119 protein-coding genes (1 of these 119 cut by a window edge) are annotated in these 115,343 nt (G+C 44.4%); 109 read left to right on the top strand and 10 right to left on the bottom strand.

What is annotated here, in order from left to right:
* The 4 genes in view from NST94_RS18435 to NST94_RS18420 are tightly spaced (at most 34 nt apart) and all read left to right on the top strand, a layout consistent with a single transcriptional unit that may run on beyond the window.
* Nucleotides 1–389, top strand: partial view of a cell division protein FtsQ gene (locus NST94_RS18435; protein WP_076127114.1) — the final stretch only. 490 nt of this gene lie to the left of the window's left edge; 389 of the gene's 879 nt are visible here — the last part of the coding sequence; its start codon lies off the left edge, out of view; it ends in the stop codon at nucleotides 387–389.
* A 13-nt stretch (nucleotides 390–402) separates the two neighbouring features.
* Complete coding sequence (locus NST94_RS18430) at nucleotides 403–2,124, top strand: energy-coupling factor transporter ATPase (RefSeq protein WP_339281135.1); 1,722 nt, start codon at nucleotides 403–405, stop codon at nucleotides 2,122–2,124.
* Nucleotides 2,111–2,944: an energy-coupling factor transporter transmembrane component T gene (locus NST94_RS18425; RefSeq protein WP_076100351.1), complete on the top strand. Its 834-nt coding sequence runs from the start codon at nucleotides 2,111–2,113 to the stop codon at nucleotides 2,942–2,944. Before NST94_RS18430 ends, NST94_RS18425 begins: the two co-directional genes overlap by 14 nt.
* Nucleotides 2,945–2,978: 34 nt before the next feature.
* Nucleotides 2,979–3,776 carry a PHP domain-containing protein gene (locus tag NST94_RS18420; protein WP_305953529.1) on the top strand — a complete coding sequence of 266 codons (798 nt, stop codon included), beginning with the start codon at nucleotides 2,979–2,981 and terminating at the stop codon, nucleotides 3,774–3,776.
* Between the two features lie 308 nt (nucleotides 3,777–4,084).
* On the opposite strand, the gene NST94_RS18415 is transcribed toward NST94_RS18420, so the two are convergent.
* The gene (locus NST94_RS18415) at nucleotides 4,085–4,309 is read right to left on the bottom strand and encodes a hypothetical protein (RefSeq protein ID WP_076301636.1); all 225 of its coding nucleotides are present in this window, start codon (nucleotides 4,307–4,309) and stop codon (nucleotides 4,085–4,087) included.
* A gap of 170 nt (nucleotides 4,310–4,479) precedes the next feature.
* Between NST94_RS18415 and NST94_RS18410 the strand changes: the two genes are divergently transcribed.
* The 7 genes from NST94_RS18410 to NST94_RS18380 all read left to right on the top strand — a co-directional run bounded on the left by NST94_RS18410 (nucleotide 4,480) and on the right by NST94_RS18380 (nucleotide 10,740).
* Entirely contained in the window at nucleotides 4,480–5,319 is an 840-nt protein-coding gene (locus tag NST94_RS18410) for a DegV family protein (protein ID WP_036688632.1), read from the top strand.
* A 155-nt stretch (nucleotides 5,320–5,474) separates the two neighbouring features.
* The gene (locus NST94_RS18405) at nucleotides 5,475–6,182 is read left to right on the top strand and encodes a response regulator transcription factor (RefSeq protein WP_170914177.1); all 708 of its coding nucleotides are present in this window, start codon (nucleotides 5,475–5,477) and stop codon (nucleotides 6,180–6,182) included.
* Nucleotides 6,160–7,578, top strand: coding sequence for a HAMP domain-containing sensor histidine kinase (locus tag NST94_RS18400; protein WP_076301635.1), 1,419 nt, complete (start codon nucleotides 6,160–6,162; stop codon nucleotides 7,576–7,578). Before NST94_RS18405 ends, NST94_RS18400 begins: the two co-directional genes overlap by 23 nt.
* Before the next feature lie 41 nt (nucleotides 7,579–7,619).
* Nucleotides 7,620–8,726, top strand: a complete 1,107-nt coding sequence (locus NST94_RS18395; protein ID WP_036688627.1) for an AI-2E family transporter — start codon at nucleotides 7,620–7,622, stop codon at nucleotides 8,724–8,726.
* Nucleotides 8,727–8,754: 28 nt separating this feature from the next.
* Entirely contained in the window at nucleotides 8,755–9,105 is a 351-nt protein-coding gene (locus tag NST94_RS18390) for an Asp23/Gls24 family envelope stress response protein (RefSeq protein ID WP_076127105.1), read from the top strand.
* Between the two features lie 80 nt (nucleotides 9,106–9,185).
* Complete coding sequence (locus tag NST94_RS18385) at nucleotides 9,186–9,563, top strand: hypothetical protein (RefSeq protein ID WP_036688624.1); 378 nt, start codon at nucleotides 9,186–9,188, stop codon at nucleotides 9,561–9,563.
* A gap of 160 nt (nucleotides 9,564–9,723) precedes the next feature.
* Nucleotides 9,724–10,740, top strand: coding sequence for a S66 peptidase family protein (locus tag NST94_RS18380; protein WP_076301634.1), 1,017 nt, complete (start codon nucleotides 9,724–9,726; stop codon nucleotides 10,738–10,740).
* A gap of 48 nt (nucleotides 10,741–10,788) precedes the next feature.
* Here the strand turns inward: NST94_RS18380 and NST94_RS18375 are convergent, their stop codons facing one another.
* The 4 genes from NST94_RS18375 to NST94_RS18360 all read right to left on the bottom strand — a co-directional run bounded on the left by NST94_RS18375 (nucleotide 10,789) and on the right by NST94_RS18360 (nucleotide 12,604).
* Nucleotides 10,789–11,073, bottom strand: a complete 285-nt coding sequence (locus tag NST94_RS18375; protein ID WP_076301789.1) for a YxcD family protein — start codon at nucleotides 11,071–11,073, stop codon at nucleotides 10,789–10,791.
* Between the two features lie 8 nt (nucleotides 11,074–11,081).
* Nucleotides 11,082–11,522, bottom strand: a complete 441-nt coding sequence (locus NST94_RS18370) for a hypothetical protein (RefSeq protein ID WP_076127101.1) — start codon at nucleotides 11,520–11,522, stop codon at nucleotides 11,082–11,084.
* A gap of 165 nt (nucleotides 11,523–11,687) precedes the next feature.
* A complete protein-coding gene (locus NST94_RS18365; protein ID WP_036688619.1) occupies nucleotides 11,688–12,248 on the bottom strand; it encodes a carbonic anhydrase in 561 nt (186 codons plus the stop codon).
* Between the two features lie 14 nt (nucleotides 12,249–12,262).
* Nucleotides 12,263–12,604, bottom strand: a complete 342-nt coding sequence (locus tag NST94_RS18360) for an iron-sulfur cluster biosynthesis family protein (RefSeq protein ID WP_076127099.1) — start codon at nucleotides 12,602–12,604, stop codon at nucleotides 12,263–12,265.
* A 163-nt stretch (nucleotides 12,605–12,767) separates the two neighbouring features.
* Between NST94_RS18360 and NST94_RS18355 the strand changes: the two genes are divergently transcribed.
* The 8 genes from NST94_RS18355 to trmD all read left to right on the top strand — a co-directional run bounded on the left by NST94_RS18355 (nucleotide 12,768) and on the right by trmD (nucleotide 18,899).
* Nucleotides 12,768–14,285, top strand: coding sequence for a carboxypeptidase M32 (locus NST94_RS18355; protein ID WP_036688614.1), 1,518 nt, complete (start codon nucleotides 12,768–12,770; stop codon nucleotides 14,283–14,285).
* Nucleotides 14,286–14,341: 56 nt separating this feature from the next.
* Nucleotides 14,342–14,989: a hemolysin III family protein gene (locus NST94_RS18350; protein ID WP_076279607.1), complete on the top strand. Its 648-nt coding sequence runs from the start codon at nucleotides 14,342–14,344 to the stop codon at nucleotides 14,987–14,989.
* Nucleotides 14,990–15,138: 149 nt separating this feature from the next.
* On the top strand, nucleotides 15,139–15,495 hold the full coding sequence (ylxM, locus tag NST94_RS18345) for a YlxM family DNA-binding protein (protein WP_036688609.1): 357 nt from the start codon (nucleotides 15,139–15,141) through the stop codon (nucleotides 15,493–15,495).
* A gap of 21 nt (nucleotides 15,496–15,516) precedes the next feature.
* Nucleotides 15,517–16,905, top strand: a complete 1,389-nt coding sequence (gene ffh, locus NST94_RS18340; RefSeq protein WP_036688607.1) for a signal recognition particle protein — start codon at nucleotides 15,517–15,519, stop codon at nucleotides 16,903–16,905.
* A gap of 54 nt (nucleotides 16,906–16,959) precedes the next feature.
* Nucleotides 16,960–17,232 carry a 30S ribosomal protein S16 gene (gene rpsP / locus NST94_RS18335; RefSeq protein WP_036688604.1) on the top strand — a complete coding sequence of 91 codons (273 nt, stop codon included), beginning with the start codon at nucleotides 16,960–16,962 and terminating at the stop codon, nucleotides 17,230–17,232.
* A gap of 22 nt (nucleotides 17,233–17,254) precedes the next feature.
* On the top strand, nucleotides 17,255–17,485 hold the full coding sequence (locus NST94_RS18330; RefSeq protein WP_036688600.1) for a KH domain-containing protein: 231 nt from the start codon (nucleotides 17,255–17,257) through the stop codon (nucleotides 17,483–17,485).
* A gap of 89 nt (nucleotides 17,486–17,574) precedes the next feature.
* Entirely contained in the window at nucleotides 17,575–18,099 is a 525-nt protein-coding gene (gene rimM, locus NST94_RS18325; protein WP_036688599.1) for a ribosome maturation factor RimM, read from the top strand.
* Nucleotides 18,099–18,899: a tRNA (guanosine(37)-N1)-methyltransferase TrmD gene (gene trmD / locus NST94_RS18320; protein WP_076301788.1), complete on the top strand. Its 801-nt coding sequence runs from the start codon at nucleotides 18,099–18,101 to the stop codon at nucleotides 18,897–18,899. Before rimM ends, trmD begins: the two co-directional genes overlap by 1 nt.
* 593 nt (nucleotides 18,900–19,492) lie before the next feature.
* Here the strand turns inward: trmD and NST94_RS18315 are convergent.
* Nucleotides 19,493–19,669: a hypothetical protein gene (locus tag NST94_RS18315; protein ID WP_155288145.1), complete on the bottom strand. Its 177-nt coding sequence runs from the start codon at nucleotides 19,667–19,669 to the stop codon at nucleotides 19,493–19,495.
* A gap of 205 nt (nucleotides 19,670–19,874) precedes the next feature.
* Here NST94_RS18315 and NST94_RS18310 point away from each other — a divergent pair, with 205 nt between their 5' ends.
* Nucleotides 19,875–20,105: a hypothetical protein gene (locus tag NST94_RS18310; RefSeq protein ID WP_036688596.1), complete on the top strand. Its 231-nt coding sequence runs from the start codon at nucleotides 19,875–19,877 to the stop codon at nucleotides 20,103–20,105.
* A gap of 58 nt (nucleotides 20,106–20,163) precedes the next feature.
* Here NST94_RS18310 and NST94_RS18305 read toward each other — a convergent pair whose 3' ends face one another.
* Entirely contained in the window at nucleotides 20,164–21,114 is a 951-nt protein-coding gene (locus tag NST94_RS18305) for a hypothetical protein (protein WP_076301633.1), read from the bottom strand.
* Nucleotides 21,115–21,525: 411 nt separating this feature from the next.
* Here NST94_RS18305 and NST94_RS18300 point away from each other — a divergent pair, with 411 nt between their 5' ends.
* The 11 genes from NST94_RS18300 to NST94_RS18250 all read left to right on the top strand — a co-directional run bounded on the left by NST94_RS18300 (nucleotide 21,526) and on the right by NST94_RS18250 (nucleotide 31,038).
* On the top strand, nucleotides 21,526–21,816 hold the full coding sequence (locus NST94_RS18300; RefSeq protein ID WP_051491579.1) for a hypothetical protein: 291 nt from the start codon (nucleotides 21,526–21,528) through the stop codon (nucleotides 21,814–21,816).
* Between the two features lie 147 nt (nucleotides 21,817–21,963).
* Complete coding sequence (gene rplS / locus NST94_RS18295) at nucleotides 21,964–22,308, top strand: 50S ribosomal protein L19 (protein WP_036688590.1); 345 nt, start codon at nucleotides 21,964–21,966, stop codon at nucleotides 22,306–22,308.
* A 298-nt stretch (nucleotides 22,309–22,606) separates the two neighbouring features.
* Nucleotides 22,607–23,215 (top strand): signal peptidase I, encoded by a 609-nt coding sequence (lepB, locus tag NST94_RS18290; RefSeq protein ID WP_036688589.1) that lies wholly within the window; start codon nucleotides 22,607–22,609, stop codon nucleotides 23,213–23,215.
* 29 nt (nucleotides 23,216–23,244) lie between these two features.
* Nucleotides 23,245–24,105, top strand: a complete 861-nt coding sequence (ylqF, locus tag NST94_RS18285) for a ribosome biogenesis GTPase YlqF (RefSeq protein ID WP_036688587.1) — start codon at nucleotides 23,245–23,247, stop codon at nucleotides 24,103–24,105.
* Nucleotides 24,106–24,294: 189 nt separating this feature from the next.
* The gene (locus NST94_RS18280) at nucleotides 24,295–24,906 is read left to right on the top strand and encodes a ribonuclease HII (RefSeq protein WP_076100429.1); all 612 of its coding nucleotides are present in this window, start codon (nucleotides 24,295–24,297) and stop codon (nucleotides 24,904–24,906) included.
* A gap of 118 nt (nucleotides 24,907–25,024) precedes the next feature.
* Nucleotides 25,025–27,214, top strand: coding sequence for a hypothetical protein (locus tag NST94_RS18275; protein ID WP_076301631.1), 2,190 nt, complete (start codon nucleotides 25,025–25,027; stop codon nucleotides 27,212–27,214).
* Nucleotides 27,211–27,513, top strand: a complete 303-nt coding sequence (locus NST94_RS18270) for an EscU/YscU/HrcU family type III secretion system export apparatus switch protein (RefSeq protein WP_038571992.1) — start codon at nucleotides 27,211–27,213, stop codon at nucleotides 27,511–27,513. The genes NST94_RS18275 and NST94_RS18270 overlap by 4 nt, the downstream gene beginning before the upstream one ends.
* The gene (locus NST94_RS18265; protein WP_076127091.1) at nucleotides 27,510–27,896 is read left to right on the top strand and encodes a YraN family protein; all 387 of its coding nucleotides are present in this window, start codon (nucleotides 27,510–27,512) and stop codon (nucleotides 27,894–27,896) included. Before NST94_RS18270 ends, NST94_RS18265 begins: the two co-directional genes overlap by 4 nt.
* 154 nt (nucleotides 27,897–28,050) lie before the next feature.
* Entirely contained in the window at nucleotides 28,051–28,467 is a 417-nt protein-coding gene (locus NST94_RS18260; protein ID WP_081383206.1) for a hypothetical protein, read from the top strand.
* 174 nt (nucleotides 28,468–28,641) lie between these two features.
* Entirely contained in the window at nucleotides 28,642–29,151 is a 510-nt protein-coding gene (locus NST94_RS18255) for a metallophosphoesterase (RefSeq protein WP_036688580.1), read from the top strand.
* A 207-nt stretch (nucleotides 29,152–29,358) separates the two neighbouring features.
* Nucleotides 29,359–31,038 (top strand): YifB family Mg chelatase-like AAA ATPase, encoded by a 1,680-nt coding sequence (locus tag NST94_RS18250; protein ID WP_339281134.1) that lies wholly within the window; start codon nucleotides 29,359–29,361, stop codon nucleotides 31,036–31,038.
* Between the two features lie 369 nt (nucleotides 31,039–31,407).
* Here NST94_RS18250 and NST94_RS18245 read toward each other — a convergent pair whose 3' ends face one another.
* A complete protein-coding gene (locus NST94_RS18245) occupies nucleotides 31,408–31,836 on the bottom strand; it encodes an organic hydroperoxide resistance protein (RefSeq protein WP_036688575.1) in 429 nt (142 codons plus the stop codon).
* A 142-nt stretch (nucleotides 31,837–31,978) separates the two neighbouring features.
* Here NST94_RS18245 and NST94_RS18240 point away from each other — a divergent pair, with 142 nt between their 5' ends.
* The 69 genes from NST94_RS18240 (at nucleotide 31,979) to dut (ending at nucleotide 101,396) form a co-directional block, all read left to right on the top strand.
* Entirely contained in the window at nucleotides 31,979–32,467 is a 489-nt protein-coding gene (locus NST94_RS18240) for a MarR family transcriptional regulator (RefSeq protein WP_235219564.1), read from the top strand.
* 352 nt (nucleotides 32,468–32,819) lie between these two features.
* The gene (gene sucC, locus NST94_RS18235) at nucleotides 32,820–33,980 is read left to right on the top strand and encodes an ADP-forming succinate--CoA ligase subunit beta (protein WP_038571984.1); all 1,161 of its coding nucleotides are present in this window, start codon (nucleotides 32,820–32,822) and stop codon (nucleotides 33,978–33,980) included.
* 62 nt (nucleotides 33,981–34,042) lie between these two features.
* A complete protein-coding gene (gene sucD / locus NST94_RS18230; protein ID WP_036688571.1) occupies nucleotides 34,043–34,972 on the top strand; it encodes a succinate--CoA ligase subunit alpha in 930 nt (309 codons plus the stop codon).
* A 223-nt stretch (nucleotides 34,973–35,195) separates the two neighbouring features.
* On the top strand, nucleotides 35,196–36,314 hold the full coding sequence (dprA, locus tag NST94_RS18225) for a DNA-processing protein DprA (protein ID WP_076127799.1): 1,119 nt from the start codon (nucleotides 35,196–35,198) through the stop codon (nucleotides 36,312–36,314).
* A gap of 36 nt (nucleotides 36,315–36,350) precedes the next feature.
* The gene (gene topA / locus NST94_RS18220) at nucleotides 36,351–38,450 is read left to right on the top strand and encodes a type I DNA topoisomerase (RefSeq protein ID WP_076301628.1); all 2,100 of its coding nucleotides are present in this window, start codon (nucleotides 36,351–36,353) and stop codon (nucleotides 38,448–38,450) included.
* An 8-nt stretch (nucleotides 38,451–38,458) separates the two neighbouring features.
* Nucleotides 38,459–39,841: an FADH(2)-oxidizing methylenetetrahydrofolate--tRNA-(uracil(54)-C(5))-methyltransferase TrmFO gene (trmFO, locus tag NST94_RS18215; RefSeq protein ID WP_076100371.1), complete on the top strand. Its 1,383-nt coding sequence runs from the start codon at nucleotides 38,459–38,461 to the stop codon at nucleotides 39,839–39,841.
* A gap of 17 nt (nucleotides 39,842–39,858) precedes the next feature.
* Nucleotides 39,859–40,401 carry an ATP-dependent protease subunit HslV gene (gene hslV / locus NST94_RS18210; RefSeq protein ID WP_036688562.1) on the top strand — a complete coding sequence of 181 codons (543 nt, stop codon included), beginning with the start codon at nucleotides 39,859–39,861 and terminating at the stop codon, nucleotides 40,399–40,401.
* Nucleotides 40,402–40,434: 33 nt separating this feature from the next.
* A complete protein-coding gene (gene hslU, locus NST94_RS18205) occupies nucleotides 40,435–41,835 on the top strand; it encodes an ATP-dependent protease ATPase subunit HslU (RefSeq protein ID WP_036688559.1) in 1,401 nt (466 codons plus the stop codon).
* Between the two features lie 388 nt (nucleotides 41,836–42,223).
* Nucleotides 42,224–42,631, top strand: a complete 408-nt coding sequence (flgB, locus tag NST94_RS18200) for a flagellar basal body rod protein FlgB (protein ID WP_036688558.1) — start codon at nucleotides 42,224–42,226, stop codon at nucleotides 42,629–42,631.
* Between the two features lie 6 nt (nucleotides 42,632–42,637).
* Nucleotides 42,638–43,084 carry a flagellar basal body rod protein FlgC gene (flgC, locus tag NST94_RS18195; RefSeq protein WP_036688555.1) on the top strand — a complete coding sequence of 149 codons (447 nt, stop codon included), beginning with the start codon at nucleotides 42,638–42,640 and terminating at the stop codon, nucleotides 43,082–43,084.
* Nucleotides 43,085–43,117: 33 nt separating this feature from the next.
* Nucleotides 43,118–43,429 carry a flagellar hook-basal body complex protein FliE gene (gene fliE / locus NST94_RS18190; protein ID WP_036688553.1) on the top strand — a complete coding sequence of 104 codons (312 nt, stop codon included), beginning with the start codon at nucleotides 43,118–43,120 and terminating at the stop codon, nucleotides 43,427–43,429.
* A gap of 34 nt (nucleotides 43,430–43,463) precedes the next feature.
* Nucleotides 43,464–45,050, top strand: coding sequence for a flagellar basal-body MS-ring/collar protein FliF (fliF, locus tag NST94_RS18185; RefSeq protein WP_076127802.1), 1,587 nt, complete (start codon nucleotides 43,464–43,466; stop codon nucleotides 45,048–45,050).
* Nucleotides 45,051–45,054: 4 nt separating this feature from the next.
* The gene (fliG, locus tag NST94_RS18180) at nucleotides 45,055–46,071 is read left to right on the top strand and encodes a flagellar motor switch protein FliG (protein ID WP_036688550.1); all 1,017 of its coding nucleotides are present in this window, start codon (nucleotides 45,055–45,057) and stop codon (nucleotides 46,069–46,071) included.
* Nucleotides 46,064–46,912: a FliH/SctL family protein gene (locus NST94_RS18175; RefSeq protein WP_036688548.1), complete on the top strand. Its 849-nt coding sequence runs from the start codon at nucleotides 46,064–46,066 to the stop codon at nucleotides 46,910–46,912. Before fliG ends, NST94_RS18175 begins: the two co-directional genes overlap by 8 nt.
* The gene (gene fliI, locus NST94_RS18170; protein WP_036688546.1) at nucleotides 46,905–48,218 is read left to right on the top strand and encodes a flagellar protein export ATPase FliI; all 1,314 of its coding nucleotides are present in this window, start codon (nucleotides 46,905–46,907) and stop codon (nucleotides 48,216–48,218) included. The genes NST94_RS18175 and fliI overlap by 8 nt, the downstream gene beginning before the upstream one ends.
* 9 nt (nucleotides 48,219–48,227) lie before the next feature.
* A complete protein-coding gene (gene fliJ / locus NST94_RS18165; protein ID WP_036688544.1) occupies nucleotides 48,228–48,671 on the top strand; it encodes a flagellar export protein FliJ in 444 nt (147 codons plus the stop codon).
* A 39-nt stretch (nucleotides 48,672–48,710) separates the two neighbouring features.
* Nucleotides 48,711–49,628, top strand: a complete 918-nt coding sequence (locus NST94_RS18160) for a kinesin (RefSeq protein ID WP_076301786.1) — start codon at nucleotides 48,711–48,713, stop codon at nucleotides 49,626–49,628.
* A 24-nt stretch (nucleotides 49,629–49,652) separates the two neighbouring features.
* Nucleotides 49,653–51,134 (top strand): flagellar hook-length control protein FliK, encoded by a 1,482-nt coding sequence (locus tag NST94_RS18155; RefSeq protein ID WP_076301627.1) that lies wholly within the window; start codon nucleotides 49,653–49,655, stop codon nucleotides 51,132–51,134.
* A gap of 33 nt (nucleotides 51,135–51,167) precedes the next feature.
* Nucleotides 51,168–51,665, top strand: a complete 498-nt coding sequence (locus tag NST94_RS18150) for a flagellar hook capping FlgD N-terminal domain-containing protein (RefSeq protein ID WP_036688543.1) — start codon at nucleotides 51,168–51,170, stop codon at nucleotides 51,663–51,665.
* Complete coding sequence (locus tag NST94_RS18145; protein ID WP_036688541.1) at nucleotides 51,662–52,045, top strand: TIGR02530 family flagellar biosynthesis protein; 384 nt, start codon at nucleotides 51,662–51,664, stop codon at nucleotides 52,043–52,045. Before NST94_RS18150 ends, NST94_RS18145 begins: the two co-directional genes overlap by 4 nt.
* Nucleotides 52,046–52,149: 104 nt before the next feature.
* On the top strand, nucleotides 52,150–52,968 hold the full coding sequence (gene flgG / locus NST94_RS18140) for a flagellar basal body rod protein FlgG (RefSeq protein WP_076127808.1): 819 nt from the start codon (nucleotides 52,150–52,152) through the stop codon (nucleotides 52,966–52,968).
* A gap of 89 nt (nucleotides 52,969–53,057) precedes the next feature.
* A complete protein-coding gene (locus tag NST94_RS18135; RefSeq protein WP_036688535.1) occupies nucleotides 53,058–53,282 on the top strand; it encodes a flagellar FlbD family protein in 225 nt (74 codons plus the stop codon).
* Nucleotides 53,279–53,746, top strand: a complete 468-nt coding sequence (locus NST94_RS18130) for a flagellar basal body-associated FliL family protein (protein ID WP_076100380.1) — start codon at nucleotides 53,279–53,281, stop codon at nucleotides 53,744–53,746. The genes NST94_RS18135 and NST94_RS18130 overlap by 4 nt, the downstream gene beginning before the upstream one ends.
* Before the next feature lie 39 nt (nucleotides 53,747–53,785).
* The gene (gene fliM / locus NST94_RS18125; protein ID WP_036688529.1) at nucleotides 53,786–54,784 is read left to right on the top strand and encodes a flagellar motor switch protein FliM; all 999 of its coding nucleotides are present in this window, start codon (nucleotides 53,786–53,788) and stop codon (nucleotides 54,782–54,784) included.
* A complete protein-coding gene (fliY, locus tag NST94_RS18120; RefSeq protein WP_076182668.1) occupies nucleotides 54,774–56,078 on the top strand; it encodes a flagellar motor switch phosphatase FliY in 1,305 nt (434 codons plus the stop codon). The genes fliM and fliY overlap by 11 nt, the downstream gene beginning before the upstream one ends.
* Nucleotides 56,079–56,104: 26 nt before the next feature.
* Nucleotides 56,105–56,470, top strand: a complete 366-nt coding sequence (locus NST94_RS18115; protein WP_076127811.1) for a response regulator — start codon at nucleotides 56,105–56,107, stop codon at nucleotides 56,468–56,470.
* Between the two features lie 9 nt (nucleotides 56,471–56,479).
* Complete coding sequence (locus tag NST94_RS18110) at nucleotides 56,480–57,004, top strand: flagellar biosynthetic protein FliO (RefSeq protein WP_036688521.1); 525 nt, start codon at nucleotides 56,480–56,482, stop codon at nucleotides 57,002–57,004.
* Nucleotides 57,001–57,762, top strand: coding sequence for a flagellar type III secretion system pore protein FliP (gene fliP / locus NST94_RS18105; protein ID WP_076301626.1), 762 nt, complete (start codon nucleotides 57,001–57,003; stop codon nucleotides 57,760–57,762). Before NST94_RS18110 ends, fliP begins: the two co-directional genes overlap by 4 nt.
* A 21-nt stretch (nucleotides 57,763–57,783) precedes the next feature.
* Complete coding sequence (fliQ, locus tag NST94_RS18100; RefSeq protein ID WP_036688516.1) at nucleotides 57,784–58,053, top strand: flagellar biosynthesis protein FliQ; 270 nt, start codon at nucleotides 57,784–57,786, stop codon at nucleotides 58,051–58,053.
* A 9-nt stretch (nucleotides 58,054–58,062) separates the two neighbouring features.
* Nucleotides 58,063–58,848, top strand: a complete 786-nt coding sequence (gene fliR / locus NST94_RS18095; RefSeq protein ID WP_036688514.1) for a flagellar biosynthetic protein FliR — start codon at nucleotides 58,063–58,065, stop codon at nucleotides 58,846–58,848.
* 22 nt (nucleotides 58,849–58,870) lie between these two features.
* Nucleotides 58,871–59,965, top strand: coding sequence for a flagellar biosynthesis protein FlhB (flhB, locus tag NST94_RS18090; RefSeq protein ID WP_036688512.1), 1,095 nt, complete (start codon nucleotides 58,871–58,873; stop codon nucleotides 59,963–59,965).
* Between the two features lie 18 nt (nucleotides 59,966–59,983).
* Nucleotides 59,984–62,017: a flagellar biosynthesis protein FlhA gene (flhA, locus tag NST94_RS18085; RefSeq protein ID WP_036688509.1), complete on the top strand. Its 2,034-nt coding sequence runs from the start codon at nucleotides 59,984–59,986 to the stop codon at nucleotides 62,015–62,017.
* Complete coding sequence (flhF, locus tag NST94_RS18080; protein ID WP_076127816.1) at nucleotides 62,014–63,399, top strand: flagellar biosynthesis protein FlhF; 1,386 nt, start codon at nucleotides 62,014–62,016, stop codon at nucleotides 63,397–63,399. The genes flhA and flhF overlap by 4 nt, the downstream gene beginning before the upstream one ends.
* Complete coding sequence (locus NST94_RS18075; protein ID WP_339281133.1) at nucleotides 63,396–64,277, top strand: MinD/ParA family protein; 882 nt, start codon at nucleotides 63,396–63,398, stop codon at nucleotides 64,275–64,277. The genes flhF and NST94_RS18075 overlap by 4 nt, the downstream gene beginning before the upstream one ends.
* 33 nt (nucleotides 64,278–64,310) lie before the next feature.
* Nucleotides 64,311–65,642 (top strand): chemotaxis response regulator protein-glutamate methylesterase, encoded by a 1,332-nt coding sequence (locus NST94_RS18070; protein WP_076301625.1) that lies wholly within the window; start codon nucleotides 64,311–64,313, stop codon nucleotides 65,640–65,642.
* Between the two features lie 34 nt (nucleotides 65,643–65,676).
* Complete coding sequence (locus NST94_RS18065; RefSeq protein ID WP_076182652.1) at nucleotides 65,677–67,749, top strand: chemotaxis protein CheA; 2,073 nt, start codon at nucleotides 65,677–65,679, stop codon at nucleotides 67,747–67,749.
* A gap of 27 nt (nucleotides 67,750–67,776) precedes the next feature.
* A complete protein-coding gene (locus NST94_RS18060) occupies nucleotides 67,777–68,238 on the top strand; it encodes a chemotaxis protein CheW (protein WP_036688501.1) in 462 nt (153 codons plus the stop codon).
* 3 nt (nucleotides 68,239–68,241) lie between these two features.
* Nucleotides 68,242–68,868 (top strand): chemotaxis protein CheC, encoded by a 627-nt coding sequence (locus tag NST94_RS18055; RefSeq protein ID WP_076182646.1) that lies wholly within the window; start codon nucleotides 68,242–68,244, stop codon nucleotides 68,866–68,868.
* Nucleotides 68,861–69,358, top strand: a complete 498-nt coding sequence (locus tag NST94_RS18050; RefSeq protein ID WP_036688499.1) for a chemotaxis protein CheD — start codon at nucleotides 68,861–68,863, stop codon at nucleotides 69,356–69,358. The genes NST94_RS18055 and NST94_RS18050 overlap by 8 nt, the downstream gene beginning before the upstream one ends.
* Nucleotides 69,359–69,366: 8 nt before the next feature.
* Nucleotides 69,367–69,771: a hypothetical protein gene (locus NST94_RS18045; RefSeq protein ID WP_076127910.1), complete on the top strand. Its 405-nt coding sequence runs from the start codon at nucleotides 69,367–69,369 to the stop codon at nucleotides 69,769–69,771.
* A gap of 90 nt (nucleotides 69,772–69,861) precedes the next feature.
* Nucleotides 69,862–70,650, top strand: a complete 789-nt coding sequence (locus NST94_RS18040; protein WP_076127824.1) for a FliA/WhiG family RNA polymerase sigma factor — start codon at nucleotides 69,862–69,864, stop codon at nucleotides 70,648–70,650.
* A gap of 29 nt (nucleotides 70,651–70,679) precedes the next feature.
* Nucleotides 70,680–72,083, top strand: a complete 1,404-nt coding sequence (locus NST94_RS18035; RefSeq protein ID WP_036688497.1) for a FapA family protein — start codon at nucleotides 70,680–70,682, stop codon at nucleotides 72,081–72,083.
* A gap of 51 nt (nucleotides 72,084–72,134) precedes the next feature.
* Nucleotides 72,135–72,449 (top strand): hypothetical protein, encoded by a 315-nt coding sequence (locus tag NST94_RS18030; RefSeq protein ID WP_076127826.1) that lies wholly within the window; start codon nucleotides 72,135–72,137, stop codon nucleotides 72,447–72,449.
* Between the two features lie 49 nt (nucleotides 72,450–72,498).
* Entirely contained in the window at nucleotides 72,499–73,077 is a 579-nt protein-coding gene (locus NST94_RS18025; RefSeq protein ID WP_076279614.1) for a hypothetical protein, read from the top strand.
* Nucleotides 73,074–73,730, top strand: coding sequence for an endolytic transglycosylase MltG (locus tag NST94_RS18020; RefSeq protein ID WP_076182641.1), 657 nt, complete (start codon nucleotides 73,074–73,076; stop codon nucleotides 73,728–73,730). Before NST94_RS18025 ends, NST94_RS18020 begins: the two co-directional genes overlap by 4 nt.
* A gap of 161 nt (nucleotides 73,731–73,891) precedes the next feature.
* On the top strand, nucleotides 73,892–74,593 hold the full coding sequence (gene rpsB / locus NST94_RS18015; protein ID WP_036688493.1) for a 30S ribosomal protein S2: 702 nt from the start codon (nucleotides 73,892–73,894) through the stop codon (nucleotides 74,591–74,593).
* Between the two features lie 132 nt (nucleotides 74,594–74,725).
* A complete protein-coding gene (tsf, locus tag NST94_RS18010) occupies nucleotides 74,726–75,376 on the top strand; it encodes a translation elongation factor Ts (protein ID WP_036688492.1) in 651 nt (216 codons plus the stop codon).
* A gap of 102 nt (nucleotides 75,377–75,478) precedes the next feature.
* Nucleotides 75,479–76,207 (top strand): UMP kinase, encoded by a 729-nt coding sequence (gene pyrH, locus NST94_RS18005; protein WP_036688491.1) that lies wholly within the window; start codon nucleotides 75,479–75,481, stop codon nucleotides 76,205–76,207.
* Nucleotides 76,207–76,761, top strand: a complete 555-nt coding sequence (gene frr, locus NST94_RS18000; protein WP_076127832.1) for a ribosome recycling factor — start codon at nucleotides 76,207–76,209, stop codon at nucleotides 76,759–76,761. Before pyrH ends, frr begins: the two co-directional genes overlap by 1 nt.
* 78 nt (nucleotides 76,762–76,839) lie before the next feature.
* On the top strand, nucleotides 76,840–77,607 hold the full coding sequence (locus NST94_RS17995; protein ID WP_076127834.1) for an isoprenyl transferase: 768 nt from the start codon (nucleotides 76,840–76,842) through the stop codon (nucleotides 77,605–77,607).
* A gap of 20 nt (nucleotides 77,608–77,627) precedes the next feature.
* Nucleotides 77,628–78,431: a phosphatidate cytidylyltransferase gene (locus NST94_RS17990; protein WP_076182638.1), complete on the top strand. Its 804-nt coding sequence runs from the start codon at nucleotides 77,628–77,630 to the stop codon at nucleotides 78,429–78,431.
* Between the two features lie 23 nt (nucleotides 78,432–78,454).
* Complete coding sequence (locus tag NST94_RS17985) at nucleotides 78,455–79,594, top strand: 1-deoxy-D-xylulose-5-phosphate reductoisomerase (RefSeq protein WP_076301624.1); 1,140 nt, start codon at nucleotides 78,455–78,457, stop codon at nucleotides 79,592–79,594.
* Between the two features lie 248 nt (nucleotides 79,595–79,842).
* Nucleotides 79,843–81,117, top strand: coding sequence for an RIP metalloprotease RseP (gene rseP / locus NST94_RS17980; RefSeq protein WP_076127839.1), 1,275 nt, complete (start codon nucleotides 79,843–79,845; stop codon nucleotides 81,115–81,117).
* 25 nt (nucleotides 81,118–81,142) lie between these two features.
* On the top strand, nucleotides 81,143–82,591 hold the full coding sequence (gene proS / locus NST94_RS17975; RefSeq protein ID WP_076301623.1) for a proline--tRNA ligase: 1,449 nt from the start codon (nucleotides 81,143–81,145) through the stop codon (nucleotides 82,589–82,591).
* A 266-nt stretch (nucleotides 82,592–82,857) separates the two neighbouring features.
* Nucleotides 82,858–87,186, top strand: a complete 4,329-nt coding sequence (locus NST94_RS17970; RefSeq protein WP_076301622.1) for a PolC-type DNA polymerase III — start codon at nucleotides 82,858–82,860, stop codon at nucleotides 87,184–87,186.
* A 199-nt stretch (nucleotides 87,187–87,385) separates the two neighbouring features.
* Complete coding sequence (rimP, locus tag NST94_RS17965) at nucleotides 87,386–87,853, top strand: ribosome maturation factor RimP (RefSeq protein ID WP_076127842.1); 468 nt, start codon at nucleotides 87,386–87,388, stop codon at nucleotides 87,851–87,853.
* A gap of 26 nt (nucleotides 87,854–87,879) precedes the next feature.
* A complete protein-coding gene (gene nusA / locus NST94_RS17960; protein ID WP_036688470.1) occupies nucleotides 87,880–88,977 on the top strand; it encodes a transcription termination factor NusA in 1,098 nt (365 codons plus the stop codon).
* A gap of 28 nt (nucleotides 88,978–89,005) precedes the next feature.
* Nucleotides 89,006–89,314, top strand: a complete 309-nt coding sequence (locus NST94_RS17955) for a YlxR family protein (RefSeq protein ID WP_036688467.1) — start codon at nucleotides 89,006–89,008, stop codon at nucleotides 89,312–89,314.
* Nucleotides 89,307–89,630, top strand: a complete 324-nt coding sequence (locus NST94_RS17950) for a YlxQ family RNA-binding protein (RefSeq protein WP_036688466.1) — start codon at nucleotides 89,307–89,309, stop codon at nucleotides 89,628–89,630. The genes NST94_RS17955 and NST94_RS17950 overlap by 8 nt, the downstream gene beginning before the upstream one ends.
* Complete coding sequence (infB, locus tag NST94_RS17945) at nucleotides 89,623–92,283, top strand: translation initiation factor IF-2 (RefSeq protein WP_076301621.1); 2,661 nt, start codon at nucleotides 89,623–89,625, stop codon at nucleotides 92,281–92,283. The genes NST94_RS17950 and infB overlap by 8 nt, the downstream gene beginning before the upstream one ends.
* Before the next feature lie 18 nt (nucleotides 92,284–92,301).
* Complete coding sequence (gene rbfA / locus NST94_RS17940) at nucleotides 92,302–92,649, top strand: 30S ribosome-binding factor RbfA (protein WP_076127845.1); 348 nt, start codon at nucleotides 92,302–92,304, stop codon at nucleotides 92,647–92,649.
* Between the two features lie 72 nt (nucleotides 92,650–92,721).
* Nucleotides 92,722–93,699: a bifunctional oligoribonuclease/PAP phosphatase NrnA gene (locus NST94_RS17935; protein WP_076106341.1), complete on the top strand. Its 978-nt coding sequence runs from the start codon at nucleotides 92,722–92,724 to the stop codon at nucleotides 93,697–93,699.
* Nucleotides 93,696–94,610 (top strand): tRNA pseudouridine(55) synthase TruB, encoded by a 915-nt coding sequence (gene truB, locus NST94_RS17930; RefSeq protein ID WP_076127847.1) that lies wholly within the window; start codon nucleotides 93,696–93,698, stop codon nucleotides 94,608–94,610. The genes NST94_RS17935 and truB overlap by 4 nt, the downstream gene beginning before the upstream one ends.
* A 37-nt stretch (nucleotides 94,611–94,647) precedes the next feature.
* On the top strand, nucleotides 94,648–95,595 hold the full coding sequence (locus NST94_RS17925; RefSeq protein WP_076182610.1) for a bifunctional riboflavin kinase/FAD synthetase: 948 nt from the start codon (nucleotides 94,648–94,650) through the stop codon (nucleotides 95,593–95,595).
* A gap of 148 nt (nucleotides 95,596–95,743) precedes the next feature.
* Nucleotides 95,744–96,013: a 30S ribosomal protein S15 gene (rpsO, locus tag NST94_RS17920; RefSeq protein WP_036656390.1), complete on the top strand. Its 270-nt coding sequence runs from the start codon at nucleotides 95,744–95,746 to the stop codon at nucleotides 96,011–96,013.
* A 293-nt stretch (nucleotides 96,014–96,306) separates the two neighbouring features.
* Nucleotides 96,307–98,409: a polyribonucleotide nucleotidyltransferase gene (gene pnp / locus NST94_RS17915; protein WP_076127850.1), complete on the top strand. Its 2,103-nt coding sequence runs from the start codon at nucleotides 96,307–96,309 to the stop codon at nucleotides 98,407–98,409.
* 235 nt (nucleotides 98,410–98,644) lie between these two features.
* Nucleotides 98,645–99,628 (top strand): polysaccharide deacetylase family protein, encoded by a 984-nt coding sequence (locus NST94_RS17910; RefSeq protein ID WP_076182607.1) that lies wholly within the window; start codon nucleotides 98,645–98,647, stop codon nucleotides 99,626–99,628.
* Between the two features lie 78 nt (nucleotides 99,629–99,706).
* Nucleotides 99,707–100,975 (top strand): pitrilysin family protein, encoded by a 1,269-nt coding sequence (locus NST94_RS17905; RefSeq protein WP_036688449.1) that lies wholly within the window; start codon nucleotides 99,707–99,709, stop codon nucleotides 100,973–100,975.
* Nucleotides 100,950–101,396 carry a dUTP diphosphatase gene (gene dut, locus NST94_RS17900; RefSeq protein WP_172628834.1) on the top strand — a complete coding sequence of 149 codons (447 nt, stop codon included), beginning with the start codon at nucleotides 100,950–100,952 and terminating at the stop codon, nucleotides 101,394–101,396. Before NST94_RS17905 ends, dut begins: the two co-directional genes overlap by 26 nt.
* 394 nt (nucleotides 101,397–101,790) lie before the next feature.
* Here dut and NST94_RS17895 read toward each other — a convergent pair whose 3' ends face one another.
* A complete protein-coding gene (locus NST94_RS17895; RefSeq protein WP_339281132.1) occupies nucleotides 101,791–102,024 on the bottom strand; it encodes a hypothetical protein in 234 nt (77 codons plus the stop codon).
* Nucleotides 102,025–102,104: 80 nt separating this feature from the next.
* On the opposite strand from NST94_RS17895, the gene dpsA reads away from it, so the two are divergent.
* The 8 genes from dpsA to NST94_RS17855 all read left to right on the top strand — a co-directional run bounded on the left by dpsA (nucleotide 102,105) and on the right by NST94_RS17855 (nucleotide 112,084).
* A complete protein-coding gene (gene dpsA, locus NST94_RS17890; RefSeq protein WP_076127855.1) occupies nucleotides 102,105–103,001 on the top strand; it encodes a dipicolinate synthase subunit DpsA in 897 nt (298 codons plus the stop codon).
* Between the two features lies 1 nt (nucleotide 103,002).
* Nucleotides 103,003–103,599 (top strand): dipicolinate synthase subunit B, encoded by a 597-nt coding sequence (locus NST94_RS17885; RefSeq protein ID WP_036688443.1) that lies wholly within the window; start codon nucleotides 103,003–103,005, stop codon nucleotides 103,597–103,599.
* A 260-nt stretch (nucleotides 103,600–103,859) separates the two neighbouring features.
* Nucleotides 103,860–105,083: an aspartate kinase gene (dapG, locus tag NST94_RS17880; RefSeq protein ID WP_036688442.1), complete on the top strand. Its 1,224-nt coding sequence runs from the start codon at nucleotides 103,860–103,862 to the stop codon at nucleotides 105,081–105,083.
* Nucleotides 105,084–105,099: 16 nt separating this feature from the next.
* Complete coding sequence (gene dapA / locus NST94_RS17875; protein WP_280753078.1) at nucleotides 105,100–105,975, top strand: 4-hydroxy-tetrahydrodipicolinate synthase; 876 nt, start codon at nucleotides 105,100–105,102, stop codon at nucleotides 105,973–105,975.
* A gap of 510 nt (nucleotides 105,976–106,485) precedes the next feature.
* The gene (locus NST94_RS17870) at nucleotides 106,486–108,165 is read left to right on the top strand and encodes a ribonuclease J (protein WP_076127859.1); all 1,680 of its coding nucleotides are present in this window, start codon (nucleotides 106,486–106,488) and stop codon (nucleotides 108,163–108,165) included.
* Between the two features lie 203 nt (nucleotides 108,166–108,368).
* On the top strand, nucleotides 108,369–109,136 hold the full coding sequence (locus NST94_RS17865; RefSeq protein ID WP_076136428.1) for an ATP-dependent Clp protease proteolytic subunit: 768 nt from the start codon (nucleotides 108,369–108,371) through the stop codon (nucleotides 109,134–109,136).
* Nucleotides 109,133–109,345: a YlzJ-like family protein gene (locus tag NST94_RS17860; protein WP_076127863.1), complete on the top strand. Its 213-nt coding sequence runs from the start codon at nucleotides 109,133–109,135 to the stop codon at nucleotides 109,343–109,345. Before NST94_RS17865 ends, NST94_RS17860 begins: the two co-directional genes overlap by 4 nt.
* A 78-nt stretch (nucleotides 109,346–109,423) precedes the next feature.
* Entirely contained in the window at nucleotides 109,424–112,084 is a 2,661-nt protein-coding gene (locus tag NST94_RS17855; RefSeq protein ID WP_076301620.1) for a DNA translocase FtsK, read from the top strand.
* Between the two features lie 89 nt (nucleotides 112,085–112,173).
* On the opposite strand, the gene NST94_RS17850 is transcribed toward NST94_RS17855, so the two are convergent.
* Entirely contained in the window at nucleotides 112,174–114,138 is a 1,965-nt protein-coding gene (locus NST94_RS17850) for an AraC family transcriptional regulator (RefSeq protein ID WP_339281131.1), read from the bottom strand.
* A gap of 172 nt (nucleotides 114,139–114,310) precedes the next feature.
* Here NST94_RS17850 and sleB point away from each other — a divergent pair, with 172 nt between their 5' ends.
* Entirely contained in the window at nucleotides 114,311–115,177 is an 867-nt protein-coding gene (gene sleB / locus NST94_RS17845; protein ID WP_036688421.1) for a spore cortex-lytic enzyme, read from the top strand.
* The last annotated feature ends 166 nt before the right edge of the window (nucleotides 115,178–115,343 follow it).

The following is a 115,343-nucleotide window of genomic DNA, read 5'->3' as shown; positions in this document are numbered from 1 at the left end:
TAGGGTTCTTGAATGATGTCCTCTTCTCCGGTATTTTGTTCGCGCTAATTCCTACTATGTATCTGGTTCCGCGTTTATATGGAAAAATTGAACCATTGCTCGGCATGAAGCCACGTGAGCGGAATATGAAATATGCAACAGGAGCGTGGCTATCTCCTAAGCTGGTCATTGCCGGAACCTTTCTAGTGATGGTAGCAGTGGGTTCGGAATTGTTATCGGAATCGGGCTGGAACTTCGGTGATTTTGAGCTTGCAGGGGCGGAATCGAATGAAAAGACCTTGATTTGGCTCAGTATGTTGGTGGCGGCTGTAGTAGCGGCAACGGCGATTATTGCACTGCTTCGGCGTTCGGCACGAAAAAGACAGGAAGCGGGTCAAGCAGATGCGTAATACAATTCTTGAATTGAACAAAATTAACTTTACGTATCCGGGAGCCGAACAACCAGTATTGCAAGACGTAGACTTACGACTGGGAGAAGGAGATTTTATTGCGATCATCGGCAGTAATGGCTCCGGGAAATCTACTCTCTGCAAATGCTTTAACGGCTTAATTCCTCATTATTACACTGGTGATTTCAGTGGAGAGGTGACAGTTCGCGGCCAATCTGCGGATGGAAAAAGTGTAGCAGAGCTGTCCAAACGTATCGGTTATGTTTATCAGGATTTCGAGAATCAATTGGTACGACCGACAGTGCTTGATGATGTGTCTTTTACACCTCTAAATTATGGGTTTACGGATTACAAGGAACGGGGAGAGCGTGCGCTGGCGTTAACCGGACTTAGTGACTTGAGGCATGAATTTATTTGGCAGTTAAGTGGTGGGCAAAAACATCTGCTCGCTCTGGCTGGAGCCCTAGCTATGGATCCGGAAATTCTGGTGATCGACGAACCCGTAGCCCAGCTGGATCCGCAGCATGCCCGTCATATCTATGATATTTTGCAGCGTTTGAATGAGGAGCATGGAAAGACCATTGTAGTGATTGAGCATCATGCGGAATTTATTGCGGATTATTGCAAAAATGTTGTCCTGATGGATCAAGGTAAAATGCGCTGGCAGAAGCCTGTGCGTGAAGCTTTGTCATCTGTACAAGAATTGCTAGAGCTGGGCATATACCCACCGGATGTGACCCGGGCGGCTTGGCTGCTACAGCCTGATGATCAGAAGTCAAAGCTGCTTCCCTTAAATGCTGATGAAGGTAGTACCCGCATGACGCTTCGTCAGGATGCCAAGGAGACACTTCCAATCAGACGTATGCAAGAGCAGCTCCCCAAAGCTGCAAAAGAAAAAAAATCTATCGTTCAGCTGGAGAATGTTCACCTCTCTTACCGTACGATTCATAAGGTGCCACATCCTGTACTGAATGGAATTCAGCTAGAACTGGGGCAGGGAGAGTCCATTGCTCTTATTGGCAACAACGGAGCAGGTAAATCTTCATTAATGAAGCTGATTGCTGGTATTGTCAGACCTACAGATGGAACCGTAAAGGTTAAAGATATGACGGTGAACGGGCTGCCGCCTGAACGTCTCTCCGGTACGGTAGCTTACGTATTCCAGAATCCGGAGGAAATGTTTATCGAGGATTCTGTGCGTAAGGAAATTGCTTATTATCTGAAGGCGCGGAAACTACCAGATACGGATGGAAGAGTGGATGAGATGCTAAAGGCATTTCGCTTAAGCGAGCTGGCTGAACGGGATGCCCGACTGCTAAGTGGAGGGCAGCAGCGCCGGGTATCCTTGGCGATTGGTGCCGCGGTTAGGCCTGCTATCATGTTGCTTGATGAACCGACAGCTAATCTGGACATTTCGACCAAACAAGAAATGGTACATGTGCTGGAGACGCTTCGTAATCATGTGAAGACGGTCGTCATCGCAACTCATGATATGCAGCTTGTCTCTGAATGGGCCAGCAGAATAATTGTAATGCATCAAGGGCGGATAATTGCGGATGGGACGAAGGATGAAATTTTCGCTGACGGCCTTCTTTTACGGCGTGCGGGTCTGGCCCAGACTCAATTGATGGAGCTAAGTCGTATGCTCGGTCTCCCTAGAATTTGCAGTAGCTTAGAAGAGTTTGTGAGTTTAGTGGAAAAGAAGGAGGTAGCTGCAATCCATGGAAGCCGTTAAACGGGCACTTGACCGTATATCTGTAGAACAAATCAAATTGGAGTTACTCGGGACCGCATATAACAGCAGCAGCACTTTTCTGGGCAGGCTGGACCCGCGAACCCTGCTGCTCTGGTATCTCTTTTTTGCCATCGTGCCTTGGTTTGTACATAACCGGACAATCCTGTTAGGGATGTTCGTGCTTATGGTTTTAACAACCGTCCTCTCCCGGGTCAGCCCCTATATTATTTTTATATTATGTCTCGGCTTGATCAGCCAGATTGGCTGGATGTTTATATTGTCGCTCTTTTTCGGCGGGGGGATTGAATCCTTGCTGCCTATGCTGACACTGACGCTTAAGCTTTCGGTGATTTCGCTGGCGAGTATTACGGTTTTCTCTAGTCTTGATCCGGAACGACTTAGTGACGGCTTACTGTCCTTAGGAATCCCTGATACTTTTGCATTCAGCTTATCTTATGGTTATCGTATTTTGCCTACTTTACTAGAGGAATTCCATCAGATCCTACTTTCCTTTAGATTGAGAGGGCAACGACCGCTTCAACATGGAATTTTCTATTGGCGAACAATAACGTATTATTTGCGAATCGTCATTCTGGCATTTTACCCGCTCATGTTGAACACAGCTAAACGTTCTCGAACAACGATTGAAGCACTTGAGACTCGGGGATTTAGCTACGGCCTTAATAATAAGAAAGTGAAGAAGATCAAGTTATCTTATTTGAAAATGAAGCGGTCCGACTGGTACTTTTTATCCGGATCCACTGCTTATGTCATCTTGATATTCTGTATTGGTTATCTCTACCCTGAACTGGTGTATTAACATAACTTACAAGCTCAAAGGAGACGAATTAGACATGATGAATATTGATCTGCATACCCATGGTAAATTATCTAAAAAATCTACGTTTTCCCCCGAATATTTTGCGGAGATGATGTTCGAAGCCAAGGCAAATGGATTACAGGCTGTAGCATTGACCGAGCATTTTAATACTTCTAATTTCTTTGCGATGTATGATGCGCTGGATCAGACTTATCCCTATAACGGGCATTATTACGATGTGAACGGACTTAAACTGTTTCCAGGCATGGAAGTGGATATCGCGGAGACAGGTCATATCCTGTTGATCGGACTGAAGGAGAATGTTCTAGCTGTCCGCGCTTTACTAGATGAGCATACGCAGGAGGGGAATTTCATACCGTTTAAGCAGTTGCTTGATATGGCCGATGAACATAATCTTTGGAAAATCGGAGCCCACCCCTTCCGAACTTCTACGCCTTTACATCAACTGGATCCGGCATTGCTTCAGCGATTAGACGCTTTTGATTTCAACGCTAAGGATATTTACATGCAGGGGGTGGAAACTTATAAGAACCTGATCACGCCCTTTGCTGAGAAGTTGGGTGTGCCTGTGATTGCTGGCAGTGACAGTCATCAGTGTTTGCAGTATGGCAGTGTTGTGAATCGACTGCAAGACTCCTGCTCAACGGTGGAAGAATTGAAGGAAGCTATCAAACAAGGGAACTATGAAATAGAGGTTTCTCCGTGTCTTCATACCAAAGTAAAGGCTTCGGTAATGATGAAAAAACTATTGAAGCAGTTAATTGGCGAAGCTCCCTCCAGAGATGAAGCGGAGTTAGGATATATGGCGTAGAAAATAGAAGAGGGTTGTTCCATAAGCCATGAAATGATGAAATGGCTACTGGGACAACCCTTTTTGTTGTTCGCTGGATTTCATTACTTTTGCATGTACAAAGATAACTATCGGACACAGATGACCTTAAACGCAGTTTTACTCCACATTTGGGATGCTAACGGACCGCATAGCCACTAATGGCACTAAAAACACCATATATGAACCTCATTCTACGGAATAACGGCTCTGGAGTCCGAAACTCTGCTCAAAAGGCTGGAAATTTGCCAATAACGTCATCTGGGTCCTCAAATCTTAGAATGTATGAATTATCGTTTGTCTTTCGAATCTTTATTGATGACTCGGGTGGGTCTGGTCACCCAATTCGTGCGATTCATCGGTTTTACGGTATCAATTCTTGAATTGGAAGGTTCATTCGAAGGTTCTGTGGATTCAGTTTCAGTAGAAGCTGCACCCTCTTGATCTCCGGTTTTTTTCCTCGATAGTCCTGTACCATCATGTTTGCCTCTGTTCCATACTCTACCCTTACTCATACATACACTCCATTTCTATACGCTTATTCATAAACCATATCATATAAGGACAAGTTAAGGAAGAAAGACATAACACAGATCGAAGAATTTTTCAAGTTATAAAGGTTACTGGAGATTTCATTTTATGGTGGCTATAATAGTACTGATATTGAAAGGAGAGTACTTATATTATGGCAATCAAGATCATAACAGACAGCGGTTCAGACCTACCCCTTGACTACATGGAGAAGTATAATGTTTCCGTGATCCACCTACCGGTTCATTTTGGGCATGAGTTAATGCCGGCAGATACGGACACGAAAAGCTTTTATGCTCAAATGCGCGAATCCAAGGAGCTGCCTACCACAGCTAGTCCAAGTCCCAACGAATTCCTTGAGAAGTTCAAGCAAGTGGAGGAGGGAACTGACATTATGGTCATTTGTATGTCCTCTAATATTAGTAGCACTTATCAGACAGCTATGATTGCTATGGAAATGTATAAGGATGAAGGACATACCAATGCAATAGAGGTTATAGATTCCAAAAACTTCTCAGGCGGGCTGTCATTGATTGTCGGCCTGGCGGCGCAGTGGTCCTTAACTTGTTCAAGCTTGCAAGAGCTCAAGGAAAAGGTACTTCAGCAGATAGAGGAAGTTAACGCTTATTTTACGCTGGACACTCTGGAGAATGTAATGAAAGGCGGACGTCTAAGTCGGCTCTCGGGAGCCGTAGCGTCTGTACTCAATATAAAGTTGCTGCTCAAAATCAGCGAAGAAGGCACTGTCGAAGTAGTGGAGAAGACCCGGGGTCTTCCAAAAGCACTGAATCGTCTGCTAGCGCATTTGGATGAGAAGCAGCATGATTACGAGAAAGCGGTTATCGCTATTGTACACAGTAATTGTGAGAAGCTGGCACTCGAGATTAAAGAACGCATTTTACTAAAGCATCCCTTCAAAGAAGTCTTACTCTCAAGCATGGGGCCGGTGATGGGAACCTATGCTGGGGAAGGCGGAATTGGCGTAGCTTTTTAAAGTAGTGATCCTCACAATCCAGACAAATTACGATCGTACATGGGACGGTTTCCCGTGTGCGATTTTTATTTTATTACTATGTGATAATTTAGCTATTCTTTAGATTGTGTTTAGGCTCTGTTAATAATCACAGAATATAGTTAGATGGGGGGATTATCATGTATACAATATTGATCGCTGATGATGAAGCAGAAATTGTGGAATTGCTAAGATTATATTTAGAGAAAGAGTACAACATTTTGGAAGCAAACAGTGGTACTGAAGCCTTAACGCAGGTACAGAACCATAAAGTTGATTTGGCAATTCTGGATATTATGATGCCGGGTCTGGATGGACTGCAATTATTGAAAAAGATCCGCGAGGTGCATCATTTTCCAGTGTTATTTTTATCCGCCAAAAGCGAACATCATGACAAGATTCTGGGTCTTGAACTAGGAGCCGACGATTATATTTCCAAACCGTTTAATCCATTAGAGATAGTAGCCCGTGTTGGAGCACTGCTGCGGCGTGTACATCATTTCGATGCGCAAGTTGTTGAGGAAAAAGAAGCTGAACAGATTGTATTAGGTGAATTAATGCTGGATCAAAGCCAGTGTCTGCTTTATCGGTCAGGTGAACCTGTGGTGCTTACTTCTACCGAGTACAAAATTTTGGAACTAATGATGAAGCAGCCTGGACGAGTCTTTACACGCAAAAAAATATATGAGGCCGTGTGGGAAGATTTCTATGTGTACGAAGATAATAGTATCATGGTACATATCAGCAATATCCGGGAAAAAATTGAGGAAGATTCCAAAAAGCCAGTATATTTAAAGACTATTAGAGGGCTGGGATACAAAATTGAAGCGCCTATGGAGCAATAGAGATCAACGACCTTTACAATCATCGCTGACGCTGGATTTTTTGTTGTTTATCTGTATTTTGTTTTTTCTCGTGATTGTATATTATTTGTTTATTAATCTTGATGTGACCCATATTTTTGAAAAAAATAAAATCGCTGATCCTGATTTGAAGGTGGAGGCTAGTGCTTATCGAGATAATCTGGAGCATGGGATAGAAACCAAACGTCTTCTGCGGAGCGGGGGATGGATCGAGGTCTTGGATCAAGACATGAAGGTCACCAAGGTTGTTGGAGAAAAAAAAGACGGTGTAACCCAATATACCAGTAACCAGCTTTTAAAAAGTTTGGAAAATGGAGAAGATCAAGCTTACTTTTATTCGTTGACCACGCTAAATGCTCAGAGCGAATCGGAGTGGCTGCTCTTGAAGCTGCCGCGGGAAGCTATCACCATCACCATTAATAGTGATCCCTTCGTGGCCTACTTTAATCATTCGCTTTCATACTACGTCTTTTTGGGTGTGGGAATGATTCTTTTGCTAATTATCGTGTACAGCTATTGGGTAGCGCGGCGAATCAGGAAACCACTGCGTATCATCACGCTTGGATTGAAGCAGATGATTCAGGGGAATTATGATACTCGAATCGCTTTATATGCAGAGAAGGAATTTTCGCAAATTGGAGAGACTTTTAATTATATGGCAGACGTAATTGAAAAGACGACCAAAGAAAAACGCCAGGCAGAGGAAAGTAAGAAACGGATGATGGTTGATCTATCTCATGATCTGAAGACGCCGATAACGAGTATACAGGGCTTTGCCCAGGCGCTTGTAGAGGGTAGAGGCGAGGATGAAGAACGCCAAAAAAGATATTTAAGCTATATTTATAATAAATCCTCACAAGTTACTAAGCTGATTCAGAACATGCTGGAGCTGTTAAAAATAGATTCACCGGATTTCTTGCTACGAATGGAGCATCAAGAACTGGGCGAATTTATTCGTGAAATCATTGCAGATACGTACGGAGAGATTGAACAAAAGAACTTTGTTTTGCATCTAAATGTTCCCGAAGAGGATGTGTTCTTGAACTTTGATGCGGAGCTGCTCTCGAGTGTGGTTCATAATTTGATCTCCAATGCACTGATCTATAATCCTCCAGGTACACATTTGCGTGTGGAGGTGATCCCTTTGGAGAAAGAAGTCACGATTGAAATCGCTGATACTGGTGTGGGTATTCCAGAAGAGCTGTGGTCCACAATGTTTGATCCGTTTGTTCGGGGAGATAAAGCGCGGACAGCTTCGGGAGGAACAGGGCTAGGTCTCTCGATAGCTATGAAAAATACAGAGAAAATGGGGGGGGCGCTTCATCTCAGTCGCCGAAAGAAGGAACCTACGGTATTCACCATCCGGATTCCGAAATAACGAGCTGGAAGACATCCAAATCAGAAGACGGGAGAGAAACTATGGCTAAACTGAACAATTTCATCAGAGTTTGTCTAGCGATTCTTTTAGTGTTAGGCATTGTATTTTTAGGCTCACGCGTAGATTTTTTATTCACACCGATCCTGTCTTTGTTCAGTGTCATTATAGTGCCTTTAATGCTGGCGGGTTTCTTTTATTACCTGCTGCGGCCACTGATCGATACCTTGGAGAAATATAAGCTGAATCGTTCTTTGGCGATTATCATCGTATATGTAGTTATTTTAGTGCTTCTGTTTGCTTTTATTATCGGCGTTTGGCCTTCACTTCGCACACAATTAGTTAATTTCGTCGATAATATGCCGAATCTCATTGCCTCCTTGAATCAACAGCTATTGAAACTAGAAGATAATGAATTTCTGTCTGCGTTGATCCCTGCTGATGCGAATCCAGCCTCCACATTGACGGATTATTTGAATAAAGGGTTTACGCTATTAACGAATTACGTATCAGGATTGTTCTCTTTTGTTTCGAATTTCGCGATCATTTTATTCACCTTTCCGATTATGTTATTCTACATGCTTAAGGAAGGTGGGAAATTCGGACGTAAGATTGTAAGTTTCTTTCCAAAGAAGTATCGTGAAGAAGGAACTACAATGATGACTGAAATCGACAGTGCGCTTAGTGGCTTTATCGTGGGCCGGGTGCTTGTTAATTTAGCCTTAGGCGTTCTGATGTATATTGGTTTCCTTATTATCGGCCTGCAATATGCATTGCTGTTGACTGTAATCGCAGTTGTGATGAACTTCGTGCCTTTTATTGGTGCGATACTGTCTAGTATCCCTATTTTCATCATCGGATTCATTCAATCGCCGTCTATAGCCGTCTGGTCCATCATCATTGTTCTGGTAGCGCAGCAGATACAGGATAATTTAATCGCTCCCTACATCTTTGGGAAAAAGCTCGATATTCATCCGCTGACAACGATTATCCTGGTATTAGTTGGCGGTGATTTAGGCGGGATCATTGCGATATTGCTGATTATTCCGCTGTATATGATTGTTAAAATCGTCTTGACCAAGGCCTATTATTTGTTTGTCAAGCAACGCCGGGTAGAGATAGAGGTAGAGGAGAGTCCTGATATCTCTTAAGTTAATAAAACATTATGGAGGGATTTCTATGAATGAAGGAACGGAGCAAGGACTAATTCATATTTCAGATGATGTGGTGACTTCGATCGTCGGGCAAGTGGTTCTGGACACACCGGGTATTGCCGGCATGTCAGGAAGCAGTATCTCGGACAACTGGGCTAAACGTCTAAGCGGTAAAAATGTAAAAAAAGGAATGTCCGTTGAAGTAAAAGAAGTGGATGTTGCCATCGATCTTCAGGTCATAGTTAATTACGGATGTGTGATTCAAGAGGTCTGCTATATACTGCAGCAAAATGTAAGAAATGCTGTTGAGAATATGATGGGACTGTCTCTAGTTTCCGTAAATGTTAAGGTTGAAAAGGTCGCTCTGCCATTCTAAGAATAGCCCATTTAATAGGCACCGTAATCTAGGCTTCTGCATAGAATGGAGCAAATCCATTTACGGAGGTCAGAACATCCATGTCGACATTTAACACTGGGCAGCAACAGAATGTGATTTATCAGGCCGATCCTGCTGTGATCCGGCACCTGCACGGTGTCCGCGATTCCCTACATCAATCTTGCAAGCCATACCTTAACCATAAGGTGAACGTACAGACAATAGATGGCTTTGTACATGAAGGCGTTATAGCCGGAGTAGATAATAAACACTTGTATCTGAACGTTGCAGCTAATGGGCAAATGCCCCGCGGGTTTTACAACCCTCATCAGCCGTATCATCCTCATCCGGGCCCGGGACCTGGCCCATATCCAGGACCTTATCCAGGTCCCCCTTACAATAATAATGTGATTTTACCGCTTGTGTTGTTTGAACTGCTTGCTATCTCTTTAATCTAGTGTTTGGGTTTAATTGAAGAAGGACATGTGCAGGATTTGCGGTCATACGTTGACGCATCCAGCCAGGTCCTTTTTTTATATGAGCAAAGTATGTGTTAGAAGAAGGTGTTCTCATTATCACTTTAGGGATATAATGGGTACAAACTCTGGGAGGTGGCATATGATTAGATACCCTTTTTTGAAAAAGAATGCGACGATAGGCGTTACAGCACCTTCATCTGGAGTAGGCATTCAAAATGCAGAACTACTAACACTGGCTTCCAGCCGTTTGAAGTCGCAAGGATTTAATGTCATTATCGGCGAAACGGCATGGAAGCAAGATAAGGCTAAATCTGCACCAGCCAATGTTCGTGGTCATGAGTTTAATGAGATGATCAAAGATGATGGAATCGATGTCCTTATTCCGCCTTGGGGCGGGGAATTGTTAATTGAAGCTCTGGAATTTATTGATTTTGATGCTTTGCAGGACAAATGGATCGTGGGATATTCAGATATAAGCGTCTTGCTGCTTGCGGTCACGCTGACAACCGGGTTGGCTACTGCCCACGGAGCGAATCTCATTGATTTACGGGGAGAGTATTCGGATGATACTACAACCCTCTGGCAGGCGGTTCTAGAGACACCAGTGGGTGAGTCCATTGTGCAGCATTCATCTCTTAAATATCAGCGGGAATGGCAACATGATGTACCTTCGCCATGCGTTTTTCATTTGACAGAGGAGACTTATTGGAAGTCTCTAACTACAGATGCTGTAACTATGAAAGGACGTCTATTGGGTGGTTGTATAGATGTAATTAGGCATTTGATCGGCACACCTTATGGAAAGCTCCAGCATTTTCAGCAAGAAATGATTCATGACGAACCTATAGTATGGTATTTGGAAAATTGTGAATTGAACACAGCGGATTTACGCAGATCTTTAGTGCAGATGAAGCTGGCAGGGTGGTTTGAGAATTGTTCGGGGATTATGTTTGGCAGAAGTCCAGCTAATCGGCCTGTGGATAACTATACTGCCGAGGATATCTATGCTGAACTATTCGAAGAGCTTAAGGTACCGATCGTTTATGATATCGATTGTGGTCATGTCCCGCCGCAGGTTACTTTTATTAATGGAGCTTATGCAGAAATTGAAGTGGCAGACGGAGTAGGGACGGTAAAGCAATATTTCTATGAATAGCGTTATATCAAAAAAGGACAACCCCTCGGGTTGTCCCTTTTACTATCATTAGTTCCCTGTATTTACAATCGCTGTGATTTCCTCATCCAGGTCCAGTCTTACATCTTCACGATAGGCGCGAACACCATATTCGCAGAGCATGTAACGCAGGATCGCTTCAATCATATTGGACTCCACTAGAAATTGACTGCGGCCCTGTACCCAAACCTCTGCAGAGTAACCGGTATCTTCTTCCCAGCTCAGTTCCACCTGAACATCCTCTGGGCGAACAGCCTTTCGTTCCGCCATGTGCAGACAGAGGGCATTGATGATCTCATCCATGCTTAGAACAATTGTAGACATTAGTACCGACCATCCTGTTCTTCTAAGCGGCGACGTTCTTTTCTACGACGGAAGAAGGACATCACGAGCATAACCAATACATAGATAGCTAGCATATTAACGGCAAAGCCTAGGAAGTCACCAAAAGCTCCCATTCCACCAAACATTCCACCGAATAATAATCCGGCCAAACCACCGATCATCATGCCTTTCATTAAGCTGCCGCCGCTGAAGAAGCCACGTTTTGTATTTGCAGCAGATCCTGCTGTGGAACTTTTAGTGCTGTCACTTTTTTTGATGTTATTTGTTGTTGTTGATTTTTTTGGGGTTGTTGAATAGCTGCGAGTGCCGGATTTGAATCCGCCGCCACCTCGACGTGCATCGGCAAAGTCTGGAGCAACCACTGCAAAAAACAGAGTGAAGGCCATTAGAATCATCATTACGCGTTTCATTGGTTTCATTTAGTACGAAAACCCTCCTGTGAGCATGAATTTTTGTGTATGGTCGGTAATACGCAGACATGCCCCACAAGGTTTCAATTTTATTTATCATAATTTATACTTTTATACACAAAAAAAGCGTGGATCCAGGATCCACGCAAACAGCAGTTAGAGAGTCGTCATTCGTTACTTATACCCATCAGCGACAAGCTCAAGCGCTCCGGTTGCCGGATCGATGATCATGCCATGGATAGGTACATTAGGGGGAAGCAGTGGATGACGTTTAATCAGGTCCACAGTCTGAATTACCCCTTCTTCGACATTGTCAAACCCACGCAGCCATTTTGTAAGTTTGATTCCGGAATTCTCCAGTGTAGACAGCACTTCTTCAGATACTCCACGTTCTTTAATGGAATTGATCATATGGTCCGCATTGAGGGAGGCCATACCGCATTCATAGTGTCCAACCACGATTACTTCTTCAGCATCTAGTTCATATAGAGCTACCATTACACTACGCATAACACTACCAAAAGGCTGAGAAATAACCGCACCAGCATTTTTGATGATTTTGACATCACCATTTTTGAAATTCATGGCTTTCGGCAATAATTCAACGAGTCTAGTGTCCATACAGGTGATGATCAGCATTTTTTTGTCAGGATAACGACTGGTTAAATAAGCTTCATAGTCCTTATTCTCTACAAAACTTTTATTAAAGTTAATAATTTCTGATACGTGGCTCATATTAGCTTCCTCCCTTAAATTCCTTGAATTGTACTTACGTTGCGCATATCTCTTACCATGATATTGTTGCCATAAATCTGAGAATCACTGACCAGCTTATAGGAAGAGAAACGTTCCTCTGCATCGAGTCGCATCTTGTCTTCATAAAAGATTTCCTGTTGCCGGCTTACGATAAAGGGAAGAGAATTCGTCTCTATCCTAGAATCGCCTTGCTCCACTTCTGAAACAATCAGTAACACATTAATTCCGTCACACCCGCAGCCTACCGTATCATAAAAGAGCTTGAAAAATCCTGGCTGATCTCCAAGCCTTTCCTTCAACTTCCTTTCTGCGAGAGGTGTAACTTGAATCATCATAGCCCTGTTCACGCTCCTTGATTTTTGTTCGAAGCATGCTCTGCTTCTTATGTAACTCATTAAATATTTAAAATTAGAGATGTAATCTCTGAAGTTGATTATACTCATTCAAAAAAGTATCATCAAGAGGAGTCTGTAAAACAGAGAAAGCAGGTGGAGTAGAATGGAACAACAAGTAAAGGAACGATGGGAACAATTCAGCGAGTTATTAGCAAAAATTAGTGGATATTCAGAGGCCATAGAATTAATGCACTGGGATTTGCGCACAGGTGCACCACGTAAGGGAGTAGAAGTTCGTTCCGGTACGATTGGGATGCTGAGTGGAGAATTGTTCAGACTTGAGATTTCACAGGAGATGGGTGACTTTACAGCATTTTTCAGCCGTCCAGAAGTGTTGAGCCAGCTTACAGCTAATCAACAAAAGATCGTCAACGATTGCCGCAAAGAGTATGAGCGCAGTAAGAGTATTCCGTCCAAAAGATTTGAAGAGTACGCTGTCCTGTCTGCTCATTCCCAAACGATCTGGGAAGAAGCTAAGGAGAACAATGACTTTGCTACATTTGAACCTTATTTGAGTAAAATCGTAGCTCTGAAACAAGAGTTCATCGATTATTGGGGTGTTAATGGCACACGTTACGATACGCTACTAGATATGTATGAGCCTGATCTCACAGTAGAAAAGGTGGATGAAGTGTTCAGTCGCCTCCGCAGCCGCTTGGTTCCGTTAGTGGAAGCTATCGCTGCTTCACCTAATAAACCAGATACCAGCTTCTTGCAGCAGATTTTCCCTAAAGAGCAGCAACAAAAGTTTGGTAACTTTATTCTGAAGCAAATGGGCTATGACTTCGACGCAGGCCGCTTGGATGAGAGTGTGCATCCTTTTGCTACAGGGCTGAATCCAGGTGACGTTCGTATTACGACCGCTTATTTACTTGATAACGTGACTAGCGCCGTCTTCAGCTCACTGCATGAAGGTGGACATGCGCTTTACGAACAAAATATCAGCCAAGATTTAGTGGGAACACCGCTGGCTCAAGGCGCATCGATGGGGATTCATGAATCTCAGTCGAGACTATGGGAGAATATGATTGGCCGCAGCCGTGCGTTCTGGCAACGTTATTACGGTGATCTGCAGCAGCATTTCCCAGAGCAACTTGCTAATGTAGATGTAGAGGATTTCTACCGGGCTATTAACAGTGTGGAAAATTCATTCATCCGAATTGAAGCAGATGAGCTTACATACAATCTGCACATTATTGTGCGTTACGAGATCGAAAAGCTTATTTTTAATGAAGGACTGTCTGTCAAAGATCTGCCTCAGGTATGGAATGCTAAATATCAAGAATATTTAGGTATTACACCGCCTAATGATGCGCTTGGTGTATTGCAGGACGTGCACTGGTCCGGTGGAGACTTCGGATATTTTGCATCCTACTCTTTGGGAAATATGTATGCTGCCCAAATCTTGAATACACTCCGCAAGGAGCTGCCGAACTACGATGAATTGATTGCTGCGGGAAATCTTTTGCCGATTAAAGAATGGTTAACAGAAAAAATCTACCGTTTCGGAAAAAGTCTGACCCCTTCGCAAATTATCGAACAAGTAACAGGTGAGCCGCTCAGTCCAGATTATCTGGCTGATTATTTGGAGGAGAAATACACGGAGATTTACAAACTGTAATCCAGTGAGGTCCGCGTGGTATAATAGAAAGAAAGCTTAGACGGAAGGATATGGATATGGCAAATACTCACACCTACACCCGGAGAGAAGAAGTCGCGAATGCGATTACGCACGGGATCGGAGCTGTATTAAGCGTCGCTGCACTTGTCCTGCTTGTTGTTTTTGCAAGTCTGAAAGGAACGGCATGGCATGTAGTCAGCTTCTCCATTTATGGAACGACAATGCTGCTTCTGTATCTCAATTCAACACTTGTGCATAGTCTCAAAGAGGGTAAGGCAAAGGATTTGTTCGAATTTTTCGATCACTCCTCTATTTATCTGTTTATCGCAGGCACGTATACACCCTTTTTGCTAGTAGCTATTCGGGGAACACTTGGCTGGAGTTTATTTGGTGTTATATGGGGAATCGCAGTATTTGGCGTTTTCTTCAAAGCGTTTTTTGTTAAAAAGTTCTTGTTCATGTCTACGGTATTCTACATTGCTATGGGTTGGCTGATTGTTATCGCCTGGAATCCTCTTTCGGCAGTGGTAGCGGACGGTGGTATGATTCTGCTGATGGCTGGCGGAGTGCTTTATACTCTAGGTACAGTTTTTTATGTATGGAGAGGGTTTCCGTTCCATCACGCGATCTGGCATGTATTTGTTCTTGCAGGCAGTGTCACACATTTCTTCGCCATATTGGTTTATGTACTGCCAATCCAATAATTTCAAGCGGATTTATCGCGGAAAATATGGATTTTTAATAAAGAAAGAGATGACAAGCAAAAGTGCTTGACATCTCTCTTTCTTTTAGGTATCATAAGGGACGTTGTGAAGGTGTAAAGTGTTTTTCCTTGACGAAGGGGTTGTCCTTAATGAGTCAGGAGAATAGGCTCGAGAAAACGAATCGTATCAATTTGCTTTTTGCCTTCTATGAACGACTGCTTACAGATAAGCAGCAAACGTTTCTTAAATATTATTTTCACGATGATTTTTCCTTGGGAGAGATTGCCGCTGAATTTGAAATCAGCCGCCAAGCTGTTTATGAGCATATTAAGCGCGCTGAGCAAGTCCTTGAGAATTATGAAGAAAAACTTGGACTATTAGTAAAACATGAGAGTCGTACTAAATATTTAGAAGAGCTGCGCAGACTGCCGGAGAATGGGATGCTGCCTGAGCAATATAAACTTCGGTTCGCGGAGATCGTGGATCGCTTGCAGAGGTTAGAGTAGCATGAAGGGAGAAATCTGCATATGGCGTTTGAAGGTTTAACCGGAAGATTGCAGAATGTGTTCAGCAAGCTACGCGGTAAAGGTAAAGTATCCGAAGAAGACGTAAACGAAGCTATGCGTGAAGTGCGGTTAGCCCTTCTGGAAGCCGATGTTAACTTCAAGGTAGTTAAAGAATTCGTGGCTAAGGTGAAAGAAAAGTCCATCGGCAAGGAAGTCATGGACAGCTTTACGCCTGGCATGGTAATTATCGACATCGTCAACAAGGAACTAACCGAGCTGATGGGCGGAAGCCAAGCGAAGCTGGCCAAGTCGAACAAGCCACCGACCGTCATTATGATGGCGGGTCTACAAGGGGCTGGTAAGACAACCACTTCGGGTAAGCTAGCTAAGCTGTTACAGAAGGGCAATCATCGTCCGCTCCTGGTTGCGGGAGATATTTACCGGCCTGCTGCTATCAAGCAGCTGCAAGTGCTGGGAGAACAGATTAAGGTTCCTGTATTCTCGCTTGGTGATCAGACTAGTCCGGTAGAAATTGCCAGACAAGCTGTACAACATGCGAAGGATAACGGACTTGATTATGTTATTATCGATACTGCAGGCCGCCTGCATATTGATGAAGAACTAATGGAAGAACTCAAGCAGATTCACAATGTTGTAAATCCTGATGAAGTACTTCTTGTAGTAGATGCTATGACGGGTCAAGACGCCGTGAATGTAGCCGAGAGCTTTAATAAGCAGCTTGAGCTTACAGGGGTCGTATTGACGAAACTCGACGGCGACAGCCGTGGTGGTGCTGCACTGTCAGTAAAAGCTGTTACCGGTTGCCCGATCAAATTCGCCGCTTTAGGGGAGAAGATCGACGCGCTGGAGCCGTTCCATCCGGAACGTATGGCTTCGCGGATTCTGGGTATGGGCGACATGCTGTCGCTGATTGAGAAAGCCCAGGCGAACATTGATACTGACAAGGCTAAAGAAATGGAACGTAAGATGCGTAATGCAGAGTTTACGTTCGATGATTTCCTTGAGCAAATGGATCAGGTGAAGAAGCTAGGCCCTATCGATCAAATTCTTGATATGCTTCCGGGTATGAACAAAGCCAAGGGCATTAAAGATTTAAAGGTCGACGATAAGCAAATGGGACGCGTTGAAGCCATAGTTCATTCTATGACTAAGGCGGAGAAGCAACAGCCTGAGATCATTAACCATAACCGCCGCAAGCGTATTGCAACCGGCAGCGGAACCTCAGTCGCTGAGGTCAACCGCCTCATCAAACAATTTGATGAGATGCGTAAGATGATGAAGCAATTCTCCGGCATGATGGGCGGAGGCGGCAAAGCCTCCAAGAAAAATGCCATGAAGCAGCTTAAAGGTCTTGGTGGTGGAAAAGGGCTGAAATTCCCTTTTAAATGATCTTGAATGTCTGACCAACTAATGTTGGAAACTATTATAAGGAGGTGATTTTTCGTGGCAGTACGTATTCGTCTAAAAAGAATGGGAGCGCATAAAGCGCCTTTCTATCGTGTAGTGGTTTCCGATTCCCGGTCCCCTCGTGACGGTCGTTTTATCGAGGAAATCGGTTATTATAATCCGATTGAACAACCGGCAGTAGTTAAGATCGATGAGGAAAAAGCTCTTAAATGGCTTCAAACAGGTGCGCAAGCATCTGATACCGTCCGCAACTTGCTTTCCAAAGCAGGCGTGATGAAGAAGTTTCATGAGCTTAAGCAACAGAAATAATGACTGATTGCGAGGGTCCTCTATGGAAGAATTAGTTGGAGTAATTGCTAAGGCTTTAGTGGATCATCCAGAAGATGTGACGGTACGGGCTGTGGAGAAAGAGCATTTGATTGTCTATGAGCTGTCCGTACATCCAGATGATGTAGGAAAGGTCATCGGCAAGCAAGGCAGGATCGCCAAGGCGCTCCGTACAGTAGTCACATCTGCAGCAGTCAAGAGCGATAAACGCGTAACTGTAGATATTTTATCTTAAATAATGCGTACAATGAGGGGCTAGGGATAGTATATCCCGGCTCCTTTTTGTTCAAATATATAGATGAAGCTTGTAGAGGAGAGGGTTATATGACGGAAGAATTAACCGTAGGCCGGCTTGTGAATACACATGGAATTCGCGGGGAGATTAAAGTATTATCCCATACCGATTTTCCTGAGGTTCGTTTCGCTAAAGACAAGAAGCTGTTCGTCATTCCTGCGGATGGCAGTGCAAAATTCGAAGTGACTGTAGAATCCGCTCGAGAGCATAAGGGTATGTTTATCGTTAAGCTTAAGGGATATACCAATATTAACGAAGTGGAAAAGTATAAGGGAAGTTTGCTTAAGGTGCCAAGTAATGATCTGGTTGATCTGCCAGAGAACGAATATTACTTCCACCAAATCGTTGGCTGTGAAGTTTATACGGATGATGCTGGAAGTGAACCGCTTGGCACAATTACGGAAATTTTACAGCCAGGTGCAAATGACGTGTGGGTTGTTAAGCCTGCTAAAGGTCAAGACATCCTTATCCCTGTAATTAACGATGTAGTGCTGAACGTGGACATTGAGGCCAAACGAATTACGGTTCACTTAATGGAAGGACTATTGCCATGATCAGAATTGATGTGCTAACGCTCTTTCCGGAGATGTGCGAAGGCGTATTTAGCACAAGTATTCTTGGTAAGGCATGCGAAAAAGGGATTGTATCTTTGAATGCTGTGAACTTTCGTGATTTCTCAGGAAATAAGCACAACAGTGTGGATGATACACCGTATGGCGGGGGCGGGGGTATGGTACTAAAGCCTGACCCGATCTTTGCAGCGGTAGAACATGTATTGGGGATCGAGGCTAGTCCTTTGGAGAATGGTTCTGAATCTGCAGTCCCGTCGCCTTCCTCTGTGAAGCCGCGCATCATTCTTATGTGCCCACAAGGAAAGACCTATAATCAGAAGATTGCTGAGGAACTGGCACAAGAGCAGCATCTAATCTTTATATGTGGTCATTATGAGGGCTACGATGAGCGGATACGGGAGCATCTGGTTACAGATGAACTGTCGATTGGCGATTACGTGTTAACGGGTGGAGAACTACCAGCACTGACGGTTATTGATTCAGTAGTTCGGCTACAGCCAGGGGCGCTTGGAAATGAAACCTCTGCGATCACGGATTCGTTCAGTACAGGGCTGTTGGAATATCCTCACTACACTCGACCCGCTGAATTTCGCGGCTGGAAGGTACCAGATATGTTGCTGAGTGGCCATCACGCCAACATCGAAGTATGGCGGAGAGAGCAAGCGTTACAGCGTACACTTGAACGTAGACCTGATTTGCTCGAAAGTGCAGAACTAACATTGAAAGACAAGAAAACACTGGAACGTCTGAAAAATGAAAATCAAGCCGGAGTAAAATTTTAATAAAACAGGCATATTTTACGTCTTTTTAACGTATCTTACGTTAAGGAGGCGTTTTTGTTATGTTTACTTAAGTATAAGAAGGGCTATAATCTCGTATTTTTTTGCGCAATTTCCAAAACAAATGAGCATAGGTGCGTTGAACTCTTCTATTTGGGGTAATAGATAGAGGTGGCGTAATACTATATGCAGCTTACGATGCAGCAAGCTTAACTATTGAAAGGAATGAACTGAAGTGACTACGAAGACGCGTGAAGAATTCAAGCCTAGCGTGGACACGATCCACAAAGATGCGGAGCCGCTCCGCACCGTGAATGATATTATCGATTATTATACAAATCGCAAATCGTAATTCCCATTCGCCCTTTAAAGCTTGAACATATAAGATTAATAATTAAGTATGAATAAGCAAGTCCAATAAAACCATTAGAGTATAGCGAACGAAAGTTACTACATCTAATGGTTTTATTGTGCTCTACTAAGAGGTCAAACCCTGTGATTCTGATCAGAATGTAAACGCCCCCTCTTCAAGGAGAATTAAAAACTCTTTGGAAAGGGGGCGTTTGGTTAACTATAAAAATTCGTGGAGGCGCATTCTACTCTTTGCGAAAGAGGCGATATACTCCTGTAAGTAGAGCGTAAAGCGCAAAACATACGAGAACAGTAACTGCCCATGCATAGTTGCGAACGGTATAGGTAAGCGATGATAAAATAATAAAGATGGTAATACGCAGTACGCCTTCCTTAATAAACTGTTTACGTGCTACATTCATTCGATTGGCCTCCTTGAATGGATAGGATGGTACGGATAACAAGCCGAGAATATGTCTTTCCTTATATATAACCTTTGGGAATACAAAAAATGCAGAGAACGGAAAGTAAATATCGATCCAAACAAATGACCTATGTAACTTAGCCGTTACCGACCTGTACTCCTCACCATAGAGTATATCATTACGAATGAGGAGGAGTACACTAGTGGAGGCTTATTATAATTGCTTACGTTGTAAGAATAGAAGGGTACGTATCCTGACTACTGATGGCAGACAGCATGAAGGTGTGATTACAGATGTGGACAGATATAATGTTTACTTAAGAACAGGATCCAATGGACCTGTGCAGACTTCTGCATTTTTTGGTTACCCTTATGCTGCTGACAATATTTTAACTCTCAGCTTGTTCACACTGTTGGCTATTGCATTAATCTGATATGATGATGCAAAAACAGACCGTCCGCTAATCCGGACGGTCTGTTTTTAGTGGTTGGTTACTCTACTGTAATTGCACCTATATCAGAGCTTAAGGACAACAAAGGACCTCCTCCGTTAACATCACGTTTGCCACCCTCAACCCCGGTGATCTGGCCTAGATCACTTTTAGCCACCAAGCTACATTTCACGCCATCGGCTAGAACAGCATTGAGGCTACCTACATTTGTTGTCGCTTTAAGACGGCTATCACTCTTCATTCCGGCTATATCCATACGTATGCTTCCTGTATTAGACTCTAGAGTGGACTTACCGGTGATGTTAGCTCCTTCGATATCAATAGCTCCAACGTTGCTGACGATGCGGTAATTTCCGTCCAGATTGAGGAGACGAATTTGCCCGACATTATTGGTGATTTGATATTCATCCATACGGGTGGGGATCTCAATGGTATAGTTAATGCTAAAATCTGAATAACCGTATTTGTCTTGAGCCCAAGTCCATAAATCCTTCTTCGGATTTGATTTGGAATTTGTAGATACCTTCAGAGTATCGCCACTAACGTCTATTGAAATCTCAGCGTCATCCAAAATTTTCTGGCGGTCAGCTTTATGAGCGGAGCCGTTATGGGCTAAGATTGTCGCACTCACATTAATTTGATCACCCGTAGTTGATGTAACCTCTATTTCTCCCACTGCATTGTTCATGCTAAGCACTGAAGCAGAGCCGATCTCTTTAGATAAGGATAGTTCTTTGCTAATGCTGTTTGCTTTAACTTCGTCGACCACCTTGGTAGCTGTATCCTGAACGGCCTGCTCCACGCTTGCAGCGGCTTTACCCAGCTCTTGCTTCACAGCCTCACCAATATTTTGCTGCACATCTTCAGTAATATTCTTTCCTAATTCATTATTAGCGGATTGCCTACCCGGTAATTCTGTGCATCCTGCCAGAAGTACGATGGACAAGACGGCTACAGCTGCCATTACGCTAGTTGTATTACTCTTTTTCATTGAATAAAATCCTCCTTATTTTTGGGTATATGTGTTCTTCCCTAAGCGCTACGTTATGTACGTACTTCTGTAAGTATAGCCTATGGGGATTTATTGTAAAAACGGCTGTAGGCGGGTTAATATACTGGACCAAAGACTAGGTATTTAAAAAGTGTTCACTACACTTCAAATTTCAATTGTGCTAAAATGAAATATAGATCTTACGCTCACATTAAAATGGGTAAGGGTACATATAAAAAGAGCGAAGATGCTCTCATATATAATCTTCAGCAGCTACTGAAAAGCGCTTTTATAGTGAGATGTGCTAAGGCTAGTTTGCGAATACGATATAGACCGTTGCCTTACTTGCATCACAGGGCGGTCTTTTTATTTTCTTACCTCAAGTAAATCATGAAGAGCGGAGGGAGCCAGATGAAATATGTAGTTATTTTGCTTGTCTTGCTAGCGCTGGGTGTTGGGTATTATATCGTTCAGAAAAAGAAAACAAGCAGCTCAAGCGATCCTTTGCGCACGACTAGCAGTAATGTGATCTCAATGGATAGTCATCGCAAAGCCAAACAGAGTCCAGGGGAGCAACCTTGCTCTTCTTGCAAGAAGAAGAATGGGAAGTTGATCTTCTACGCTCAAGACAATGGAACCGTGGTCGGCTTGTGTAAAGACTGCCAGTCTAAGGCAAAAAAAAGAGATATGTTACCGTTATAAAATAGAAAAATAAGTTGTATTAGCCCGTCCTTTATGATATTATTAACTCTGTTGTGTGGAATACGGTGGTCCGCTGCGGATAATGAGGGAGAGCTCAGATCTCTCCGGAAGAGGCAAGAACACCTGTACGGAAGGAGGAAGTCCTTAATGAATATCCTACAAGCTATTACGCAAGAGCAACTTCGTAAAGATATCCCTAGTTTTCGTCCGGGTGACACTTTGAAGGTGCATGTAAAAGTTATCGAGGGAACTCGTGAGCGTATCCAGTTGTTCGAAGGCGTTGTAATCAAACGTCGTGGCGGTGGAATCAGTGAGACTTTTACGGTTCGTAAAATTTCTTACGGTGTTGGTGTGGAAAGAACATTCCCAATCAACTCGCCTAAACTCGAAAAAATTGAAGTGGCTCGTCGTGGTAAAGTGCGTCGTGCTAAGCTTTATTACCTTCGTGAACTACGTGGTAAAGCAGCGAGAATTAAAGAAATTCGTCGCTAGAATAGTGACAGAGGAGAGGGGCTTGAGTTCAAGCCCCTTTCGCTTTATTTTTTTTTGGAAATATAAGAAAAGCATAAGTTTTACGTTATACATTATTCTTATATTTCTCGCATAAACGCATACCGTCCTTAAAAGGACGCTGAGGGCGTTTTAGCTTGGTATACAATGCGTGTGACATATACGCTTGGGGATAAGCTTCTCCGAAAAGGCCTCCTGAAGGAGTATCTGTGGAGGGGTTTTTGGCAGGAGTTTTTTTGTGTTGTATAGTAAGAGTAGTATTAAGAGAGGACGGTGAACTATGCAGCAGGAACAAAGCGAAACTTTGGAATCAAGCGAGCAGAACCCACGTAAACAGAAAAATGAAGTGCTGGAATGGGTCAAGGCCATTGCGATTGCTTTAGTTCTGGTTATACTGATTCGCTGGCTTTTATTCAAGCCTTTTATTGTAGATGGACCTTCCATGCAGCCTAATTTCCATACGGGAGAACGTGTTATCGTTAATGAAATTTTATACGATATAAGATCTCCGCAGCGGGGTGAGGTTATTGTATTCCACGTGCCATCTGAAGGCAGAGATTTTATTAAACGTGTAATTGGTGTGGCTGGAGATACTGTGAAAGTAGAAGGAGATGTAGTTACAGTTAACGGTGAGGTTGTTAACGAGACTTACATCCAAGGCGCTATTGATGCTGCGCATAGTAACAACGCTCTGTATAATAATAAAGATTTCCCAAATGAAAAATTCACGGATGGTACTGTACCAGAAGGACATATTTTCGTTATGGGGGATAATCGCTCGGATAGTACAGACAGCCGGATGATTGGCTATGTGCCGCTGGGTGATATTGTGGGTCGTGCAGATTTAATCTTCTGGCCGATAAAAGATATTACACTGATTAACCATTAAGTTGACAGAAGTCAAAGGAGGTGACGGCAATGGCCATTCATTGGTTTCCTGGTCATATGACGAAGGCTAGGCGGCAAATCGAGGATAAGCTGAAGCTGATTGATGTTGTTATAGAGTTGCTCGATTCCCGTCTGCCGCTTTCCAGCCGCAATCCGATGATTGACGATATTTTGCGGGACAAGCCGAGATTAATTATTTTGAACAAAGCGGATCTGGCGGATCCGGAAATTACTCGGAAGTGGCTGGCGTACTTTAAGGAACAAGGGCATGTTGCCCATCCTGTGGACGCATCTACTGGAACAGGCGTTAAGGAGATTCCGGAGCAGGTCAAGCTGCTGTTGAAGGAAAAGATTGATCGGCAGATCGCAAGGGGAATGAACCCACGGGCTATGCGCGCATTGATCGTCGGTATTCCTAACGTCGGTAAATCAACGCTGATTAATCGAATGGCTGGTAAGAGTATCGCTGCTACGGGTGATCGCCCGGGGGTAACTAAGGGCCAGCAGTGGATTAAAACAGGGGGTAATCTGGAGCTTCTGGATACTCCTGGTATCTTATGGCCGAAGTTTGAGGATCAAGACGTGGGTTACCGCTTGGCAGTGACGGGTGCGATCAAAGAAGAAATCCTGAACATTGAGGACATTGCTTTTTATGCAGTGAAGTATTTGGTCAAGGATTATGGTTCCAGATTTCAAGAACGCTTTGGTATTGAGAAGCTTCCTGAGGATCTTGAGAACCCTGATGAGATCGTTGCAGTTATGGAAGCCGTGGGCCGCAAACGCGGTTGTCTGATTAGCGGTGGACGTGTTGATCTGGAAAAAGCTTCACGTGCTTTGCTGCATGAGCTGCGGGCAGGTAAGCTTGGTCGTTTTACGCTGGAAACACCTTAAAGGCGTTTAAATGAATGGGTATGGAAGAGCCATCCGGAAATTTTCGGGGGCTCTTTTTTTTTGCCGATTTGGATCAAATTGGAGTGGTTATTTGTACATGACCATGTGGGCTTTACTATGGTAAGCTGACTTATGTAGTTTATAGAATAATTTATAATTGGCGGTGACAGATTCGTGAGTACGATAGATATGTTGAGTTATGAAAAAGAGGGCTGGGAACAGTCTTATCGCCGTATAGCCGGCGTAGATGAAGTAGGCAGAGGTTGTTTGTTTGGGGATGTTGTTGCAGCAGCGGTGATTTTGCCGGAAGGGCTTATTATTGATGGCGTCAACGACTCTAAAAAGCTTACAGCGAAAAAAAGAGATGCCTTATTCGAGATTATTATGGAGCAGGCGATAGCTATTGGTGTAGGTTATGTGGATTCCCGCATGATTGATGAAATTAATATTAAACAGGCTTCTCGTCTGGCGATGAAAAAAGCGGTAGAAGGTCTTAGTCATACTCCGGACTATATGTTAATCGATGCTGAAAAAGTTGATCTTCCGTTGCCGCAGCAGGCGATCATAAAAGGGGATGCTAACAGCCAGTCTATTGCGGCAGCTTCGATTATAGCTAAAGTAACAAGAGATAGACTGTGTGAAGGGGTGTGGGAGGAATTATACCCTGATTATGGGATTGCGATACATAAAGGTTATGCGACCAAGCTTCACAGGGAACAAATTACGGCGTTAGGTCCGACACCTATGCATCGGCGCAGCTTTATTGGGAAGATTCTTGCTGAACAGCAAACCCTTTTTTAGAAATATCAGAATATAAAAGACGCCAAAGGCGTTTAAGCTTGGATAAATTCACCGCTCAAAAAAGTCGGATTAATACCGATATAGTAAGAAGAGAGAAAATGGAGGGAGGAGAAACGGTATGAATATCGGAACATTGATCCGTGGATTGCTCGGGGATAATAAACCGGGAGCAGCCAAGTCTTTGGAATTGAAGGAAGGGCAGGTTGTACGTGGTGTTGTATTGTCTGTATCGGATTCGGGAAAAGAAGCCGTTGTGCAGATTCAAGGCACACCTGTTCGTGCGGAGTTGGAAACACCACTACTGCCAGGAGAGACCCTGAACTTACAGGTTGGAGCACCCGGAGAAGGCGGATTGCCCGTATTGAAGCCGGTCTCCCTCGGCGAAACGGTGTTAGCCACCCCGCAAAACATGGGCGAGGCATTGGAATCGCTTGGGCTTACTGACTCCAAAGCGGGTCGGGAAATTGTGTTGGCGATGCAGTCGGGTGGTATTCCGCTTACCAAAGAGACAGCGGCGATTCTGGATGCTGTAATGAGTGCGAAACCTGCGGGCGTGCCGACCTCAGAATGGCTTGATGCAGCTGTCATTTCTGTAAAGCGGGGCTTGCCGGTTACCCCTGAAAGTGTGAAAGGATTGCAGCAGGCGGTTTTTGGTCCGCAGCTTCATCAGCTTTTGTCAGCGCTCGAAGAACAGATTACGATTTGGGCAGGTCAAGTCGCCGGTGAAGAAACAACAACAGCCGAAGCTAAACCTGGAATGGGTACCCCGACAGGAAAGCTGAATGCTCCTGTAACGACAGGTACGGGCGCTGTGATTAACGGGGAAGTGGTATCAGCAGGTGATGCTGATGCGGAAATGGACCAGGTGGCGGTTAAAGGAACTGGACAACCTGTAAGTAAACCTGCTGAAGGTAGTGGTGGTGTTACTACTACAATCGGAAGTGCTGCTGCAACAGGAGGGGCAACGGGAGCCGGAGTTATTTCTGATGAACCAATAATTCCTTTGAATTCAGTGAAATCAGAAATATCAGGAAGTGCAGCTGCAAGTACAGCTGAAACTCCTGAGAATGAAACCGGTATTGTAACTGCCAAGCCAGTGGTCCCCGAAGAGGCTGGTGAGGTAGTTCAGCTCTCGAAGAGTGGAAATACTGGTGAACCTTTGACTGGGAAAATAACTTCTACGCTTGCTTCAGGAACTCAGAGTAGTGCTGCTAACACGCAAGGGGACGGAATTGTAAGCAATCAAAATAGTTCTAATCAGAGCGAAACTCATGGCAATGAAATGAGTCTAAATAAAGATAGAGCGCAGGGTAGTATCAGTGGCGCGAATACAAGCGCCACTGGATCAGCTGGTGCAGATAGCCAAGCTGCTGCGGGAAGCCAAGCTGGTGCAGCAAGCCAAGCTGCTGCGCCTAGCGGGGCTGCCCTGCTCGCGAAGCTGCAGGGCGTGCTCACCGAGCTGCGCGGCAGCATGCCGCAGCTCGCGAACGTCCCGCCCGCTGACGCGGCGGGACAAGATCCTGCCCCCGCGCCGGCAGCGCCGCGCGGGGAGACCACGGCTGCTGCGGCTTCGCCGGTGCAGCCAGACACCGCCCCACCCGCGGATGCGGAGTCGTGGGTGGGGCGGGTGTTGAAGCTGCTCGGTGCGGAGCACGAGCAGCAGGCCGTGCGCGGCGGCGCTTTGCCGTCCGCGGAGACGGCGCGAGCGGCAGCGGGGACAGCTGCAGCCGCGCTAGGCAGTGTCGGCGGGGAGCAAGCTGCGGACACGTTGAAGGGCGTGCTGCTGCAGCTTATGAGCAGCAGCGAGGTGCCGCCCGCGGTAAAAGATGCCGCGAGCGGGCTAGTGCAGCAGCTGACAGGCCAACAGCTGCTGCTGAATACAGATCGGACTGCTCCCTTCGCGCAGGTTACATTGTTCTTGCCGCTGCAAGGTCCAGATGGGCAGGAAACTGCATCGGTTCATATCCAGTCCAGGCGGGGCCGCAAAGGGGAGTTGGATGCAGCTAACTGTCGATTGTGGTTCGATTTGGACATGAAGCAGCTAGGGCAGACATTGGTAGATGTGCAGGTTGTAGATCGAATCGTTAGTCTTAAGCTTCATAATGATCATCCGTGGGTGCTTGAGCTGCTGGAGACGCGGCGTGAAGATATAAAAACTGCGGTAGAATCCATCGGTTATCAATTATCAGGTTTAAGAACCGAACCCTTGCCAGAATTGAATTTGCCTAAAGAGCTTGCTGGCTCCAATACTAATAAGTTTGTTGATTATGTTCCTGAGGCTTACAAAGGAGTGGATTACCGTATATGAATGAGCCTGTACAGCCAATTTCACAAGGGCTCAAAAAAGCGGTCGCTCTCAAATATAGTCCCGGACAAAACGAGGCTCCTGTCGTAGTAGCCAAGGGACAAGGCGCGATAGCAGACCTTATTCTGCAAAAGGCTAAGGAGAGCGGGGTTGCTGTTCAGGAAGATGCAGCCCTCGTGGAGGTTCTTTCAAAGCTTGATCTGGACCAACAGATTCCGTCTGAGCTCTATCAGCTGGTGGCGGAAATCCTCAGCTTTGTGTATCAGAGCGATCGTTCCGCTGGTGAACGGGGACAAGAATGAAAGAGCCCTATGTAAGAAAGCACTATAACCGCAAAGAGAAAGGAACTGCTGCAGAGAACGGAGCTGTGCAGTACCTATCTTCTAGCGGGTATATGATATTGGAACGGAATTGGCGTTGTCGTACTGGAGAGCTTGATATCATTGCGGAGCGTGAAGACTGTATTGTTGTTGTCGAAGTTCGTAGCCGCAGTGGAGAGCTGCTTCAGGGAACTCCAGAAGAATCGGTGAATGCTCGCAAAATAAACCAGGTTCGGAGTACAACACAGGTTTATTTGCATATGAAGGGTTATGAGGAACGGCGGGTTTCTTTTGATGTAATTAGCGTCTTGTTAAATGACGATCTTAGCCTAGCTTCACTTAGTCATATTCGCGAGGCGTTTTAAGAGTAACTCTATTTTCTCATGCGATTCTTTATGAATTTGCTGCTGTTCTGATAAAAAAGTCTTTACATACCTTCCGCACTGTGGGTCATTTCTCAAAAGAAATGGGTAAACATTAGGAGTAACTTTTTAATGTCATCATGAGGAGGGCTGTCTAGTGAAGAATAAACCTTCTGAAATGCAGGTTAGTTTTACATGCCAATATTGCCAGCAGAAGATTGAAGTGGAATTTAAAGCAGAGCCAATATCTGTCGTCTGTTGCGATAATTGCAATAAGACCTTCACGGTAATGCGGCCCACTATAGCGGAGGAAATATTAATAGATTGGGAAAATGAAGCGTTATTTCAAAAAATCCGGGCTGAAAAGTCGCAAAACAGCAATAGCAGTCTCTTAGCGCTTGTAATTAGAGTTATTGAACTGCTTACATGGCGTGACAAAGGCAATGGACAGGTGGAAGCGATCAAGGAGATGCGTGGCTGGCTCATTGACAATGAGGAGGCGCCTCCTTTAGCTGAACTGATTCAGAGTGATGTTAATAAACGTTCGAGTAAGCGGCGCGACTGGGAAAAGTAACATTAACAATAAAGAGGTATTCCGTCATCGCCTCATGACATAGAATGATACGTATAATTTCGTGAGAAATTAGGCGGAAAAGTCCTCGGGGCTCCGAATTTCCTAGGGTTTATGGGTAGTCGGAGCTTTTTTCATACATACTGTCATTAGAATAGGAACAAAAGGAGGGTGCACATGGCTAAGGTTTTTTTCACATCAGATCATCATTTTGGGCATAAGTTGATCATTGATTTTGAATCCAGACCCTTCAACGATGTAGAGCAAATGAATGAAGTTATGATTGAAAGTTGGAATTCGGTAGTGAATCCGGACGACAAAGTATTTCATTTGGGAGACTTTTCTTTTCTGAATAAGGAGGCAACTCGTGCGATTGTGGCCAGACTGCATGGATACAAAATCCTGATCCTTGGCAATCATGATCGCGGCCGCAGCCGAAGTTGGTGGCTTGAGGCAGGTTTTGATGAGGTTAGTGAATATCCTTTGATTTATAAGGATTTCTTTTTCCTCTCACATGAGCCTATGTACATGAATAAACATATGCCTTACGTAAATGTGCACGGCCATATTCATGGGCAAAAATATGAGGGAAACAATCATTTTAACATTTGTGTAGAGCATTGGAACTATAAACCGTTGACTTTTGAGCAGATTAGGGACTCGGTCGTTGTTAAAGAAGGAGATTGATGTAGGTCTTTAGAGATGTGCTTTCGCTTTTATGTAAAACTTGAATTTCTTATTCTAAAGATAAATTGCTCACAGATTGCGTTAGGACACAACTTCTATAATGTACTTAACAGCTAATATATATTTGGAAAATAAGGAAGCACCTTTTTTCTTGAAGCTATGACACCCCAAATTAGGGTGTAATTCAGGAGATGAGGTGTTTTTATTATGTATGGGAAAATGTTTAGCGCGTGTCTGTATGGGATTGAAGGGGTAATGATCGGTGTGGAAATCGATCTTGCAAATGGACTGCCGCAGACGAATATCATTGGCTTACCAGATTCAGCGATTCGCGAGGCTGTTGAACGAGTTAGGGCTGCCGTTAAAAATTGCGGTTACCGCTATCCACAGCAGCGTATTACGATCAATCTTGCTCCAGCTGACCTGCGTAAAGAAGGTTCCGCTTTTGATCTAGCGATTGCTTTGGGGATACTGATAACTAGTGGCCAGTTGATTATGCCTTCAGCTCAAGAGATGCTTTTGATTGGAGAGCTTGCGCTCGACGGCAGTCTGCGTCCGGTTTCGGGTGTGCTGCCGATGGTTGAAGCAGCGCGTAAAAGCGGGTTTAAAGCCGTTCTGCTCCCGCAAGGCAATGCGGCAGAAGCTGCTTTAATCAGTGGCATGAATGTTTATACCATCGACCATTTGCAAGCGTTAGCGAATGCTGCTGAATCTGTGGCTAGCTTTGGTCCGATTATAGATAAGCTAGTTCCTCTAGAAGAATCTGAAGGATCACCACTTCCTTTTCCTGTATCCGTGAGTATGGGGACGGGGGCAAAAGAACAACCTCCGGTGCTTGTTCTTTCTGTAGAGCATCTCAAATATAACCCTAAATATTCTGATTCTGAGGCTGCTTCTTCCGAAGCGAATGAAATAATGGATGATTACAGTGATGTGCTTGGACAGCAACATGTGAAAAGAGCACTAACTATCGCGGCTGCAGGGATGCATAATATTATGCTCATCGGCCCACCTGGCACAGGCAAAACGATGCTGATCAAACGCCTTCCCAGTATCCTTCCGCAATTGTCGGACAGTGAGGCACTTGAGGTAACCAAAATTTTTAGTGCGGCTGGAAATTTGAAGGATGCACACAACGGTTTGCTGCGAAGTCGTCCATTTCGTTCTCCACACCACACGATATCTTCTGCCGGATTAATTGGAGGGGGCGGTATTCCCAAGCCAGGTGAGGTAAGTCTTGCGCATCGAGGTATTCTGTTTCTGGATGAATTGCCTGAATTCTCCCGGAATGTGCTTGAAGTGCTGCGACAGCCCCTCGAAGATGGGGTGGTTACTATAAGTCGTGCCCGGGCTTCCTTTACTTTTCCTGCCAAATTCATGCTCGCTGCATCGATGAATCCGTGCAGCTGCGGCTTTTTTGGAAGCGGTATCTCCCAGCGAAATTGTACCTGTAGTCCATCAAGGATTGCCCAATATCGAGCCAAAATATCCGGTCCATTATTGGGTCGGATCGACTTACAGGTTGATGTTCCCCGCCCGAAGGAATGGAATCGGCAGGGGTATGTTTTATCGTCAGCACAGATGCGTGCGGAGGTGTTGGCTGCTCAGGCCATCCAAGCTAAACGTTACAAACGACTGGCGATTTCATGGAACAGCGAACTTTCCGGTGCTTCCCTTCGGAAATATGCAAGCCTAAACCGTGAGAGTGCTCAAATACTGTATGACATATTGGAGAATTTAGGTCTAAGCATGCGAGCGCATGATCGGATTATTAAGCTATCCCGTACCATAGCTGATCTGGAGGGTGCACAGGATATTTCTTCTGCACATCTCGCGGAAGCTGTGCAATACCGTAATCTGGATCGACAGGTATTAGTGGAGGAATAAAGATAAAAGAGCAGCGATTCCCGTTAATGAGAATCGCTGCTCTATACTATGGACCGGTAGTGACGAGCATCGCCGAACCATTATTATGCTCTGATGCTTACGGAACGGACCTTGAGGACGTTGTTTGCAAGTTTTTAGCCCTTGGAGCGTAGATTCGGACTCTGGAGACGCTATTCCTTCGGAAGAAGGTTATATTGAGTGGTTTTCATTCCAATAGCTGCTATGAGGTCCGATAGCATCCCAAATATGGGATTAAGTTGCGTTTAAGATCAACTGTGTCCGTTAGCGACTTCGAATGTGAAATGCCACGTATTCAAACGAAGGTTAGATCGTTTAGCAAATTTCACATACATTTTTCTCTATAATTTCTTACAGTACATTCAGTTCTACTTCGATATTGCCACGAGTGGCACGGGAGTAAGGACATGCGCCATGGGCAGCTTCTACCAAAGATGCTGCGGTTTCTCTGTCAACGCCTTTAACCAGCACGTCAAGCTTAACCGCAATGCCGAATCCGCCATCTTCAACTTTACCAAAGCTTACAGTAGCCGTAACTTCACTGCCTTCAATCTTCACTTTTCCAAGACGAGCAACCATGTTCAGAGCACTGTCAAAACAAGCGGAGTAGCCAGCTGCGAATAATTGTTCAGGATTAGTGCCTTCACCACCGGCACCACCCATTTCGCGTGGTGTACTGATCGTAAGGTTGAGTTTAGGGCTTTCTGATTCTATATAACCGTTTCTTCCCCCAACGGCTTTAACTGTGGTTTCATACATCTTTTGTTGAATTGTCATCATAATAAATCTCTCCTATTCACTAATTAGTTTGTGTACAATCTAATTTATCACAATTAATATAAAAGTCAAATTAATTTTTTGCTATTATTATGATATATGAGGGAATTATGATAAAATAAAGAGATAAGGCGGGTGAATAAATATGAAAATGAGTGAAGAAGATATGCAGAAAATGACTACAACCCCAGAGCTGCTGATCGAGAATCAGCTCTGTTTTACCATTTATGCTTGCTCGCGTGAGATTACAAAGCTGTACCAACCGTATTTGGATAAGATCGGTTTAACTTACTCCCAATACTTAGTAATGCTTGTGTTATGGGAACGGCAGCAATGTACAGTGAAAGAGATTGGTGAGGCGTTATTTTTGGATTCAGGAACGCTGACTCCGTTATTGAAACGCTTGCAAGCTGCAGGCCTAATTATACGTGAACGCTCGATGCAGGATGAGCGAAAAGTATTAATTTCACTAACGAAACAAGGCTGGGCACTCCAAAGTGATGCCGTGTGTATTCCCGGCAAAATGATGGAAGAAACGACACTGACAAATAATGAATCCATAGAGCTACTTGATCAGTTTAAAGACTTACTGAATCGTGTTCACGAAGCTAATATCCAAGATAGTAAAAAGTAAGCGTAGTAAGGAGTCAATGCGATCGTTCGCATTCCGGCATGAAATCAAGCGAAAAAATGTGTACAAATCATGAATATATTTAAGGTAAGCGTTTTAAAAACATGTTACACTATTCTGGGTTCCTTTGTATGGCATATAGGTAAATATAAGCTTAGTCTTATAGATTTACACAATGTCTCTTGCAGAAATAATGCCATTCTTTTTACGAGTGGTAGATCAGTTTCTGCTGGTTCCGGAATAGTGCTGCATGTATAACATCAGCCTATCCCTAACCCCGCGGCAATCAAAACGGAAAGCGAGATGACAACAGGCTGCCTGTTTAGTCACCACGCTACTTTAGGAGGCTACCGCTATGAATATCCACGAGTATCAGGGAAAAGAAGTGCTTAAGAAGTACGGTGTAGCCGTACCGAATGGAAAAGTAGCTTATACAGTGGAGGAAGCGGTAGAAGCCGCAGAGTCACTGAGCACACCAGTTGTTGTAGTTAAAGCTCAGATTCACGCAGGTGGACGCGGTAAAGCTGGAGGAGTAAAGGTTGCTAAGAATATCGATGAGGTGCGTAGTTACGCAACTGAGATTCTGGGTAAGACTCTAGTAACTCACCAGACTGGACCGGAGGGTAAGGTAGTAAAAAGACTGCTCATTGAAGAGGGTTGTCAAATTGTTAAGGAGTATTACATTGGTATCGTAGTTGACAGAGGTACTGGCCGAGTGGTCATGATGGCTTCTGAAGAAGGCGGTACTGAGATTGAAGAAGTAGCTGCAACACATCCGGAGAAAATTTTTAAAGAGATCATTGATCCGGCAGTGGGTTTGCAGACTTTCCAGGCGCGTAAGCTGGCTTACAGTATCTCTATTCCTAATGAGCTGGTAGGCAAAACTGTGAAATTCATGCAAGCGCTATATTTAGCTTTCGTGGATAAAGATTGCTCTATTGCCGAAATTAACCCATTGGTAGTGACTGCGGATGGGAATGTGATGGCACTGGATGCCAAACTGAATTTTGATTCCAACGCCTTGTTCCGTCATAAGGATATTCTAGAGCTGCGGGATTTGGATGAAGAGGATTTAAAGGAAATCGAAGCCTCGAAGTATGACCTTAGTTACATTGCACTTGATGGCAATATTGGGTGCATGGTAAACGGTGCAGGTCTCGCGATGGCGACTATGGATATTATTAAGTATTATGGGGGCGAACCCGCCAACTTCCTGGATGTAGGGGGCGGTGCAACGACCGAGAAGGTAACAGAAGCCTTTAAAATCATTTTATCCGATGAAAAGGTGAACGGAATTTTTGTTAACATTTTCGGTGGTATTATGCGCTGTGATGTTATCGCTAACGGTGTTGTAGAAGCGGCTAGTCAACTGGGTTTGACCAAACCGCTGGTTGTGCGTCTTGAGGGAACAAATGTTGGATTGGGCAAGCAGATTTTGGCCGGATCGGGACTTAATATTGTTGCTGCTGATTCTATGGCGGACGGTGCCCGTAAGATTGTGTCTCTTGTGCAATAATGGCCTGATTTAGGAAGCCAGTTATCGTATTTGACAATATAAGTAGGGATGTGACTTAAGGCATGAGCATTCTTGTAGATAAAAATACGAAAGTTATCACGCAGGGAATTACAGGATCAACGGGTTTGTTCCATACTAAAGGTGCGCTGGATTATGGAACACAGATGGTTGGAGGGGTAACACCGGGTAAAGGTGGAACATCTGTCAACATCACGCTTGAAAATGGCAGTGAGGTTAGCCTTCCGGTATTCGATACTGTTGTAGCTGCTAAGGCGGCTACAGGCGCAACCGCTAGTGTAATCTATGTACCGCCAGCATTTGCAGCAGACTCCATAATGGAAGCCGTGGACGCAGAACTCGACCTGGTGATTTGTATTACCGAAGGGATTCCAGTGCTTGATATGGTAAAAGTGTCCCGTTATATGGAGGGGCGCTCTACTGTATTGATCGGACCCAACTGTCCGGGAGTTATCACTCCTGGTGAGTGCAAAATAGGAATTATGCCGGGTTATATTCATATGCCAGGGTATGTAGGTGTTGTCTCGCGCAGCGGAACTCTAACCTATGAGGCTGTTCATCAGCTGACCACGCGTGGAATCGGGCAATCTTCAGCTGTAGGTATTGGCGGAGACCCTGTTAAAGGCTCAGAGTTTATTGATATTCTGAAGCTTTTTAATGAGGATCCGGGTACAAAGGCAGTCATCATGATTGGTGAAATTGGCGGAACCGCAGAGGAAGAAGCAGCAGAGTGGATTCGTGAGCATATGACTAAGCCTGTTGTAGGGTTTATTGGCGGTGCTACTGCCCCTCCTGGCAAACGTATGGGGCATGCGGGTGCTATTATTTCCGGAGGCAAGGGCACAGCGAGTGAGAAAATTGCCGTACTTGAATCGTGCGGAATCAAGGTTGCTCCTACACCTGCCGAAATGGGCTCAACGCTAGTAAGTGTGCTCGAAGAACGCGGTATTCTTAGCGCTTTTACAACGCATTAATTATTTTATTTAATTGAAGGAATTCACTCTACGCGAGTGGGCTTCTTTCGTGTATAATTATTTCAGAGGTAAGCAACCTTTTGTTCCTATCCAAGGGATAAAAGGTTGCTTTTTTGTTTTTTAACATAGAAAAATATTGAATTAAAAGAAAATATTGCATTCCTCTAATTCATGTTACAAAATAGGGAAGGCTAACCCTTCCATTAAAGGAGAGTAAGCTTATATGGAAGAAAAAGATCTGCTGTTTGGTTTTAATGAAGTGGAGGGGATTGGCTGGAAGAGTATCGACAAGATTCGCAGAGCCGGCTTAATGTCAGAACGAGCATTTTCCTGTAGTGCAAAAGATTGGGAAACGATCGGATTGAACGGAAAGCTGTCGAATTATCTTGCTTCCATATATACATTAGAATGGATCGCCAAAAGGCGCTTATTAATGGAAGAATGTGCAGTGAAGATGGTCACTGTGTTTGATGCGGCTTATCCTGTTTTGTTGAAAGAGACGGCACAGCCACCGTGGATCCTTTATTATCGAGGTCGTTTGGAACTGTTATCAACTCCTAGTGTGGCGATGGTTGGCACTCGTGTGCCAACAGCATATGGACGAAAGGTAGGGGAGATTCTCGCGGAGGAGCTTAGTGCAGCAGGTCTAACGGTGGTTAGCGGACTTGCGAGGGGGATCGATAGCATTTGTCATGAAGCGGCGCTAAGAAGCGGTGGAGGGACCATAGCGGTAGTGGCAACAGGGTTGGACAAAGTCTATCCAACTGAGAATATTGAACTGGAGCGGCGTATTTCTCAGGAAGGGCTTGTCATTACAGAGTATCCTCTTGGAACTAAAAGTCATCCTGGATTATTTCCACAGCGTAATCGGATCATAGCAGGTTTATCACGGGGGACAGTGGTCGTGGAGGCTGACAGTCGCAGTGGATCACTTATTACAGCCGATGCTGCCTTGGAAGCTGGGAGGGATGTCTTCGCAGTTCCCGGACCTATTACATCACCTAAGAGCAGAGGGGCGTTAGAGCTTATCAAGCAGGGGGCAAAGCTGGTAACCAGTGGATTAGATATTATAGAAGAATATACTTCTTATTTGCCGACAAACGTAATAAAAACAGGGAATAATAGCACTACCGAACAGACAGCAGACGACTTTATGATTGAAAAGAAATTGACAAATGAGGAGTCTCACCTATACCATATACTGCATCAAGGCCCTTTTATATTGGACGATCTGCTTGTAAGAACAGGATGGGATTTTGGACATTTGCATTCAGTTCTGTTATCTTTAATCATAAAAAAAGCGGTAACACAATTACCAGGAGCTATTTATAAGGTAATTTAATATAGAGGTGCGAGTGTTAACGAGGAGGAAGAGTCTATGGCAGATGCATTAGTTATTGTCGAGTCGCCTGCAAAAGCGAAGACAATTGGCAAATATCTAGGTAGTAAATATATTGTAAAGGCATCAATGGGACATATTAGAGATCTACCGAAGAGTCAAATTGGTGTTGAGGTGGAGAATGATTTCAGTCCCAAATATATTACTATCCGCGGTAAGGGATCTATATTGAAGGAATTGAAAGACGCTAGTAAAAAAGTTAAAAAAGTTTATCTCGCAGCTGACCCCGACCGCGAAGGGGAAGCAATTGCTTGGCATTTGGCGCATGCGCTGGATTTAGATAATACACAAGAATGCAGAGTTGTTTTTAATGAGATCACCAAACAAGCGGTAAAAGATGCTTTTAAGACACCGCGTAAGATTAATATGGATCTCGTGAATGCACAGCAGGCTAGACGTATTTTGGATCGACTGGTAGGGTACAAGATTAGCCCTCTATTATGGAAGAAAGTCAAAAAAGGTTTATCTGCTGGACGTGTACAATCCGTTGCCGTGAAGATCATTATGGATCGTGAGAATGAAATCTCCGCTTTTGTACCCACCGAATATTGGAGCATAACAGCGAAGCTTGGAATCCGGGATTCCGTCTTTGAAGCTAAGTTTCATAAGCTGAATGGTGTGAAAAAAGAACTGAACCAGGAAAGTGATGTTCAGGAGGTTCTTGAAGCCATTAACAACGCATCTTTTAAGGTGAGTGATGTGAAGGAGAAGGAAAGACAACGTCATCCTTCAGCTCCTTTTACCACCAGCTCCCTACAACAGGAAGCAGCCCGTAAGCTTGGATTCCGTGCCGCTAAGACAATGTCTGTTGCACAGCAGCTATACGAAGGTGTGGAACTCGGTAAAGAAGGTACCGTAGGTTTGATCACTTATATGCGTACTGACTCCACGCGTCTCTCTGTCACCGCTCAGGATGAAGCTAAAGAGCTTATAACAGCTAAGTATGGTGAGAAGTTCTTGCCCGAATCCCCACGGCAGTATTCTAAAAAGGCAGCTGGAGCACAGGAAGCGCATGAAGCGATTCGTCCTACCTCGGCATTACGCGAACCTGAAATGGTCAAAGAGTTCTTGAGCCGTGATCAATTCCGTCTCTACAAGCTAGTGTGGGAGCGGTTCGTATCAAGTCAGATGTCTTCTGCCCTGCTGGATACGCTTTCGGTCGATATTGCTGCAGGTACTGCTACATTCAGAGCTGTTGGTTCGAAGGTTTCATTCCCCGGGTTCATGAAGGTTTACGTAGAAGGCAACGATGACGGAACTACAGATGAAGACAAGTATTTGCCGCCGCTTCAAGCGGGAGATGCTTTAAATAAGCAGGAGATCGAGCCTAAGCAGCACTTTACACAACCGCCTCCACGATATACGGAAGCAAGACTTGTAAAGACGCTTGAGGAGCTGGGTATAGGCCGTCCAAGTACATATGCCCCAACGCTGGAAACCATCCAGAAGCGTGGTTATGTGGCTATTGAAGAGAAAAAATTCATGCCAACCGAACTTGGCGAGCTTGTAATAGAGCAGATGGAGCAATTTTTCCCCGAAATCCTAAACGTTGAATTCACCGCGAACATGGAAGGGGATCTTGACCATGTGGAAGAGGGCTCAGAAGACTGGGTAAAGGTTCTTGCAGAGTTTTACGAATCGTTTGAGAAGCGTTTGGTATTCGCGGAAGAAGAGATGAAAGAAATTGAGATTGAAGATGAAGTCTCTGATGAGATCTGTGAGAAATGCGGCAAACCTCTCGTGTATAAGCTGGGTCGCTTTGGGAAATTCCTAGCATGCTCTGGCTTTCCGGATTGCCGAAACACGAAACCGATTATCAAGGATATTGGCGTAACTTGCCCTAAATGTCATGAAGGTAAGGTTGTGGAGCGACGCAGCAAAAAAGGGCGAGTTTTCTATGGCTGCGACCAGTACCCTGGTTGTGATTTCGTTTCATGGGATAGACCTTCTATAAAACCATGTCCATCATGTGGATCTTGGATGATTGAGAAACGTAATAAGCAAGGAACCAAGCTACAATGTACATCTTGTGATCATACAGAGGCGGTTCTAGACAACGAAGAAGAATTAGCAGATTAATAGTCTCTATGGGAGGAAAAAAGACAGTGTCAGATACAGCAAAAGTAACAGTAATTGGAGCGGGTCTCGCAGGAAGCGAAGCCGCTTGGCAAATAGCATCACTAGGAGTACCGGTAAGATTATATGAGATGAGACCCGTAGTAAAGACACCAGCCCATCACACGAATCAATTTGCTGAACTGGTATGCAGCAACTCCTTGCGTGCGAATGGATTAGGAAATGCTGTAGGTGTATTGAAGGAAGAAATGCGGCGTTTGAACTCTCTTGTATTAGGTGCTGCTGACCGACACGCGGTACCCGCAGGAGGAGCACTCGCCGTAGATCGTGACGGATTCTCAGGTGAGATCACCCATACTTTGCATAATCATCCGCTCGTTGAAGTCATAAATGAAGAACTTACGCATATACCGGAGGAAGGGATTGTTGTTATTGCAACGGGCCCACTAACTTCACCGGCATTATCTGCTGAAATAAAAGGGCTGCTGGGTGAAGAGTATTTCTACTTCTATGATGCAGCAGCACCGATTGTTGAGAAAGACACCATTGATATGAACAAGGTGTATTTGGCTTCCCGTTATGATAAAGGTGAAGCGGCTTATCTGAACTGTCCGATGACAGAAGAGGAGTTCGACGTGTTTTATGATGCGTTGATTTCTGCTGAGACAGCAGCACTCAAGGATTTTGAGAAAGAGATATACTTTGAGGGCTGTATGCCTATTGAAATCATGATGAAACGCGGCAAGCAAACAGCGTTATTTGGCCCAATGAAGCCAGTAGGACTTATCAATCCGCATACAGGTAAACTTCCTTACGCGGTTGTGCAACTCCGTCAGGATAACGCTGCCGGCACACTTTACAATCTTGTTGGTTTTCAGACCCATTTGAAATGGGGCGAGCAGAAGCGTGTATTCTCGCTGATCCCTGGTCTTGAGAATGCTGAATATGTTCGTTATGGTGTGATGCACAGAAATACATTTATTAATTCTCCTAAGCTTCTGCACCCTACCTATCAGATGAAAGGCAAGGAAAGACTCTTTTTTGCTGGACAGATGACAGGTGTAGAAGGTTATGTTGAATCAGCTGCTTCCGGGCTCATAGCTGGTATTAATGCTGCACGGGCAGCACTCGGACAGGAAGGGCTGATCTTCCCGCAGGATACTGTTCTAGGCAGCATGCCAGCTTATATTACTTCTGCCGATCCAGAGCATTTTCAGCCTATGAATGCCAATTTCGGTTTGTTGCCGAAGGTAGAGAAGAAGATCCGCAATAAGAAGGAAAAGAATGAAATGTTAGCTCATCGCGCTCTGGACAGTCTTGCCGAGTATGCCAACCGTACAGGACTCGCTTATTCGGAGCCGGAGGTTGTCGATAGCGAACAAAGCCCATCTTAAGGAGGTAACTTACAATCATGGTACCCAGCTTTCATGCGACTACAATTTGTGCTGTAAGACATAACGGACAGGCAGCTATAGCAGGTGATGGACAGGTTACATTCGGAGAGAGTGTTATTATGAAGACGACGGCCAGAAAAGTCCGTCGCCTGTACAGAGGACAAGTAATAGCAGGCTTTGCGGGATCCGTTGCGGATGCTATTACCCTATTCGAAAAATTCGAGGGCAAGCTGGAGGAGCATCATGGGAACCTACAGCGGGCTGCAGTTGAATTAGCGAAGGACTGGCGTCAAGATCGTATTCTTCGGAAGCTTGAAGCTTTGATGATTGTTATGGATAAGGAAGGAATGCTCCTGATCTCCGGAAATGGTGAAATTATCGAACCGGATGATGACGTTCTTGCGATTGGTTCCGGTGGTAATTTTGCGCTGGCTTCAGGTCGAGCACTCAAACGTCATGCACCCAATCTCTCCGCTGCGGATATTGCTAGAGAATCGCTTCAGGTAGCATCTGAAATTTGTGTGTACACTAATTCCAACATTATTGTTGAACAATTATAGACTCAGTGCCATAGAGACAAGGAGGAATTCACGATGGTGAATCAATCGCTTACACCCCGTCAAATTGTAGCCGAATTGGATAAATATATCGTAGGTCAGAAGCAAGCCAAGAAATCGGTAGCCGTTGCGCTTCGTAATCGGTATCGGCGCAGTCTGCTAGCAGAGGAACTGCGTGATGAAGTCGTTCCTAAGAACATCTTGATGATCGGACCTACAGGTGTGGGAAAGACAGAAATCGCCCGGCGTCTAGCAAAGCTTGTTAATGCACCGTTCATCAAAGTGGAGGCCACTAAATTTACTGAAGTCGGTTATGTAGGTCGAGATGTGGAATCTATGGTTCGTGATCTGGTAGAGACTTCTATTCGTATGGTGAAGCTTGAGCGTACGGAGAAGGTTAAGGATCGTGCGGAAGAACTGGCTAATGAGCGGATTGTTTCTATATTGGTCCCTTCGTCTTCCAAAAATAAATCACAAAAGAATCCTTTCGAGATGATTTTTGGAGGGAATTCTGCCCAAGAGGACTCTAAAGAAGACGCTGAGCAGGATGGAAGCCTAAGTGAACGCCGCCGTGGGGTTAGATTTAAGCTGTTAGCTGGTCAGCTGGAAGATGACATCATTGAAATTGATGTTGAGGATACAGCGCCAACTATGATGGATATGTTTGCAGGTCAAGGAAATGACCAGATGGGTATGAATATGCAAGAGATGTTCGGCAGTTTGCTGCCTAAGCGGACGAAGAAACGTAAGCTTCCTATTCGCGAAGCGCGCAAGGTACTCATTCAGGATGAGGCGGCCAAGCTGATTGATATGGATGATGTGATCCAGGAATCCGTGACTCGGGCTGAACAATCAGGCATTATTTTTATCGATGAAATCGATAAAGTAGCGAGTCAGGGAAAAGGGTCTGGACCGGATGTGTCGCGTGAAGGCGTGCAACGGGATATTTTGCCGATTGTAGAGGGCTCGACCATTATGACGAAATACGGTCCTGTGAAGACAGACTATGTACTCTTTATGGCTGCCGGAGCTTTCCATATTGCTAAGCCTTCAGATTTGATTCCAGAACTTCAAGGTCGTTTTCCGATTCGCGTAGAGCTGAGTAGTCTAACGTTAGAGGATTTCGTTTCTATTTTGACGGAACCAGAGAATGCTTTAACTAAACAATATGTGAATCTGCTTAAAACAGAAAATTTAGAAGTGGAATTCCAGAAGGATGCTATACATGAGATCGCCAAAATAGCGGCTTCAGTGAATCAAAATATGGAGAATATAGGTGCCCGGCGTCTTCATACTATTTTGGAGAAGCTGTTAGAGGATCTTTCTTTTGAAGCACCTGAGCTGACTTTAGAAAAAATGGTTATTACCCCGGAGTATGTGCGCGAGAAATTGGCAAGTATAGCTCAGGATCGTGATTTAAGTCAGTATATTCTTTAAAGCGACAAAAAAACAAAAAATCTATGTATTTTGAATTTGGGCATAACGGATTAGATAAATTACAAATTGGTGTCGTGAAAACGTAAAATTATGTCAAAACATGCAATTAAAAAGAAAAAAATGAGTTGAAAATGTAAATAAATAGTAATAAAGTGCTAAAAGCCCTGTCTTTTCTAAAAAGATAGGGCTTATTTCTTATTGTAATAATATACAAATTAAATGAAAATCAATGTATGTGAAAATGCTAAGTGTTATTCATTGCGACAGCGTTCGACGGAATACCGTAAATTTAGAGTATTTTTTTCTTTATTTGTCGAAAGCAAGCAGGTTTTTTGATGGAAGTTGTGGAATTCTTTTCATTATGATAGCTTTGAAAGGAGGAATTGTCTTGGGATTGCTGAATAGTGTCAGTTTTCAACGATTGCAGGGAGGCATTGATGCTGCCTATAAACGACAAAATGCTCTAGCAAATAATGTGGCTAATCAAGATACGCCCAATTTCAAACGTTCTGATGTTTCATTCGAAAGTATCCTGCAACAACAGGAAAGTGGAATCCAATCTACACTTAGAGCGAAAGTTTCGGATACCCGGCATTATCAATTTGGCAGCAACACAATTGTTCCCGCTGCTGTTGAAAATACTGATGAAACTACCTCTATGAACAATAACGACAACAATGTGGATGTAGATCGCGAAATGGCGTTAAGCGCAGAGAACCAGCTTAGGTATAGTTCTTATGTTGAACAGATTAACAGTCAGATTTCGATGATGCGAGCCGTAATTCAAGGAGGATAAGAGAGTATGAACTTTGGTAGTAGTTTTGGGATCAGCGCATCTGCATTAACGGCTCAACGGTTGCGGATGGATGTAATTTCTTCCAACGTAGCCAATGCTGAAACTACAAGAGCATCCGTGGTGGATGGCAAGGCTGTTCCTTACCGACGTAAGTTGGTTGTTTTGGAAACGAACGAAAGTAATAAATTCTCGAATATACTAAATTCGAAAATGAATAATAGCAATGAAGGGGTTAAGGTGCAGTCGATCATAGAAGACACTTCACCATTGAAGCCGGTATACAATCCGAGCCATCCCGATGCGGATGCTGAAGGATATGTCTATATGCCAAACGTAGACATTACCAAAGAAATGGTTGATATGTTATCTGCATCTCGCTCTTATGATGCCAATGTTACGATGCTTAATGCATCCAAAGCTATGGTAAGCAAGGCACTCGAAATTGGTAGATAAATGAATGTTAATTAACTTAAGGGGGGGAAACAGTTGATACAGAATATATCTAATGGGGTTCAGGCTGTACAGCAGCTTGCAATGAAACCGACATCTTCCGAAGTTTCATCCACTCCTGCTAATTCGATGGAGAGCTTTGGCTCTTATCTTGAGGATGCGCTCAATAAAGTGGCTGATCAGGAACAACAAGCTAAGGATATGAGTAATAAATTTGTATTGGGAGAAGTGAACATTGACGAAGTGATGATTTCTTCCCAACAGGCTCTACTGAGTTTACAGTTGACTACACAAGTCCGGAACAAAGTGATTGAAGCCTATCAAGAAATTATGAGAACTCAAATATAATAAATCCTAGCTTAGTTTCGGATGGGGTGACACTGTGAATGAAAGATTTGCCCAATATCGGGAGAAGGTTCTCTTGTATTGGAACAGATTTAGTGGTAAACAGAAGATTTTATTCTTTTCAACATTGTTTATCATTCTAATAATAATCGTAGTTATGACCATGCAGCTTTCAAAAACAGAATATGAAGTAGCATTTCAAGATTTGGACAGTACGGATTCGGCTGGAGTAATGAAAGCCTTAGATTCAGCAGGTGTTTCATACCGATTAAGTCAAGATGGAAAGAGTATTTCTGTACCAAGTACAGAAGCAGCTCGGGTCAAGGTGGATATCGGTTCTCAGGGGATTGTTCAAGGTGGCTCTATCGGATATAAAGTCTTTGACGAAAATTCGTCAATGATAGGTACAACAGATAGCGAGTTTAACGTGAAGTACAATAATGCATTAAACGGTGAAGTTGAACAGTTAATGAGACGTATGCAAGGGATTAAAGATGCAAAAGTGCTGATTAATTTGCCTAAAGAGACAGTTTTTGCCTCACAGGCTGATCAGGAGCAGGCGTCTGCATCCGTTGTGCTTTCATTTGATCCAGGATTTAGACCTACCCAAGACAATATTGACGGGTATTTCAATCTTGTGAAAACTGCTGTGCCTAATTTACCAATTGACAACATTACTATTGCAAATAATGAAATTGAATTAATGCCAACAGCTAAAGGTGGACAGGCTGGTGTCACAAACCAAGTTGAAGAAAACTTCGCTCTTCAGAAGAAATTCGAAGAAGAAGTAAAGAAAAATGTGAAACAATTCCTTAGCACTCTTACCGGTCCTGATAAAGTGGATGTTCTTGTGTTCTCAAAGTTGAACTTTGACAAGGAAAACCGGAAGGAAGATCTTGTTACCCCTGTGGATACAGAGAACATGAAGGGGATTGAGATCAGTTCACAAATAATTAGTAATTCGTATTCGGGTCAAGGTAACACGACTGGCGGAGTGGCTGGCACTGGTTCTCAAGATGTTACGGGCTATCCTTCTAATGCGGGTGCGGATACTTCTACCTCGGAGGAATCTTCGGAAACGAGGAACTTCGAAGTTAACCGAATTACTAAAGATGTTATTGCTAGTCCGTATACTGTTAAAGACTTAACCATAAATGTTGCAGTTGAACCACCTTCAGGAGAAAAAAGTTTAGATGATGCAACATCAGCTGCAATCCAAAATATTTTGGTGAATATTGTTCGCGCTTCTCTTGCAGATTCAGGTACTACATATACAGACGCTGATTTGACCAAAAAGGTTTCGGTCTACTCGCAACAATTTGGTGGCACCGATGCCAACACCGTTAAAGGTGGTCTCGCTTCTTGGATGATATGGGCAATCGGAGCAGCAGCATTGCTGGTTGGAGCAGGTGGAGGATATCTAATCTACCGGAGTCGTAAACAGACTGTGGAAGAGGAAGATGAAGACATTCCATTGCAGGTTCCTACTGAATTTCCTTCTATTAACTTGGAGAGCGTGACGAATGAAAGTCAAGTTCGTAAGCAATTGGAAAGTTTGGCCAAGAAGAAGCCAGACGAATTCGTAAATCTGCTGCGTACATGGCTTGCAGACGAACAGAGGTGAACTAATGGCAAAGGCTAGCCAGCAGGGACTTAGTGGCCGTCAAAAAGCTGCGATCCTGCTTATCACACTAGGGCCCGAGGTATCGGCGCAAATTTTCAAACATTTAAGAGACGAGGAGATTGAACAGCTGACTCTTGAAATTGCTAATGTTCGCAAAGTGGACAGCGGTGAAAAAGAGTCGATCATGTCTGAATTCCATCAGATATGCCTCGCCCAGGAATATATATCACAAGGCGGTATTAACTACGCTAAAGAAATTCTGGAGAAAGCGCTTGGGTCAACAAAAGCAATGGAGGTCATTAATCGTCTGACTGCAACATTGCAAGTAAGACCTTTTGATTTTGCACGAAAAGCGGATCCTAATCAGATTCTCAACTTTATCCAGAATGAAAATGTACAGACTATTGCACTTGTATTGTCTTATCTGCAATTTGAACAAGCTGCTGCAATCCTTTCCTCACTTCCTCAAGAGAAGCAGGCAGAGGTGGCGAGAAGAATTGCTGTGATGGACAGTACCTCTCCAGAGGTAATTACGCAAATTGAACGTGTGCTGGAGCAGAAGCTTTCCGCTACAGTAACCCAGGATTATACAAATGCTGGTGGTATCGAATCAATTGTACAAATCTTGAATGGGGTTGACCGGGGGACAGAACGTACGATTCTGGATTCTCTCGAAATTCAAGATCCAGAGCTTGCCGAAGAGATCAAAAAACGGATGTTCGTATTCGAAGATATTGTTAATGTGGACAATCGTTCAATACAGCGCATTGTTCGTGATATCGATAATGCGGATTTACAGCTTGCACTCAAGGTTGCCAGCGAAGAAGTACGGGATGTTATTTTCAGAAATATGTCCAAGCGTATGGCAGAAACGTTCCGAGAAGAAATGGAATACATGGGTCCTGTGCGGCTGCGTGATGTTGAAGAAGCACAGACTCGTATTGTAGGCACGATCCGCAGACTCGAAGAGTCTGGTGAAATTATCATCGCTCGTGGCGGAGGAGATGACATCATTGTCTAAGCTGATCAAACACTCCCAGTATGTTCCGGTTGATGTCTTTAAGAGACTGGAACAGGCCCGGCAATATGCGGGCCTAACTGAGGAGCCCGTTCCCGAGGAGACTTTAAGCGAGACTGACTATCATGATCCCGCACGTGAAGAGGCAGAAGAGACGCGTAAGCAAATGCTTAAGGACGCTCAGGATTTTGCTGAAGAGCAGGTTCGGAATGCATCTCTTGAAGCGGAACAGATTGTAGAGTCCTCGAAAGCGGAGGCTGAAGAGTGGTGGAAACAACGGCGTGAGCAGGATGAACATCTGATCGAAGCTATCAAAGCTGAAGCTCATCAGCAAGGTTATGAGGAAGGTGTTTCTCAGGCTGAGGAAGAGATGAAGCATAAGATCGCAGAGATGATGGAAGAAGCGCGTGCTGTTTTGACTGAGGCGTATAAAGCAAGAGAAGTGATTATTCAGGAAGCGGAGCCTTTTTTAGTAGAGTTAAGCTGTGATATTGCAGAGAAAATTGTGGACAAGCAGTTAACGGTAGAACCACAATTCGCAATGGACTTAATTCGCAAAAATCTGGCTCGTAAGCGAGAACAAGGTTTGATCTCACTTTGTGTATCCCCAGCGCAGTTCGCTTTTGTGAATGCTGCTCGGGAAGAATTATCACTAGCTGTTGATTCACAGGCTGAACTGCAAATCTTGCCCGACTCAACGGTAAAAGACCAAGGATGTGTTATCCGCTCTTCCTTTGGCAGCATTGATGCTCGAATCGACACTCAGCTCGCAGAGATCAAGAAAGAGCTGGTAAGAATTGCGCTGGACACCGATGAGCAGAGAAATGGGGAAGACGATGCTTAATAGCAACCGTTATAAGGAGCAACTTCGTAATCTCGATCCGGTGAGGATCAATGGGAAAGTGACGCAGGTAATCGGTCTAATGGTTGAATCGGAAGGTCCTGACGCAAGTATAGGTGATGTATGCTACATCTACCCTTCTAAAGGAAACAAACCGCTGCAAGCTGAGGTCGTTGGTTTCCGTGATAACAAGGTACTATTGATGCCACTTGGTGAACTGCAGGCGATTGGACCTGGTTGTGATGTAGTGGGCACTGGTAAGCCGCTTAGCGTGCAAGTAGGTTCTGAATTGTTAGGAAAAGTACTGGATGGTCTGGGGCAGCCGCTTGATGGCTCTCTCATTCCAGCACGAATGCCACATAGCTCTACCTTTAATATTCCTTCCAATCCACTTAATAGACCGCGGGTGCAGGAACCCATCAGTATTGGTGTGAGAGCGATTGACGGTTTGCTAACGATTGGCAAGGGACAGCGGGTCGGTATTTTTGCTGGCTCGGGGGTCGGCAAGAGTACTTTGATGGGGATGATTGCCCGGAATACATCGGCCGACGTAAATGTTATTGCTCTGATTGGTGAGCGTGGCAGAGAAGTATTGGATTTCATTGAACGGGATTTGGGACCAGAGGGCTTGCAGCGATCCGTAGTAATTGTTGCTACCTCAGACCAACCTGCATTGATTCGCATAAAAGGTGCGCTTATCGCTACAACGATTGCCGAGTATTTCCGCGATCGTGGCCTTAATGTAATGCTGATGATGGATTCGGTCACCCGTTATGCCATGGCCCAACGTGAAGTTGGACTTGCAGTTGGAGAACCGCCAGCCATGCGGGGATATACACCTTCGGTGTTTGCCAGCTTACCCAAACTGCTGGAACGCGCCGGTACAGGTCCTACAGGCTCTATAACAGCCTTTTACACGGTACTGGTTGATGGTGATGACATGAACGAGCCAATCGCAGATGCAGTCAGAGGAATACTTGACGGACATATTGTACTCAATCGAAATATTGCTAACAAAGGACACTTTCCAGCAATAGATGTTCTTTCCAGCATAAGTCGAGTAATGAAGGATATTGCTCCAGAAGAACAGATTGCAGCAGCGGAGAATGTGAAACGCCTTATGGCCGTTTATAAGGATTCAGAGGATTTGATTAATATTGGAGCTTATCAAAGAGGCTCTAATGCTCAAATTGACGAGTCGATGGAATTTATCGACAGTATATGGGATTTCACCAAACAAAAGGTGAATGAAAAAGTTACGCTGGCTGAAGTTCAACAGTCTTTAATTTCACAGTTCTCAAGGAGTTGATTCGGTATTATGAGGTTTCATTATACTTTTCAAAAAGTCGTTGACTTGAAGGGCAATGAGAAGACACAGGCAGAATGGATGCTCTCAAGCGCGCTTGGAGAATTGCAGGCACAGGAAAGAAGCCTGGATGAACTCATCTTTCAGCGGAGTGCTATCATGCTATCCTTACAAAATGCCGCAGAGCAAAAGACACCTATGATTAAGATTCGTGAAATGCAGGAGTATGTGGAATATCTGGATAAATGCATTGCCCGTAAGCATACGGACATTAGCCGTGCACATCAAGAAGTCCAGAAGAAACAAGATCAGTTAAGCACTAAGGTTTTAGATGAAAAAGTATGGTTGAAGGCAAAAGACAAGGCTGAGACACTGTTTCAGCAAAGTATGATTTTACGGGAACAAAACGAACTGGATGAGATGGCAACCGTCCGCTTCGCGATGAAATCCCTCTAACCCGGGAGGTTTCCGCTAGTGGCTAATATTGATAATGATATGGAACTTGAAAATGAAGGGTCAGCGGGGAAATTTGAGCGGTTCTTATTCTTAATGATACCGATTATCTTCACGCTAGTACTGCTTGGAGTACTGTTGACGCTTTTTAATATGGACATTCGTAATAATGTGCTTGAAGTTGCGAATAAAATTCCTATCCTGGAAAAATGGGTTCCTGATCCGCCTGCAGATCCTTCTAAACCGAAGGAAGAAAGCAAAAAGCAGGAAGTGAGCTCAGCGACAACGATTAAGGAGCTTAAAGCTCAGCTCGCCCAGCAGGAAGAAAACCTGAAGAAGGTTACAGATGAAAAAACAGCCCAGGATACCAAGGTTCAGGCGCTAGAGTCACAGATTGAGGGTATGAAGAAGGAAGCTGAAACCGCAGAGGCAAGCATAGAAGAAACTGAAGATCCTTATCAGAAACAGGTTTCTGATTTGGCTAAGCTGTATGCGGGCATGAAAGCTTCGAAGGCTGCACCGATCATGGAGAATTTAACTACAGAAGAAATGGTACAGATCTTCAGTGTCATGAATAAAGCGAGTAAAACTGCGATTTTGGAAAAAATGGATCCGCAAAAGGCTGCAGATGTAACGATTAAGTTAAAAGAAACCACATCTTCGAGTGACATGGCGATCGCAGCCCTTCAATCTAGATTGAAGAAAGATGCCGGCACAACAGCATCAACAACAACCAGTAAGAATTTGGATAAGGAAAAGTTGAATCAGACCTTCAGCTCAATGACTCCTGCTAATGCGGCATCGTTACTAGGAGAAATGTACAAGATTAGCCCTGATAAGGTCGTGACGATTATGAATACCGTAAGTGATAGTGTTCGTTCATCTATTTTGGGAGAAATGACTAAAAATGATAGCGCGCAAACTGCGAAAATTGTTAATCGTCTGATGGGTGCTAAATAGATAGGGAAAGGAGGTGAAAAATAAATGAGTTTAGTCGTTCAATCGCTTGTGAGTGCAAACGCAACTGCAGTAAACGGGAGTTCATCGACTACAACGGGCACAACAACGACGGGTGCACCATTTGCTCAAACCCTGGTACAAACCATGGGAGGCAATGCCAACACCCCGTCAACTCCAGCTGAACCCCTATTGGGAAATCTAGCTTCTTTGCTGCAAGGCCTGTTAAAGGAAGTGCAGCCGACTGGAGAAGAGCAAGCAGGGCAAGACGCTCAGAAGGGTGAACTCCTTGAAAAACTTGCTGCTGATGTTGAGAAGCTGGATGAAAGTATCAGTAGTGATCCAGCTCTGTTGGTAGCCTTGCAAGCTTGGATTCTTCAGGTATCTGCACTTCTATCTGGAAGCCATGCTGCAGAGAATGGTACTACTACAACGGAAGCAGAAGTGGCTGGAAGCTTGTCACCATTGGCACAGAATGCTGATACATTAAGATTTGCAGTTCAAGATGACTTGCAAAGTTTAGTTTCTATGATTCAAGAAGCTGCAGTAAGTGGCAATGAGGAAGTTGCAACTAAGGGAATCAGTTTATTGAATAATTTCACAACGCTTTTAGAAGAGTCCTCCTCTAACACTAATAAGGGGAAGGGAAAGACCAGCAATGTGAGTATTAATTCTGATTCTTCCTTACAACAGCCCGTTATTACTGAAAGCAAAAATAACCAAACGGATAAAACAATTCAGAATGTGAGCAGTCGTTCCGGAGAAGCTGTTGTAGTGAAAAATGATACGGTTGTAAGCTCGCCTGTGACATCAGGAACTGTGCAAGAAGCTGAAGCAGAGACTGCGAACACACCGTTAATCAAGACAGGCGTAACCGGGGAAACGAAGACAACAGAATCTGCTCAAGATTCCCCGCTAGGAATTACAGCTAACGAAGGGGATCATGAGGTTGTTACTGCGGGGCAGTTATCTCTGCGCGGAGGAATTACAGCACCGCTGAAGGCTGAAGTGCCAGCAGCGCCTGTTCCGGTTCAGCAATTTGCTCAAGAAATGACAGGTTTCATTACAGGCAAATTAGAGATTGTGCAAAAAGGTGGGATCGCTGAAGCGACTATATCCCTTTTTCCAGAAAATCTCGGACAAGTTGATGTTAAGATCACCATGCAAAATGGTCATTTAGTTGCCCAGTTCATGACTGAACATACCGGCGCTAAAGATATGCTGGAACAACAAATGAACCAGCTTCGCGCTGCATTGCAATCTCAAGGTCTTCAAGTGGAGAAGCTGGAAGTTACGCAAAATAATACCCCACTCAATTCGCAATGGGGGCAGGAAGGACGCCAACCTAATTCCGGAAGTGGACAGCAGGGTAGACGTTCCAAAGAAAGCAGAGAGGAAGCCAGTGATGCTGTTCTAGCCGCAGAGCTGAATGGTGAATGGAAGGACTGGGTTTCAAATGCGGGACAAGAAGATCAGTCCCAAGGTGGATCTTTTTCTGCTAAGGCTTAACTTTAATAACAAAGGAAAGAGAGGTGAGTGGTTATGGCGACAACAGTTCCGGTCTCTACTAAAGATCAGTGGAATTATACAACTCCCGACTCTAGTGCACGGACAACGGGTAATTCTACTTTAGGTAAGGATCAGTTTTTGAAGATTTTGATTACTCAGCTGCAAAATCAAGATCCGATGCAACCGATGGAAGATAAAGAATTTATTGCGCAAATGGCCCAGTTTACATCCGTGGAGCAATTGATGAATATCTCTACTCAGCTTAATGCTATGAATCAGTCCCTTGGATCTGTATCCGGGTTGATTGGTAAAGATATTACTTGGACAGACACCGCCACAAAGCTGCCTAAGACAGGTAATGTTGAATCTATCGTTGTTAGCAATGGTATTCAATATGCGGTTGTGGGAAAAGACAGAATTGCTTTAACCGATATTACACAAATTCAGAATGCCGCAGCAACGCCAGAAAGCGGTTCTGGTACAGATAGTAATACTCCGGAGAATAGCGGAGGAAGCGGGGCGAGCATATGAGTGACAGGCTTACTATAGGCCAACTGTATCCTGCGTCCCTGCATTCCACAACGTTACAACGATCTTCGCTGCCTAAGCAGTCTGTGGCGGGGGAAGCTTCTTTTGAGAGTTTACTGCAACAGAAACTATTAAAATTCAGCAATCATGCTGCTAAGCGCCTTGAACAAAGAGGGATAGAGCTTGGAAGCGGTCAGCTGGATCAAATTTCATCTGCTGTGGACAAAGCTGCTGCTAAGGGAAGTAAAGAATCCTTGATATTAATGAAGGATTTGGCGTTTATCGTTAGCGTTCCTAATCGCACAGTAGTTACTGCTATGGATGGTAACTCGATCAAAGATAATGTATTTACACAAATCGATAGTGCAATAGTGATTTCATAAAAGGCTGGTCCTAACGGAAAGCCGAGGCGGCCGCTGACCGACTGACGCGGTCCCAATTCACTTGGAAAGTTATTAGGACTCTATAATCTGGGAGGACATTAAACATGTTAAGATCAATGTATTCAGGGGTTTCAGGAATGAGAGGCTTTCAAACTAAGCTTGATGTAATCGGTAATAATATTGCTAACGTAAACACTATCGGATTTAAATCCGGACGTGTTATGTTCAAGGATATTATGAGCCAAACCGTTTCTGGTGTTACTGCACCGGGTGAGGATGGTCAAGGTGGGGTAAATGCGAAACAAGTTGGACTAGGTGTTAGTATTGCTTCTATAGATACCCTACATTTGGCTGGCAGTGCTCAAACCACCAACAACCCAACAGATTTACGTATCGATGGAGATGGTTTTTTCCTGGTTAAGCTTACTGAGGATCAAGAAACTGCGTTTTTGACCCGCGCCGGAGATTTCCACATTGACGCTGCGCGTAATCTTGTTACTGCTGACGGACTTCATGTTTTAGATTCCGACGGCGGGCTCATTCAATTAGGTGACGATGTAACGGCGTTTTCTATCTCTAATGATGGAACAATTGTACAGACCATGGCGGATGGAACGACTGAAGCTGGGGTAAAGATTGGTGTAGCCAAGGTTACTAACCCATCTGGTCTGGAGAAAATCGGAGGCAATCTGTATCGTATGACACTTAATGCGAATGCAGAAGGCGAACTAGTTCCGACTACAGCGAACAATACAGAAGATGGCACCGGGGCAATCATCTCTGGACAGCTGGAAATGTCCAATGTGGATCTTACCAATGAATTTACAGAAATGATCGTATCACAGCGTGGATTCCAGGCGAATTCCCGTATCATCACAACTTCTGATGAAGTGCTGCAGGAAGTAGTAAACCTGAAGCGTTAATTTAATCAATAAATTCTATATTTTCTTAAATGGTTCATGCGGAGTCGTGGGGGAGTTACTCCTCCCCCTATTTTGTTAGGAGGCCTGTTATGATATCGGTAACAAGATTAAATGGAACACCGATGTGGATCAATGCCCTACTGGTCGAAATGGTAGAAGAAAGCCCGGATACATATATTACGCTCGTAACCGGAAAAAGACTGATCGTTCTCGAAAAAGCCGATGAGGTTATTACGAAGATCCGGGATTATAACAGGGACATAGGCACATATGCTGCCACCATTAAAATCCAGTCAATGGAGGAGCTAACATGAAAAAGATGATGCCGTGGCTCATCACGATATTACTAGCGATTACTCTGATCGTGGTCGCCGCATTTTTACTAATGGACAGGATCTTTCCGAAAGATACGAACGAGGTAAGTGCTGCTGTTCAAAATGTGGAAACAAAACATTTAACTGCAGATGAAATCGTCGAATTGACGGCAGAGATCATTGATATCAAAACAAATCTTGCTGATCCCGATTTTATCCTTCAAGTAGATTTCGCCTTCCAACTGAGTTCTGCGAAATCAAAGGAAGAATTCGAAAAAATAAAAGAGATCAAAATCAAACCAATAATTATCAAGACGCTTGCAGATACCAAACCTGAGGACCTTAATGGAGCGAATGGAAAAGATCAGCTTAGCAGTAAGCTTATTAATCTGATCAATAAGACATTGACTGAGGGCCAAATTACTCAGATCGAAATCACCAAATTCCTTTTGGCTTCTGTGTAGCTTTATTCCTGATAATTCTTTGATGGGGGGGTGATTGAATTGGTTGATGTACTATCACAAAACGAAATTGATGCTCTACTTGCTGCACTTTCTTCAGGTGAGATGGACGCCGATGAACTTAAAAAGGAAGAAACTCAGAAGAAAATCCGCTCTTATGACTTTAAACGGGCTGTCCGCTTTTCCAAAGATCATATCCGCAGTCTTACACGGATACATGACAATTTCGCCCGTTATCTTACAACGTATTTTTCAGCCCAATTGCGCACCTTCGTTCAGATTAATGTCGTTCAAGTAGAGCAGCTCCCTTATGATGAATTTATTCGCTCCATACCGAAAATGACGATATTGAACATTTTTGAAGCAGAACCTTTAGAGGGCCGCATGGTAATGGAAGTTCATCCTAACATTGCTTTTGCTATGCTGGACAGGTTGCTTGGAGGCTTTGGAACTGCACCTTCTAAGATTAATGCTCTTACTGAGATCGAAACAACAATTATGGAGCGCATCTTTAGTAGATGTTTTGAGAGTCTGCAGGAGGCTTGGAAAACGGTGCTGGATATTCATCCGCGGATGGAAGCTCTTGAGACGAATCCGCAGTTCATGCAGATTGTATCGCCCAATGAGACCATTGCATTAATCTCTCTAAGTACCAAAATTGGAGACACAACAGGCATGATCAATCTTTGTATACCGCATGTCGTTCTAGAGCCTATCATGTCCAGACTTTCTGTTCACCAATGGTTTGTGACAGAGAAGAAGACGCGGGATGAAGATGAGCTTCTGGCCATTAGAGCTAGAGTTCATAAAGCGAAGCTGCCGATTGTTGCTGAACTTGGAGAATCGAGCTTATCCATATCTGAATTCCTAGGGCTTAGCGTCGGTGACGTGATTTCTCTCAACAGAAACGTAGATTCTGGACTGTCGATTAAGGTAGGGGAGAAGCTTAAGTTCATCGGAAGTCCCGGAATGGTTAAAGATCGGGTAGCCGTGCAAATAGACGAAATTGTCAATGAAGGAGTTGAAGAATTTGACGAGTAAAGATTATTTATCCCAAGAAGAAATCGACGCCCTTCTGAGACAATCTGCGGAGGGCTCATTAGCTCCTACGGAGAAAACGGTAGATGACTATCTAACACCGTTTGAACAGGATGCTTTGGGCGAAATTGGTAATATAACGTTTGGCAGTGCAGCAACAGCACTTTCCACTTTACTAGGGAAAAAAGTAGATATTACAACCCCTCAAGTTTCGATCATTACACGCGGGGAGTTTGAAATCGCTTTTCCTAAACCGCATGTAGCTGTTCACGTTCAATATGTGGATGGGTTTCAAGGGATTAACTCACTTGTTATTAAGATTAGGGATGCGCAGGTTATTGCCGATCTGATGCTTGGCGGTGCTGGCGAACCTAAGGATGAAGAGTTGAATGAAATTCATATTAGCGCTGTGCAAGAAGCTATGAATCAAATGATGGGTTCTTCTGCTACATCGATGTCTACGATTTTTAATCGGTTTGTTAATATCTCACCTCCGGGTATCGACATTTTAAATATGTCCAGCGGAGAAGGAGTAGGCAGTCTGCCAGACGATGAGACCCTAATTCGTATTTCGTTCCGGCTTAAAATTGGTGATTTGATAGATTCTACTATTATGCAGCTCTTGCCTGTTCAGTTCGCAAAAGATATGGTATCCATGCTTCTTGGTGATGTTAGTCCTGCAGAGGAGGAGGCAGCGGTCACAATGGCTGAAACACCTGCCGTGACTAATTCTGCTGAGACACCACCTCCAGCACCTCCGGTGCAACAGGCGCCCTCACAGCCCGCAGGAGGAACGCAACCACCATATCCACCGCAGGGTATGCCACCGTATCCAGGGATGCCAGAAGGCGGGTATTATTATCCTCCAGCGGGTATGCCAGCATACGGAATGCCTGGGATGCCACCATACGGTATGCCACCGCAAGGGATGCCATATGGACAGACACCACCGCTTAATTCTGAGGCAAATCGCAATGTAAATGTACAGCCTGTGCAATTTGCAAATCTGAATGGTGGGGCCTTTGGTCATATTGATGAAAATAATTTAAATTTATTGATGGACATACCGCTTAGAGTAACCGTAGAATTAGGAAGGACCCAGAAGCAGATCAAAGATATTTTAGAAATGTCACAAGGCTCGATTATTGAGCTGGACAAGCTCGCAGGTGAGCCTGTAGATATTTTGGTTAACAACAAGCTTATTGCCAAAGGTGAAGTCGTTGTTATCGACGAAAACTTTGGGGTACGCGTTACGGATATCGTCAGCCAGTGGGACCGAATTCAGAAATTACAATAAGCATACTTAGGGAGGATTTTGTAAAAATGGCTAACCGAATTCTAATCGTGGACGATGCAGCATTTATGAGAATGATGATCCGTGACATTTTGTCGAAAAACGGATTTGAAGTAGTGGGCGAAGCTCAGGACGGTTCTCAAGCGATAGAAAAATTCAAGGAACTGCGTCCGGACCTCATCACGATGGATATTACTATGCCTGAGATGGACGGAATCGCCGCCCTGAAAGAAATCAAAAAAGTAGATCCGGCTGCAAAGGTTATTATGTGTTCAGCCATGGGCCAGCAGGCTATGGTTATCGATGCAATCCAAGCAGGAGCTAAAGACTTTATTGTGAAGCCTTTCCAAGCTGACCGGGTTATCGAAGCTATTAACAAAACGTTGGGCGCGTAGGATAAAGTCATGTTATATTCCGAAACGCTCGGAAGCAGTAACACCCTGCTGAATTTGTTTAAAGTTATTATTGTCCTGGCGATAATCATTGTACTTATAGTGGTACTAATTCGTTTTCTTGGACGACGTAATCAGACCTTTATGAGCAACCGTTCCATAAGAACGCTTGGTGCAATAGGGCTTGGACCTAATAAGTCGATGCAGGTTATCGAACTGGGAAGCAGTCTTTACTTAATCGGGATTGGTGAGAATATATCCATTTTGGATAAAGTCACCGATCCGGATGAGGTAGCATTGATCATTGCGGCATTTGAGGATCAGTCCTCTAACCAGAATAATTTCCTCGCACCGCTTATTGCCAAGGTAAAGGTAAAGCTGCGTGGGGAGGTTCCATCTCAGGAAATTGAACTTAGTGAAACATCATCTTTTTACGAGACTCTGCAATCCAAGCTTCGTTCTGCACCAGAGCGTAAAGAGAAAATGGAAGAGCTGCTTCGGGATGATGTTACTAAGGATGAGTCGAGGAATATATGAAAAAGAAGCTAATTATTGCTATTCTGCTGTTCGGTATTATCAGTGTGGTTATGATGACGCCGATACATGCTGATCCTATACCTAATGTTAATATTCAGGTCGGTAATGAAGGTTCAAGCAGTGGTACCAGTTCCATATCAATTCTTCTTCTTGTTACGGTTCTGAGTATTGCTCCGGCGTTTCTGGTTCTTATGACTAGCTTTACTAGAATTGTAATCGTATTAGGTTTTGTGAGAACCTCGCTGGGTACTCAGGCAATGCCTCCGAACCAGGTGCTGGTAGGACTTGCTCTGTTTTTGACCCTGTTCATTATGTCACCAACGCTGGCCACAGTGAATGAAAATGCGTTGCAGCCGTATATGAAGGGGACAATCACTCAAACTGAGGCTTTTGATAAAGCTGCTGATCCGATGAAAGAATTTATGTTTAAACAGACGAACACCAAAGATCTTCTGTTATTTATGAAATACACCGGTTATACCGGATCTACTAAACCGGCTACATACAGTGATATTCCACTGACGGTGATGGTGCCAGCTTTTGCAATTGGCGAATTGAAAAAGGCTTTTACAATGGGCTTCTTAATTTTCATACCATTCCTGATTATTGATATTGTTGTGGCGAGCACACTGATGGCTATGGGGATGATGATGCTTCCCCCGGTTATGATTTCATTACCTTTTAAAATAATGCTCTTTGTACTGGTAGACGGCTGGTACTTAGTCATTAAATCATTACTTCTTAGTTTTAACACCTGACCTAAAGAGGAGGCATGAGGGATGAGTACGGAGTTTATAATCGGGCTAGCAAGCCAAGCCGTATATTTAGTGCTGGAAGTCAGCGCACCCATGCTGATTCTTGGTCTGGTGGTAGGGCTAATAATCAGTATTTTTCAGGCTACGACACAGATTCAGGAACAGACGCTAGCGTTTGTTCCCAAAATCGTCGCAGTGCTACTGGCTTTATTGCTATTTGGTCCGTGGATCATCACGAAGCTGATTGACTTTACAAGCCAAATTTTGGGTAATCTCTATATGTATATTGGTTAATCAATGAACATGGAGACCATACTGCAAAGTTTACCCGTCTTTTTGCTTATTTTTTGTCGAATAACCGCTTTTTTTGTTGTCGTTCCTGTATTTTCTTCACAAGGGGTCCCGACAACCTTTAAGATTGGCATTTCTTTTTTTGTAGCATTGGTTGTCTTTAGTGCTAACGGAACAGGGCTTACGATCCCGCAGGATTTCAGTTATATTTTGCTGATTGCCAGAGAGGTATTAATAGGATTATTGCTAGGTTTCGTTGGATATTTGATGTTTATGGCGATTCAGACAGCAGGTTCATTTATTGATATTCAGATTGGCTTCGGTATTGCTAATGTTATCGATCCTATGACTGGAACGTCTGCACCAATTCTTGGTAATTTCAAATATATGATAGCCCTGCTAATGTTTCTAAGCATGAATGGTCATCACCATCTGCTAGATGCTATTGTGTACAGTTATAAATGGGTTCCTATGAATAATGATTTATTTCTAGGCATGATTGACGGTAGTTTGTCAGAGTTTCTGGTTCGAACATTTGCTCAGTCCTTTGTACTCGCTTTTCAAATGTCGGCTCCTTTAGTAACTGCGCTGTTTCTGACTGATGTTGGCCTTGCTTTCTTGGCGAGAACGGCTCCGCAATATAATGTATTTGTTATTGGGGTTCCGCTCAAAATCATTATAGGTCTTGCACTGCTTTTAGTGCTGATGCCTGGTCTGGCTGTGCTGTTTCAGAATCTCTTCGATATCATGTTCGAATCCATGGAGAATTTATTGAATCTCATGGGGAAGAGTCCGTAGGTGACCGTAAGGGGAGCGTATTATGCCTAAGACGAAGCGGTATAGACTGGATCTTCAACAATTCGCCGGTGAAAAGACGGAAAAAGCAACCCCGAAGAAACGGCAAGATGCTCGTAAAAAGGGTCAAGTAGCCAAAAGTGCTGAGCTATCCGGTGCAGTTGTATTGTTATCAGCAGTAGTTAGCTTGATGATGTTTGGTGGTTTTATGAAAGAGCGTTTCATGAAGCTATATATGGATGTATTTCAGAATCAAATGACACTGGAGGTTACTCCTGAGAATATAACGCTGCTATTTAATCAATATGGACTACAAATACTGATTTTGCTAGCTCCATTACTTGGAATAGTTTTTGTTATGGCGCTGGTAAGCAATCTGGCGCAGGTGGGCTTTATGACCACTGGAGAGGGGATCACCCCTAAATTCAGCAAGCTTAATCCGATAAAAGGGTTCAAAAATATTTTCTCCATGCGTTCGTTTGTCGAGTTCCTGAAATCCATATTTAAGCTTCTAATTATCGCTTATCTGGTATATAGCACTTTATGGGGAGAAAAGAAGAACTTTGCATCCCTGTCGCATATCAGTGCGGAGGGGATTTTTAAATTTGCGGCCAAGCTGACGATGAGTCTTGGTTTGAAAATCGGGGCTGCCCTATTGGCTATGGCTTTTCTGGACTACATGTATCAGAAGTACGAGCATGAAAAAAGCCTGAAAATGTCCAAGCAGGATATCAAGGATGAATACAAAAAAATGGAGGGTGACCCTCTAATCAAAGGTAAGATCAGGGAACGCCAACGTAGAATGGCCATGCAGCGTATGATGCAGGAAGTTCCAAATGCGGATGTAATCATTACGAATCCTACGCACTTTGCTGTTGCGCTTAAATATGACGGTACCAAGATGGAAGCGCCGCAGATTATAGCAAAAGGGCAGGATTATGTAGCACTTCGCATCCGGGAGCTGGCTAAAGAGCACGGCGTCGTGACTATGGAAAACAAACCGCTGGCACGGGCATTATTCCAAAGGGCAGAGATTGGAGATGTCGTTCCAAATGATCTGTTCCAGGCTGTGGCTGAAGTGCTGGCATATGTATATAAGCTTAAAGGTAAGAGGAGATAAGGCGGGGGGGTTAGGACATTGAAAGCTAAAGATTTAACAGTTTTGCTAGGCATCATCGGGATCGTGCTTATGATGATTCTGCCTATCCCGTCCTGGCTATTGGACGTTTTGCTTGTTATTAACATCTCAATCGCATTAATTATCATTCTGGTTGCTATGAATACGAAAAATGCACTCGAATTTTCAATTTTCCCTTCATTGCTCCTAGTAACCACACTGTTTCGTCTGTCACTTAACATCTCGACTACAAAACTGATCCTGACATACGGAGATGCCGGTTCAGTGGTATCTACTTTCGGTAGCTGGATCGCTGGCGGACAAATTGCTGTTGGATTTATCGTGTTTCTGATCTTGGTAGTAGTTCAGTTTATTGTTATCACCAAAGGTTCAGAGCGCGTAGCTGAGGTAGGCGCTAGATTTACCTTGGATGCGATGCCCGGTAAGCAAATGAGTATTGATGCCGATCTTAACGCAGGCATGATTAACGAAACCCAGGCACGTGAGCGTCGTCGTAACGTAGAACGCGAAGCGGATTTTTTCGGAGCCATGGACGGTGCGAGTAAATTCGTTAAAGGAGACGCGATTGCGAGTATTATCATCTTGCTGATCAATCTCATCGGTGGATTTATCATCGGTATGATGGTTCACGGGATGGACTTTGCTACTGCGTTATCCACTTATTCTGTATTGACCATCGGGGACGGTCTCGTCAGTCAAATTCCAGCTTTGCTGATTTCGACAGCAGCCGGCTTGATTGTTACTAGAGCTTCTTCGGAAGGTAATCTTGCAGAAGAGCTGACAGGACAGTTATTGTCCTATCCGAAATTGTTGTATATTGTCGCAGTTACGGTAGCTTTTCTTGGACTCTTTACACCCATACATATGATTACAACGCTCCCATTGGCCGGTTTGCTGGCTTTTGCAGCCTACCGTATGGGACAAAATTTAAATAAGAAACAGATTGCCGAAGAGCAACTTGTTGAAGAGAAGCAGATTGAAGAGGTACGAAGTCCGGAAAGTGTCATTAATTTGCTGTCGGTTGATCCCATTGAATTCGAGTTTGGTTATGGTCTTATTCCTTTGGCGGATACAGGTCAGGGAGGCGATCTGTTAGATCGTATCATCATGATTCGACGGCAATGTGCCCTAGAAATGGGTCTTGTAGTACCTGTTATTCGCATTCGCGACAATATTCAACTAAAACCGAATGAATATGTCATAAAAATTAAAGGAAATACAGTCGGCGGTGGTGAATTATTACTTAATCATTACCTTGCAATGAGTCCAGGATATGATGATGAATCTATAAACGGTATTGAGACCATCGAACCATCCTTTGGGCTTCCAGCATTATGGATTGATGAATCGGTTAAAGAGCGGGCTGAATTGTCCGGCTATACTGTAGTCGACCCTCCATCTGTTGTCGCAACACATCTGACGGAGTTAATCAAACGTCATGGACATGAGCTGATAGGAAGACAGGAAACTAAGATGCTGGTGGACAACCTTAGGGATAATTATCCAGTGCTCGTCGACGATCTTATTCCTTCCGTATTGGCGATTGGGGATGTGCAGAAGGTTCTTGCTAAGCTGCTTCGTGAAAAGATATCGATCAGAGATTTGGTTACGATTTTTGAGACATTGGCGGATTATGGGACATACACCAAGGATCCGGATATTCTCACTGAATATGTTCGTCAGTCCTTGTCCAGACAGATTACTCAGCAATTCTCACAAGTAGGAGAGACACTGAAAGTCATCACGGTTGGACCTAATCTTGAAAAGAAAATTTCCGAGAGTGTGCAGCAATCTGAACAGGGAAGTTATTTGGCCCTTGATCCAACTTCGACACAAACGATCTATCAGCGCTTAAGTGAACAGATCAATCGATTGCTGCAGACAGGGCAACAGCCAATAGTGCTCACATCACCAACCATTCGTATGTATTTGCGGCAGGTGATTGAACGAACGATGCAGGACATTCCTGTACTGTCTTATAGCGAGCTAGAGCCTAACATTGAAATACAAAGCGTCGGAGTGGTGAATTTATGAGAGTGAAGCGTTACGTGGTCGATTCGATGCCTGACGCCATGCTTTCCATTCGCAACGAGCTTGGGAGCGAGGCCGTCATTTTAAGTACAAAGGAAATCAAAATCGGCGGATTTTTAGGGTTATTTAAGAAGAAAAAAATAGAAGTTGTAGCAGCAGTAGAAAAGGCAGAGAAGAATAATGTTCCAAAAAAGCCGGCTGCGCCAGCGATGAATATTCCACGGAGTGCAGTACCACAGGCTTATCAAAAAGCGTCATCTGCTTCCACTACACCTTCTATACCTTCCGTACCTTCTGTTTCATTAGAAAAGCCAGAAGAGTCACGGACGTTTGCTGAGATTGCCGCAGCCTTATCGGAAGCTATCAATGTACAAGAATCGATAGCCAAGCATCCGGAGCCAGTACCTGAGCAAAAACTTCCTGAATTAAATCTGGAAGATGCACCTTCTGTATCAGCGTTGTATGAATCATTAGGATTAGAACAATCGCCAGAGGTTGCCACTGCTCTCGAAAATGATGTTCTCCGTGAGATTAGAGATATGAAGCTCTGGATGGAGCGAATTGCCAGACAATCCTCAGGTGGAAGAGAACTTCCAGACAGTCTGCAGGAGCTACGGGATCTTTTATTAGAGCAAGAAATGGATGCTGTGCTTGTTGAGGAATGGATCAGTAACATCTCGGAACGTTGGGTAGATGAAGGGCGTACTTGGGGACCAGAGAAATTTATGGGATCTCTTAAAGAACAGATTGATGGTTTCCTGACGGGACGAATTGCTGATGGAATTGCCCGGGATACTCAAATTGTATATATTGCCGGACCCACTGGAGTTGGAAAGACCACAACCATAGCTAAGCTTGCGGCAGAACAGCTATTTAAGCACGGACGCAAGGTAGGTTTTATCACCTCCGATACGTATAGAATCTCAGCTGTTGAACAGTTGCGAACCTATGCTGCTATCCTCAATGTTCCACTGGAGGTTGTCCAATCGCCAGGAGATTTGCAAAGAGCACTCTTTCGCTTGGAGAGTTGTGATCTAGTATTAATGGATACAGCTGGCCGAAATTATCGCAATGATATGCTAGTAGCAGAACTGCAAAGCTTGCTTGCGAAGGAATTGAGAAGTGAAACCTATCTTGTGCTTAGCCTGACCTCCAAAAGCCGTGATATGAAACTTATTGCAGAGCATTTCGGCAGATATAGACTGGATAAGGTTATTTTCACAAAGCTGGATGAGACGGGGAGTTACGGCCCGCTCTTTAATGTCCTGAATGACTTCCCACTTACCTTGTCTTATATGACTGATGGTCAAAATGTACCTGATGATCTGCTTATGGCTACCAAAGGACAGCTTAGTGAGTTGCTTCTTGGAACAGGTGAAACATGATGGATCAGGCACAATCCTTAAGACAGCTTGTATCCAGTCAGGATTCTAAAGTAGCTGTAAGAGGGGGATCATCCGCCAGGATCATTACGGTGTGTAGTGGTAAAGGGGGCGTTGGTAAGTCGAATTTTACACTTAACTTCGCTCTAACTTTAAAGGCTATGGGCAAACGGGTTTTACTGTTCGATGCAGATATCGGCATGGCTAATATAGATGTGTTGATGGGCGTATCGGCGAGATATAATCTTTATCATTTGTTAAAAAGAGAAGCGGATATCGAGCAGATTATTCAATACGGTCCGAATTCGCTCCCTTTTATAGCTGGTGGCTCTGGAATGGATGAGCTATTTACTCTTTCAGAGTCTGATCTTGATTATTTCACAAATCAGATAGCACTTATCGCGGACAGCATGGATTATATTTTATTCGATACAGGTGCTGGATTATCTAAGGAAACGATGAAGTTTATAACTTCTGCCGACGATTGCTTAGTCGTTACTACACCAGAACCAACAGCTATCACAGATGCATACGCATTAATGAAGGTTGTGAATCGTACCTATCCTGAGACTTCCTTTAAATTGATTGTGAACCAGGCAGGTGATGAAAGGGAAGCCATAGCGACAAGCGACAAGATCCGAATGGCCGCCAGTCGTTTTTTGCAATTAGATATTTCTTATCTTGGTCATATAAGCTCAGATGCCCATGTAGTGCAGGCTGTCAAAAGGCAAACGCCTTTCACATTGGCTTTTCCAAACTGTATTGCTGCAAAGGATATACATCGGCTTGCCCTAAGTTATTTGACCATTGATTCTAAAAAGACCACAAAAGTCCATGGGATTAAAGGCTTTATCCATAAATGGTTAAAGCGAAGTAAATAGTTGTTCTGAATTTGGGACAGAGGTGGAAATGATATGAAGCCATATAAAGTATTGGTTGTTGATGATTCGGCATTTATGCGCAAGATCATTTCCGATTTAATTGAAAATGACGCTGACTTTCAGGTGACGGCAACAGCAAAAAACGGTCGTGAGGCTATCGAAAAAATCAATGAGCTTCGTCCAGATCTGGTTACTATGGATGTAGAAATGCCAGAAATGAACGGCCTGGAAGCGCTGAAAATAATAATGGCCTCAGACCCTCTGCCAGTGATTATGCTGTCAGGGATCAATGAAGAGGGCATGAAGGAAACCATTCTTGCACTGGAATGGGGCGCTTTTGACTTTATTCGTAAACCTTCGATTACCAACTCTCAGGATATCATGGGAGTGGGAGAATCCTTAAGGGAACAAATGAAAGAGGCTATGATGGCCCGGGAGCAGCGCGAAGCACGTGCTTCTGCATTTAAGTTGCCAGACATACCGCCAGTAGAAGTCGCACCGCCAACTGTACCGAGAGTGATGCCCGGCAAACCCAAGGTAGAACCTAAAGCTTCACTCAAAAATGAAGTGACCAAAAAACCGCGGGTGAAGCAGCCGTTAGATCATACTGTTCCTAAAAGAGCAGCAAAACCATTAATCTCTACTCCACCACCTTTATCAGAAAAGAGTAATGCAAGGTCAAGAGTAGAGAATAACACTACCCCACCAAAACCGTTTCCTAAACCTAAAGTGGAAGTGTCTTCTGACGCTTCTACAAATCCTCAGGTCCGGAAGTATGGGAGTAATGATCTGCAAAAGTTGGTTGCCGTGGGGTGCTCTACAGGTGGACCACGTGCTCTAAAGGTATTTCTGGAGAAGATTCCTGCGGATTTTCCAGCGCCTATTGTTATTGTGCAGCATATGCCGCCTAACTTTACCAAATCACTAGCCCAGCGACTGAATACCTTCAGCCCGCTAGAAGTGATTGAAGCTGAGCAGGGGATGATATTGCAAAAAGGAACTGCTTATATAGCACCTGGAGGCTATCATTTACAAGTTGTCCCATCCTCTAGAGGGCAATATGCGGTTGTACTCACAAAGGAGGAGGCACGTAATGGCCATCGACCTTCTGTGGATGTTTTATTTGAATCATTGCTGCCGCTCACATCGTTAGAACGTCATTTGTTACTAATGACAGGGATGGGTAGTGATGGGGCAAGAATGATGAAATCCTTATACGACTCTGGGGTAACCTCAACCTTTGCTGAAAGCGAAGAAACTTGTGTCGTATATGGAATGCCGCGATCTGCGGTGGAATTACAGTGCGTCCAGCACGTACTGCCTTTGCAAGAAATTGCTCCAAGGCTGGTGCAAGCTGTTAAATAACAGAAAAGCGAACTCAAAGGGGAGGTGCTCACTGATGGACATGAACCAATATTTATCCATGTTTATTGATGAGTCGAACGATCATCTGCAGTCATTGAACGAGAGCATGATGGGGCTGGAAGCGAATCCTGAGGACATTAGTATTGTACAGGTAATATTCCGCTCTGCGCATACCTTAAAAGGTATGGCAGCAACTATGGGCTTTGAAGATTTGGCTTCACTCACACACCAAATGGAAAATGTTCTTGATTTGGTACGCAACAACAAACTGCGCATGCAGGATTTCATTTTTGATACGTTGTTCAAAAGTTTGGATGCCTTGGAGTCTATGGTTGAGGATATTACGGGAGGAGGCGAGGGTAAAGCGGATGTTTCGTCTATCGTCTCCTCCTTACAGGCTATAGTCCGGGGAGAGATTCCTGTTGCGGGTGGTGAGGCAGCTTCTGTCTCAGGACCTGCTGCACAAGCGGTTGAAACCCCGATTCATTTAGATGAGTTTCAATTTTCTGTTCTAGAACAGTCGATTCAAGAAGGACATCAAGTATTATATGTGGACGTAACCATTCGCAAGGATTGTCAGCTTAAGGCAGTACGTGCATATATGGTGTTTGATCTTTTGGAGCGTTCAGGTGAAGTGGTTAAATCCTTCCCATCCGTTCAGGATATTGAACAAGAGAAATTTGATCAAAGCTTCTCTCTCTATTACATAACTCAAAAAAGTGCTGATCAAATTCAGGCTATGATACTAAATCTGTCTGAGATTGATAAGGTATCGGCAGTAGCATTGGATCAAGACTCTCTGCAACAGCTGGGTCAAGAAACAGCAGCAGCAGCCTCTGAAGTGGCTGCCACGACTACTGAGGCTCCAGCAGCTACACCTGCGGCTTCTGCCGCTAAACCCCTGCCAACCAAAGAAGAAGGGAACAAACCGGCAGCTCACAAAACAGGTGGGGCACCATCACGTACCATTCGTGTAGATATTGAACGTTTGGACGTGTTGATGAATTTATTCAGTGAACTTCTTATCGACCGTGTACGATTGGAACAGCTGGCTTCTGAGGTTCAAAATGGTGATCTTACAGAAACGGTTGAGCATATGGGCCGGGTAAGCGGAGATCTCCAGAATATTGTAATGAAGCTGCGGATGGTTCCAGTAGATACAGTATTTAACCGATTCCCACGTATGATTCGTGATCTAGCCAAGTCACTAGACAAAAAAGTAGATCTTATCATCACAGGAGCAGAAACTGAGCTAGACCGAACGGTCATTGACGAAATCGGGGATCCGCTGGTGCATTTATTGCGTAATGCAGTTGACCATGGTATCGAATCCATTGCGGATCGTGTTGCTGCTGGTAAGCCTGAGACCGGAACGGTCTATTTGCGGGCTTTCCACAGTGGTAATCACGTCTTCATTGAGATCGAAGAAGATGGAACAGGGATTTATCCGGAGAAGGTTCTGAAATCTGCTGTGAAGAAGGGTGTTATAACACAAGAGCAGGCAGCCAGTATGTCGGACGATGAAGCTTTTCAGTTGTTATTTGCCCCAGGCTTCAGTACAGCAGAGGTCATTTCTGATGTTTCAGGCCGCGGGGTAGGGCTGGATGTAGTGAAATCTAAGATTTCTTCTTTAGGCGGCAATGTAACGATTTATTCTGCTCCAGGTAAAGGAACAAATTTCTCAGTGCAGCTGCCTTTAACTCTATCAATCATTGCTGCAATGCTTATCCGATTAGGTTCCGAGAAGTATGCCATTCCTTTGACCTCTATAGTGGAAACCGGAATCGTGAAGCAATCTCAGATCCGTACAATCCATGGCAATAAAATGGTAGAATTCCGTGATTCGCATATTCCTCTGGTTTCGCTAAGTCGTCTCTTTTCAGTACCAGATTATGATGAGAGTACCGAAGAAGAAACAGAAATCGTAGTGGTGCGCAAGGGAGAAAGATTAGTTGCCTTAGCAGTACAGGATTTTATTGGCCAGAACGAGGTTGTGATTAAGAATCTGGGTAAATATTTGCCTGATGTACAAGGAATATCTGGCGCAACCATTCTTGGTGATGGTCAAGTAGCACTTATTATTGATCCGAACGCTTTTATTAAATAACTAGGATAGAACAGGGAGGTTCATTCCATGGCTGAAGATATTAAAGTGATAGTGTTTAAATTAGGCGTAGAGGAATATGGAATTGAAGTTGAAAAGGTACAAACTATTGAGCGCATGATGCCCATTACTCGTGTACCTAAGACCTATTCATTTATCAAAGGTGTAATTAATTTACGTGGGGTTGTTATTCCTGTAATTGATCTACGGGGCCGTTTCGGCATCGAAGAGGCTGAACACACCGATCAGACAAGAATCATCATCGTGTCTGTTAATGAAATGGAAGTAGGCTTCATTGTAGACTCTGCAAATGATGTTATAGATCTGAACAGAGATTCTATTGATACACCTCCTGATGTTGTTGGCGGCATCAAGGCAAAGTATTTGGATGGGGTGGCCAAGATTGGAGACGAGCGCTTACTGATTATGCTTAACTTGTCAGAAGTGCTTAACAAAAGCGAAATCGTTCAATTAGAAAGCCTAGAGGGCTAACCTGTGGAACTATTTAAGCACTATAAGGATTTCAAAATGGATGTGCTTAAGGAAGTTGGGAACATTGGAGCTGGAAATGCAGCCACCGCATTATCACAGCTCTTGAATAAGCCGATAGATATGGCTGTTCCTAAGGTACAGCTCCTTAACTTTGAAGAAATAACAGATAAAGTTGGCGGAGCCGAAGAACTTGTATATGCGGTGTTTCTACGTGTGGAGGGTGAAGCTCCAGGTAACCTGTTTTTCATTCTGTCACCAGAAGCGGCTATGAACTTGCTTAGTCGTATTGCGGGCATTGAGCTATCGAGTAATGAAGAGCTTGGAGAAATGGAGCTCTCTGCACTAAGCGAAATTGGCAATATTTTGGCAGGATCGTATCTTTCTTCTCTAGCAGATTTCACCGCACTTTCTATGTATCCAACGGTGCCGGCCCTTGCTATGGACATGGCTGGCGCTATCCTTAGCTACGGTCTGCTGCAATTCGGGCAGATGGGGGACGATGCATTGTTGATCGACACTACCTTCTTCGAAGGGAAAAACGAAATTGAAGGGCAATTTTTCCTTATTCCCGATCCGGAATCATTCCCGAAAATCTTCAAATCGCTAGGAGTTCCTTTTGAAAATGATTGAAGAACAAAGCATTATTAAAGTAGGGATGGCGGATCTTAACGTGGGTAGCCAAGACAGTTTAATTCGTACCACAGGTCTTGGCTCCTGCGTGGGATTAACATTGTTTGACCCTGGAAAAAAGCTTGCAGGGATGGCGCATGTAATGCTCCCATCATCTGAGATTGCTAGGGAAGGGCAGTTAAACATCGCTAAGTTTGCAGATACTGCAGTGCCGGAGCTCTTATCCCGTCTGCTAGAGCTTGGGGCGGTTCGGAGCCGGATCGTAGCCAAGATGGCCGGAGGTTCACAAATGTTTGCCTTTGCCGGGGGGAGCGACACCATGAGGATCGGGCCTCGTAATGTTGAATCTTGTAAACTAGCACTTGAAAATTTAAAAATTCCGTTAATCGCAGAAGACACAGGCGGCAATTATGGCCGTACGATAGAAATAGCCTGCAACACTGGTATATTGTTTATTCGCAGTGTGCAAAAAGGCGCTAAGGAACTATAATTATGAATATGATTGGAAACATTTTGATAAACTTGGTGTCGGGTTTGGTAGGTTTCATATTTACCTTTTTTGTAACCTACAGTAACAATGTATTGGGTACTAGTTTATTAAGAAGCCTAATTGCATTTATCATCTGGTTTCTGCTTGCTTTCCTCGTAAGATGGGTATTGGGTTTTATTATGATTCAAACATCGCCTCCGGATGAAGTGGATACTGGTGGTGAAGAACTTGGGGCGAAGCTGGATATCAGCACGCCTAATGAGGATGAAGAATTAATCAATCTACTAAAACCGAAGCCAGGACAAGGAAACGAAAATAGCGAGGGATTTAAGCCTCTTACACCTCCTAAGCTAGTTTCGATGAAGGATCCTGAAGAATTGGCCAAGGCCGTTCGTCACCTGAAAGAAGAATAAGTGAGGGCTGAGGCGGAATCGGTGATCTTATTGGAAGGTACATTTCGCCGCGAATGCTCGCTGACTAAACTTTGGGAAGGGTGAAAGCTATTGAACGAGCGTAAAGCTTCTCAATTGGAAACTGACGAGCTATGGGAACAGTGGAAAGAACACAGAGACCCTGATGCCAAAAAGAAGCTGATAGAGAGTTATCTCCATATTGTTGATTATGTATCCAGTCGTTTGGCTGTGGGATTACCCAAAAATGTATCCAAAGATGATTTAGCCAGTAATGGGGTTATGGGACTAATTGATGCGATTGAGAAATTCGACTACAAACGAGGATTGCAGTTTCAGACCTATGCGTCCTGGCGTGTGCGTGGTGCGATATTAGATTCATTACGCCAAAGTGATTGGGTACCTAGATCCGTTAGGGAAAAAGCTAAAAAAATTGAGGACGCTTATCAGCAGCTGGAGCAGAAGCACTTAAGGTCAGTTAGTGACGAGGAAATGAGCCAATACCTTAATATTAGTGAACTGGAATTTCAAAATATGTTGCAGGATGTGGCTGTGATGTCACTTTGTTCACTGGAAGACCCGATTCGTGAAGAGGAATCAGAGACCCGAATGTCCATACTGGTGGACGATAAAGCTAAGAATCCGGATAGCAAGGTAAATGAATTCTACTTGCGCGAAGCGCTCACCAAAGGTATTGAGAAATTAACGGTGAAAGAAAGGACCGTTGTGTCCCTTTTATATTATGAAGATTTATCTTTAAGTGAGATTGCTGAGGTCATGTCGTTATCTCCTTCAAGAATTTCGCAGTTGCATTCCAAAGCTATTTTGCGGCTGAGGGGAACGCTCGAGAAGAACCGTGATCTCCTTATGCAGAACGATTAACCGTTAGCGGTGACAAGGGGGAGCAAAATTTGATCGGTCAATATGCTTTGAATCAGTACTTGAGTATAACTTTTTCGGAGGACAAAGGAATCGCGTATTTGCAGTTCTCCAAAAAGGATGAGAATTTTTCCTGCTCATCTACAGAACTGGAAGCCTTCCTGCACAGTCACAATATTCGCTACGGTATCAAGAGTGATGTTGTCGAACGTATTAGTAGTCATCCTGAGGAGTTTTTTTGGAGTAAAGTTCCGATTGCTGCAGGTTATCCTGCTGTGCATGGCACGGATGGACGAGTTATGCTTACAGTTGATCTGGAAGAGGACCGCAAACCGCTTGAGAAAGCGGATGGTAAGGTCGACTACAAGGACTTGGTCCGGCTTCGTAATGTGCTTAAAGGAAAGTTAATAGCTAAAATTATCCCTGCCCAGCCTGGAAAGTTAGGGATGACTGTAACTGGTGATGAGCTTGCTTTCAAGGCTGGAAAGGAAGCTCATTTTAAAATCGGGAAAAATGTACTCATTGATAACGATGGCACTTCGATGTACGCAGCGATTGATGGACTGGTCACGTTAACTGATAACGGGAAAATCAATGTGTTTCCTGTATATGAAGTGAATGGTGATGTCGATTACGGCACTGGAAATATTGATTTTGTAGGTACAGTCGTCATACGTGGGAATGTCCTTTCAGGCTTTACGGTAAAGTCTGCCGGTGATATTCGGGTTGTAGGCGGCGTTGAAGGTGCAGAGTTAATCTCTGGGGGCTCCATTGAAATTACTGGTGGAATTATCGGATATAACAAAGGCCAAGTTACCGCTGGAAAAAGTGTGAAGGTTTCTTTCATTCAAGATGGAAACGTAACCGCTGGGGAAGATGTAATTGTTTCTCAGAGTATTATGCACTCCAATATACGTGCTGGTAGAGATGTTATCTGTAACGGCTCTAAAGGTTTGATTGTGGGTGGAATCGTTCAGTCTGGAGAAAGAGTTGTAGCAAGAACTATAGGTAACACCATGTCCACTGCGACTGTGATTGAGGTAGGCGTGGTTCCAGAGCTTAGAAATGAGATTAATGAACTTCGTCAAGAGCTGCGGCAGCTGCTGGAGAACGAGGATAAAACCTCTAAAGCTTTGTATCTATTAAATCAATTGGCTACTAACGGTCAGCTCCCTGCGGATAAAGTGGCGCTTCGCGTCAAATTAAATGCTACTAAACAATCCCATCAACGTGAAGAAAAAAGAATTAAAGAACGAGTGCTAGAGATAGAAAGAATGTTAGAAGATACAGGTAGAGCGAGAGTTGAGGTTATCAAAACCATTTATGGCGGTTCAAAGATCATGATCGGCAGATATACCCGATTTGTTAAGGATGCTACGGAGCGGGTTGTGTTTATTTACAGTGATGGGGATATATCTTTAACGCCGTACAATTAATCGGGCGGGCAGCATTTGCGGCCGGCCATTACTTGTGAGAGAAGGGTTAAGATGAGCCTAAAACCGGTGGAACTGCAAATTGCTTTGCCTCGCACCACGGAGGCGGGCAAGCTTCAGAATGAATCTCAGCAACGTCCTGCTATCGACCAACATCAATTGGCTGGGCAAAATGTAAAACAAAGTCAGGAATTGGCCATGCGGAGCACTGAAGTGGATGAGTCTTCTGAATCAGCTTTACGGGATGGCGGTGGAAAAGGCAATCAGCATTCAGGTGGCAATTCTTCGTCAGATAAACATTCGAACCCGCCTGCAACCCGTGATGCTGAGCATCCTTACAAAGGCCAACGCATTGATCTAAGTCTTTAATAAGAATCTACATGAATCTACATCTGATATGTAAAAGGAGATAAGGCACTTGCAACCATGGGTTTATATTGTGCTAGTAGGTGTCGCCGCTATTCTTTATGCCCTTTTACTTCCCGCACGTGTAAAGGAAGGAAAAGCTAATCAGCAAAGCCTCAAAGAAACAGAGGCTGCGCTTGAGCTATATATGGCAGACATAGAGCGCGAGAATGAGGAACTGGTACAATTAGTTAGTAGTATTAAACAACAATCGCAAACTAATCATAATGTACTGCAGGGACAGGTTAATGAATTACAGAGTCAAGTGGTAGAGTTGCAGAACAGCTCTTTAAAGCTAGAAGCACGAGTGGCCGAGGAAGAGAAGAGTTTGAAAGAACTTGCAGTGTCGGTTGAACAAGGTTCGAAGGTTAAAGTTGGTGTAAACGAAGATCCGTCTCTCCCAGCAGAGATGAGTTCAGTGTCGCCAGATGTGAAAGCGAAACCTATTAGTTCGATAAAATTACGTTACCCAAGATTGTTTGAACTGCATGAGCAGGGCAAATCGATAGACTCCATTGCCAAGACAGCTGGACTTCAGCGAGGGGAAGTGCAACTGATTCTGCAACTTGCCAAACAGGAGGAATCGGTATGATTAAGAACCGTTCATTCTTGTTCGGGCTAGGCACAGGACTAATTACTGGCGCTTTATTACTTCAACTAATGATCTCCGGTGGAGCGGCTCCACTTACCAAAGAACAAGTTCTACAGGGTGCGGAGAAATTGAATATGAAAGTCATCGATGAAGCTGCAGAACCTTCCTCGGGGGAAGCTGAGAATGATAATAAAGAGGAAGTCACAGAGACCGGGGGGGCGACAGCAGAAAGCAAGGAGAACGTCAGCCCCTCTGCGCCGGCTGCTGCAGCCTCCCCCACGCCGGCAGTGTCACCTACAACGCCTGAGAGCTCTGATAAAGCCATTGCGCCGAACAAGCCATCTACGCCTACTAACGGCAAGGTTGAGCAGCCAAAGGTCACTCCAAAGGCCAGTGCCGCTCCAACCGCTGTAGCTCCTGTAACGCCTAAAGTCACAGCAAATGCTAGTGTTTCTGTTCGAATTCCATCTGGCAGCACATTGACCGCAACAACAGATATTTTAGCGAAGGCTGGCGTCATTAAAGATAAGTCTACTTTTCTAGAGGCTGCAAACAAACGTAAGATTAACACCAAAATTCAATCCGGTTCTTATAGCTTTAATAAGGGAGAAAGTATTGACTCGATAATAGAGAAATTAATAACTTTAAAGTGATCGTTGCATACACTGAGATAATATGGTATAGTAATTGACGGTGTTAAAACACACGCCGGTTGATTTCGACAAGGGGTGCTTTCTTCTGAAGAAAGTCTTGCTGAAAGATGACGCATGGCGGAGGAGACACACAATAAACCAAACTTAGGAGGTGTGTGAAGATGGCAGTAATCTCCATGAAACAGCTTCTAGAAGCTGGGGTACACTTCGGTCACCAGACTCGTCGTTGGAACCCAAAGATGGATCGTTATATCTTCACTGAAAGAAACGGAATTTACATTATTGACTTGCAAAAAACAGTCAAAAAGGTAGAGGAAGCTTACAACTTTGTAAAAAGCGTCGCTGGTGACAACGGCACAATCCTATTCGTAGGAACAAAGAAACAAGCTCAAGATTCCGTAAAAGAAGAAGCAGAACGTTCCGGTATGTTCTTCATTAACCAACGTTGGTTGGGCGGAACTCTTACCAACTTCCAAACTATCCAAAAGCGTATTGATCGCTTGAAGAAATTGGAATCTTGGGAAGAAGACGGTACTTTTGAAGTACTACCTAAGAAAGAAGTTATCCTTCTTCGCAAAGAGAAAGATCGTCTTGAAAAATTCTTGGGCGGTATCAAGAACATGAAAGGTCTTCCAAGCGCGCTGTTCATCATTGACCCGCGTAAAGAGCGTATTGCAGTTGCAGAAGCTCGCAAATTGGGTATTCCAATCGTAGCTATCGTTGATACTAACTGTGATCCAGACGAAATCGACTACGTAATTCCAGGTAACGACGACGCTATCCGCGCTGTTAAATTGTTGACTGGTAAAATGGCAGACGCTGTTGTTGAAGCTCACCAAGGCGAAGACACAACTACTGCTTAAGTAGCGACTAACACATACAAGAACTTAAATGAAAAGGGTGGTTGGCAGGTGGATAACCTCTCACTGCCCTTTTTTTAGGATAAAGGCCTTGAATAATGTAAGAAAACGACAATTACCTGGAGGGAATAAACAATGGCAGTTGATGCAAAAGCAGTAAAAGAACTTCGTGAAAGAACAGGCGCTGGTATGCTTGATTGTAAAAAAGCGCTTGAAGAAGCTAATAACGATATCACTAAAGCAGCAGAATTGCTTCGTGAAAAAGGTCTGTCTGCAGCAGCGAACAAAGCAGGACGTATTGCTACTGAAGGCGTTGTAGAATCTTACATCCACGCTGGCGGCCGTATTGGTGTACTTGTAGAAATCAACTGCGAAACTGACTTTGTTGGTAAAACAGATTCCTTCAAGGAATTTGCTCGCGATATCGCTATGCAAATCGCTGCAGCAAACCCACGTTATGTTCGTCGTGAAGAAGTTCCACAAGAAGATGTTGAGAAAGAAAAAGAAATCCTGAAAGCTCAAGCTTTGAACGAAGGTAAGCCTGAGAAAATCATTGAAAAAATGGTTGAAGGACGTATTGGTAAATATTACGAAGAATATTGCTTGCTTGAGCAAACTTTCGTTAAAGACCCTGACAAAACAATCTCCCAATTGTTGAATGAAAAAATCAGCACCATCGGAGAAAACATCTCGATCCGTCGTTTTGCTCGTTTTGAACTTGGCGAAGGTTTGGAAAAGAAAGTGGATAACTTTGTTGAAGAAGTTATGGCACAAGTTAATCAATAATAGTTTCATCATAAATGTGAAGAATTGAATAAAGGCAAGCATCAGAAGAGCGGAACACGTACACGTAGTGTTCCGTCTTTTGCAGAAAGTGAGGGTATACATTTGGAACAGCCGGTATTTAAGAGAGTAGTCCTTAAGGTAAGTGGAGAGTCTTTGGCAGGACAAAACGGATATGGTATTGATGCCGACATGATTATTTCCATCGCTGAACAGATCAAGGAAGTTGTAGAACTTGGCGTTCAGGTTGCGATTGTTTGTGGCGGGGGGAACATTTGGCGCGGGATCGCGGGCAGCGCAAGCGGCATAGATCGCGCTACTGCAGATTATATGGGCATGCTGGCAACAGTAATGAACTCACTTGCACTGCAGGATGCATTGGAGCAAATCGATGTGCCAACAAGAGTACAGACTTCGATCTCGATGCAGCAAATTGCTGAACCATACATTCGTCGTCGTGCGATTCGCCACTTGGAGAAGGGTCGTGTTGTTATTTTTGCAGCAGGCACAGGTAACCCATTCTTCTCAACAGATACTACTGCAGCGCTTAGAGCGGCAGAGATCGAAGCAGAAGTTATTCTGATGGCGAAAAATAAGGTTGATGGAGTATATTCTGCTGATCCGTTCAAAGATAGTACCGCTGAGAAATTCGAACAGCTTACTTATATGGATGTTCTGAACAAAAACCTCGGTGTTATGGATTCAACAGCTTCATCTTTATGCATGGATAACAATATACCGCTCATTGTATTTGCCATTACAGAACAAGGCAATATCAAACGTGTCGTTCTCGGTGAGAAGATCGGAACGATTGTTAAAGGGAGTGTAGATTAATGCCACAATCGGTCAAAAAAAATGCTGAAGAGCGTATGGAAAAAGCGATTTCATCGCTGAAACGTGACTTGGCGACATTACGTGCAGGACGTGCAACAACATCGCTTCTCGATCGTATTCAAGTTGAATATTACGGGGCACCTACTCCAATTAATCAGCTGGCCAACATTAGTACTCCGGATTCCCGGACACTGTTGATTCAGCCGTGGGACAAAACATCGATGTCTGATATTGAACGGGCGATCATGAAATCCGATATCGGATTGACACCTGCCAATGACGGCACCATTATTCGTCTTTCTATCCCTCCGCTGACTGAAGAGCGTCGGACGGACTTGGTTAAGCTGACTAAGAAATTTGGTGAAGAAGCGAAAGTAGCGATCCGCAACATTCGCCGTGATGCCAACGATGATATTAAAAAGATGGAGAAAAACGGTATCTCTGAAGATGAGTCCCGTGGCCATCAGGAAGACATTCAAAAAACAACGGATAAGTTCATAGCCGAAGTTGACAAAGTGCTTGTTTCCAAAGAAAAAGAGATTATGGAAGTTTAATGATATTCAAGAGACTTAAGGCCCCTCCGTTAATGGTGGGGTTTGTCTCTTTCTGATAAGAGCTTGGAGGAAACGGAAATGATCAAACGGATTCAAGCGTGGCTGAGCCGTAAAGACAGGCAACAGTCAGTCGAGATTTCACCGGATAACATTCCCCGGCATGTGGCTGTGATAATGGATGGTAATGGACGCTGGGCTAAACGGCGCGGCTTACCGCGCGTTATGGGTCATCAGAACGGCATGAAGGCTGTCAAACGTGCTACGATCGCTGCAGACGAATTAGGTATTAAATACTTAACGATGTATGCGTTCTCGACAGAAAACTGGATACGCCCGAAAGAAGAAGTCGATTACTTGATGCGTTTGCCTGGGGAGTTTCTGGCGATTGAGCTTGATGAGCTAATCGAGAAGAATGTTCAAGTACGCATGATGGGTGACGCTGACGCTTTACCTTCATATACCCGTAAGGCTATGGAAGAGGCGGTAGCTCGAACAAAAGAGAATACTGGATTGATCTTAAATTTTGCTCTTAACTATGGTGGACGCAATGAAATAGAAGGCTGTATGCGCAGTTTAGGGAAAGATATCCAAGCTGGTATATTGTCGCCAGAAGAAATTACATCAGAGTTGATTAACAACAGACTATTAACTGCTGGTTTACCCGATCCTGATTTGCTGATACGTACAAGCGGAGAAATTCGGCTTAGCAATTTTATGTTATGGCAGGTTGCCTATAGTGAACTGTGGTTTACTGATGTGTACTGGCCTGAGTTCGACAAAGAGCATTTGCATCAGGCCGTTGCTGAATATCAACGACGAACACGCCGTTATGGTGGACTGAAGTAGCTTGTTAGGAGATGGAACCTTTGAAGCAGCGATTGATTACCGGAATTGTTGCCGGAGTATTATTTTTAGGGTTATGTGTACTGGGAAACTGGCCGTATCAGGTTCTGCTTATTGCTATGGCTCTTATAGGTTTTTATGAATTTGTCAAAATGATAGGTATTCCTACGCTTTCCGGTACTACTGTTCTGGGTTACGCAGCTATTCTAAGCTTCATGATCCCATGGGATTTGCTTGGTGTTAATGAGCCGTTGTCCTGGGAGCAAGGGATTTGGATTCTGCTGTTATTGTTCCTTCTGGTCACCGTTTTTACTAAAAATAAATTAGATATTCGAGTAACAGCCTTGCTGTTTACTGGTATTGTATACATTGGAATGGGCTTCTCTTATATGGCCGTGGCTCGTGCATCGGATGACGGACATGGTTTGTTCTGGACTTTTTTGCTCCTGTTCTGCATTTGGGGCAGTGATGCGGGGGCATATTTTGTAGGCAGAAGCTTTGGCAAGAACAAGCTCTGGCCGGCCATCAGTCCTAACAAAACGGTGGAAGGTGCTGTTGGCGGGGTACTGATCTCGATGCTTATTTCTATCGTGTTTGCGCTGCTTGCTCCTGAACACTTGACGATAGGACGAGCATTGCTTATTGGGCTTTCTTGTGCGATATTAGGACAGCTTGGAGATCTTGTGCAGTCAGCTTATAAACGTGCGTATGGCATTAAAGACTCAGGTACACTTTTGCCAGGGCATGGCGGTATTCTTGATCGATGTGACAGCTGGATTATCGTATTTCCATTCGTACATATTGTAATGCTTATGCCTTACTATTAAACGAAGGGAGAGAGAGTATAACTATGAAAAAAATAAGTGTTCTAGGTTCGACGGGTTCGATCGGCACTCAGACTCTAGATGTCATCGCAATGCACCCAGACTCTTTTGAAGTAGATGGCTTGGCGGCCGGAACAAATACAACATTATTACTGGAGCAAGTTCGTCGTTTTAACCCGCGTAGAGTCTCTGTGGCAACGAAAGAGCTGGCAGATGAGATTAGATCCAGCCTACCTTCTGGTATAGAGCTTTACAGCGGGAATGAAGGGCTTGTTGAAGTGGCGGCTGGCGGCGATGCCGAAATGGTCGTAACGGCTGTTATGGGAAGCGTAGGGCTTCAATCAACACTAGCGGCAATTGAAGCTGGCAAACATATTGGACTCGCCAATAAGGAGACATTAGTAACGGCCGGACATTTGGTCACTGATCTTGCTAATCGTAAGGGAGTTAAGCTGTTGCCGATTGATAGTGAGCATTCAGCTATTTATCAATGTCTCAATGGTGAGAATATCTCAGATATTGCCTACATCACTTTAACAGCATCCGGCGGCTCATTCCGTGACTTTACGCGTGATCAGCTTAAGGATGTGACGGTAGAAGATGCGCTTCGTCATCCGAATTGGAGCATGGGCGCGAAAATAACGATAGATTCTGCTACAATGGTGAACAAGGGCCTAGAGGTTATTGAAGCGCATTGGTTATTCGGTCTTCCGTATGAACAAGTGAATGTGCTGCTGCACCCGGAGAGCATCATTCACTCTTATGTTGAATTCCGTGACAGCAGTATTATTGCCCAGCTTGGCAATCCCGATATGCGTGTCCCTATTCAATATGCACTTACTTATCCAGCTCGTTGGGAATCTCCGGCACAGCGGTTGTCGTTAGCTGAGATAGGACATTTGACCTTCCGTGAAATGGACTTTGAACGTTACCCTGCACTGAAGCTAGCGATAGATTGTGGAAAAGCTGGTGGAACGGCGACTACAGCTTTTAATGCTGCGAACGAAATAGCTGTTGCTCGATTCTTGAATCATGAGATCTCGTTCCTGCGTATTGAGGAGATTATCGGAGAAGTGCTAGATCGTCATAATAACGAGCATAATCCGAATCTGGAACAAATTGAATCCTGTGATAGACGTGTTCGAGAACTGGCAGCTACGCTGTAGAACGTAGAAAGATCTCCTTTTAAAAATATAAGAAAGTATAAGTTTCACTTTATACATTATCCTTATATTTCTCGCGTAAACGCGTACCGTCTCCTTAAAGGGACACCGATGGCGTTATTGCTGGACTGGAAATACTTACTTTGCCCTAAAAATAGGTTGGGACAGTTGATTCTCTTGTGCCTGATCGGAGAATAATGATAAATTAAGAGGACATACTTCGGTCTTACACCTAAAGGGGGATGATACGTTTGGAAATGGTTCAGGTCGTTTTTTTAACGGTGCTCATGTTTTTTGTACTTGTGACTGTACACGAATGGGGTCACTATTATTTTGCCAAACGCGCCGGTATTCTCGTGAGGGAATTTGCTATCGGTTTCGGTCCGAAACTGTTTTCTTATAAACGGAATGAGACTCAGTTCACTCTTCGCTTACTGCCTTTTGGCGGTTATGCCCGTATGGCTGGTGAAGATCCTGAGATTGTCGAGATTGGTTCTGGACAGACCATTGCGGTAAGGCTCGGACAAGACAATAAAGTTAAAAACATTTATCTGGATGCACTAGACACCCGTAGAAATGTTATCCGTGGTGAGGCGCTGAATACCGATCTCGAGGATAAATTACAGATTACCTTAGATGTGGACGGAGAAGTTACAACTTATGATGTTCATCCGCAAGCGATGATGATTAAAGGAACGCAACAGACACAAATTGCACCTAAAGATCGTCAATTCGGCAGCAAGACCGTGGGTCAGCGTGCGTTGGCTATTGTTGCGGGTCCTGTGATGAACTTTCTGTTAGCCTTTGTACTCTTCGCCATCCATTTGCAAATGGTCGGTATTCAAGTTGAAAATCCTACTTTTGTTAAGATTGGCGACGTCTCCGAAGGAATGCCTGCGCAAGAAGCAGGACTCCAAAAGGGCGACATCATTGTCTCCATCAATGGTGAGAAAATCGGTGCTGATTACCAAAAAATGATTAGCTTGACCTCGGAGTCCAAAGGGAAAGAAATGAACTGGACGCTGCAGCGGGGAGAGGAAACCCTTAACGTTACGCTAGTTCCTCGTAGTATGGAAGGGCAAGAAGGCGGTAAAATAGGCATCACTCCTGAGCTGCCTACTCGTAAAGCTGGTTTTGGCGAGACGATAACGGGTTCAGGAAAAGCTATGGTCGATACGACAGAAGCTATCTTTTTGGGCTTTAAACAATTGATCAATAAATTCAATATGGATGATATTGGAGGTCCGGTTCGTACGTTTGAGGTAACCGGTCAAATTGCTCAACAAGGTATTCAGTATCTTACATACTGGGCCGCTATTTTGAGTCTATATCTGGGGATATTTAACCTCTTGCCGATTCCGGCACTCGATGGAAGCCGTCTGGCATTCCTAGGTGTAGAGGCACTGCGTGGCAAACCTGTGGATCCGGGTCATGAAGGCATGGTTCACTTTGTAGGTTTTGCACTGCTATTTTTATTAATGATTGCTGTTACGTATAATGATATTTTACGTTTGATCAGCGGCTAATTTTCTTCGGGAGGCATTCCATTACATGGCAAAAGATAAACAATTCGTTACGGAAATCACGCCGCAAAGCGAGGATTTCTCACGCTGGTATATTGATGTTATTAAAAAAGGAGACTTGATGGATTACTCTCCTGTTCGTGGCTGTATTGTATTTAAGCCAGAAGGCTATGAAATATGGGAGCATATTCAGGAGGAAATGAACCGTCGCCTCAAGGAAACTGGGCATCGAAACGCTTATTTTCCAGTGTTCATTCCAGAGAGTTTCTTTCAGAAGGAAAAGGATCACATTGAAGGCTTTAATCCAGAGCTGCCATGGGTAACAGAAGCGGGTGGTGACGTACTTGAGGAACGTCTCGCAGTTCGTCCTACTTCAGAGACCATGTTCGGCCACATGTACTCCAAATGGATTCAATCTTATCGTGACCTTCCTGTACTTATCAATCAATGGGCGAACGTGGTTCGTTGGGAGAAACGTACATTGCCATTTATCCGCACTACTGAGTTTCTTTGGCAAGAAGGGCATACCGCGCATGAGAATGAAGCGGAAGCTCGTGAAGAAACTATGCGGATGCTGGATAACTACCGTGATTTTGTCGAGACCTATCTTGCCATTCCGGTTATTACCGGACAAAAGACACCTTCCGAGCGTTTTGCCGGTGCGGTAGATACGTATTCTATTGAAGCGATGATGAAGGATGGACGCGCTGTTCAGGCTGCTACTTCACATTACCTTGGCACCAAGTTTGCCACAGCTTTTGAGATTCAATATTTAAGCCGTGACAATAATTTGGAGTATGTACACACTACTTCATGGGGCTCAACCACTCGCTTGATTGGCTCCTTGATTATGGTACATGGAGATGACCGCGGTCTTGTTCTGCCGCCTAAGGTAGCTCCAACGCAAGTTATTATGATTCCTATCGGACCTCCTAAGACCCGCGAAGCTGTGATTGGGCGGACGGACGAGCTGTTTAAGGAATTGAAGAATGCTGGCGTTCGTATACGTGTAGATGATCGTTCAGATGTTACCCCAGGCTGGAAGTTTAATGAATATGAAATGCGTGGAGTGCCAGTACGTTTGGAGCTTGGACCACGCGATATGGAGAATGGCGTCTGCGTTCTCGTCTCACGTGTCACTGGTGAGAAGAAGGTTATTCAACAGGAAAACCTCGTAGAAGAGGTTCAAACAATGCTTGAACAGGTTCACAATGAAATGTTCGAACGTGCGCTGAAATTCCGTGAGGACCATTTCTATTCTGTAGATTCCTTGGAGGAAATGAAAGCTTCGATGGACGAAAAACGTGGATTTGCTCTAGCGGGATGGTGTGGTTCCGAAGAATGCGAGTCCAAAGTTAAGGAAGAGACAGGTGCGGGTAGCCGCAATATTCCTTTTGATCCAGCGGAGACTAAGCAAGTCTGCATATGCTGTGGCCAACCAGCCAAGCATACTGTGGTTTTTGCAAAGGCATATTAATCTTTAGGCACCGATCAACAGTCTTGTAGTATTTTAATTTAGCTTCTGGCGAGAGGAGTCGGCGGGCCGTAAGAACCCAATGCTTTTTGAACCCAGAAGCTTTTTAAAATATAAGAATTTATAGGTTTTCGCTATAAATTCTTATATTTTTACGAGAAACAGTTGTCGTCTTTAAAAGTCGACTACATCGTTTCTTCTTATCATATTGTACTTTCACTGTATATCATGGATAGTTTTAACTGGGTTATTAAAGGTGGGAGGAAAGCATGGAACAAAACCAGGAGAGAAGAAAAAGGTTCGAGCTCTTGATGAAGCAGGGTGAAATTCCACCTGCAATCATGGACCCCTACTTTTTGGATGGGTATATAGAACGTGTTGAGATCAGTCGTGGCAACCGGGACTGGCAAATCGTTATAGCGAAAGATAGTCTGGTTCCAGCACAGGTATATCGGACATTTTGCCTTAGAATGCGTGAGAAGCTACAGCATATAGCTAAAGTAAGCTTTTTGTTCATATATGATGAGAAGGTTAGCAGAGCGGAGCTTGTCCAGGAATATTGGGGACTGTTTCTGGAGTGGGTACATCGGGAGATTCCATCGGTAAACGGCTGGCTGACCCGCTCCTCACAGGAGCTTAAAGAGGATACTTTAATGTTAACGATGAGTGATTCCACTTCGATGGAGTTAGCTCGCAAAAAAAGCATCGATGGAGCAATTATTAAATTTTATGATAAGTATTTCGGTCTCTCCTTAAAGGTTAAATTACTAATGGCGGAGAACGAAAATAATAATGTTGAAGCATTCGAAGAATTTCAGCAAAAGCTTCAGCAAGAACAACGCGAGATCGTTGAGCAGATGATGACTGCTGTGGAAACAGAAGCTCCTGCTGATGATAGCGATCCTAATGAAGTAATTAAGCTTCAAGTGGGGTATGAAATTAAGGAACAGGCCGTGCCGATTCTTGAAATTCAAGATGAAGAGAAGAAAATTACAATTCAGGGTACCATTTTTGGTCTGGATCGTAAGGAGCTTCGCAATGGCAGTACCTTGTTCACTTTCAGTCTGACCGATTTTACGGATTCTCTACAAATGAAGATGTTCGCGAAGACTAAAGATGATCTGAAGGTTATGAGTCAGCTAGCTAATGGCAAATGGGTAAGAGCACGCGGGAAAGTAGAATATGACCGTTTTATGCAGATTCCTGAGCTCGTGATGATCCCTTCGGATTTAACGGAAGTTAAGGCACCGCCTGCGCGTAAAGATACAGCTCCTAAGAAACGGGTGGAATTCCACCTTCACACTACGATGAGTACGATGGATGCGGTCACTCCGATCACTACCTATGTCAAAACAGCTGCCCAGTGGGGGCATCCTGCGATTGCGATTTCTGATCATGGCGGCGTTCAGGCTTTTCCTGATGCAAACCATGCAGCTCATAAGCATAAGATAAAAATGATTTATGGCGTGGAAGCTAATGTTGTAAATGACTCTGTGAATATTGTCGAGAACGCTCAGCCTTTGGACTTGAAGACAGCTACCTATGTAGTGTTTGATATAGAAACCACGGGTTTATCGATTACCCGCAATAATATTACGGAGCTGGCGGCCATTAAAATGTGCGAAGGCAAAGAAGTAGACCGTTATTCTACTTTTGTTAATCCGCATGAGAAAATCCCTTATCATATTCAGCAATTGACCAATATTACGGATGAAATGGTTAAGGATGCTCCTGATCTTGAGCCAGTACTGCGTAAGTTTGTTGAATTTGTGGGTGATAGTATCCTTGTAGCTCATAACGCCAGATTTGATATGGGTTTTATTCAGGCCTCGTTACGTAAAATAGGTGAACCTGTGCTTCCGAATCCATCTCTTGATACGCTTGAGCTCGCGCGGTTACTATATCCAAGCATGAAGAATCACAGGCTGAACACATTAGCCGATAAATATAAAGTTCTTCTGGAAAGCCATCACCGTGCGATTGATGATACCATAGCACTCGGCGGTATATTAACAGGATTGCTCGCAGATGCTGAAAAGATGAAGGGCATGACCCGCCTTGATCGACTAAACGATTATGTGGGTAATGATCTTTCGAACACACGACCGTTCCACTGTAATATTTATGCACTAAATCAAATAGGGAAAAAAAATCTCTATAAGCTCATTTCCATGTCACATACGGAATATTTCAAACGTGTACCTTGTATTCCGAAATCCAAGCTGGAAGAGCATAGAGATGGACTGCTCGTGATTTCGGGTTGTGAACGTGGAGAGTTTTTTGAAGCAGTACTCAACAAAACGACTGAGGAAGCCATGGAGGTTGCTCATTTTTATGATGTGCTGGAGATTCAGCCATTGACCATGTACATGCACTTGGTGGACAAGGGCTTTGTAGCAGGCCCTGATGAGCTTCGCGATGTAGTCCGGAAGGTTTGCGAAATAGGGGAACAGTTGAATAAACCTGTTATCGCAACGGGGAATGTACATTATCTTGAACCCCGGGACAAGCTGTATCGTGATATTACGATTAATGGGATCACGGGCTTTAGTCCGCTTAAAGACCAACGCAAACCGGATGCACACTTCCGCACAACAGATGAAATGCTGTCTGAATTCGAATTTCTTGGTGCTGAAAAAGCGATGGAAGTCGTTGTCACAAATACAGTTGAGCTGGCGGAGCGTTTTGAAGAACTGGAGCTATTTCCAGATAAGCTATTTACACCAATTATTGACGGGGCGGACGAAGAAATTCGCGAGACCTGCTACAATACTGCCAAATCCATTTACGGTGAAGAGCTGCCTGAGGTAGTTATTGCCCGTTTGGAGAAAGAGCTTGCACCGATTATTAAATACGGGTTCTCTGCCAACTATTTGATTTCTGAACGTCTCGTTAAAAAGTCAAATCAGGATGGGTATCTCGTAGGCTCGCGGGGTTCCGTAGGTTCTTCTGTAGTAGCTACATTTCTAGGAATTTCAGAAGTTAATCCTTTGCCTGCGCATTATATTTGCCTAAACCCCGAGTGTCGCCATAATGAATGGTTCCTGGACGGTAGTGTGCGGAGCGGATTCGATTTACCAGATAAAGTCTGCCCGGATTGCGGTCAGAAGCTCAAAGGTGAAGGCCAGGATATTCCGTTCGAGACCTTCCTTGGATTTAAAGGGGATAAAGTCCCCGATATCGACTTGAACTTCTCAGGGGAATATCAGCCGAATGCACATAACTTTACCAAAGAAATGTTTGGTGAGAAAAATGTATTCCGTGCCGGAACGATTGGTACCGTAGCTGAGAAGACAGCCTTCGGATTTGCAAAAAAATACGAAGAACTTCACCAGAAACGTTGGCGTGGAGCTGAAGTTGGCCGTCTGGCGGCTGGCTGTACAGGCGTTAAACGTAGTACGGGACAGCATCCGGGTGGTATAGTCGTTGTTCCAGACTATATGGAGGTAGAAGATATTACGCCAGTACAATTCCCGGCGGATGATGTCAATGCTGAATGGAAGACCACACACTTTGATTATCACGCTTTTGACGCGAATTTGCTGAAGCTTGATATTCTGGGTCATGATGATCCGACGATGATGCGGATGCTTCAGGATTTGACAGGTGTTGATCCAACTTCTATCCCGATGAATGATCCGAAAGTAATGAGCATGTTTAACTCTACAGATGCACTTGGAGTAAGACCTGACGAAATCAGATCACCGGTTGCGACCTATGGTGTGCCCGAAATGGGTACCAAGTTCGTACGTCAAATGCTTATTGAGTCGAAGCCGTCCAGCTTTGCTGACTTACTGCAAATATCAGGTTTGTCTCATGGTACTGGAGTTTGGCTTGGTAACGCTCAAGAGCTTATAAAGAATAACACTTGTAACATTAAGACCGTTATCGGTTGCCGTGATGACATCATGCTCTTCTTAATTTATAAAGCGGGAATGGATGCGAGCTTGGCCTTTAAAATTACCGAGAGTGTTCGTAAAGGTAAAGGTTTGTCTGACGAATGGATCGAGGAAATGAAAAAGTGCAAGGTCCCACAATGGTATATTGATTCTTGTCTAAAGATTCAATACATGTTCCCGAAGGCGCATGCTGCTGCATACGTAATTTCTGCAGTACGTACCGCCTACTTCAAGCTGTATCATCCTATTGAATATTATGCGACTTATTTCTCTGTACGTGCAGCAGATTTTGATATTGAATTGTGCTGTAAGGGGTATGAAGCCATCAGCCGTCAGATCGTAGAGATTGAGCAAAAAGGATTTCAAGCTTTGCCTAAGGAAAAGGCTATGTTGCCTGTCCTTGAGATGGCTTTGGAGATGACGGCACGTGGGTTTACATTCAAAAACATTGATCTTTACCGCTCAGAAGCGAATAAGTTTATTGTTGATGACAAGAGTTTGATTCCTCCGTTTTCTGCTTTAGCGGGAATTGGTGAGAATGCTGCTATCAACATAGCTGCTGCGAAAGATGCTGGCGAGTTCCTGTCTATTGAAGATTTCCAGCAGAAATCAAAGGCAAGTAAGACGGTTATTGAGCTGCTGACCGGCATGGGCTGCTTCCGCGGCTTACCGGAAAGCAATCAACTTTCCCTATTTTAAAGGCTTTAACAACACTTATTTCATGGCTAGAAAAGAGTGCTCTAAAGGGGGAGTCAAGGGCTAGCACTTGTCAGTCCAGTTTCCCTATGGTATAATTTCTTTGGTAATAATGAGATAAGTCCGTTGTGTAAAGAGTGGGGAAACCCACTCTTTATCTTTGGTATATAGCAAAAGACAAGTTCGTGGAGGTAATTTTCTTTTGAGCACACCCAAATCTAAAATTAAACAAACGGTAGAGCAGATGCTCGGGCCCTATCTCGACGACAATGGTTTCGAACTGGTGGACGTTGAATACGTGAAGGAAGGCTCCAATTGGTTTCTGCGTATATTCGTAGATAAAGAAGGCGGCATTGATATTGATGACTGCGGGATCATTAGCGAATATTTCAGTCAGAAGTTAGATGAGAATGATCCTATTCCTGAGGCATATTTCCTTGAGGTTTCCTCGCCGGGAGCAGAGCGTCCTCTCAAAAAAGCTGCGGATGTAGCTAAAGCGGTAGGTAAGGACGTGTATGTGACTGTTTATGAGCCGATTCAAGGACTCAAAGAATTTGAAGGTCGTTTGCTCTCGTTCGAGAACGAGGAACTGCTCATCTCCGCGGGCAAAAAAGAACATGTAGTACCGTACGCCAAGGTCGCAAGTGCGAGATTGGCCATTATTTTTTAACGTCTTGAAAGGGGGGCCGGAAATTCATGAGTATGGAGTTTATTGAAGCAATGAATGAGCTGGAGAGGGAGAGAGGCATCAGTAAAGATGTGCTGTTTGAAGCGATTGAAGCGGCGCTGATCTCTAGTTATAAACGTAATTTCAATGCAGCACAGAACGTGCGTGTTGACATGAATCGCAATACAGGTGTCATTAAAGTGTTTGCCCGCAAGTTAATTGTTGAGGAGGTCCTGGATACAAGGACTGAAATCTCATTGCCGGCAGCCAGAGAAATTAACCCGCATTTCCAGCTGGAAGATATCGCTGAGCTTGAAGTGACACCGCGTGATTTTGGACGTATTGCCGCACAGACTGCTAAGCAGGTTGTAACTCAACGAATTCGCGAGGCAGAGCGTGGACTTATCTATAATGCTTTTATCGACAAAGAAGATGATATCGTTACTGGACTAGTTCAACGTCAAGATATGCGGAACATTTACATTGATCTTGGTAAAATCGAAGCGGTTCTTCCGCTTAGCGAATTGATGCCAGGTGAAAAGTTCAAACAAAGCGAACGCATCAAGGCTTATATCACAAAAGTTGAGAATACAACAAAAGGTCCGCAGATTATGCTCTCCCGCAGTCATCCTGGATTACTGAAGCGTCTGTTCGAGCTTGAAGTTCCTGAAATATTTGATGGTGTAGTTGAGATTCGTTCTGTAGCCCGTGAAGCTGGCTTCCGCTCGAAGATTGCTGTGTATTCCCGCAATCCAGAAGTAGATCCCGTTGGTTCTTGCGTAGGTCCAAGAGGCACACGCGTTCAGACCATCGTTACTGAGCTTCGCGGTGAGAAGATCGATATCGTCCGTTATTCTGATCTGGTGCAGGAATATGTTGCGAATGCACTTAGCCCTTCAAAGGTTCTTGAAGTTCAAGTCTTTGAAGCGGAGAAGATGGCGAGAGTTATCGTTCCTGATTATCAATTGTCACTGGCTATCGGTATTAAAGGGCAAAATGCACGTCTTGCCGCTAAACTTACCGGCTGGAAGATTGATATCAAGAGTGAAACTCAAGCGGAGCAGGAATACGGCAGACCGAAATCTTCTATTGATGAAATGCATCAGGATTCCGTCTCCATAGATTAATTAACCTGCTTGACGGGAGGCGTTTGTTATGAAACAAAAAAAGGTGCCGCTGCGTAAATGCGTTGCTACCCAAGAGATGATGCCTAAAAAAGAGCTGATTCGTGTGGTAAGAACGCCTGAAGGTGAAGTGCTGATTGATCTGACGGGCAAGAAGTCAGGCCGTGGTGCTTACATATGCGGCAAGCTTGAATGCTTTCAGCTGGCACAAAAGAACAAAGCACTTGACCGTGCATTGAAATGTCAAGTGAGTCCTGAAATCTACGCCCAGCTAGCCCGGGAGTTTACTTCCGTGGAAGAGCAGTTTCTAGCAGCAAAGGATAGTGAGGATAATGAGTAAGGCGCTTTCTTATTTAGGGCTTGCCATGAGAGCAGGCAAGATAGTCACCGGTGACGAGGCTGTACTCAAAGCTGTACGGTCTTCAGAGGCGAAGCTGGTCGTTCTGGCAGGTGACGCTTCAGATAATACCCAAAAAAAGTTCCGTGATAAATGCGGAACTTACGATATTCCACTAGTAATCGCATTTCACCGGGATGAACTCGGTGCAAGTATTGGTAAAGACCAGCGTGTAGTACTGGCCATTACGGATAAAGGATTCGCGGAAATGATCTCCAAGCAACTCGGAGATACTGTCGGAGGTGGATTTATTGACTAAAGAAGAGAACAAAGATAAATTGCGCGTGTACGAATACGCCAAGTCACTAAACATGAGCAGTAAAGAAATTATTACTATTCTGAAGCGTTTGAATGTCCCTGTGAATAATCATATGAGTGTCATGGAGAATGGATCCGTGAACAAAGTTGAACAGTTCTTTAAGGATATCAAATCAAACGCTGCAGCCAAGCGGGATACCGGCACCAGCAGCCGGCCGGTAACAACCGGTGCGGTAACAGCCGAACCTCAAAGTGCTCAGAATGCCAACAAAAATCAACAGGAAAAGCAGGTAGGTATGAACAGTAACCAAAACAACAACCAATCGACGACGTCCCCAAGGCCCCAAAGCGGACAAGATTCCCGCAGAACACAAACAGGTTCAACGCAGAATGCACGTCCGCAACAAAGCGGTGCTCCACGTACTAACAGTACTAGCAGTACTAGCAGCAGCCGCCCGCAAGGCAGCACTACTAGCGGCAATCGCCCACAAGGTAGCAATACCGGTGGCAGCCGCCCGCAAAGCAGTAATACTGGCGGCAACCGTCCACAAGGTAGCAATACTGGTGGCAGCCGTCCGCAAGGCAGCAATACTGGTGGTAGCCGCCCACAAGGCAGCAACACTGGTGGAAGCCGTCCACAAGGCAGCAACACAAGTGGCAGCCGTCCGCAAGGACAAAGCAGTGCACCACGCACTGACAGCCGTCCACAAGGTCAATCTGGCACAGGCGGAGGTTTCACACGCGGTGATGACAGAGGTCCTAAAAAGAACACAACTGGTGGCAGACCGAATAATAATCAAAGACGTTTCGATGATGGTAAAGGTGGTAACTACCGCGGTCGTGGTGGTAAGAATGGCCGTGGCAAGAACCAGCCAATGGTACACCGCGAGAAGATCGATAACACACCTAAGAAAATCATCGTTCGTGGCAGCATGACCGTTGGTGAAACAGCGAAATTGCTTCACAAGGATGCTTCTGAAGTAATCAAAAAGCTGATTTCGATGGGTGTTATGGCTACCATCAACCAAGAACTTGATATCGACACCATTTTGCTACTCGCTGCTGAATTTGGCGTAGAAGTAGAAGTGAAGATTCCTGTTGACGAGGACAGCTTCGAAACAGTGGAAGAGAATGACAATGAAGAGGATCTTCAGACTCGTCCTCCAGTAGTTACTATTATGGGTCACGTTGACCATGGTAAAACTACACTACTTGATGCTATTCGTTCGACCAATGTGACGCTAGGCGAAGCCGGCGGAATCACTCAGCACATCGGTGCTTATCAAGTCGAAATCAACCAAAAGAAAATCACGTTCCTTGATACACCTGGTCACGAAGCATTTACTGCTATGCGTGCTCGTGGTGCACAGGTTACGGATATGACAATTATCGTAGTAGCTGCTGATGACGGTGTTATGCCTCAGACCGTTGAAGCTATTGCACACGCTAAGGCTGCTGGACTTCCGATTATTGTCGCTGTTAATAAAATCGACAAACCGGGTGCAGATCCTGATAAGGTGAAGCAAGAGCTTACAAGTTATGAACTTGTTCCTGAAGAGTGGGGTGGAGATACCATCTTCGTTAACCTCTCTGCGAAACAACGTATTAACTTGGAAGAACTGCTGGAAATGATCCTGCTCGTAGCTGAAGTTAATGAGTACAAAGCGAACCCTGACAAACGGGCACGCGGTACTGTTATAGAAGCTGAGCTTGATAAATCCCGTGGACCAGTTGCTCGTATACTCGTTCAGAACGGTACATTGAAAGTCGGCGATGCCTTTGTAGCAGGTAACTGCTTCGGACGTGTACGTGCGATGGTTAATGATAAAGGTCGTAAGATCAAAGAAGCTGGACCATCTACTCCAGTAGAAATTACTGGTTTGACTGAGGTGCCACAAGCTGGCGATCCGTTTATGGCTTTTGAAGACGAGCGTAAAGCGCGTGCGATTGCTGATAGACGTTCTACTTCCCAACGTCAATCTGAGCTGAATACGAACACTCGTGTAACTTTGGATGATCTGTTCCAGCACATTAAAGATGGCGAGATCAAAGACCTTAACGTGATTATCAAAGCTGACGTACAAGGTTCAGTCGAGGCGCTTAAAGGATCCTTGGCTAAGATCGAAGTGGAAGGCGTGCGCGTGAAGATCATTCACAGCGGTGCTGGTGCGATTACTGAATCCGATATTACGCTTGCAGCAGCATCGAATGCTATCGTTATCGGCTTTAACGTTCGTCCAGACGCACAGACCAAAGCAGCTGCTGAGCAAGAAAAAGTAGATGTTCGTCTGCACAACATTATCTACAACGTAATTGAAGAAATCGAAAGTGCCATGAAAGGTATGCTCGATCCTATCTATAAAGAGAATGTTATCGGTCACGCCGAAGTTCGCAGCGTGTTCAAAATCAGCAAAGTGGGTACCATTGCAGGATGTATGGTTACTTCCGGTAAAATTACCCGTAATGCTGAAATGCGCTTGATCCGTAGCGGAATCGTAGTGTTCACAGGTAAGGTTGATACTTTGAAACGTTTCAAAGATGATGCCAAAGAAGTGGCGCAAGGTTATGAATGTGGCATAACTTTGGAACGCTATAATGACGTCCAAGAGGGCGACATTATCGAAGCGTTTCTTATGGAAACTGTAGAGCGCTAAGCGAAGAGGTGAATATAGATGTCTAAAATTAGAGCAGGACGAGTGGGCGAGCAGATCAAGAAAGAGCTTAGTCAACTTATCCAAAGCGGTCTGAAAGACCCTCGAATCGGTTTTGTAACTGTAACTGGCGTAGACGTGACTAACGATCTATCGCAAGCCAAGGTATACCTAAGCGTGTTCGGGGATGAAGAGCAGAAGTCAGACTCGCTTAAAGCGATTGAGAAAGCCAATGGTTTTCTTCGCTCAGAGCTTGGCAAGGCCATTCGCCTTCGGCATACACCGGAGCTGATCTTCAAGTTCGACGAATCTGTCGCTTATGGCAGTCATATTGAGAAGCTTCTTGGAGAGCTTCATAAGAACGATTAGAAATAAGTGATTAAAGTGGGGTTCAAAATAGCGTTATGCTATTTTGAACAACCTTTAAAAAGGAGACGGCGAATGCAGAGCTATGAACAAAGTCTCCAGCAGACCCGTGAGTTTCTGCTGGAACACGACGATTACCTTGTAGTGTCGCATGTTCAGCCGGACGGAGATGCAGTCAGCTCCACCCTTGCGGTGGGCTGGCTTCTCTCATGTCTGGGCAAAAAATACACTATGCTGAATGAAGGACCAATCCCGAAGCGAATGGAATACCTATGGCATTCGGATGAAATCATCAATATGGCCTCTAGTGAACCGCCCCGTCAATACAGCAACGTCATCTGTGTGGATTGTGCGGATTTTCAGCGAGTAGGGCTGACAAATCGCTATTTTGCGAATGAGGCTCTTATCCTGAACATTGATCACCATCCAACAAATAACGGTTATGGATTCGTTAATTTAATCAAACCGGATGCAGCTGCGACAGCGGAAATTTTGTTCGACCTGCTGAAGACATTCGAGATCGAATGGGATATTGATATCGCCACAGCTATATATACGGGTCTGTTAACAGATACCGGTGGTTTTCGTTATACCAACACATCACCAAAAGTAATGGCAGCTGTATCTGAGCTATTATCCCTTGGGGTTAACGGTCCTGAACTCGCTGAGACATTGCTTGAAGAAATGACGCTGCCACAGGTTAAAATATTAAATAAAGCCTTAAATACGCTGGAATTATCTCCTGAAGGAGATATTGCCTGGCTATATGTTACACCCGAGCATATGATCGAATGTGCTGCTGCTAATGAAGATTTGGAAGGAATCGTAAACTACCCTCGTAATATTCGGGGCGTGGAAGTAGGCATTCTTTTTAAAGTTATTCACGAACATGCGGTCAAGGTTAGCCTGCGTTCTGCCGGTAAAGTTGACGTGGCTGCATTGGCGCAAACGTTTGGAGGCGGCGGTCATACCCGTGCTGCAGGTGCGCGTATAGAAGCTACGCTTGAAGAGGCAATAGCTCAGGTGCTTGAGGAGGTAAGACGTCATTTATGAGTGAATTAGAAGGTGTTCTGGCGGTTTATAAACCGGCAGGCTTCACTTCACATGATGTTGTAGCCAAGGCACGTCGGATTCTCGGCATGAAACGAATTGGTCATACGGGGACACTAGATCCCCAAGTGACTGGTGTATTGCCGCTTTGTCTGGGACGTGCGACTCGCGTTGTGGAGTATATTCAGGAGCTGCCCAAAGAATATGTGGCAACACTGAGACTGGGGATGTCCAGTGATACTGAAGACTTAACTGGAACCATTACGGAAACTGTTGATGAGGTTCATGTAACTGAGGAAGAGATTCTTGCAGTGCTTGCCTCTTTCAAAGGCGTAATTTCTCAGGTTCCTCCCATGTACTCTGCGGTGAAAGTTGACGGCAAACGTCTTTATGAATTGGCTAGAGAAGGCAAAACCGTTGAACGGAAAAGTCGCGAAGTAGAGATTTATGAAATCGAAATGACGGATATGACTTGGGAAGGTAATCATCCCGACATCACTTTCCGGGTATTATGCTCCAAAGGCACGTATATTCGTACACTTTGTGTAGATATCGGTCGTGCGCTTGGACTGCCGGGTGTAATGGTGAAGCTGGAGAGAACAATGTCGGCAGGAATTTCTGCCAGCCATTGTTTATCCCTTGAGGATATTGCCGCGCACAAGGAAGCCGGAACATTGGAAGATCATTTAATCGCTGCTGATGAGGCAATTTCGCATTTGCCTAAGCATACCGTTATGGATGAGAAGAAGAAGGCAGCACTGCAGGGTCAACGTTTGTCTTCGCGGTTCATTGCTCCAGAAGTGAAGACAACAGGTCAAATTCGGCTATACGATCTTCAGGGATTGTTTCTTGGCATTTATGAGCTGGAAGAGACAGGTGCTATTGCCCCAGTAAAGGTGTTTGCACAAGCTTAAATCAATTTTACCAAGTGAATTGTAGGTGAGAAACAGCGTGAGAACCGTAACGTTAACCTATCCGATGTCGCCGGAGACTGCTGCCGAATGGGCACAACCTCAAGTGGCTGCTCTAGGGCAGTTTGACGGCCTGCATCGTGGACATGCCAGCGTCATTACATCCGCTGTAGCCTTAGCCCGTAAACAAGGTGTGCCGGCTGCAGTCCTTACATTTCATCCTCATCCCAAAGATGTTATGGGTAAGGGAGATTATGAAGGGTACTTGACGCCACCCTTTGAAAAGCAAGAGATTCTTGCCAGCATGGGTGTCGATATCCTGTATGTTGTTGAATTTAATGAGCAGCTTTCCCGGGTTAGTCCACAGAATTTTGTCTCTGTTATGCTTTTGCCGCTACATATTGTAACTGCAGTTGTTGGCTTTGACTTTCGCTTTGGCTACCAAGGTGAAGGCGATGTTGAGATGCTTCGCAAACTGGGTGAAGGTGTTATGAATGTGGAAGTTGCTCCTCCTTTTCTGCTTGAAGGTGAAAAGGTTAGCAGCTCCGGCATTCGTAAAAGTCTCCAAAATGGAGATCTGGGGCTGGCAAACTCCTGGTTCGGACGTTGCTATCATCTGCGTGGTGAAGTGGGGCATGGTGAGAAGAGAGGCCGCACAATTGGTTTTCCAACTGCCAATTTGAAGCTCAGTGATCATTTTGTCATCCCGACCAAAGGTGTATATGCGGTCCGAGTCTTTTATAAGGATAAAGTTCTGTACGGGGTTATGAATGTGGGTGTTAAACCAACCTTTCATGAGGGTGTGTTAACTCCGAGCTTTGAGGTTCATCTTTTTGACTTCGAGGGTGACCTGTATGATCAAGAGCTTAAGGTAGAATTGGTATCTTACATTCGTCCAGAACGGAAGTTTGACTCCATTGGAGCATTGATTACTCAGATTGGCGAGGATGCAGAAACCGCGAAGAAGATTCTGGAGTATAATTTATAGTCATCCCGGACAAGCCGTTTACTTTTGTTAATGGAGATGCTATACTAAGTAACGTTGCTGGCTTACAGCATCATAACCTTAGCTTGGTTGCACGTTCTCACCGACGGTGACGAGGCTAGTGGCGATTATATTGAAGGAGGTGAACAGGATGGCATTAACTCAAGAACGTAAACATCAATTGATCGACGAGCACAAAACTCACGAATCCGATACTGGATCCCCTGAGGTGCAAGTTGCTATCCTAACGGAGAACATCGTTAATTTGACTGACCACTTGCGTACGCACAAGAAAGATCATCACTCCCGTCGTGGATTGTTGAAAATGGTTGGACAACGTCGTAAACTTCTGGCGTATTTGAAAAACAAAGACATCAGACGTTACAGCGCCCTGATCGAAAGACTGGGATTGCGTCGTTAATTTTCCATAAGATTACTCTTAAAGCAGCCTGGTTGTATACCGTATGTCCTTCTCGGAGCGACAGCGGGACAGCTGGGTTGCTTTTTGAAAATTTAGGGAAAACTTAATATTAGGATCGATGAGATTATTCGCAAAAACGGCGGCTTTACTTTTCAGTAAGGCCCAGCCGTTTCTTCTTATATGCATACAGAATAGGCAACCTCCTTTTGGGACAAGCCTTTCCAAATCATTTAGATCGATATGTGAACCTGCTATTTTAGACTGCGGGTCTACTACTATTCAAGGAGGTATTTATGGAAAAACGTGTAGAAATGCAGCTGGGTGGAAGACGCCTTGTGCTGGAAACGGGCCGCCTGGCTAAACAAGCAAATGCAGCTGTTATGGTGCGTTACGGGGATACTTCGGTATTATGTACCGTTACGGCTTCGAAAGAGCCTAAGGATCTGGATTTTTTCCCGCTTACAGTTAACTATGAGGAAAGATTATATGCGGTAGGTAAAATTCCTGGCGGATTTATTAAACGGGAAGGTAGACCGAGTGAGAAAGCGATTCTGTCAAGCCGTTTGACAGACCGTCCAATCAGACCACTGTTCCCTGAAGGATTTCGTAACGATGTTCAGGTATTGAACATGGTAATGAGTGTGGATCAGGACTGCGCACCAGATATTGCTGCTATGATCGGTACTTCAGCTGCACTTAGTATTTCCGATGTGCCTTTTGATGGACCAATCGGCGGCGTTGCTGTAGGTCGGATTAATGGAGAGTTTGTGATCAATCCGGATATGTCTCAGCAAGCAATCAGTGATGTTTATGTAGTGGTTGCTGGAACGAAGGATGCAATCATGATGGTTGAAGCAGAAGCGAACGAAGTGACGGAAGATGTGATGCTCGAAGCGATTATGTTCGGTCATGATGAAATCCGCAAGATCGTTGCAACCATTGAAGAACTGGTTAAAGTGGCTGGTAAAGAAAAAATGGCTGTGAAGCTGCATACAGTGAATGCTGACGTGAATACTGAGGTCCGTGCATTTGCTGAGGCTCGTCTGGTGGAAGCCGTTAAAATAGCTGAAAAACATGCGCGTCAGGAAGCGATTGATGTCGTTAATGATGAAGCGGTTGCGTATTTCGTAGAGAAGTACATAGAAGCACCGGAGCTTCTGAAAGATGTTAAAGAAGTCCTACATGATATCGTGAAGGATGAAGTAAGACGTCTAATCACACATGATAAGGTTCGTCCAGATGGACGTAAACTTGATGAAATCCGTCCGATTGAATGTGATACAAGTCTGTTACCGCGTACACACGGTTCCGGTCTGTTTACACGTGGACAAACACAAATCCTTAGCGTTTGTACTCTTGGGGCACTAGGTGATGTGCAAATTCTTGACGGAATCGATCCTACTGAAACGAAACGTTTCATGCACCATTACAACTTCCCGCCGTTCAGCGTAGGGGAAGCTCGTCCGCTTAGAGCACCAGGACGCCGTGAAATCGGTCATGGAGCACTTGGAGAACGTGCATTATCCAAGGTTATTCCTAGTGAAACTGAATTCCCGTACACGATTCGTCTAGTATCAGAAGCGATTGAATCTAACGGTTCTACTTCCCAGGCAAGTATCTGTGCCAGCATTCTGGCTATGATGGACGCTGGTGTGCCAATCAAAGCACCTGTAGCCGGAGTAGCAATGGGTCTGATCAAAGACGGAGAGCATGTCTCCATCCTGACGGATATTCAAGGTATGGAAGATCATCTCGGAGATATGGACTTCAAGGTAGCTGGTACAGCAGAAGGTGTTACAGCTATTCAAATGGACATTAAGATTGCCGGTATCGACCGCAAAATTCTTCAGGATGCACTTCAGCAGGCTAAAGAAGGCCGTCTGTTCATCTTGGACAAAATGAATGAAGCGATCTCTGCGCCAAGACCTAATCTGTCCAAATATGCTCCAAAAATCATTATTATCAACATCAATCCGGACAAAATCCGTGATGTTATCGGTGCTGGTGGTAAGATTATCAATAAAATTATTGAAGAAACCGGCGTAAAAATCGACATCGAACAAGATGGCCGTGTCTTTATCGGTTCTTCAGATGAAGAAATGATCCAAAAGGCGCGTTCGATTATCGAAGGACTTGTGCGTGAAGTACAAGTTGGAGAAATCTATGTGGGTACAGTTAGACGTATTGAGAAATTTGGAGCATTTGTTGAACTAATTCCGGGTAAAGACGGATTGGTACACATTTCCCAATTGTCTACTGAGCGCGTAGCTAAGGTTGAAGATGTTGTAGCTGTCGGGGATACAATTACCGTTAAAGTTACCGAAATCGACCAACAAGGCCGGGTTAACCTGTCGCGTAAAGCGGTATTGACTTCGGAAACTGGAGCTAAAGCTTAAGTTTCGATTGTAGAGGTACCTTTACTAAAGTACCTAATAGCATAATAAAAGGAGACAGAAGCGATTGCGTTCTGGCTCTTTTTTTATATGAAATAAAGTAAAGTGCATCACTATCACGCCTCTGGCCTCTGTTCTTATGACATAAATTCCTCTCTTGTCTCATAGATTGGGACAAAGTGTCTTTGTATTCGTGTGGAACGGACTACAAGTCGTTTCTACCGGGGAGGAAGTCGTCATGAAGACGGAAAAAGTGGCTTTAGTGGTTGCTTGTATTGCGATCGTGATAGGAATTGGCAGCACTCAGGGACCGGTAAAGGACATGCTTGCGCAATTGAAGCCGCAGGATGACCTAGCTGTGTGGAAGGATATTTCTAAGGCGGAGAACAATGATCTTCGGGCACGGATTGAGACCGCCGCAGCCAAGCTTAATGCCCCTCCAGTGAATGCTGTGGTTGATCGGGTATGGAAGGCGATTCCGGGTTATAACGGGCTTGAAATTGATGTAGAGAGTACATATCGGAATGCTCTTTTGGCACCAAAAGAACCTATAAAATTTGTGTATCGGCAGATCGAACCACAGATATCCCTGAATCAACTGGGAGCTGAACCCATATATCGTGGGAATCCGGCTAAGCCGATGGTATCGCTGATGATTAATGTGGCGTGGGGAAATGAGTACATTGTGCCAATGTTGGATGTTTTGGATGAAGAGAACGTTAAAGTTACGTTTTTTCTGGATGGGAGCTGGCTGAGTAAAAACCCGGAACTGGCTAAAGAAATGCTAAAACGCGGTCATGAGATGGAGAATCACGCTTATACCCACCCTAATATGAGTACTTTAAGTCGTGCACGAGCTACTGTAGAAATTGAGAAGACACAAAAGCTGTTAAAGGAATCGCTTGGAGTCACTAATAAATGGTTCGCTCCCCCTTCTGGTGATTTCGATCAGGAGACCGTAGAAATTGCAGGCAGTTTAGGGCTCAAAACCGTACTTTGGACCGTGGATACCGTAGATTGGCGTAATCCGTCTCCTGAATCTGTGGTTGCCAAAATCACAAGCAAAGCGGAACCGGGCACTCTAGTCCTAATGCATCCCACAGCCGCATCCTCCAAAGCTCTGAAGGCCATGATACGTGGAATCAAAGCAAAAGGGTTACAGCTAGGCACAGTTAGTCAAACACTCTCAGCAGAGCGGCTAATCCCCTCTAATGTTGAGTGAGAGATGTATTTCTGGTAGGATTATAGGCACGTGTAATTAAATTAGATAGAACATGGCTATTAGCCAGGAGGACTTGAAGTGGAAAAAATAGTGTTATCCAATGGTTTACGAGTGGTAATGGAGAAAATCCCGACCGGCCGGTCCGTTTCTTTCGGAATCTGGGTAAAGACAGGCTCTCGGAATGAACATCCTGGAAACAACGGGATATCCCATTTTGTAGAACATATGCTTTTTAAAGGTACGGATCGGTACAGTGCCAAGGATATTGCTGAGCAGTTTGACGCCATCGGCGGCAATGTAAATGCGTTTACCTCAAAAGAATATACATGTTATTATGCTAAAGTATTGGATGAGCATCTGCCCATCGCTGTAGATGTGTTAGCGGATATGTTCTTCCGTTCACGGATGGATGCTGAAGAGCTGGAGAAAGAAAAGAATGTCATCCTTGAGGAAATTTCCATGTGCGAGGACACGCCGGATGATCTTGTGCATGATTTGATGTGTGCTGCTGCCTACAAGGACCATCCGCTTGCGTATTCCATCCTTGGCTTGAAGGAACGGCTAATGGAGATGAAGCCGGATGATCTTCGGGCGTATATGAAGGAACAATACACGATTGAGAATACGGTTATAAGCGTTGCCGGCAACATCAGTGATGGATTGATTGAACTGCTGGAACAGCATTTTGGTTCTTTTGATAATCATGGTACAAGTGCGCCGCTGACTCCACCAGATTACTATGGAGAGCTCTTATTTCACCGCAAGAAAACAGAGCAGAATCACATCTGTCTTTCCTTACCAGGTGTCCGTTCTGGCGATCCCCTGCAGTATGCTATGGTGCTGATTAATAATGCCGTAGGCGGAGGGATGAGCTCCCGCATGTTCCAGGAAATTCGTGAAAAGCGCGGATTAGCTTATTCGGTGTATTCCTATCACAGCTCCCAGGCAGATTCTGGTCTGTTTACGGTCTATGCTGGAACAGCGCCCAAGCAAACAAAGGATGTCATGGAGTTAATCAAGGAAATGATGTACGAACTTGCTACCAACGGCCTCAGTGAAGATGAGCTGAGAAAAGGTAAGGAGCAGCTTAAAGGCAGCCTCATTCTTAGTCTCGAAAGCACTAGCAGCCGAATGAACCGTATCGGAAAAAATGAACTTATGCTCGGAAGACATAATACATTGGACGATATGATCGCCAAAATTCAGCTAGTGACGATGGACAATATCAACAGTGTGCTGGACCATATGTTCGCGGAGCCGCTTTCTTTAGCGATGGTAGGCTCATCAGATAAAGCTATTGCAAATGTTAGGAGAGATGATCTTGTCTTATTACGTACAAATCAATAAACTTGCTGGAAACGAGGATGTAAATCTTCCTTGTAAAATGTCGGAGCAAGCTTCCGGTTATGATCTTTATGCTGCCGTTGCGGGTGAAATTGTACTTGCACCAGGAGAGCGGGCATTAATTCCAACAGGGATTTCACTGGCTATGCCAGAGGGGCTTGAAGCGCAGATCCGTCCGCGTAGTGGACTGGCCTTGAAGCACGGGATTACCTGCTTGAATACACCTGGAACTATAGACGCTGATTACCGCGGAGAGATCAAAGTGCTCTTGATCAATCTGGGGCAGGAGCCTTTTGCTATCGCTCGCAATGAGCGGATTGCCCAAATGGTATTTCAAGCCGTTCCAGTGGTTAATTTGGTGGAAGTGGAAGAGTTGTCCGAAACTCAACGCGGAGCCGGAGGCTTTGGCCATACTGGCAAGTAAGATTGTTGTTACAATTCATTTAAAAAGCTTACGAATTCATGCCCAAGGCATGATTCGTGAGCTTTTTTTGATATGCAGAGTTAATTATCCAACAAAACTTTAATTTCTTCGATTGTTGTGCAACTAACTCCGATTCCCCCATCGAATAAACTCAGCATTTTCATTGGCGCTCTGCCACTACTCTAACCCTACCGTCAAAGTAAAGACGAAGCCCCTATCGGACCCCAGTGCTCTTATTTATAACAATGCTGCTTAATTCGGCTGTTTTCGGACCCCAGTGTCACTATTTGATCAAAAACACCTGATATCGAGCCTGTTTACATCGAATAAGAGCTCTCCAGTCCGAAACTCCTCCTAAAAGGCAAAAAATACACAAATAGTTGCATCTCGGTCCTTAACTCATCAGCCGTAACCCGTAACCCGTAACCCGTAACCCGTAACCCGTAACCCGTAACCCGTAACCCGTAACCCGTAACCCGTAACCCGTAACCCGTAACCCGTAACCCGTAACCCGTAACCCGTAACCCGTAACCCGTAACCCGTAACCCGTAACCCGTAACCCGTAACCCGTAACCCGTAACCCGTAACCCATTAGTTCATCATCAGCCATGCGTGCCGGGGATTTCATTTCCGCTCTTCACCCATTAACTATGCCCAGCATAAGATGCTTTATAGTCGATAGTGTATGTTGAAAGGAGCGTCATCCCTATGCTTACTGGCGTCAGGATCGTGTTCCTGGGCGGGGACGCGAGACAGCTTGAAGTGATTCGGAAATGTGTGGAATTGGATGCGACGGTAAGCGCTGCCGGGTTCGATAAGTGGGAGACCCCTAGCCCAGGGGTGAGCCTGGAACAATTGACGGTAGAGCTGCTGAGTAATGCAGATGTATTAGTGTTGCCTACGGTAGGCTGTGATGATGAAGGAAATATTAGTGCTCTATTTTCTTCTGAGCGTTTAACGATTCTGGAGGAGCATTTCACTGCGCTGCCATCCGATTGTTTAGTGTATACCGGTATGGCTAAAAGTTACTTGCGCGGGATGTGTACCAAGCACTCACTGAAGTTAATCGAACTGCTTAATCGTGATGATGTGGCTATTTACAACTCTATCCCGACAGCGGAGGGAGCGCTGGTAATGGCCATTCAGAACACGGATTTTACAATTCACAGCTCGAAGTCAATGGTGCTGGGTTTAGGTAGAACTGGATTTACAATGGCTCGAAGTCTACAGGGACTGGGGGCCAGTGTAAAGGTTGGTGTCAGAAAACAAGAACATTATGCACGTGCTGAGGAAATGGGCTGGAAGCCTTTTATGACCAATGAGCTGCTGCTTCACGTACCGGATGTGGATCTTATATTTAACACGATACCAAGTATGATCATCACCGCGCAGGTGCTCTCGCGGCTTGCGCCGCATTGCGTAATTATTGATCTGGCATCTGCACCAGGCGGCTGTGACTTTCGTTATGCTGAGAAACGTGGGATTAAGGCGATGCTGGCTCCAGGACTCCCTGGCATTGTAGCTCCAAAAAGCGCTGGGATTATTATGGCAAATGCGCTGGTACAGTCGATTTCGGACGAGGCTTTAATCAAGGGGGACGAATAAAATGGATTGGCACGGAAAAACAGTAGGGTATGCGATCACTGGATCTCATTGCACTTTTGCTGAGGTAATGCCACAAATTCAGCGCTTCGTAGACGGGGGAGCAAACGTAGTACCTATAGTTTCTGCCTCTGTACTAGGAACAGACACCCGCTTTGGGACATCGCAAAATTGGTTAAAACAGTTGAAAGATATAACAGGGAATGATATCATTTCTACAATTGTTGAAGCGGAGCCGCTGGGTCCTTCCAAGCTGCTGGATGTGCTGACAATAGCACCTTGCACAGGAAATACAACGAGTAAACTGGCTAATGCCATGACGGATAGTCCCGTGCTAATGGCAGCTAAATCACAGATGCGCAACGGACGTCCACTAGTTCTAGCGATATCTACAAATGATGGATTGGGCCTAAATGCCGCAAATATTGCTAAGCTTCTGGTGGCTAAACATATTTATTTTGTACCATTCGGTCAAGATAACCCTGAGGGTAAACCTAACTCGCTCGTGGCACGCATGGATCTTATCCCGGAAGCTTGCTATGCCGCTTTGCAAGGTAAACAACTACAGCCGATGATCATCGAACGGTTTCATTCAGCATAGAAAATTGACAGAGCTCGGCTGATTTTGTTGTGGACAATAAAAGGGGAGATGCACCAAATGAGCAATGAGAAGTGCCAAGATAACGTAGTGGAACCAGCTAAGTTCATTGCTATCAAAAAAATATAAGCAGTATTGCTACCGTCCTCAGGTTCGAGGGCGGTACAGCCATTTAACAACTTACTTAACGAATAAGCTCACGTACCGTAATCTTTTCACGAATGATTAGTGTGTTTGCTTTGATAATAATGGGGGAATTATACATGGGTATTCTGGTACAAAAATTCGGAGGAACATCGCTATCCACACCGCAAGCTAGAGAACACGTAATCCGCAATGTCAAAAGGGAGCTGGCAAGTGGCTATAGTCTTGTAATTGTTGTATCGGCTATGGGCCGTCGCGGAGAACCTTACGCAACTGACACTTTGCTGGATTGGGCCGTGCAGAACGGAGATGCACTTCCAGACCGGGAAAAAGATCTCTTGATGTGCTGTGGCGAAATTATTTCAGCTACTACTCTATGTGGGCTGCTGGAGAATGAAGGCATCGCTTCTACAGTATTAACGGGAGCTCAGGCAGGATTTCTGACAGACAGCAACTACGGTAATGCCAGAATTCTGGATGTACGTCCGGAACGCATTCTCCGTGAGCTGCGTGAGGATAAGGTAGTTATTGTTACCGGGTTCCAGGGCCAGACTGAAGCGGGTGATTTGACAACTTTAGGCCGTGGCGGCAGTGATACCTCTGCTACAGCACTGGGTGCTGCTCTTCATGCTGATATGGTGGATATTTATACGGATGTGAACGGAATTCTTACAGCAGATCCACGGATCGTTGAAGATGCTAAGCCATTAACTTACGTTAGTTATACTGAAATTTGCAATATGGCTCATCAGGGAGCAAAAGTCATTCATCCACGTGCGGTTGAGATTGCTATGCAGGCACAGATCCCAGTTCGTGTTCGTTCAACCTTTTCAGAAGCTGAAGGTACGTTGGTTACGAATCCAGAAGGATTTAACGATATCCAAGCAGGGGGAATTGTGGATCGATTCGTTACAGGGATTGCTTATGTCAGCAATGTTACACAGATTTCTGTGGAATGCCCGGACGGTAACGGAACCGGAGTGCAGCTGCAAATCTTTAAGAGTATGGCAGATAACGGGATAAGCGTTGATTTTATTAATGTAACACCTACGGAAGCTCTTTATACGGTTTTTGATGACAAATCAGAGAAGGCTATTTCTGCTCTACAGCAGCTGGGTTTGCGACCTAAGAGTTTGTCGGGTTGTGCCAAAGTTTCTGTTATCGGGGGCGGAATTAATGGTGTGCCTGGTATTATGGCGCGCATTGTTGAGGCGCTTAGCTCGCAAAACATTCAAATACTACAATCCGCGGATTCGAATACAACGATATGGGTGCTTGTGAAAAAAGAAGATATGGTGCAGTCCCTGCGTTCGCTGCATGCTATGTTTGAATTGCACCGCTGACAAGGAGGAATTCAAAGTGGATTTCGGAAGATTAATAACAGCCATGGTAACCCCTTTTGATGGGGATGGAGAAATCAACTGGGATGTAACTTCACAGCTTGTCGATTATTTAATTGAGGTACAGAAATCAGAGGCTTTGGTTGTCTGCGGAACGACAGGGGAATCGCCTACGTTAAGCGATGAGGAAAAGCTGCAGCTGTTTTCTTTTGTGCTGGAAAAGGCGAATGGACGTTGTAAAGTTATTGCTGGAACTGGCAGCAATAACACGAAACATTCCATTCAGCTGACGAAGGAAGCGGAGAAAATAGGCGTAGATGGAGTGCTTTTGGTCGTTCCTTATTATAATAAACCGAATCAAGAAGGTCTGTATCAGCATTTTTCCACGATTGCTTCAGAGACTTCATTACCAGTGATTTTATATAATGTTCCAGGTCGAACAGGTGTAAGTATGAGCGTGGCCACTACCCTGCGGCTTGCTGAGATTCCGAACATCGTTGCTACGAAAGAATGCGCGTCTGTAAATCAGGTAACACTTATTGCCTCTGATTGTTCAGATGATTTCCGTGTATATACGGGTGATGATGCCTCAGGTCTTGCCAGTCTGGCTGTCGGTGGATACGGAATTATAAGTGTATCTAGCCATGTGGTTGGTGCGCAGATGTCAGAAATGATTTACGCTTATACCTCCGGCAATGTTCAGCTTGCTGGAGAGATTCATCGCCAGCTGTTCCCGATTTTTAAAGGAATGTTTGAATGCCCACAACCGCTGCCCAATCCTTCAGCTGTAAAATATGCTTTAGGACTCAAGGGGATCCCTGTGGGCGGAGTCAGATTGCCGCTTATTTCGCCAACGGAAGCGGAAGCGGCTTTTATTGAAGCACTTTTTCACTAAGAATTAATCATTGCTGATGTACGTTCTAAACCGGCTACTCTATTGAGGGAGCCGGTTTTTGCATTTATATTTTTTTTCTGAAATATTGAGGCGAATTTAAGGAAAGAATTTGGATACGAGGCGGATGACTTGTCTTTTGCCAAAAAAATCATGTATAATGATCTTAAGTGACTGGGTGCGGTTAAAATTAAATATGCGGTAATCTTCCGTCAATGTAATACATTGTGAGACAGGATAGGTCCCAAGATGAGTCTGTTTAAATAAATGACATGTCTTCGCGCGAGGGGCGCGACGGTGAATTTTGACGGCGTTTGTCCGCTTCAATATGAACTTTACTGCCCGGAATCGGGAGCTTTCGCATTGCGCATTTTACAGATTTCAGGAATTTCCTCGTCGATTGGAAGTTATTGGCTGTTTGAAAGAAATGTGTTCAGCGCCGCTGAAATAATCGAAGTTCGATATTTACCAATAAAAGTATGACGTCCAACATCATAGGAGGGTTAGATTCATTTGTCCAAAAAAAACAACAACGATAAATTGACGATTTTCGCATTGGGCGGAGTCGGAGAAATCGGGAAAAACATGTATGTTATTCAATACGGAGCTGACATTGTAGTCGTGGATTCGGGACTCAAGTTTCCGGAAGAGGATATGCTCGGTATTGACATCGTAATTCCTGATATCTCGTATTTGACAGAGAACCGTGACAAGGTAAGAGGTATTGTGCTTACTCACGGACACGAGGATCACATCGGTGGTCTGCCTTATGTCCTGAAGAATTTGAATGTTCCAGTCTATGGAACAAGATTGACTTTAGGTCTTGTAGAGAACAAATTGAAGGAAGCGAACCTGCTGGGTGACACCAAACGGATTCTGATCAACGAAGATTCAGAAATTCAATTGGGGAACTCACTTAAGGTAACTTTCTTTAGAACCAACCACAGTATTCCTGATTCCGTGGGTGTATGCATTGAGACTCCGGAAGGAAATGTTGTTCATACGGGCGATTTCAAATTTGACCACACCCCAGTCAACGGTCAATTTGCAAATCTGCATCGGATGGCAGAGATTGGCCAAAAGGGCGTACTTGCTCTTTTGTCGGATAGTACGAATGCTGAGAAACCAGGCTTTACCCCATCTGAGAAGAATGTCGGTATTGTGCTGGAAGATATTTTCCGCAAGGCTGAGCAACGTGTCGTTGTAGCAACTTTTGCTTCCAATGTGCACCGTATTCAACAAGTGGTTAATGCAGCAGAATCTACGGGTCGTAAGATTACGGTAATTGGCCGCAGTATGGTCAACGTTGTATCCATCGCTTCAGAGCTTGGATATTTGAACGTACCTGACGGAATGCTGATCGAACCGGAAGAAATGAATAGAATGGCAGCAAATCGTGTAGTTGTTCTTTGCACAGGCAGCCAAGGCGAGCCAATGTCTGCATTGACACGTATGGCACGTTCTAGTCATCGTAAAGTAGATATCCTGCCAGGCGATACCGTTATTATTGCGGCAACACCTGTGCCAGGTAATGAGAAGTATGTAGGCCGTACTATCGATGAATTGTTCCGTCTTGGTGCTAATGTGATTTACAGCGGTTCCAACTCCGGCGTTCACGTATCCGGTCACGGTAGTCAAGAAGAACTTAAGCTTATGCTTAACCTGATGAAACCGAAATTCTTCATTCCGATCCACGGTGAATACCGCATGCAGCGCAAACATGCTTTACTGGCAGAATCGGTTGGCGTAGAGCCACAGAACATTTTCATCACTGAAATCGGTGAAATTGTTGAAATCCAGGGCGGTGCCGCTCGTAAGGCTGGTAAAGTAACAGCTGGTAACGTATTGATTGACGGACTAGGTGTAGGCGATGTTGGTAACATTGTATTGCGTGACCGTAAGTTGCTGTCTCAAGATGGTATCTTGGTTGTCGTGGTTACACTTAGCAAGCAGAATGGTGCAATTGTTTCTGGACCTGACATCATTTCACGTGGTTTTGTTTATGTTCGGGAGTCCGAAGGGCTGCTCGACGAAGCTAACCGAATTGTATCCAGTACATTGCAACGCCTGATGAGTGAAAAAGTAAATGAGTGGGCTTCCCTTAAAACAAGCGTAAAAGATTCGCTGGGCCGTTTCTTATATGAACAAACGCGCCGCAGACCGATGATTTTGCCAATTATCATGGAAGTGTAAGGAGAGTTTCTCCTTCAATGAATATATAGCTAGGGCTGAGCCCCTTTTCCCCGGAAATATTGGACGGTTTCCACGGGAGAAGGGGTTTTTGTATGTTCATAAGCTGAAAATTGCATAATGCAGCACCCTGAAACGTCATACTAAGGATTGTTAGTAAGGCAACAGCAGACTAGAGCTGCATATAACAAGGGAGAGCTGCGAAGATGAACTACATCGAAGGATCAAATGGAGCAAAAAATGAGGAAGTTGTCCCAGGAGAAACTAATCCGAATCCTAATGAAAATATGCCGCCCACTACAATGGGAGCGATTAAGGAGCTTGGACAAACAGTAGTCCCAAGTGGAGAGCCTGATATTTTTTGCTTAACGATTATTGGTCAGATTGAAGGACATATTGTTATGCCTCCACAGAACAAAACAACAAAGTATGAGCATATCATTCCGCAGCTGGTGGCAGCTGAGCAGAATAAAAACATCAAAGGCCTGCTTATCATTTTAAACACGGTAGGTGGAGATGTAGAAGCGGGATTAGCAATTGCGGAAATGATTGCATCCCTCTCCAAGCCAACGGTAACCGTAGTCATTGGAGGCGGGCACAGCATCGGGGTGCCGATTGCAGTTTCCTCCACTTATTCGATTATTGCTGAAAGTGCAACGATGACGATTCATCCGATTCGAATGAATGGTTTAGTGATCGGAGTGCCGCAAACTTTCGAGTATATGGAGAAAATGCAGGAACGTGTCGTTAAATTTGTGACTTCCCATTCGCGCATTTCTGAAGAACAGTTCCGTGATCTCATGTTTAAGACAGGTGAGCTCAATCGTGATATCGGGACGGCTGTGGGGGGCTTGGATGCCGTTAAATATGGTCTGATGGATGAGGTCGGCGGGATCGGAGCGGCACTTGCGCATCTTAACCGAATGATCGGCGGGGATTTCTCAGCATCGACTCCAGGAGGGATTACGCAATGACACTGTACACAGTAGTTGCAATGGAACAGGTGTGGGAGGGGGCATTTAACAATTATGCCGCAACCCGAGAAGTTAGTGTGCAGGGCATGCTGATGCAGGTTGAACCGATGGAGGAAGGACGTGCGCGGATTGTGAGATTATTGGATTGTCCGCTGAACCGTTATCTAGATCCGGCGTTCTCTCCAGGTTCGATAATTACATTAACATAAAGATTCATTTTCTGACAAAAGAGAACATAGGTACGCCACGCCATTATATGGTATAATGTTGTTCCGGGGGTGGCTGGCGTGGCTAAACGAAAAAAGAAGAAGAAAAAAGCGCTGCTCGGCAGCGTTTTAAAATATGAAATATATGGAATTTTATTAATAACTATTTCCGTCATTGCACTGTCTGGTGAAGCAGCCGTAGGGCGCTCACTTTCAAGTATGGCGGGTTACTTATTAGGGAGATTTTATTTTGTGTTGCCGCTTATCGGCATTTTTTATGGACTTATGGTGATGATCCATCGAAGATGGCCTTCCTCGTGGAACAGCAGGCATACTGGCGTGCTTCTGCTTCTATTGTCTATGTGCCTTATGAGCACAATATCTGCAATGGAGCAGAAGCTTGGCCCGTTGTCTTTGTTACATCCTGGCAATGTAATGACACAAATACATAATGATCTTTCGGGATCACTTTCACCTGGCTCGAACGAAAGCAATGTCTATATGCTGGGTAAGGATATAAGCGGAGGGTACATTGGCGGGTTGGAGTATGCAGCGCTGTTATGGCTTTTTGGTAGTCTGGGCGCTAAGCTGCTTATGATCGTCATGCTGGCGATCAGCTTTATGCTAATTACCAACTTGTCCTATGTGGAGATTTTTACGCTTTTGCGAGTGCGCTTGGTTAAGTTTGTGGAGGGGATTCGTCTCCATGCTGCAAACCGTCCGAAGGCGGTTCCCGTAGCGGCCAGACCTTCTAGAGCCGCTGCTCCAGCTAAAGCTCGGCAGGTGAAGCAGCCTGTCTATGATGACGAGGAGGAAGAAGACGAAGACGATCGGTATTTGCCTAATCGCAAACAACCTGTCCTTTTGAAAAAAATATCTGGCTGGTTCTCAGGCTCCACGCGTTCACAGGTGGAAGCAGATTCTGAGGATGACGATCAGGGTCCAATTGTGACAAGTGCTTCAACCGGTCCGATTATTTCGGGATTAACTCCAGATAGTCATGTAATTCCATTAGACGATATCGATCATGATTTTGATGATGCGGATCTGGATATTGAACCTGTGACGCCTATTATTCGTGACTTCTTTGAACATATCCGTTCAGAAGGGTTAAACGAAGAAGACCGGGAAGAGTGGAGTGAATTCTCACCCGCAGCTCGTGGTGAAGCAGCTAAACCTGCTGTAGCCGGACCTAATGCCGTTAAGCAGCAGCCTACGGATGAGTCTGAGGAGAATGTAAGCATAGACTTGGAAGGCCTGCTAGGTGCTTCTCCAGATGGAGAGATTATTCCTGCTCCTCCAGCACCACCGCCACCGAAGCCATATAAGCTGCCATCGTTCCGTCTTCTAGCCAAACCTAACAATGGTGGCAAAGCTGGAGATCAGAATGATTATATGCAGACTGCCCGTAAGTTAGAAGCAACACTTGAAAGCTTTGGGGTACGGGCTAAGGTGCTGGAGGTAGTAAGAGGCCCAGCGGTTACGAGGTATGAGATACAACCGGATATTGGGGTTAAGGTTAGCCGTATTGTAAATCTGACGGATGACATTGCCCTTGCACTTGCGGCCAAAGACATTCGGATGGAAGCGCCGATTCCGGGTAAATCTGCAATAGGAATAGAAGTTCCGAACTCTGAGGTGTCTATTGTTACCATGCGCGAAGTTATGGAAACACAGATTTTTCAGGAGGCTGAATCCAGATTATCGATTGCTTTTGGCCGTGATATTTCCGGCCAGACCATTATTGGAAATCTGGCTAAGATGCCCCATTTATTGGTGGCCGGTGCAACTGGCTCCGGTAAATCTGTCTGCATCAACGGGATTATAACAAGCATCTTATACAAAGCTAAACCTGATGAAGTTAAATTCCTCATGGTCGATCCTAAGATGGTAGAGCTGAATGTGTACAATGGAATTCCCCATCTTTTGGCTCCGGTTGTCACAGATCCAAAGCGGGCTAGCCTAGCTTTGAAGAAGATTGTTGTGGAAATGGAGAAGCGTTATGAGCTATTCTCCAAATCGGGAACACGGAATATGGAAGGTTATAATAAGCTAATGGCTGAGAATCCAGCGGCAATTCTCCCGTATATCGTTGTTATTGTGGACGAGCTTGCGGATTTGATGATGGTTGCAGCCAATGATGTCGAGGATGCAATTTGCCGACTTGCACAAATGGCGCGGGCGGCTGGAATTCATTTAATTATCGCTACACAACGTCCTTCAGTAGATGTCATCACAGGTTTAATTAAAGCTAATATTCCATCCCGGATCGCTTTTGGCGTATCGTCCAATGTGGATTCACGTACCATTTTGGATATGCCCGGTGCAGAGAAGCTGTTAGGCCGAGGTGATATGTTGTTCTTGCCAATGGGCGCATCTAAACCTATTCGTGTACAGGGAGCTTTTATGAGCGACCAAGAAGTAGAGACTATTGTTCAATATGTCAGCAGTCAAGGTGAAGCCGAATACGATGAGTCCATCGTTCCTGAAGTGGATGATACAATCACAGAGGATCAGGAGCCGCAGGATGAATTATACGAGCAGGCCGTACAAATTGTGCTGGAGGCTAAACAGGCTTCAGTGTCGCTGCTACAGCGTCGTATGCGTGTCGGATATACCCGTGCAGCCCGGTTGATTGACTCTATGGAGGCTCGTGGAGTCATCGGTCCTTACGAGGGCAGCAAGCCGCGTGAGGTGCTGGTGTCACTTGAGCAATATCAGCATAACAAGATCAGCTCCTAAGCTGGACAAGCCCGTCGAAACCTTCAGTAGACAGTAAAAGAGATGGCCACTTTATGAAGTGGACCATCTCTTTTTTGTATCCTGAGTACTTATTTGACTCTTGGTGCAGCAAGCAAAGCTTCAACAATATAATCCAGTTGCACATTTAGAGAATAGATATCACTGTAATAACCTAATCCAAAATCAATTTCCATCAAACGGCCTTCTTTCACGGCAGGGATATTGTTCCAAATTGGGTTTTGGGTCAGATCAGCCATACCATCATAAGAGGAGCGGAAGATATAATCACCGCTGTATTTGCCAAGGACTTCAAAGGATACGGATTCGCCATCCGCACCAGTCGCCGTATCTATTTTCTGTTGAATGATTTCCGGCGCCTTCATGCCTAAATATTCATAAATGATTTGCGAACCACGTCCGAATTGTTTGCTTGCCACAACAGCCATACTGTTGTCTTTTCCACCTTCCATGATGGATATTGTGTGATCCAGAATACCAGCTTCTTGCAGCTTTTGTTTGCTGTCTTCAACTTTTTTATGGAAATCAGTAAATAATTCTTTTGCTTGATCTTCTTTGCCTACGACTTGTCCAATAAAGAACACCCGTTCTTCTGTTGACATTTTTTCATACGGAACTAACACTGTTGGTGCAATTTGGTGGAGGGCTTCATAAGTTTCCTCTGACGGCACGATGATAAGATCAGGATTTAGAGCAAGGATTGCTTCAGGGCTAGCCTCAAACCAGGTGCCAAGCTTTTGCACATCTTTTAGCTCATCTTCAAATGCAGCACCCTCGGACACATCGGATACACCTATAGGTTTAATGCCTAGAGCCAGTACATCACCGAGCAAATAAAGAACTACGACTCTTTGTGGACTAGTGGGAACGGCAATGTCTCCTTTAACTGTGGAAATTATCCGGGTTTGTTGTTCGACAGCAGCTTTGTCTGTATTTGCTCCTGTACTTGTTTCTGCTGAGGGGGTTGGTGTCCCATTGCTTGACGCATTTGAATTTGTGGTTCCCGTGGAACAAGCGCTTAACACTATGGTAAAGCATAATAACAGGGTGAGCAGTAATGATGGTTTGGCATTTCTAAACATTGGTAATTCCCCTTCTCCGTTATAATGATAATGATTATCATAATCAATATAACGGAGAGGTTGTGTTCGGGCAATGTCAGTTTGCGCACCTTGGGATGGCATATCACGCCAACTGGGTTGGGTGATCAATTTATTTTTGTATCGGACAGGGGAGGTTCCGTAATATTTTTTGAACATTTTTCCTAGATAATAGCCATCAGGATAACCTACTGCAATTGCGATGTCATGCAAGCTCGCCTCAGTGTTCAGGAGCAGTATTTTCGATTTTTCCATGCGGATGCTGATTAAGTACTGAGCAGGGCTAGTCTGCAGTCGTGTTCTGAATAATCTGGATAATGTTCTAGGGCTGCTGTTTACCGCTTTAGCTAATTTTTCAAGAGAGAAGGTTTCCTTATAATAAGTCTGCATATAGCGAATTGCTTGATTTAGCGGATCAGGTTGGATTAACTGTGTTTCCAGCGTATGCAGCTGCCTAAGCAGCTCATAAATCCATTGATAAAACAGTGTTTTAACATGCAGCCGATCCAAAAGACCTGTTTTGCCCCAATCAGTAAACATGTTCTCCATCTTATCAAATAAGGGCAGTGGACTAGTAGGCGTAAATCCATATTGGAGATTGAAGGGATTATTGTGTTCCATAATTGCTTTTAGATTGTTGCGTGAGGCGAGTGAAAGGTTTGCTTTATATAAAATTAAGTAATACTCCAGTAGTTCCTCCGTGCGTAAAAATTGAATGTTCATTCCTTTTCCACCATGAAGGATATGAAAGTTGCCGATCTCATGCGGGATCTCGTCAATCAGTATTTCGGCTTTGCCGTTTATGATCAACAAGAATGCGCTTGAGGGCAGCTGATAATGTGAATTCAGATCACTAGATCGTTGAAAAGTATGGCGTATATCAATAATTTCTATTAATGCGTGGTTCCACAATAAAATGTGGTCCTTTAAATTCATGATTAATATCAACTCCAACGTTTTCTTATTTCGATTATAGTTGATAATTATTCTCAATTACAATGAAATGCTATTACTTCTTTTTTAGTAATGCATAGGATGTCCTGACAGTCGTCATAATAACTTTAGCCATCCATGCAGAACTCACAAAAGAAAGGTAGAGCGAACCCCTATGAAGAAACATAAGTTGTGGATCTTTGCTTCTTTAACCCTTGCACTTGCTGCCGCGCCGTTTGCAGGAATGCTGCTCCAGGGTAATGGCATAGTACAGACCAAGCAAAGTGCTGCTGCGTCATTTGTCCATGAACTAAATCATCCTGAAGAAGAGGCCTTGCCTGCCTTCAGCACGACTCCGATTAAACTCGGTTCTTCTGGTCAGGATGTTTATGAGTTGCAAGGACGTTTAAAACATCTGGGCTTTTATGAAGGGAAAATAGACAGTCAGTTTGGTCCGAAAACGAAAAATTCAGTAACGTGGTTTCAATGGAAGTTTGGAATGAAGTCTGACGGCATCGTAGGCGCTAAGACTAAGCTGAAATTGTATAACGCAACTAAGAACTGGAAGCCAACAGAGTCGGCTTCAGCAACCGGAAATAATACAGCAAACAACAACACCGGTAACAAAACAAATACAACCAATAATTCGGATTCAGCGTCTCTGTCTTCAGGGAATACGATGGGATTATCAGAAAATGATCTCAAAATTATGGCTAATGCCGTCTATGGTGAGTCAAGAGGTGAACCTTTCGAAGGACAAGTTGCTGTTGCTGCAGTAATCTTGAACCGGGTAAAATCCCCGAGCTTTCCAAATACGCCGTCTGGCGTTATTTTTCAGCCGGGAGCTTTTACAGCTGTAGCTGACGGGCAGATTTATTTGGAGCCAAATGAGCAGGCACGAAAAGCAGTGCAGCAAGCGCTGAATGGCTGGGATCCTTCGGGTGGATGTTTGTATTATTTCAACCCTAAAACGGCGACCTCCAAATGGATTTGGACTCGTCCACAGGTCAAGACTATAGGCCAGCATATTTTCTGTATGTAGATAAGTAAAGAAGTAAATCCAGAGAGCAACCGGGAAGAGGCATCCGGTTGCTTCCTTACTTTGGAATGGTTTAGAATGGTTATTAATTCATAAACATGTTAATGAGCAACTATCCACGCGGTAAAGGAGTTTTGGACTTGACTAATAATGTATTTCAGCATGGCAA

The sequence above is a fragment of the Paenibacillus sp. FSL H8-0282 genome (assembly GCF_037963825.1).
Taxonomy (GTDB): Bacteria; Bacillota; Bacilli; order Paenibacillales; family Paenibacillaceae; genus Paenibacillus_AQ; species Paenibacillus_AQ odorifer.
Note: the sequence above shows the minus strand (reverse complement) of the source record. Positions and strands in the feature narration are given on the sequence as shown.

Excerpts from the sequence above, each read along its gene's own strand:
- NST94_RS18425 (WP_076100351.1), top strand. The coding sequence starts at position 2,111 with ATGGAAGCCGTTAAACGGGCACTTGACCGTATATCTGTAGAACAAATC.
- NST94_RS18420 (WP_305953529.1), top strand. The coding sequence starts at position 2,979 with ATGATGAATATTGATCTGCATACCCATGGTAAATTATCTAAAAAATCT.
- NST94_RS18415 (WP_076301636.1), bottom strand. The coding sequence starts at position 4,309 with ATGAGTAAGGGTAGAGTATGGAACAGAGGCAAACATGATGGTACAGGA.
- NST94_RS18410 (WP_036688632.1), top strand. The coding sequence starts at position 4,480 with ATGGCAATCAAGATCATAACAGACAGCGGTTCAGACCTACCCCTTGAC.
- NST94_RS18395 (WP_036688627.1), top strand. The coding sequence starts at position 7,620 with ATGGCTAAACTGAACAATTTCATCAGAGTTTGTCTAGCGATTCTTTTA.
- NST94_RS18390 (WP_076127105.1), top strand. The coding sequence starts at position 8,755 with ATGAATGAAGGAACGGAGCAAGGACTAATTCATATTTCAGATGATGTG.
- NST94_RS18385 (WP_036688624.1), top strand. The coding sequence starts at position 9,186 with ATGTCGACATTTAACACTGGGCAGCAACAGAATGTGATTTATCAGGCC.
- NST94_RS18380 (WP_076301634.1), top strand. The coding sequence starts at position 9,724 with ATGATTAGATACCCTTTTTTGAAAAAGAATGCGACGATAGGCGTTACA.
- NST94_RS18370 (WP_076127101.1), bottom strand. The coding sequence starts at position 11,522 with ATGAAACCAATGAAACGCGTAATGATGATTCTAATGGCCTTCACTCTG.
- NST94_RS18365 (WP_036688619.1), bottom strand. The coding sequence starts at position 12,248 with ATGAGCCACGTATCAGAAATTATTAACTTTAATAAAAGTTTTGTAGAG.
- NST94_RS18360 (WP_076127099.1), bottom strand. The coding sequence starts at position 12,604 with ATGATGATTCAAGTTACACCTCTCGCAGAAAGGAAGTTGAAGGAAAGG.
- NST94_RS18355 (WP_036688614.1), top strand. The coding sequence starts at position 12,768 with ATGGAACAACAAGTAAAGGAACGATGGGAACAATTCAGCGAGTTATTA.
- NST94_RS18350 (WP_076279607.1), top strand. The coding sequence starts at position 14,342 with ATGGCAAATACTCACACCTACACCCGGAGAGAAGAAGTCGCGAATGCG.
- ylxM (WP_036688609.1), top strand. The coding sequence starts at position 15,139 with ATGAGTCAGGAGAATAGGCTCGAGAAAACGAATCGTATCAATTTGCTT.
- ffh (WP_036688607.1), top strand. The coding sequence starts at position 15,517 with ATGGCGTTTGAAGGTTTAACCGGAAGATTGCAGAATGTGTTCAGCAAG.
- NST94_RS18330 (WP_036688600.1), top strand. The coding sequence starts at position 17,255 with ATGGAAGAATTAGTTGGAGTAATTGCTAAGGCTTTAGTGGATCATCCA.
- rimM (WP_036688599.1), top strand. The coding sequence starts at position 17,575 with ATGACGGAAGAATTAACCGTAGGCCGGCTTGTGAATACACATGGAATT.
- NST94_RS18315 (WP_155288145.1), bottom strand. The coding sequence starts at position 19,669 with ATGAATGTAGCACGTAAACAGTTTATTAAGGAAGGCGTACTGCGTATT.
- NST94_RS18305 (WP_076301633.1), bottom strand. The coding sequence starts at position 21,114 with ATGAAAAAGAGTAATACAACTAGCGTAATGGCAGCTGTAGCCGTCTTG.
- NST94_RS18300 (WP_051491579.1), top strand. The coding sequence starts at position 21,526 with ATGAAATATGTAGTTATTTTGCTTGTCTTGCTAGCGCTGGGTGTTGGG.
- rplS (WP_036688590.1), top strand. The coding sequence starts at position 21,964 with ATGAATATCCTACAAGCTATTACGCAAGAGCAACTTCGTAAAGATATC.
- lepB (WP_036688589.1), top strand. The coding sequence starts at position 22,607 with ATGCAGCAGGAACAAAGCGAAACTTTGGAATCAAGCGAGCAGAACCCA.
- ylqF (WP_036688587.1), top strand. The coding sequence starts at position 23,245 with ATGGCCATTCATTGGTTTCCTGGTCATATGACGAAGGCTAGGCGGCAA.
- NST94_RS18280 (WP_076100429.1), top strand. The coding sequence starts at position 24,295 with ATGTTGAGTTATGAAAAAGAGGGCTGGGAACAGTCTTATCGCCGTATA.
- NST94_RS18275 (WP_076301631.1), top strand. The coding sequence starts at position 25,025 with ATGAATATCGGAACATTGATCCGTGGATTGCTCGGGGATAATAAACCG.
- NST94_RS18270 (WP_038571992.1), top strand. The coding sequence starts at position 27,211 with ATGAATGAGCCTGTACAGCCAATTTCACAAGGGCTCAAAAAAGCGGTC.
- NST94_RS18265 (WP_076127091.1), top strand. The coding sequence starts at position 27,510 with ATGAAAGAGCCCTATGTAAGAAAGCACTATAACCGCAAAGAGAAAGGA.
- NST94_RS18255 (WP_036688580.1), top strand. The coding sequence starts at position 28,642 with ATGGCTAAGGTTTTTTTCACATCAGATCATCATTTTGGGCATAAGTTG.
- NST94_RS18250 (WP_339281134.1), top strand. The coding sequence starts at position 29,359 with ATGTATGGGAAAATGTTTAGCGCGTGTCTGTATGGGATTGAAGGGGTA.
- NST94_RS18245 (WP_036688575.1), bottom strand. The coding sequence starts at position 31,836 with ATGATGACAATTCAACAAAAGATGTATGAAACCACAGTTAAAGCCGTT.
- NST94_RS18240 (WP_235219564.1), top strand. The coding sequence starts at position 31,979 with ATGAAAATGAGTGAAGAAGATATGCAGAAAATGACTACAACCCCAGAG.
- sucC (WP_038571984.1), top strand. The coding sequence starts at position 32,820 with ATGAATATCCACGAGTATCAGGGAAAAGAAGTGCTTAAGAAGTACGGT.
- sucD (WP_036688571.1), top strand. The coding sequence starts at position 34,043 with ATGAGCATTCTTGTAGATAAAAATACGAAAGTTATCACGCAGGGAATT.
- dprA (WP_076127799.1), top strand. The coding sequence starts at position 35,196 with ATGGAAGAAAAAGATCTGCTGTTTGGTTTTAATGAAGTGGAGGGGATT.
- topA (WP_076301628.1), top strand. The coding sequence starts at position 36,351 with ATGGCAGATGCATTAGTTATTGTCGAGTCGCCTGCAAAAGCGAAGACA.
- trmFO (WP_076100371.1), top strand. The coding sequence starts at position 38,459 with ATGGGAGGAAAAAAGACAGTGTCAGATACAGCAAAAGTAACAGTAATT.
- hslV (WP_036688562.1), top strand. The coding sequence starts at position 39,859 with ATGGTACCCAGCTTTCATGCGACTACAATTTGTGCTGTAAGACATAAC.
- hslU (WP_036688559.1), top strand. The coding sequence starts at position 40,435 with ATGGTGAATCAATCGCTTACACCCCGTCAAATTGTAGCCGAATTGGAT.
- flgC (WP_036688555.1), top strand. The coding sequence starts at position 42,638 with ATGAACTTTGGTAGTAGTTTTGGGATCAGCGCATCTGCATTAACGGCT.
- fliG (WP_036688550.1), top strand. The coding sequence starts at position 45,055 with ATGGCAAAGGCTAGCCAGCAGGGACTTAGTGGCCGTCAAAAAGCTGCG.
- fliI (WP_036688546.1), top strand. The coding sequence starts at position 46,905 with ATGCTTAATAGCAACCGTTATAAGGAGCAACTTCGTAATCTCGATCCG.
- fliJ (WP_036688544.1), top strand. The coding sequence starts at position 48,228 with ATGAGGTTTCATTATACTTTTCAAAAAGTCGTTGACTTGAAGGGCAAT.
- NST94_RS18160 (WP_076301786.1), top strand. The coding sequence starts at position 48,711 with ATGGAACTTGAAAATGAAGGGTCAGCGGGGAAATTTGAGCGGTTCTTA.
- NST94_RS18155 (WP_076301627.1), top strand. The coding sequence starts at position 49,653 with ATGAGTTTAGTCGTTCAATCGCTTGTGAGTGCAAACGCAACTGCAGTA.
- NST94_RS18150 (WP_036688543.1), top strand. The coding sequence starts at position 51,168 with ATGGCGACAACAGTTCCGGTCTCTACTAAAGATCAGTGGAATTATACA.
- NST94_RS18145 (WP_036688541.1), top strand. The coding sequence starts at position 51,662 with ATGAGTGACAGGCTTACTATAGGCCAACTGTATCCTGCGTCCCTGCAT.
- flgG (WP_076127808.1), top strand. The coding sequence starts at position 52,150 with ATGTTAAGATCAATGTATTCAGGGGTTTCAGGAATGAGAGGCTTTCAA.
- NST94_RS18135 (WP_036688535.1), top strand. The coding sequence starts at position 53,058 with ATGATATCGGTAACAAGATTAAATGGAACACCGATGTGGATCAATGCC.
- NST94_RS18130 (WP_076100380.1), top strand. The coding sequence starts at position 53,279 with ATGAAAAAGATGATGCCGTGGCTCATCACGATATTACTAGCGATTACT.
- NST94_RS18115 (WP_076127811.1), top strand. The coding sequence starts at position 56,105 with ATGGCTAACCGAATTCTAATCGTGGACGATGCAGCATTTATGAGAATG.
- NST94_RS18110 (WP_036688521.1), top strand. The coding sequence starts at position 56,480 with ATGTTATATTCCGAAACGCTCGGAAGCAGTAACACCCTGCTGAATTTG.
- fliP (WP_076301626.1), top strand. The coding sequence starts at position 57,001 with ATGAAAAAGAAGCTAATTATTGCTATTCTGCTGTTCGGTATTATCAGT.
- fliQ (WP_036688516.1), top strand. The coding sequence starts at position 57,784 with ATGAGTACGGAGTTTATAATCGGGCTAGCAAGCCAAGCCGTATATTTA.
- fliR (WP_036688514.1), top strand. The coding sequence starts at position 58,063 with ATGGAGACCATACTGCAAAGTTTACCCGTCTTTTTGCTTATTTTTTGT.
- flhB (WP_036688512.1), top strand. The coding sequence starts at position 58,871 with ATGCCTAAGACGAAGCGGTATAGACTGGATCTTCAACAATTCGCCGGT.
- flhF (WP_076127816.1), top strand. The coding sequence starts at position 62,014 with ATGAGAGTGAAGCGTTACGTGGTCGATTCGATGCCTGACGCCATGCTT.
- NST94_RS18075 (WP_339281133.1), top strand. The coding sequence starts at position 63,396 with ATGATGGATCAGGCACAATCCTTAAGACAGCTTGTATCCAGTCAGGAT.
- NST94_RS18070 (WP_076301625.1), top strand. The coding sequence starts at position 64,311 with ATGAAGCCATATAAAGTATTGGTTGTTGATGATTCGGCATTTATGCGC.
- NST94_RS18065 (WP_076182652.1), top strand. The coding sequence starts at position 65,677 with ATGGACATGAACCAATATTTATCCATGTTTATTGATGAGTCGAACGAT.
- NST94_RS18060 (WP_036688501.1), top strand. The coding sequence starts at position 67,777 with ATGGCTGAAGATATTAAAGTGATAGTGTTTAAATTAGGCGTAGAGGAA.
- NST94_RS18050 (WP_036688499.1), top strand. The coding sequence starts at position 68,861 with ATGATTGAAGAACAAAGCATTATTAAAGTAGGGATGGCGGATCTTAAC.
- NST94_RS18045 (WP_076127910.1), top strand. The coding sequence starts at position 69,367 with ATGATTGGAAACATTTTGATAAACTTGGTGTCGGGTTTGGTAGGTTTC.
- NST94_RS18030 (WP_076127826.1), top strand. The coding sequence starts at position 72,135 with ATGAGCCTAAAACCGGTGGAACTGCAAATTGCTTTGCCTCGCACCACG.
- NST94_RS18020 (WP_076182641.1), top strand. The coding sequence starts at position 73,074 with ATGATTAAGAACCGTTCATTCTTGTTCGGGCTAGGCACAGGACTAATT.
- rpsB (WP_036688493.1), top strand. The coding sequence starts at position 73,892 with ATGGCAGTAATCTCCATGAAACAGCTTCTAGAAGCTGGGGTACACTTC.
- tsf (WP_036688492.1), top strand. The coding sequence starts at position 74,726 with ATGGCAGTTGATGCAAAAGCAGTAAAAGAACTTCGTGAAAGAACAGGC.
- frr (WP_076127832.1), top strand. The coding sequence starts at position 76,207 with ATGCCACAATCGGTCAAAAAAAATGCTGAAGAGCGTATGGAAAAAGCG.
- NST94_RS17995 (WP_076127834.1), top strand. The coding sequence starts at position 76,840 with ATGATCAAACGGATTCAAGCGTGGCTGAGCCGTAAAGACAGGCAACAG.
- NST94_RS17985 (WP_076301624.1), top strand. The coding sequence starts at position 78,455 with ATGAAAAAAATAAGTGTTCTAGGTTCGACGGGTTCGATCGGCACTCAG.
- proS (WP_076301623.1), top strand. The coding sequence starts at position 81,143 with ATGGCAAAAGATAAACAATTCGTTACGGAAATCACGCCGCAAAGCGAG.
- NST94_RS17970 (WP_076301622.1), top strand. The coding sequence starts at position 82,858 with ATGGAACAAAACCAGGAGAGAAGAAAAAGGTTCGAGCTCTTGATGAAG.
- nusA (WP_036688470.1), top strand. The coding sequence starts at position 87,880 with ATGAGTATGGAGTTTATTGAAGCAATGAATGAGCTGGAGAGGGAGAGA.
- NST94_RS17955 (WP_036688467.1), top strand. The coding sequence starts at position 89,006 with ATGAAACAAAAAAAGGTGCCGCTGCGTAAATGCGTTGCTACCCAAGAG.
- NST94_RS17950 (WP_036688466.1), top strand. The coding sequence starts at position 89,307 with ATGAGTAAGGCGCTTTCTTATTTAGGGCTTGCCATGAGAGCAGGCAAG.
- rbfA (WP_076127845.1), top strand. The coding sequence starts at position 92,302 with ATGTCTAAAATTAGAGCAGGACGAGTGGGCGAGCAGATCAAGAAAGAG.
- NST94_RS17935 (WP_076106341.1), top strand. The coding sequence starts at position 92,722 with ATGCAGAGCTATGAACAAAGTCTCCAGCAGACCCGTGAGTTTCTGCTG.
- truB (WP_076127847.1), top strand. The coding sequence starts at position 93,696 with ATGAGTGAATTAGAAGGTGTTCTGGCGGTTTATAAACCGGCAGGCTTC.
- rpsO (WP_036656390.1), top strand. The coding sequence starts at position 95,744 with ATGGCATTAACTCAAGAACGTAAACATCAATTGATCGACGAGCACAAA.
- pnp (WP_076127850.1), top strand. The coding sequence starts at position 96,307 with ATGGAAAAACGTGTAGAAATGCAGCTGGGTGGAAGACGCCTTGTGCTG.
- NST94_RS17910 (WP_076182607.1), top strand. The coding sequence starts at position 98,645 with ATGAAGACGGAAAAAGTGGCTTTAGTGGTTGCTTGTATTGCGATCGTG.
- NST94_RS17895 (WP_339281132.1), bottom strand. The coding sequence starts at position 102,024 with ATGAAATCCCCGGCACGCATGGCTGATGATGAACTAATGGGTTACGGG.
- dpsA (WP_076127855.1), top strand. The coding sequence starts at position 102,105 with ATGCTTACTGGCGTCAGGATCGTGTTCCTGGGCGGGGACGCGAGACAG.
- NST94_RS17885 (WP_036688443.1), top strand. The coding sequence starts at position 103,003 with ATGGATTGGCACGGAAAAACAGTAGGGTATGCGATCACTGGATCTCAT.
- dapG (WP_036688442.1), top strand. The coding sequence starts at position 103,860 with ATGGGTATTCTGGTACAAAAATTCGGAGGAACATCGCTATCCACACCG.
- NST94_RS17865 (WP_076136428.1), top strand. The coding sequence starts at position 108,369 with ATGAACTACATCGAAGGATCAAATGGAGCAAAAAATGAGGAAGTTGTC.
- NST94_RS17860 (WP_076127863.1), top strand. The coding sequence starts at position 109,133 with ATGACACTGTACACAGTAGTTGCAATGGAACAGGTGTGGGAGGGGGCA.
- NST94_RS17850 (WP_339281131.1), bottom strand. The coding sequence starts at position 114,138 with ATGAATTTAAAGGACCACATTTTATTGTGGAACCACGCATTAATAGAA.
- sleB (WP_036688421.1), top strand. The coding sequence starts at position 114,311 with ATGAAGAAACATAAGTTGTGGATCTTTGCTTCTTTAACCCTTGCACTT.